The following is a 115343-nucleotide window of genomic DNA, read 5'->3' on the forward strand; positions in this document are numbered from 1 at the left end:
GGGGGGGCCGGCCCGGGGGGGGGGGGGGTACCGGGGCGGGCCTCCAACACCGCCCGCCTCTGGGCCGGGGGGGAACCGCCGCGGGGGGGCGGGGGGGGTGGTCGGCACCCGGCCCGCCCCCCCGTGCGTCCGCTAGCTCTCCGCCCGGTCCGCCTGCGGGTCCCGCTCCACCAGCGCCGTCTGTAGCAGCGTCGCCTTGTTACGGGCGATGTACCGGGCCCTGCCCGCCGGCAGGTTGCGCGGCTTGACGTTGCCGAACACGTACCCCTCGCCCGGCGGGCAGGACATCAGCAGGCCGGGGGTGTTGACCTCGCCCAGCCGTCGCATCAGCTGGTCGTTGAGGCCACGGCCGGCACCCGTGGCGGAGCGTGCGGTCACGACGTGCAGGCCGACCTCGTGCCCCAGCGCCAGGAACTCGAAGAGCGGCGCGAAGGGATGGTCGAAGGCGTTGCTGCCGCCCAGCATGTCGTAGTCGTCGACCAGGACGAACAGCCGCGGCCCCGCCCACCAGTCCGCCTTCCGCATGCGGGCGGGGCTGATGTCCGGTCCCGGCAGCCGTGTCTTCAGCGCCCGCTGGGACGCCTCCATCAGCTCCCCGAGCGCGGACAGGGACACGGCGTGGCCCAGGCGGTACTCCTCGGGGATGGCCTCGACCAGTTCCCGCCGGTAGTCGACCACCAGGATCCGCGCCTCCTGGGGCGTGTACCGGGAGGTGATCGCGGACGTCACCAGCTTCAGCAGGTTGGTCTTGCCGCTCTCGGTGTCGCCGACGGCCATCAGGTGCGGGGTGCGGCTGAAGTCGTGCCACACGGGGGAGAGCGTCTCCTCGCCGAGGCCCAGGGGGATCCGCAGGCCCTCGTCGCCCCCGGCGGCGGGCAGCGAGGAGGCCGGCAACCGGTGCGGCAGCATCCGCACCGCCGGCGCGGCGGGCCCGTTCCAGCCGTCCGAGACCCGAGCGACCAGGTCGGCGACCCCCTCGGTGAGGTCGTCGGCGCTGCCGCTGCCGTCCACCCGCGGCAGCGCCGACAGGAAGTGCAGCTTGCCCTCGACGGTCAGACCGCGTCCCGCGATGCGGGGCACGAGCGCCGCCCGCCGCACGTCGATCGCCGAGTCCATGTGGTCGCCGAGCTTCAGCTCCAGACGGGTCGCGATCTGGTCGCGCACCTGCGTCGTCATCTCCATCCAGCGGGCGGCGGTGATGACCAGGTGGATGCCGTAGTTCAGACCGCGTGCGGCGAACTGGCCGAACGTCGCGACATGGCTGTCGAAGTCCTGCCGCAGGGTCGCCCACCCGTCCACCACGAGGAAGACGTCGCCGTGGGCCTCCTCTGCGAACTCACCGGCCGCGCGCCGCCGCCGGTAGGTCGCCATCGAGTCGACGTTGTGGTCCAGGAAGAGCTGCTCCCGGTGGTTGAGCACCGCCGTCACCTCGGCGACCGTACGGCTGATGCGTTCGCCGTCCAGCCGGGAGGCGACCCCGCCCATGTGCGGCAGCCCGGCCAGCCCCGACAGGGTGCCGCCGCCGAAGTCCAGGCAGTAGAACTGCACTTCACGGGGGGTGTGGGTGAGCGCCAGGGAGGCGATGAGGGTACGCAGCAGCGTGGACTTCCCGCTCTGCGAACCGCCGGCGATACCGACGTGGCCCTCCGCGCCCGACAGGTCCACCACGAGGGGCTCACGGCGCTGCTCGAAGGGCTTGTCCACCAGGCCCACCGGCGCCTTCAGCAGCCCGGACCCCGGCCGACGGGCCGCCGTGAACCCGAGCTCCGGATCGAGCACGGGCCGTGGCAGCAGCTCGTCCAGCGAGGACGGCAGGCCCAGCGGGGGCAGCCACACCTCGTGCGCCCCCGGCCCCGCGTCCCGCAGCCGGTCGAGTGCCACCGACAGCAGGCTGTCACCCGAGTCCCTCTCCTCCTCGGCCGCGGGTTCGGCGACGGCGGGCCCGGCCGCCGAGCGCGGCACCACGTATCCCGAGGTCCACGGCACCACCTGGCTGGCCGCACGGGCCTGCACGACCGCCCCGCCCCGCTTGCGGTACCCGCCCGACACATAGGCCGCGCGGAAGCGGGTCAGGGCCTCGACGCCGCTCTTGAGATACCCGCTGCCCGGCTGCGAGGGCAGCTGGTAGGCGTCCGGTACGCCGAGCACGCCGCGGCTCTCCATCGCGGAGAAGGTCCGCAGACCGATGCGGTACGACAGATGGCTCTCCAACTGGTGCATCCGCCCCTCGTCCAGGCGCTGCGACGCCAGCAGCAGATGGACACCCAGCGACCGCCCCAGCCGCCCGATCATGACGAACAGCTCCATGAACTCCCGGTGCGCGGACAGCAGTTCGCTGAACTCGTCGACCACGACGAAGAGGCTCGGCAGCGGAGCCAGCGGGGTGCCCGAGGCCCGGGCCTTCTCGTAGTCCAGGGCCGAGGAGTAGTTGCCCGCCGACCGGAGCAGCTCCTGGCGGCGGATCAGCTCGCCGTGCAGCGCGTCCTGCATACGTGCGACGAGCGCGACCTCGTCCGAGAGGTTGGTGATCACCGCCGAGGTGTGGGGGAGCTCGTCCAGGCCCAGGAAGGTCGCCCCGCCCTTGAAGTCGACCAGGACGAAGTTGAGGGTCTCGGAGGAGTTCGTGAGGGCGAGCCCGAGGACCAGGGTGCGCAGCAGCTCGCTCTTGCCGGACCCGGTGGCGCCGATGAGCATGCCGTGCGGACCCATGCCGCCCTGCGCCGACTCCTTGATGTCCAGCTCGACGGGGAGACCGTCGCTGCCCACCGCGATGGGCACCCGCAGCCGGGACGCGCCGTCGGCACGCTGCCACAGCGACGCGGGCTCGTGCCGGTACAGGTCGGGTATGCCGAGCAGTGACGTCAGTTCGGTGTCCGCGGCCAGCGGTTCGGCCGCCGAGGCCGCCAGACGCATCCGGTACGGCGCGACCATCCTGGCCACCGCCTCGGCCCCGGCCGGCCCCATCGCGTCCGGCCGGCCGAGGAACGTCGTCCGCTCCTTGCGGGAGCGGTCGGTGCGCACCAGGCTGACGCGGTCGGGCCCGACGTCGAGGCGCAGGGTGGCGCGCCCCGGGCGCCACTGCAAGGTGTCCGCGAGGTCGACGACCACCGCGTTGCGGAAGCCCTGGCCGTCCATGCGGTGTCCGGCGGGCACGGTCACCCCGTCCAGGACGACGACCGTGTACGGCTCCTCCCGCCCGGGCGGCACCTCGGGGTCGAAGGCGGGACGCTCACCGAACTCGGCTCCCAGCAGGTCCTCCAGATCACCGAACGCGGAGGCCACCATCCGTGCCGGGCCCGCGCCGTCCACCTCCTGGGGGTGGTGCCCGTGCGGCAGCCACTTCACCCACTCCCAGTCGGCCCGGTGCTCGTCGGAGGCACACACGACGATCCACACCTCCTCCGGGGCGTGGAACACGGCCAGCTGCGTCACCATGGCGCGTACCAGGCTCCGCCGCGCGGACTCGTCGCCGCGTATCAGCACCCTCGCCCACGACCGCAGATACACGGCCACCGGCTGGTCCGGCACCGTGCTGTAGGCACGTATGAAGCGCCGCAGCGCGTGTGCCGACAGCGGATCGAGGTCCTCCACCGGCTTCGTGGACAGCGGTGTCAGCTTCATGGCCAGCTGCTGGTCGCCGACGGCGATCCGCACCTCGCCGAAGTCCTCGTCCTTCACCCGGCGTTCCCACAGCCGGGTGGTGCGCACCATGGAACGCAGGGCCCCGGGCTCCGGGTGACGCCAGGCCAGGGCCCACTGCTGTTCCGTCACCGCCCGCCGGGTCTGCTTGCGGACCTGCCCGAGATACCTCAGATAGTCACGCCGCTCCCCCCGGAGCCGCTGCTTGCGCTCACTGGTGCGGCGCATGAACTGACCGATGATCATGGCGCCCGAGGCGAGCACCATCAGCCCCAGCGACAGATAGACGAACACGCCGTTCGACCCGCCCGGACGCAGGAAGATCAGCATCATGGAGACGGACATCATCGCCATCGGCATGTAGGTCCACACCGCGGTGTTGTCCGGGACCGTCTCGGCGAGGACCGGAGGCTCCTGGAGACTCAACTCCCCCTGGGGCATGTCCGGACCGCGACGACGTGCGGGACGGCGAAAAAGCACGGAACTCAACGAATCGGCTCCTTCGGGCGGCAGCCGGTGAGGTGTGTCACCGGGCCCGTTGGCGGAATGCGGGGGCTGTGAAGCCGGCCCGGCAGCAGGGGTACCCTGCACACCATAGACGGGTGTGTCCCACTCCGGTTCAGACACCTATGTGTCGGCCGGGTACGGCTCCTCACACCTGACTCCCTGATCACCTTCCGCGAAAGCGAATGTGCCGACCATGAGCGACACCTCGGTGGCCAGCCTGTGCCGCCTCACCGTCCGGGCACCCTCCAGGACCATCGACCTGGCCGTCCCGGTGGACGTACCGGTGGCCGACCTACTACCCACGTTGCTCAGATACGGCGTGGACGGCATGGAGGAGGAGGGGCTCGACCACGGCGGCTGGGTGCTCCAGCGCCTCGGCGGCCCCGCCCTCGACGACGAGGTCACCCTGGAGGTGCTCGGCCTCCGTGACGGCGAGGTCCTCCATCTGCGCCCGCGCGCCGAGACGATGCCCGAGGTACGCCTCGACGACCTGGTCGAGGGCATCGCGGACATCACCCGGGAACGGCTGCACGCCTGGACCCCGGAGCGGACCCGCCAACTGCTGCGCGCCCTGATCGTCTGTGTGCTCGTCATCGGGCTCGGCGCGCTCGCCTGGCCCGGCGGACCGGCCGCCCCCAGGGCGGCCACCGCGGGTGTCGCCGGACTGCTCCTGCTCGCCGGAGCCGCCACGGCCAGCCGGGCGGTCGGCGACGCGGCGACGGGCGCCGTCCTCGGCCTCCTGGCGACCCCGGCCCTCGCGCTCGCCGGCTCGCTGCTGCCCGACGGCGAGATCACCGGACCCCAGGCCTACCACGTCCTGGGCGCACGGCTGCTGGCCGCCGGAGCCGCCGGAGCCGGCGCTGCGGTGCTCGCCCTGGCCGCCGTCGCCGTCTACGCCCCGCTCTTCCTCGCCGCGGCCGCGGTCTGCGTGGCGGCGGCCGTCTCCGGGGCGATGATGAGCGTCTTCGACGTGCCCGTGGACAAGGCGGCCTGCGTGATCGCCGTGTGCCTGGTGGTCGTCGGAGGGTTCGTCCCGGCCATCTCCTTCAAGCTGGCCGGCATGCGGATGCCACCCCTGCCGACCAATCCCCAGCAGCTCCAGGAGGGCATCGACCCGTACGACACCCGGCAGGTGGCCACCCGGACGGAGCTGGCCGGCGGCTGGATGATCGCGCTGTACGGTGCGATCGGCCTCGTCTGCGCGGGCTGCCTGATCCCCCTGGTGCGGCGCCCCAGCCTTCCCGAGGCGCTGATCGCCGTCGTCCTCTCCCTGATCCTGCTGCTGCACGGCCGCGGCATGGTCAACGTGTGGCAGCGGCTCGCCCTGGCCGTCCCCGGCTCCCTGGGCGCCGCGCTGGTCCTCACGGGTGCCGGTGCCCGCCTCGCCGCCGGCGACCGTCCCGTGTTCGTCGCCGTCCTGCTCGGGCTGACCGCCGTACTCGCCGTCGTCACCTGGACCGTCCCCGGGCGCAGGATGCTTCCCTACTGGGGCCGCGCCGCCGAACTGCTGCAGTCCGCGCTGGCCATCAGCCTGCTGCCGCTCATGCTCTGGGCCATCGGGGTCTTCGGCGACCTGCGCGCCATCTCCGGCTGACCGCGACCATGCCGATTCCGAAGAAAGCCGCGAGGTAGGGCACCATGCAGTCCAAACGCGACCAGGTCCAGGCACACAGCTTCACCATGACACGGCTGACCGCCGGCATGCTCCTCGCGGAGCCCGACGCCCCGGACACCCAACTGGGCCGGACCACCCGGGGCGTGTTCATAGGTGTGCTCATCGCGGTGCTGATATCCGCCGGGGCCGTGGTGTTCGGGCTGATCTCGCCCGGCGGCAAGACCTCCTGGAAGACCGCCGGAACCCTCGTCGTCAACAAGGAGACCGGCGCACGCTACCTCTACGCCGACGGCAGGATCAGGCCGCTGCGCAACTACGCCTCGGCCCGGCTGATCGCCGGCAGCGGCCTCACCACCTCCACCGTCTCCACCGCCTCCCTCCAGGGCACACCCGTGGGACTGCCCATCGGGATCCCGGGCGCCCCCGAGGCGGTACCTCCGGCCGCGAACCTCGACCGGGGCACGTGGCTGGTCTGCTCCACCACCGGGGCCGGAACTCCGGGCGCGCACACCACCCTGGTCGCCGGGGCTCCCGTGGACGGCACCGGGCTGCGCTCGGGGGAGGCCTTCGTGGTCAAGGGCCCCGACCGCGCGACGTACGTCGTCTGGCAGGGCAGCCGCCTGCGGCTGGACAAGGAATCCGGGGCCGCCGTGTCGCTCGGCTACGGCTCGGTGACCCCCTGGCCGGTCTCCGCGGCCTTCCTCGACGCCCTCGTGGCGGGCCCCGACCTGGTGGCGCCCGAGGTGCCGGGCCGCGGCGCCCCCGGGCCGTCGCTGGACGGCACCCCGGGCACGACGGGCCAGGTGTTCCAGGCCGAGGTGCCCGGGTCCGACGAGCACCCGTACTACGTGCTCCGCCAGGAGGGACTGGTACCGCTGACCACCACTCAGGCCGCCCTCGTCCTGGGCGACCCCAGGACACGGGAGAAGGCGTACGGGGGAGAGAGGCCGCGAGCCGTGGCAGTGGGGGCCGACGCGCTGAAGCAGCACCTGGCACCCGGCGCCGAGGGCCGCTCACCGGCCTCCGAGGGCCTGCCCCCCACACCGCCGAAGTCGGTCGGCACCACGGCGGACCGGTCCGCGTGCGTCGGCGTCGAACCGGACGGGAAGGGCACGAAGGTCACCACGCTCCTCGCCCCGGCGGGCGCGCTCGCCCCGGCCGCCCAGCCGCCCGCGGACACCGAGCCGGCCTGTCTGAAGGTGGACGCCGTCGTGGTGCGGCCGGGCCACGCGGCACTCGTCCGGGCCCTCGGAGCCGGCGGCACGGCCGTGGGGACCACGACCTATCTGGTGGACGACACCGGTACCAGGTACCGGGTACCGACGGCGAAGGCGCTCACCGCCCTGGGGTACACCGAGGGCCAGGTCACGTCGCTGCCGTCGCCGCTGCTCTCGATGCTGCCCGCAGGACCGGATCTGGACCCGGACGCGGCCACCGGCGCGGCACGGTCCGTCACCACACCCGCACACTGCGGGAAGGCCGGGTAGCCGGGAGGGGGAGAAGTTGCACGGGCCACATGTGAATGGGCCATGTGTGACACATGCTGCCGGTAACGTATGTGTCGAGCCCGGGGTTGCCGTCCGCCCTCGCAGCCGTCACACATGCGTCCAGCGCCGGAACCTGGCGAACACCCGTCGAACGTACCAATGGAGAGGCTGAGCATGCCGGAGAACAACATCCGTACCGGGGATGAACAGGCCACACGTAACGGCATCCAGGCCCTGGAGTCCGCCTTCACCGGGGTCCTGAGGTCCCGCCAGGACGTGGAGGCCATGCGCAACAACCTGAGCGCGGGGTACAAGGGATCCGACGGCGGCCTGTTCCAGCAGCTCATCGCCGACTGGGAGGGCCAGGCCGAGAAGATCCTCCGCGGCCTGCGCGAAGTGATCAACAGCCTCAACACGACCCTGACCGCGATGAACGAGAACCAGGGTTCGTCGAACGAGGCCATCAACAACGCCTACAAGCAGTCGAACGACCTCTTCAACCAGCTGACGGGCAAGCACTGAGCCCCGGCCGGACCCCGCTCCCCGCCCACGCCATCCACCGAGAAGCCACGAGGTCATCATGAGTTTCACCGACGGCGAGATCTACGTCTCCTACGACCACATGCAGAACGCGGCCGACGACATGATCCACCAGACCAAGGCCATCCACCAGACCCTCGTCGACCTCGACGCGGAACTCCAGGCGCTGAAGAACTCCTGGAACGGTGAGGACAAGAACATGTACACGAGCAAGCAGGAGGAGTGGAACGGCGCCGTCGGCGCGATGAACGACCTGCTGGTCAAGAACGCCCACCTCCTCACCGAGGTGTCCGGCAACTACCAGTACACCGAGCGGTCGCTCAACCAGATGTGGTCCGACGTCAAGGTCATCGGCTGACACCGCACGCCCCACGGGGCCGGGCGGCCTCCCGGGCGGACCGGCCCCGCCCGGCCCGCCCGCGCCGTTCCCCCAGCCCGCTCGCCCCACCACCACCGGAGGTCTCATGGGAAACCTGACGCATCTCGACGGGAAGTCGTTGCAGACGTTCATCGAGACGGATCTCAAGGACTTCGTGACGCAGACGCAGAACATCCGCAACGACAAGCCCGACACGTCGGACGGCCGCCCGGCGGGCAGGGCCCTCAAGAGCCTGATCGACGGCTCGACCACTCCCGAGACCCTCCAGCAGAACCAGTTCCTGGCACTCGGCCCGATGGTCGCGAACGACCTGACGCACGGCAAGGGCCTCATCGAGGCCACCACCAGGTCGGCCAAGTCCATCGACGGGATCCTGGAAGCGCAGCAGCGGCTCTTCCGCGACATCGAACGGGACTTCAGGCAGACGCTGAAGGTCATGGGAGCCACCCAGAGCGACAACATGACCGAGATCAACGCCCAGAAGATGCTCGACATCTTCGAGGACGTCGACAACGACCTGGGCCCCTCGGGCAGCAAGTCGGCGACCGGCCTCTGAGGGAAGCGGCCTGGGCGCACCGTCCGGCCGGCCCCGTCGTCCCCCTCCCCGTCCGCATCCTCCCCACCCCCCCCCCACAACGGAGTTCGCCCATGCCCTCCCAGGCCGATGCCGATGACTACTGGGCCCAGGCTGTCAGCCTCTACACCGGTTACCCGATGCCCAGCCGCAACGCCCTCTTCGACAAGCTGAAGAGCAAGGACGGAATCCCGCTCATGCGGGTGCGCCTCAAGGAGCACGTCGCCCGGTCCGTCGACAAGGACGACTACGCCGCCTCCTCCGGATGGCACGCCTCGCACGGGGAGGACTACCGGCTCGCCTTCTACACCCACCACGGCAAGAAGGACGTCAGCCTCTTCACGGCGGACATCAACTTCATCAGACCCGTCATGGACTCCGACGGCAACACCCATCTGATGGAAGGGGGAGCGACACGGGACGGGGGCACCGCCAAGGGGCAGGACGGCGAGGATCTGGACGACGGTGATCTCTGGAAATACGTGTCCGCCCCCAAATCCGTCCTCAACGCACTGACGCAGAACTACCGGACCACGCACTTCTCCTACGGCGGTGTGAGCGTCGCCGACGCCGACGCCGTCGATCTCCTCTCCTTCGACCGGATGGCCGAGTCCTTCGACCGGGCCGCCAGGTTCTTCAAGGACCAGATGAAGGTGCTGACCGACTGGAACGAGCAGCTGGGGGGCGAGAAGGCGGCGTGGAAGGGCGAGTCCGCCGACGTGGTGCGCAGCCTCATCCAGACGCTGAGCAAGAACTACGAGAACTACGTCGACCAGATGGGCGGGGCCGAGTACCGGTCCGGCCACGTCATGCTCGGCAAGCACGAGCCCACGTCGAACTACTCCGACATGCTCTTCCAGGCGCAGTGGGACCTCCACTTCGAGGCGAAGGTCATGGAGTCCGCGTGGCTGAACTGGGCCAACTCGGGAGAGCACGATCCGTACCGGGCGCTGCTCGAGGAACTGGACGAGCTGAGCCGGTGGATCATGCAGAACAACGTTCCGTACGTCCTGGTGAGCAACGACAGACACCTGCCACCGGGTACGGGTGACGAGGAGGACCTCTGGCTCCAGAACCATCAGAGGAACTTCGACACCGCCCCCGGTTTCACCGACAACCCGGGATTCGGCGCGCTCGACGACATCAACGTCTGGAAGACGATCGGCGAGCGCGCCGTCGCACGCTGGAACACCAACGTGGACGGCTATCTCGTCGAGGCGGCCAAGCAGTCCCTGTCCAGGATCGGGGCGGGCTGGAACACCGTCTCGCAGGACCTGGGCCAGGAGGTCACCACCAAGCACCAGGAGAGCCTTTCCCAGAACTACGGGAAGAAGGAGGCGGCGAGCGAGAAGGAGGCCGCGGACGAGGCGAGCAAGAAGAGCCAGGAGGCCTGGCAGAGCCTCAACAGCAACCTCGCCGACTCCAACAAGAACAACAAGGGCCTGTTCGACGGCCTGAACAACAACCTCGCCGACTCCAACAACAACCAGAAGCAGCTCAACAGCAGTCTGAGCGGACTCGGCGACAGCGTCGGAGAGGGCCTGAACAACGGCCTCAGCGGCCTGGGAGACAGCTTCACGCAGAGCCTCAACCCGGGAGGGCTGAACCTCAGCGGCGGCGGAACCACCTCGCCCCTGGACCTCACCGGTGACGGGGGCACCTCCCCGCTGAACACCGGCCTGGGCGACACGTTCGGCGACTTCGGCGCCACGGGACCGGGGACCGGTACGGCGGACACCGGCACCACCCTTCCGCTCAACAACCTCTCCGGCCTCGTCCCGAACCTGAACACGGGCACCGGCACGTCCGGCGTCACGACCCCCCTCAACCCGGACTCCGGATCGCTCATCGACGGCGGACCGCACCTCGACGCCGACGGAAACCTGGTGCAGACGTATCCGGACGGCACCACCACGGTGTTCGACCCCGACACCGGACACCTGGTGTCGACCGCCCCGGACGGCCACACCACCACGACCCAGCTGAACCCCGACGACGTCATCACCAACCCCGACGGAAGTCACACCCAGCTCAATCCGGACGGCACCCTCACGACGGAGTTCGAGAACGGCACCACGACGGTGTTCGACCCGTCCGACGGCACGCTGCACACCACGAAGCCGGACGGCACCGCGACAACGGCCCAGCTGAACAAGCCGATCGACCTGCCCGGCCTGACGGGCGGCGGGTCCGGCACGTCGTACGGCGGCACCTCACCGCTGAACAACGGGGCGCTCGGCGGAGGCACCGGGTATGCCGATACGGACACGGACTACCTGGACTACGACAGCACACCTTTCTCAGGAGGTACGCTGGGCGGAAACATAGGTGGTTACGGCCCCACCGCGGCGAACACCTCCACATCACCTGCAGGGGGCACACCTCTCAACCCCGGATTCGGGCAGGGCGGTGCCGGGGCGGGTGGCGCGGGCGCGGGCGGGGCGAACGGGGAACGTGTGCGTACGGTGCTCAACGACGCGAGCGGCCCCTCCGCACTGCGACGAACCGGTTCCGTGGCGCCCGGTATCGACGGAGAGGCCATGCCCTTCCGTCAGAACGGCACCCAGACCACCAGTTCCCCCATGGGAGGCGCACCGATGGGCGGTGCGCAGGGCGGTCAGGCCACCGAGAGCGGGGAACGTCAGCGCACCAACTGGGTCGAGGAGGACGAGGACGTGTGGGGCACCGAAGAGGGCGGGACACCGGCGGTGATCGGATGAACGGGACGGAGAACAACGGCGGCTCACGCGCCCGGGCGGCGGAGTCGCCCGACGCGGCCGTCGCGGCGAACCCCTTCACGGAGTCCCTCAGCCGGCGTCTGGAGGAGACCCTGGCCGAACTGGACGTGGTGACCACCGGCCTGGCCAGGGCCAAGGAGCAGCTGCGCGAGGCGACCCACGTGGTGCGCTCCCGTGACCGGGTCGTGGAGGCCACGGTGGGCTCCCAGGGGCAGCTGATCGAGCTGCGGTTCCTCGACAACAAGTACCGCACGATGAGCTCGACCGAGCTCGCCGCGTCCGTACTGGAGGCGACGACGCAGGCGCGTGACGCGATGTCGCGTCATGTGATGCGGACGATGCGGCCGTTCACCGAACCGCGTGCCGGCATGCCCCGCATGGAGGCCTTCGACGTCGACTGGGCCGACGTCTTCGGGCCCGCCGTGCTGGAGGACCCGGCGGGCCCGCCCGCCCGGAAGGGCCGGGGGTCCCTGCGGGACGAGATCCACGAGGACGGGGAGGAGTAGGAGCCATGGGAGACGTCTTCGCGGCGAGCCCTGGGGACATCCAGAGGGCGGCGCGTATCCAGGCCGAGATCCTGGACATCGTGAACAACAGCGTGCGTGACTTCCACGACGACGCGGCCCGGAGCGCCGGCTGGGTGGGCCGCGACGACTCGATGGCGAGGGAGCTGGGTCCGCGCGACGCGAAGGAGCGCGAGGGCTCCGAGGAGACGGGCACGGCGCTGATGGAGGCGATCGCCGGCATGGCCCGCGTGCTCAGCGTGAACGGCCACGTCATCCAGGGTGCCCAGAACGCCGCCTTCGAGGCCATCGGCGAGCAGACCTCCAAGAGCGGCAGGCACTGAGCTCCCATGGCCATCCTCGTCCCGAACTGGCTGAACGACCTGTTCTTCGCCCTCATGGGTGAGCGCTTGCCGCAGGCCGACGAGGACATGGCCTACATGAGCCATCAGGCGTTCAAGAGGTTCTCCGACCGGCTCCGTGAGCTGGGACAGCTGCTCACCGAGTCGATCGGCTACGCCGCGAAGGTGCTGCCCGCGCAGAACGCCGACAACTACGCGCGTGCCGCCCGGGTCCTGACCGACGACGGGGGCAGGAACCACGTCACCGAGTTCGCCGACCAGCTGGACGGCATCTCCGACGGGCGGGTGAAGACCTCCATCGACATCGCCGAGTCGAAGATCAGCCTGATGCTCGAACTGGCGATCCTGGCGGCGGAACTGCTGTTCCTGGCCGTGATGACGTTCTTCACCGGCGGTGCCACGGCGGGCGAGGCCGTCGAGGCCAAGCTGCGTACGCGGGCCCGGATCCTGGTGATCCTGGAGATATTCGCCAAGCGCGTCCACCTGCTGCCCACCCTGAGCGAGGCGCTGGAAGAGGCGTTCACCACGCTCGCCGCCAGGCTCGCCCTGATCCTGTCGGCGGCGCCCGGTCGCAAGCCGCACGGCATCAACATGAAGGACGTCGTACTCAGCGGGATCACCGGCGGCCTCACCTCGATCTTCGACCACACCATCCAGGGCGGGAAGAACCTCTTCAAGGGCCTGTTCAAGGACAAGACCGACCTCGGGGCGGGCCTCGACAAGAAGTTCGGCGCCAAGGACGTGATGCCGGACGTGAACACGACGCCCCTGAGCGTCGCCGCGACGCACGGGGCGAAGAACCTGACGTCCGACGGCCCGCTGTCCGGCGGTAAGAAGCTCGCTGCCGGCACCGGCAACCGGGGGTTCGACGCGGTAGGCGAGGGCGCGGCCGAGACATTCGCCGAAGCGGCGGTCTACGGGCAGGGGTTCAGCCTCTCCACCTTCCACGGGTCTGTCATCAGCAGCGTCAACACCGGCCTGATGTTCGAGGGGGTCCAGAAGGCCGGTCTGGGCCTGCGCGATGTCGCATCCCCTCAGAACCTCACCGTCACACCCCCTACCGTCTCGGCCGGCCTGACCACGGATCCCGCGAAGGGCACCGGCGAGAACGCCGTCACGCACGGGCCGGGCCAGGATGCGGGGACCCCCACCACGGGTACGGGCCTTCCCGCCCCGGCCCCGTACACCCCCGGAGGTCTCACCGAGGCCGGACCGCCCCCGGTCACCACCACGTCGGCCGGCACCCCGGACGTCGTCCCGGCCGCCGTCCCCGCCCAGGGCCCCGGCGCGGCCACGGTGCCCGCAGGGGGCGGGAGCACGCCGGCCAAGGGTCCTGGTGTGACGCAGGGACAGACCGCTCCCGGCACGCCCGCGGGGAGCCAGGAGGGTGCGCCGCCTCCGGCCGGGGCGGACGCCGGTGCGCAGACCGTTCCCGGGCAGGGCGCCGGCACCCTGCCCGGCGGCGCGGACTCAGGTCCCGGGAGGACGGCGCAGGCGCCGCCCCAGGCTTCCGCCGCCGGTGACGACTCCGCGCCCCGGGACACCGGGGACCTGGAGGAGGGGTCCGGCACCGGTTCGGAGACCGCCCCCGCTCCTGTGCCGACGAGCGGCGCCGCGCCCGAGGGGACCACCGGCCCGGCCGCGAGCGCCGGTACGTCGTCCGGTGCCGCCGCGACCACGGCCCAGGGGCCTGCGGCGGGCGCGAACAGCCCGGCCGCGGTCAAGGCCGACGGTGCCGGTCCGGCCCACGGCACGAGCGGACCGGCGGGCCAGGACCGGCCGCAGGCGGATGCCGCCCCGGACACGGAGCGGGAGCGGGACAGTGCGGACGAGAGCGCCCCTCCCGCTTCCGGCACGGCCCACCCGGCCACGACGGCGGACACGGTCGCCCCGGCCGGTCCCGGTTCCACGGACAGCCCGGTCGCACCGCGGGAGGCCCGGTCCGAAGACCTTTCCGGCGACGCTCAGGACGGCGCGGCCCTGCCGGGCATCACACCCGTCACGACGCTCTCGGCCACGGCCCTTCCCCGGCCGGGCGACCTCTCCGGCGGTGACCGCGCCGAGCGGACGGACGACGCCACGGCCGTGCCCGCCGAACCCGGCCCGGGCGAGGCCTCGGACACCGGCCTCGTGGTGTCCACGGCCCCCGGACACCACGACGGCAAGCGGCGGCCCGGCCGGGCCGCCGAGTCCGAGCCCGGCCGGCGGGCCGCCGACCCCGTACACACGACTCCGGACACGACGGGTACGCCCGACGGGACCGGCAGGCAGGACGACGACCTCGCGGCCCCCGTCCCGATCGCCACCACGTCCGGAGACGGCACCGCACCGGCCGCCGTGGACTCCGCCAAGGCCCTTCCGACGGTCTCGGAAGGGCCGGCGCACCGTGACGCGGACGCCGACGCCCTCGGCATCAACTCCACGACCACCGCCGACCCCGCCCCGGAGACCGAGCGCCCGGACACCGAACGCCCGGAGACCGAAGGCCCGGACAGCGACGACTCGGACACGGTGGTCGACTCGGAGTCGGACTCCGGTGACACGCTGGTCGGATCGGTGGACGGTGCCGAGCCGACCGCAGGCGCCAAGAAGACCCCCGGTTCCGGCAGGCTGCCGCAGTCGCGGGAGGAGATCGCGCGCTGGCTCGAAGGCCTCAAGATCCCCGACCGGACGGTGGACGACCCGCTCGCCCCGTCCGACGGTACGCACCACCTCTTCGGCCCGTCCGGCACCCAGGAGATAGCGGTGAACATGTTCACCGGGGTGCGGGGCACCGATGGCTCCCCGACGGACCAGGACGGCGGCGCGGACCACCTCGAGCACTACATCCACCCCGTCGACGCGGACTTCGTCTCCTGGTCGGAACGGGGTACCACCGTATGGAGAAACACCACGGAGGACCCGGACACCGTATTCAGGAACGGTTTTCACGCGGGTGACCCGGACAACATCATGGACGTGTCCACGTGGGTGACCAATCCGGCCCCCGGCGGATCCCAGTTCATCTCGACGACCCGTAATCGGGACCTGCGGAAGTACACCCAGCGGCGGTACCGGTACGAGATCGTCTCCGAGGCACCGGGAGTCGACATCCCGAGCACCGTCGGGCGGTTGATCGACGACGACCCGGAGATCGAGGAGGACATCCCCCAGCTGGCCGAGCACGTGGCGGCCGAGGAGGAGGTCGCGTTCCTCGGCTCCGTACCGGCCCGGGCCGTCGTCTCCGTGCTGGACCGGCAGACCGGCATGACGGGCCGGTGGAACCAGCTCAGCCGGTCGGTCGAGTGGGCGCGGCCCGGTACGGCCACGGTCCCGCCGGCCCCCGCGCCCGTCGCGCCGTCCCGTGCCGTCGCCGACCCCTACGGCTGGGGCCGGCCGATCGCGCCCGACGAGACCGCGCCACGCCCGGCCGGTACGGGACCGTTCGCCGCCACGGGACACGCCGATCCGTTCGGCGCCCGGCAGCCGTCGGGCACCGGTGCCACGAGCGGCGGCGGGTTCGGCGGCGACTGGGGTGGCTGGAAGCCGGCCCTCGGCGGGTCCGAGGGCATCGGCGGCATCTCCGCGAGGAACTCGGAGAGGTTCGAGCGGCTCAGCCGGGACCTGAACCTGGTCATCGTCACCCGCGCGGTCAACGAGTACGCCGTGGAGCGGCTGGCGGAAGGGGCGCTTCCCAAGCCGCTGGAGATCAAGGCGAAGTCGCTCAACACGTACGACCTGATCCTCCTCGGCCCGCCCGCCGGGGCCTCGCCGGAGGAGGCACTCGACCACCGCTCCCCGAAGAAGAAGGGCCTGGTCGGCTTCTACGAACCCGTCTTGCCCCCCGACCTCACGGCCTACGGCCAGGAGGAGCAGGAGGCGATCAGGCAGCGGTACGAGAGCCGCCGCAAGGAGTTCCGTACGTACGCCGCCGAGATGGAGGGGCAGAAGGACCGGTTCCCCGTCATCGACGGGATCGTGCACGGCTGGGCGGGCGACGAACTCCGCCCGCTGGCGAGCGACATCGACCTCTTCGACCTCTTCACCCCGACCGAGGGGACAGGACTGTCGCCCCGGACCTACGGCCACGTGATGAGTGAGATCACCCGTAAGGTTCCCGAGGTCCTGCACGGCCCCGCCGAGTACTGGAAGAGGAAGAACGAAGCCGACGAGGAGATCTTCAGGCAGATAACGGAGCCGGTCCACAAGGGTTCCGAGAAGGTCATCACCTACTTCCCGGGGCGGCGGCCGACCTTCGAGGGGAACTTCTCGCGCAGGAACTCCCTGGCACCCGCCCAGAGTCCCGCGCGCGCCCACGACGACCTGTACAAGCGAGGCCTCGGGGGGAAGGCCGGCGCCGAGTACGTACCCGCAGGCCGGCGGAACCAGCTGGACATCAGCCTCGGCCCCGACGGTACGGACGCCGCCGGTGACGGGGACCCCGCCGCCGAACACGCCGACGCGCTGCGGCTGTTCGAGCGCGTGTGGGGCAAGACGACCGCCGACCGGAGACTTCCCGGGCCCGTGCTCACGGCGGCGACCGAGGCGTACACGGCCCTCGGCGGATCGGCGGACCGGGTGGGCCGTCTCGTCGCACGGCTCGACGAGCGGACCGAAGGCTTCGGCGGGCTGTCCCCGGCCGACCAGCACGTGGCCGTCGTCGCCCAGAAGATCCTTCGCGGCACTCCGCAGGAGGTCACGGCGGCCGTGGAGCGTGCGCGGTCGGCCGGCGTCACCCTCGCCGAGGACGACACGCCCCCGCCCTCGGCGGGCACGAGCGCGGTCCGCACGGGGCCGGCCGCGCTGAACGCACCCGACCGGGAGGCACTGGGCAGGGCGGAGGAGTTCCTGCGCACCGTGACCCCGCAGGAACTGGCGCAGGCCCAGCGGTGGGCGCGCGTCCAGGTGTCCGCCGACCACACCTGGTTCATCGACGCACACCACCCGGCCGCCGCCGAGCGCCGCGAACTCCTCGAAGCCTTCGTCACCCTGCTGAGCCACAGCCGGTTCACGGACAGCCCGGACCGCAGCCGCGCGCTCTCCCGCGAGCTGGCCGGGCGCTACGGGACACGCAGGACCGCCGGCCTGGTGGGCGGGGTCGACCGGGAACAGGACGACCTCTCCCCGACGGTCGAGGAGGAGCCGGACGCCGGGCCGAGCGGACACGGCCACCCCGACCCGGACCCCGATTCCCTCGAACTGCTGCTGGAGGAACTCGACTTCGACCTGGACGAGGGGCGGTTCACCGACGGGGACGACCTGGAACCGACCCGGCCGGGCCAGGTCACCGAGCCCGGCGAGGAATCGCCGGCGCGGGACTTCGGGCCGGACACCCCGGCGTACACCCCGACGGGCACCGAGGATTCCCCGGTTTCCCCGGTTTCCCCGGTTTCCCCGGATTCCCCGGATTCCGACGACTCCCGCGACTTCGCCGCGCTGCTGGAGCCGCTGCGGGCGTACGCCGCGAGCGCCGCCGACCGTCAGTCACCGGACGTGGAGGTCGTCCTGATGGCCTACCCCGGGGTCCCCGGGTTCGTGGACCTGATCAGGACGGCGGACACCGGGCACGCCTTCGTCGCGGTGCTGCTGCCGGGACGGGAGGATCCGATCACCCTCGGGTTCCGCTTCTTCGGCGAGCTGACGACCCTCGCCCTCGTGGACGGGACGATGCCCGGGGGAGTCACCCCCGAACACGCGGAGGCGTTCACCAACTCGCGCGCCGACATCCTGGCGTCGTACCGCGTCAACGCGGACCAGCTGGGGGCGGCGTTCGGCTACGCCGAGCAGAACTTCCGGACGACGTACAACCTCGTCACCTACAACTGCGTGGCCTTCGCCCGCGGTTTCGTCGAGGCCGCCGTCGGCCACGAGGTGGCGCCCCCCTCCGTCGTCGCACCCAACTCACTGATCGAGCACCTGCGTTCGGGCACCCGCCGCGAGTGGACCGAGAGCCCCAAGCTCGTCGAGCTCACCGAGGACGACCGGGCGAGTCTGCGGCGGGCCGACGCGTGGCTGGAGGGGCACGGAGGGACCGCCGAGCTGAGCTGGGCCTTGAACCGCGTCTTCATCGACCACCAGCGCCCCGTCGTGTCCGCCAGGGTCACCGAGGGGCAGCAGCGGCAGCTGGACCTGCTGGCGCACTTCGCGGTGCTCGGCGCAGAAAGGCTCCACCAGCACGGTGAGGCGGCGGCCCGGGAGCTCCTGGACGAACTCGGCGTGCGGTACGGCACCTCGCGGACCCTTCCCCCGGACATCCTGCCGACGACCGCCCGGATGCTGGAGCCCCTGCGCTCCTACGCGGCGCACACCACCGGCCCTTCCCTCCCCGACGCGGAGGTCGTCGTCATGACCGGCCGGGGCGGGCAGCCGGCCGTCGGCGTCAGGCTCCCCGGCCGCCCGGGCGTGATCGGCCTCCGGTTCGGCGCGGACCAGACGGTCCCGGGCACGACCCGCTGGGACAGGATCGCCGGCGGACTGTTCGTCGAGCACTCCGCCCACGTCCACGACCCGGACACCGAGATCCTCAGGACCTACCAGGTCGACGCGGCCCAGCTGCGCGCCGGCCACCGGTACGCCCTGGCCAACCTGACGACCCCGTACAGCGACTCCTCCTACAACGCCACCAGTTTCGTCCGGGGCTTCCTGGGCCAGATGCTGGGCGGCGATCCCGTCACCTCCCACTTCGACGGCCAGGGCGCCGCCTCCCACTCGTACCTGGGCTTCACGCAGGCCTACCTGAAGTCCTACTTCCACACCACCAAGGCCTTCTCCGAGGCGATGCGGGCGGAGACGGACGACTCCTGGAGCACGGCGGCCGCCCCGGTCACGGAGCTGTCCGACCGGGACGAGCAGGTGCTGAGAGGTGCCGCCCGCACGCTGACCCCGTACACCGACGCGGCGAACGCCGCCGCGCTGTCCTGGGCGAAGCTGCGCGTGCTGCTCGATCACCAGCGGCCCTCGCCGGCCGGGCGGGCGGCCGATGTCGACGCCTCGATGCACGACCTGCTCAGGTCGTTCCGCTACATGGTCGCGGCGGAGTACCGCTCCGAGGGCGAGCAGGCCGCACGCCAGCTCTCCTGGCGCCTGGGCCTGGACTACGGCACATGGCGGTCCACGGACAAGCTGCCGCCGCCGGAAGCGGTGGGAAGCGAACCGGTGGCCGCCCCCTCGCCCGGCCGTGGACAGGACCCCGCGCCGTCGCCCACCGGCGAGCGGGCCCCCGCGCCCTCGTACGCCTCCGGCGGCACGGAACCCCGTGATGTGCTGGTCGACGACGTGGCGTACGCGATGACCGACGAGGGGGAGTTCCACCGCTTCACGACCGCCGACGGCGGGAGCGTCCACATCAGCAACACCCGGATCACCGACGGCGTGGTCAGCCCCGACGTGGCCAGGCTCGTCATCACGTTCCTCAACGGCGGCCTGCTCGTCCACCGCGTCCACCCGCAGCGGGAGCCGAGGACCGGGTTCGAGGGTGAGCCGGTGAACATCCTCCCGGCGGGGGAGGGGCAGTCACCCCGGCACCACGATGCCGACGTCACCGCGTTCGTGGAGTTCTCCACCACCGAGGAGGCGGCCCTCCGGCGCTTCCACGCGTCGGCGGAGGCGCGTCCGGGCGCCGTCGGGCTGCTCGCGGAGGCGATCGTCGGACCGGACCAGCACGTCGCCTTCACCGACGCGGGGTCGGTCCAGGTCCGGGACCTGGTGGTCGCCACGTACGCCGACCGGGCGCCCGTCCTCACCGGGCGCGGCCCTGTCCGGCACGTCGTGACCGTCATGAGCGCCTCGGTCGACGAGAGCCCGTACAAGAGGGTCCTCAGGGAGGAACTGAGCAGGACCACGCTCACCGCGGAGCGGCGGGAACAGCTCCAACGGGTCCTCGACACCCACGGTCCGGCGGCGCCCCAAGCGGCAGGCCCCGCCGGCCCCGTCCAGCCGGACGGAACGGCACCGGCCGTCCGTACGGTCTCCGGCGAGGCGGCCGGCGTACCGGAGCGTGACGGGGGCTCAGGAACCGTGCCCGGGAGGCGGGTCCACTTCGCCGACGACGCCGCCGACGGCGACACACCCGCCGGTACACCTGAGCCCGCCGCCGGTGACGAGCGCCCGGACGTCCCGGACGTCGCCGACGACACCGCCCCCGGCCGGGGCGCGGACGCGGAGAGGCCGGGGCCCGCCATCGAGGCCCAGCTCGACGAGCACCGCCCGCCGCGCCTGGACCGGTCGATGCCCGCGCCCCCGGTGCACGGGCGCAGGATCACCTTCAGCGACGGCAGTGAACTGCCCGTACATCTCACCGGTGACGGCGACCCGGAGACGCGGTGGGGTGCCTACGGCCACAGCCGCGTCGTGCTGCGCGGCGCCGACCAGGTGCTCGCGGAGGTCACGGCGCGCGCGGGCCTGGTGCGCGGGCGCGACGACCGGCTGCGGGACGGTGCCCTGGAGCACCTCGCCCGGGCGCTGCGGGACACCCCCCAGGCGTTCCTCGGCGAGGGGTACCGGTCGCCCACCTTCCTGGACAACCACGGCCTGATCCGCCAGCTCCACGTGGTCACCCGCCCAGGCCTCCACTGGGAGCGCTTCGGCGACGACGCGGGTTCGCCCGTCAGGTTCGACTCGGTGCACCGCAGCCAGGTGACCGCGGGGTCCAGCGCCATGCAGAGCTCCACCGTGCGCGTCGCCCCCTCGTTCGGGATCGGCCCGGTGCCCGGCGGCCCCAGCGCCTACGGCCGTGTCGGCATGGCGGTCAAGTTCACCCGGTCGTTCGACTACGCCATGCAGGACCAGACGCTCCAGCAGAGCGAGACGAGGACGTCGGACACCTCACACCTGCACCTCGTCGACGTCCTGTACGAGGTGTACGTCGTCAGCCCGGCCCAGCGCAGCACGGACGAGGTGTTCCCGGGCGAGGACCACTTCTCCTTCGGGATGCGCAACGGCCTGACCGTACGGCTCTCCGACAGCGACACCTCGCCCGTACCGGCCGGGCGGGCACCGGCCACCCTCGACTTCGGCACGGCCCCCGCCCCCCGCTTCGCGCACACGGAGGACTTCGGCCCCGTCGACGCCCTCCGCGACTGGGCCCTGAGCAGGCTCGACGTCCGCCCCGAGGACTCGGCGTACGACGAGGCGTCCGGCTTCTTCACCACGGACAACTTCCGGCGCATCGCCCAGCGGGCGGCCCAGGGCGCCGTCCCCACCCGGCAGCTGCTGGGAGGCGAGGGCGACCGGACACCGCTCGGGGCCTTCGTCGTCGAGAGGATCGTCCCGGTCACCGGTGTCCTGCTCAACGAGAGCGACGCCGCCGAACTGCGCCTCACCGTCCAGCAGGCGGTCAAGAACGAGCGGATGCTGTCGAAGGGCTACGGGCAGCAGGTCTCCGGGAGCGCGGGACCCAGCGCCGACCTCACCGAGTTCTTCGACGACGCGGCCGGCCTGCGTCTCATGGCCGGGCTGTACGGCCAGTACAGCCGTACAGCCACCCACGGCTCCGCGTTCGGCGGAACGGCGAACCGCAAGATCGTCGGGCAGGTGAAGGGCGTTCCCACCGAGCTGTACCAGGTGCACAAGAGGGTCCACGTCCGCAGGACGGGCGACCGGGAGTCCACCGCGTTCGACGTGTGGAGCCTGGACCGGATGCCCCTCACCGAGGCCCGGCGGCTCGCGGGCTGGGACGACGGCACCGCACCGCTGCCCACCGACGCCGCCCCGCCCGTGCCGCCGGTCTACCTCACCGGTGACCGGCCGACCGTGCTGGGCCTCAGCCGGCCCGAGGCCTTCCTGTCCGACGCGGCGGAGACGTACGACGGCCCCGCACCGGACGGGGACGACGCCGACGCCGTGGCGCCGACGACGGGCGACGGCCCGCGCCCCACCCTGCTCCAGGAGTTCACCGACCGCCTCATCGAGGCACTCGCCGCCCGCCATCCCTCGATGATCGCCCCGCTGAGCGAACTGGGAGACCCCGACGCCCCCCGGTGGTCGGGGCCCAGGAACTACCAGGTGGCGCTCCAGAACACGCTCACCGTCATCAACACGCTCTCCTTCCACTCCATGGCGGGCAACCTGGAGACGGCGGCCACCACCGGGGTGGAGATCGGACTCGTCGGCCCCGGCTTCTTCACCGACGCCCACCGGCGCGTCGTCGTGCACGCCGGCCTGTCCGGGCTGCGGAGCGACGGCGGACCGGACGACAGCAGGACGCGCTACGGCACCCAGGCCACCGAACGGGCCGACAGCGTACGGAACGTCGTCCAGGGCGGCGAGATCGGATTCGACGTCTCCCTGGGAGTGCGCGGATCCGGGCCCTCACCCCGCAACCTCGGCGCCCTCACGGCCGGACCCCGCGCGGGACGGAGCACCGGCCACCGCACCGGAGCCGGGTCCACGGCGTCGTACGAGACGCTGCACATCGGGACCGGCCGGTCGCAGCGGTTCTCCTACCGGCTGGACCTGCGCGCGCAGATGAGCGGCTTCCGGCGGCCCACCTACCTGTTCCGCGGCGTCGCCTCCGCCGGCCTGCTCGGTACCCACTTCTTCGTCGTCCACGAACCGCCGGTCGATCTGATCGGCGGCACGGCCGGCGACCCCGTCACCGGACGGGTGGTCCTCGCCGTGGCGGACGAGCACCTCGCGGTGTCCGGGCCGCACACCGCGCCCCGGCCGCAGGACGGACACGTCTCGGTGCTCGGTCCGGCCAGGGCCGAGGCGCTGGCCACCGGGCGCGACGGCGACCCTCCGGTGAACCCGTTCGGCGACCTGCCGTACCACGTGCTCAGCATCGGCGCGCACCGGGAACTCCTCGACGCGGCGGCAGCGACCATGGCCGAGGCGTCCAACGGGTCCTGGCACTTCGGCGAACGGGGGGCACCGGCCCACGAGGCCGCGCTGCGCCCCCTGCTGTCCCAGTACCTGACGGCCAACCACGACCTGTCGTCGAGCGCCACCGGACTCCGCGTGACCGGACTCTTCGGGCAGGGGCCGTACCTCAACCGGGCCGGACTCATGGTGCACCGCGTCCGACTGAGGGAACCCCGGGTGATCTCCGACCTGCTCGGCGTCCAGGTCGAACACACCCTCGGCGCCGAGACACAGACATCGGGCGCCGTCACCACGGTGCAGAGCTTCGCCTGGACCGTCACGCAGTCGGACCGCCACCTGCACGACCCGGGGCCGGGCTTCTGGGGCACCTACGGGCTGTTCGGCAACCGCACCACCTCCCGTGTGAGGTCCGTGGCCGTCAGCCGCAGGGCGCTGGCCGACGCGAACATGGTCTACACCCCGCCCGAGGGCAGCGGCTTCCTGCTGGTCACGGCGGACACCGAGCACGAGGTCGTGGGCATGGTGCGCGGGGACGGGCTGCTGCGCCCCCTGCACGACCTCGCCACCTCAATGCGCAGCCACTGGGCGGGACGACTGGTCCGCTTCCCCTCGGACTTCTACGCACACGTACCGGAGAGGACCGCCCACCGCCTGGGCTGGCTGCGGGACCACCTGGGCCAGGTACCGCTGTACACCGAGCGGCGGTGGGAACCGCTGCTCCAGGACGACCCCATGGGCCGCTACCCGGTCAACTCCCTGGACACCGCGGACATCCACGCCCGGTTCGACCGCCTGATGCGCTCCGCCGGCGTCGACAGCGCGAGCCGGGAGGCGATCGGCGCCCTGCTCAACCCCCGGATGATGCGCACCCTGCGCGACCAGGCCTCCTCCACCGGGAAGCTGGTGCGGGCCGCCCTCAACCCCTCCTTCACCGAGCGGTGGATCAGCGGTGTCGGGACGCTCAGGATGCGGCTGACGGCGCATCCCCCAACCTTCGACGGCCTCGGCCACGGGGCGTCGCTGCGCGACGGGCGGCACGCCACCGAGACCCGCGAGGCACTCACCGGCAAGACCGCCTCCTGGGCCCTCGGCGCGCTGGTGAGCGAGGGCGTCCGCACCGGCGACGACACGGTCAGGGCCGCGGGGCCCGCCCTCACCGAGCAGGGCACCAGCGTCCGCCAGGGATCCAGCAGCCGCACGAACGAACGCCTCGTCAACAACGTGTTCAGCACCAGCGAACCGCACGCCGAGTTCCTGACCTCCTACACCCTCCGGCTCAGCCTGGACCAGGGCGACGGAAGCTACCCGCTCGAGATGTCCGGGGACATCGGACACATCCGCGACCAGATCCCCCTCAGCCTCACCGTTCCCGCCGGGGACGGCCCGCGGGACACCACCGACCCCCTCGGGGTCCCGCGGCCGCCGGTCCCCGCACGGGCCGTCGGCTTCTGGCCCGCGCACGAGACCACCCAGGAGAACATCGAGCGCTGGCGGGGCGGGGGCACCCCCGACGGCAGGCCCTTCGAGGTTCCGACGACCGGATACCTCGTCCGCCGCGTCACCGGTCTGCCCACCCTCGTCGAGGCGGCGGAGCTGGCCGTGGCGCGCGCCTACGGCGTCGCGCTCCCCGTCAGGGACGGACAGCGGCTCACCGGCGGCGAGCTGGGCCCGGCCCTGCGCAAGGCCCGCGGGCACGGGCTGACCCGGTCCGGGACGGCGTCCTCGCTCGCCCTGAACGAGGGGCTGAGCAACACCGCCCTCACCGCGTTCTACGCCGACACCGCCCAGGCGCACGGCTACCAGGTGCCGGGGCTCACGGACAACTCCTTCATCGGGAAGGCCACGGGCGGATACCGCGTCCACTCGCGACCCGACTTCACGCGAGCCCAGCTGCTGGCCGTCGCACCCGACGCGAGCATGGAGAGCGCGGCCCGCGCCACGGCCGGGGGCGACAGCTCCGTCAGCCGCGTCGGCACCCAGCAGCTCGTCCTGGGCGGCGGCACCCGCCTGAACACCGTGGACGCGGGCACGACGAACACCCGGTTCTCCCCCGCCGACGGAACGGGGGCCGAGAGCGAGGCCACCCGGCAGGGCGGCGCCGACGCGACGCAGACGACCCTCAAGCCGACGATCGGCCGTGCCTTCCTCTTCACCGTGCCCACCGCCTGGCTCGGCGTCGGCGAGGTGCGTCACCAGATCAAGGACAGCGCGGCGTGGAGGCGGGCGCGCGGACTCGCCGGACCGTACGGCCACACCAGGCGCGGCCCGCAGGCCGTCGAGACCGAGAGCCAGGTGCACGTCTGGATCAGCGACGACGTCGCCCGCCGGCTCGGCCTGGTCACCGACGCGAACTTCCCGCCCCAGGTCGCCGACGCCTGGGCCGAGGTCACCAAGGCCTCCGACGCCTGGGTGGCGGCGGACACCGCCTACTGGGACCGGCGCCGGGCCCTTCGGACGGGCCGGGAGGAGCTGCGCGCCGCCTACCGCGACAGCAAGCGCGCACTCTCCTCGGCCAAGCGCAGGCTGGAGCGGTCGGCCGGTCTGTTCGGCCACCGCTCGCCCGAGGCGCTGGAAGCCCGCAGGGTGGTACGCGGGCGCACCGAGGCGGTCCTCGCGGCACGCGCGTTCCTGGACGAGGACAGGGAGCGGCTGCGGCCCTGGCTCACGGCCTCGCAGGACGCCGCCGCCGAGTTCCACCGCGTGCGCTCCGCCGCCGACCGGCTCACCCGCTGGCACCGCCTGCCGGGCGAGGACGCGGCGCGGGACGGCGTACCCGGCACCTCGCGGAGTGCCGGGCAGGACGGCGTAGGTGACACCCCGTGGGACGGTCCGGAACGGCGGCGGGGTGTGGTTGAGCCGCCCGCCGTCCTCCACAGCAGGCCGGACTCCGCGCTGTCCGCCGCGACCGGGCCCGCCGCCGACCGTTTCGACGTGGCTCTGGCGGACGACGGCGCCACCCGGACCCTGACGCCTCCCCCCGTCCTGGGCGGGGCGCCCTGGCCAGGCGCCGACCGGTACACCGTCCACGACACCCCCGGTGACGGCGACAGCTTCTTCCACGCCTTCGCCGAGGCGCTCCACCGCGCCGCACCCGCCGCGCTCGCCGGGCACGTCGCGTCCGGTGACCGCGCCGAGATGATCGGCTCGCTGCGGACACGGTTCGCCGACGGGCTGATCGCACCCGGCGACGGTTCAGCGGGGGAGGAGGCAGGGCCCGTGACCTTCGGACCCGTCACCGAGGACGAGGCAGCCCGCGCCGGAATCGAGTTCACGGCCGGCAGCCCCCGGCACCGGGAGTTCACCGGCACGGGCCGGCTGCCGCTCCACCACGAGCTCTCCGCCGACCAGCGGGCCCGCCTCACCGGCGTCCTCCTCAGACGGCCGGGGACCGTGCCGGGCGGCGACCCGGCCTGGGAGACCAGCGCGGCCAACCTGCTGCCCGCCGTGGCCTCCCGCTCGTTCGGCGTCCGGGTGACGGTGGTCGGGGCCGACGGGGGAGTCAAGGACTTCGGGAGCGACGGGACGCGGGACACACCCCCGCACGTCGTCCTGCACAGGGAAGGCAACCACTTCCGCTTCGCGCTGCCCAGCGGCTTCCTGATGCCTGCCGGCCTCGCACCGCTGCCCGCCCCGCGGACACCCGGCGAAGCCCCGCCCCACCAGGACGCGGCCACCACCGAGCCGTCCGCCCCGCCGCTCCTGTCCCTGCGCCGCGCCTCGTACGACGTGGCCCCCTGGAACACCGCCCAGCCCGGGGAGCCGGGCTTCGTACGGCACGACGCCGCCCGGCTGACCGGGCCGGACGGGGCCGCGTACCGGATCGAGGAACCGCGCGGCGACGGCAACGGCTTCTGGGGCGCCCTCGAAGCGGCGTTCTCGGACGGCGGCCGCGCGCACGACCCCGTCAGCCGGGTCAGTGGGCAGCGGTTGCCGGAGAACGCCGTACTCGACCCCGACACCCCCTTCCCGCACGAGGTGTTGCTGTGGGCGAGGGTCGACTCGACGGCCGGGGCCGCACTCGCCCCGGAGGACGGCGGCGTCCGCCCCGGGCGCCTGACCCCCGAGCAGCGCGAGAGCTTCCGCACCAGCGGCGGGCGGCTGCCCCACGATCTCGTGCTCAGGCCCGCGCAGCGACGCGACCTGATCAAGGCCCAGCTGTTCCTGGGCGGCGACTGGAGCGCCGCCACCGCGGCCACCGCCGCCCAGGTGGCCGCAGAGAGCTACGGCGCGGAGGTCGTCGTCGTGGGGGAGGACGGCACCCACCGGACGTACCGGGCGGCCGCACCCCGCCCCGGCCGGCGCATCACGCTGTACCGGCGGGGCGCGGAGTTCCTGCTGGCCCGGCCGGAGCGACAGCCCGCCGCCCCGGCCCCGTCCACCGCACCACCCCCTCCCGCCACCGCGCCGGACGACGCGTTCGGGCCCGCCGTGGAGGCCAGGGGGATCAAGGCCGGTGAGTACGACGCCCCGGGCGTGCCCGTCGGCGCGCGCGCCACCGACCGCCCCCGCATCGATCCGGGCGCCCGTGTCGAAGGCACCGGAACCCCCCGGGAGGACCGGGACTTCGGACCCCTGGCGGGACCGAAGAGGGTCAAGGACACCGAGCTCGACGACCAGGGCGATGTCCGGCTGAACCCGCTGTGGTACCGGCTGGAGGACTTCAGGCCCGCGCTCCTCGAACGCAGGGGCGCGCGGTGGCACTTCGCCGTCGACGAGGACGGACGGATCCTGATCGGCAGCGAGCAGCCCCTCGGCATCGCCGACGACGAGGAGCTCGGACGGCTCCTCGACGGCATGCGGGACAGCGAGGCCAACGCCGGCCTGACCATGGACGAGCTGAGGAAGGCACTCGACGGGCAGGGGCACCCCACGGTCGCGGCCGGCTTCACGGCGCACGGGGACACCCGGATCCGCCCGGCGCGCATCGCGGGCGAGCTCGCCTTCGACCCGGAGGCGGGCCGCTGGGAGGTCAGCGACAAGTCCGGCCGCTACATGAGCTCCAGGATCCGGCCCGGTCTGCGCCCGGCGGACGCCCACGCGTGGCTGACGAACGTCGCCGAACGGATGGGCACCGCGTTCGGCACCGAGATCACCCCGGTCCTGTACAAGAACTCCGCGCCGGCGGCGGAGCCGGCCGGGGCCACGCGGCACGTCGAGGCCCCGGAGACCGGCAGCACCGGGCCCGGCGACGGACGACGGGCCCCGGACCACGGGAGCACGCCGGACGGGAGGGGCGGTCTCGCCGACACGGTGCGGCGGATGGTGGCACCCCGTGAGTCCCGGATCCTGGACCGCTCCGGCCTGGAGCGCATCGTACGGAGCGCTTCGGCCCGGCGGGACGGGGCGACGGACACGGGCGGAGGCCGGGAGCGGTCCGAACCCGTGTCGCTGTCCCCGCAGGAGCTGTCCGAGCAGGAATGCCTGGTCCTCCTGCAGGACCTTCGGGACGAACTCTTCCCGCAGGGGGTGGCTCCGGCCGGTGCGGCGGACGACGGCCTGCTGGGAATCCGCCCCCAGCGGAGCGCGCTCGCCGCCGGCCCGGGGTGGAACAGGATCGACGGCCGGCCCGCGGTGGAGACGGCGCTCAGGAGCGCCGGGCCCGGCAGCACGGCCTTCGTCCTCGCCCGGCGCCCCCACCGCATCGGGCACGCCTTCGCGGCGTACCTCCTCGCGCCGCGTCACCAGGACGGTGCGGCGGACGTCGTCTGGATCGACCTCCAGAGACCTGATGGCGCGCAGATCGGCGACCGCGCCCCGGACATCGCGTCCGCGGACGTCCAGGCGATCGTCGTCGACCGCACCGCACGGGTCCGGGCCGACGTCCTTCTCGGCGGAACCGAGTCGGAGCGCGCGTCCGCGGCGCTCGTCGACCCCGCGGCCAGCCACCAGTACGGCGCCCTCGGCATGGAGGTGGAGTTCGAGCAGTACGTGGACGTGCCGGGCGACCTCCAGTACGAAGTCGTCGCGACCCACACGTCGGGCTCCGAGGTGAGGATCGACGGAGCACCGGTCTGGAGAGCCGGCGGCGCGATGTTCGTCGAACGCGCCGACGCGTTGGCGGCAGGGCATCACAACCCGGTACTCGAGATGCGCAACCTGCTGGAATTCGTCAGTACCCCGGCCGGGGTACTGAGCGGGGAGTCCAGGCGGATCGACCTCGAATCGGCCCTGACGCTCGTCGGTGAGACGGGAACGAGGCTGGCGATCACGGGCCCGAGGCCGGCACGTGAGGTGTTCCGGCAGCGGGACGGCTGGGCGGTCACTCCGGAATTCGCCGATGTCGCCGTGCTTCCCGCTCCACGGGGGAACCGCCGGGAGTCGCCGTACGTGCAATTCACGGTCGGCGTGCCCGTGGACGGAATACTTCCCCTGCTCCAGCTCGTCGAAGCACGGTTCGGCAAAAGCCGTGACCCGCTCGAACGGCTCTTCATCACCTCCCGGAACCTCGGTGCCGCCCTTGCGCAGCGGTTCGTCGAACAGCGCTCCGGAAGCGCACTCGCCCCCGGAGAGGTCAACCTGTTCACCGGTGATTCGCGGGTGCGGGAGGTGTGGGGGTACGGATGGCTGCTCTTCGACCACGTCGCAGCCGCTCCGGTCCACAACCTGTCGAGGGCCGGAGGCCTCGTCAAGAACCTGCTTCCCGTCGCGTCGAGGAATCCGCTCGGCAGAATACTGGAGGACCTGGATCCGCAGGTGAGAGTCTTCCTGGCCGGGGAACTGGGAAACATCAGGAACGACGTCGTGAGAATGGTCCGGGACCATCTCTCCGCACGGGATCCCAAAAACGCGCGGTACTACGCCGCGGCGGATGTTCTCGACGAAGTACTGCTGGACCGTTCCCACACCGTGGACGACTACATCACCCACGCGGTGCGCGGGGCCATGCAGGGGAGGCCCTCCATCGACCAGCGGGTCGGCATCGGCATGAACGCGGCCATTCCCTACGAATACCTCGACAGCCACGCCGGTACGCCCCTGGCACTCCTCGAACTCCGCAACTACGGCTACGACAAGGGCCGTATGACCGCGCAGTACGTGGACTACTACTTCCGCGAGGTCTCCACCTCCGCGCGCACCTCGTTCTCCGACACAGGGAGTCACCTGGACCGGGATCTCAGCCGCGCGGTGAGGGCGATCCTGAGCCACCCGCGCGTACGCCTGATCGCCCCGCTGCTCGAAGCGGCGCGGCACATCCGGCCGAACGGGGAGTCGAGCGCATACCACCAGTCCGTGACCGACGGCAGCCAGAACCGGTTTCTCGTCCGGTCCTTGAGCGAACTCGCCCTCCTCGGCCGGCGCCTCCCGGCGGGAGCGGCACGGGACCTACAGGTCCTCGCCGCCGGAGCGCGCAGAGAACTCATGGCGCAGGATTCCCCCACCCTGTTCAGACCGGAGTCCATCCGGCAGCGGCTGGACGGCGCCATCCAGGCCGTACAGGCGCTCACCGCGCCCGCCCCCGTGCCGCCACCGGTGCTCCAGGCACCTCAGCACGCCGCGCCCTCACGGGGGCCGCTGCCACCCGCCCCGAGGCGGCTGCCGCAGCCCCCCGGCGGCCAGAGGCCCGGCTACCCGGCACACGGCTATCCGGCGGCGCCCGGCGGGTCCATGTACCGGTCCGACAGCGAGGAGACGGCCTCCCCCGGGGCCGGCGCGGACGGGGCGGCGGATGCGGTGTTCCGGCCCGACGGCGCGGACGGGGCGGCGGACACGGTGCTCCCGCCCGACGGCGCGGACGGGTACCGCTCGTCGCCGCCGGGCTCCGGCCACGAGCCCCAGCCGGCCGGTGCCGTGGTCACGGGCCCCACAGGTGGCCTCGACGATCCCACTGCCCTGACCGAGGGGCTCGCCGACGAGCCCCTTCCCATCGGCGACGGCTCCCCGGAAGCGCTCGCCGTGTTCCTGCGGTCCGTCACGGAGGTGCCCTCGGGGCAGGACGTGGCCGGACTGCAACAGCACAGCGAACAGGCGGAGTTCGCCCCCGATCCGCTCAGGGAGAGCAGGGAGCTCTTCGACCTGTGGCGTTCGCTCGGCACGACGAGCCAGGCCCGGCACCACCATCCCGCCGGTAAGGGCGACGGCGCGGCAGCGGAGAGGTTCCGTGCCAGGACGCAGATCATCGAACGGAGCACGGTACGAGCACGCGCGCTTGCCGCGGCCCCGCTCACGGAGGCCTTCCTGGCCAGCCCCTCCACCCACCTGCGTGAGGCCCTGAAGAGCCGTCAGGACTGGATCAGGGAGCTGGAGCTGTCCGCGACGGTGCTCACCGGCGCCGACGTCTACTACCACCGCACGATCTCCGGGCTCTACGGCCGGTTCCTGGGCAAGCAGGTGACCGGGATCGACGACGAGCTGAAGCGGCGTGACGGCGCGGGCAGCGCGGAGCGCGACCCGCGTGTGGGCTGGCTCCTGGACGAGGTCACCGAGATCGGCGACCTCGACGAGGTGGCGGACCGGATGGCAGGCGTCGCGCAGGTGCTGGACGACGTGATCCACCGGGCCCGGCGCGGTGACATGGACCTTCCCGGCGTCCAGGTCGGTGAACTGGAGCAGCGCCGGGGGGACATGACCGCGGCGGTGGGCGTCTTCTCCGCACTGTCCCGCAGGGAGATCCCCTGGGAGGACACCGGACAGGACGTGCGCCGGGAACTGATCGCCGCCGAGCTGCACACCCAGCAGCTCCAGCCGCACATGGAGAGCGCGGCGCTGCACCGGCTGCGGCACCTGAACCGGAGGTGGGGCACCACCTACCCCCTGGACGAGCCCGGCCGCGCGGCCGCACTGCTCGCGGACGTGCACACGCACCTCACCTCGCCGTTCATGGCACCGGTCACGCATGTCGACAGCGAGTCCCTCGAGCGGCTGATGGCCGATCCGGGGGCGCGGATGGACGACCTGCTCGGCGTGACGACCGATCCGGGGACGCCCGGCGCGACGCCGTTCAGGGCGGTACCCGCCAGGCTGGTGTCGGCGCGCCGGCAGTCCGCGGGAGCGACGCCGCACGACGGGATCGCTATCCACTGGAAGCAGACCCTCCGCGGACACGCCCTGCACACCCCGGTCCCGGCACCCGCTGCCGGAGCGGCCGTCCTCGCGGCTCCGGCGGGCTTCCGGACCGGTTTCACCCTGACGTCGCTGCACGCGCTCCTCGTACGCGGTGACGAGGACGCCGTACGGCTCGCGCTGGCCGAGGTCACCGGCTTCGCCCACGATCCGGTCCTGCTGCGGGAGAGCACGATGGGCCGGATGACCACCTCCGCCCACTTCGGCGTGATCATCCCCGGGGAGCTCGGCTGGCAGGACGTGGAGAACGTGGTCGTTCCCCACTGGGATCCCGTGACACTGCACCGGGCGGCGGAACTGCTGCCGCGGCTGCGGGACTTCGCGCGGGACGCGCGCCTGCCGCTGTTCGCCGCAAGCCTCGAGACCGCGCCACCCCTCATCCCGTCGGTCCCTCCCGCCCCGGTGAGCACCCCCGTCCTCAAGGGGGACGACACGATGGGGCTCGACTACTTCCCCCTCACACGGCGCACGGCGACCGCGCTGCGGGGACTGGTGACCCAGGGGCTCTACGTCACCAGGGAAGGAGCCCGGCCCCTGACGACGAACGATCCGACGGGAAAGCCGCCCTGGACCATTCCCGGGCGGTCCGACGGACAGCCCTTCTTCGTGCGGGCCGCGCGGGGCAGCGTTCCGGGGCACACCCTCGTGCAGTACGACAACGGCGTCGTCCGCGACCTGTCCGCACGTGAGTTCGCCGCCCGGGTCGTCGCGGACATCCCGGCCGATGCGGCGCCCGGCCCCGTCGTCCTGCTCGTTCCCTACGGAGGGGCGGGCCACCTCAAGATGCCCCGGCTGCTCGCGGCCCTCACCGGGCGCCAGGTCTGGGCGTTCACCCGTGACCTCGACGTCCTCCCGCACACCGATCAGCGGAGCAAGCTGGTGACGGCCTTCACCGGCCGGCAGGCGCACCGCGACGGCACCTGGGTCCTGAGCGAACCGGATGACCTCCGGCGCCCCGCCGGCCGGCAGTCCGTGCCCGACGCGGTGGTGCTGATGAGTGGCGGCGCCGTCCCCGAGGACTACCTGCTGACCACCCCTCTTCCGCATCCGGAGACCTTCCGGCCGACCGGACGGGCGTCCCACGTACCGGCGTTCCAGTACGCGGCGCAACCGTCCCAGGGCCTGTGGCCCGCCCTCTCCGAGTACAGGGAGGGCGCCGGGACCGACCCGCGGGGCGAGGCGCGGAGACTTCTCTGGAAGGAGTCCGGCGCGGGAGAGGAGATCTACTACTGGGACGGCCACGGAAGGAAGGACGCGGTCCGGGTAGCCCTCGAAGGAGGCCGAGAGGGTCACCTTCCTCCTGACGAGTTCGCCCTGTACCTGCGCCGCCGGCCGAGCGGCGATTTCCGGAAGTTCGTCCTGGTCACCTGCAACGCCGGTGACGGGGGCACGAAGCCGGCCGTCGCGCAGACCGTCGCGAACATCACCGGCAGCGAGACCTTCGCCACCAACACACAGGTCAACGGCTACCTGAACGTCTCCCCGAGGCCGGACGGCCAGGAGGCGGCGTGGCTCCGTTTCTCTCCGCAGCCGGCGGCGGAGCCCGCCCCGACGGCATCCGTGGCAGCCGCTTCCGACGCTCCCGGGCCCGGGGTGGGCCAGCAGGAACCTTCCGGGCCCGGCGTGGGCCAGCACGAACCTTCCGGGCCCGGCGTGGGCCAGCACGAACCTTCCGGGCCCGGGGTGGGCCAGCAGGAACCTTCCGGGCCCGGTGACGGTGCGCAGCCGACAGCTGATGTGCCGTCACAAGCGTCTCCGTCCCGTGCGGACGAGGACCAGGGGTACCGGGGCGGCGCTCCGCGCGACGCGGGCCCGGAGCCTTCCGAGGCCGCCCCGCCCCACGGCACCACCGGGCACCCCCGGCTCCTGGACGCGGTGGCGGGGCCTTCGGACGACGGGGGCTCCGTGGACCCCACGGACGGTGGTGCGCCGGGACGCGCCGGAGCCGAGCCCTCCCCCCGTACGGTGAGGGCGGTCGAGATCCTGGCGCGGCACCAGGTGCACCTGCGGGTCGCCCTCGGCACCGACGCGGACACCGTCACGTTCCGGGAGGCGCAGACCCGGTGGGTCGACCGCGTGGCCGAAGCCCTCGGGCCCGACGGCACGCACGACGAGTCCGCCGCCCACGGCGTCGCCGCCGCCATCGCGGTCGAACGCGCGGAACTCGCGTCCACCGACCCGCGTTTCGCCGAGGTTCAGGGGCTGCGCGCCGGCATGCGGCGCTGGGTGAAGCGGTCGGACCAGTCACTGCCGCAGTCGGACCCGCCCGGTCCCACCCCGCACCCCAGGAGCCAGGCGATCCACCACACCTGGACGCCGTCACGCATGTTCCGACTGGGCGCGGGAGGCCACGGGATCGGCGGAATGCTGTGGAACCAGGGTGTCGCCGAACGGGAGAGAGCCCTCAGCATCCGGTACGGAGTACACATCGGGCCGCCCGCAGAGCGCCCGCACGACCACTTCAGCCACTCCACACTCTCCAGGATCGAAGGTGTCCTGGCCGGTCTGCCGCCCCAGCACCTCACGGGGCTGGTGGCGATATCACCCGCCCTCCCGCAGGGCGGCATCCACACCAGCGAGTACGACGCGGACCGGCAGACCGTCGATGTCGTCGCCCCCTACCGGCTGCCTTCCTGGCTCGTCTCACAGTTCAACCGTGGCATCGACTGGCAGCGAACGGCCATGGACAGAGCGGCGATGCCCGATTACAGGGGCATCGACAGCCGGGGCGACCGGGCCATGGGTCTCGCCGGGCAGACACGTCAGATCAGCGGCGGTGTCTCGAATGTCCTGGCGCACGGAAACTTCATGAAGTGGCTGCTCCGGCACGAGGTCGGCCATCACGTCGACCAGCTCAGCAACTGGCTGCACGACATGGTCGGACGGGAACACTTCGGCGGCTGGCGCGTCTACTCCGACAGCGGATACCTCCTGGTGGTCAACGCGGTCCTCGACAGGGCGGGACTCGGTGACCGGCGCGAGACCCGGGGCAAGAACGGCGAGTCCCTGGTGCAGGCGGTGGCGACGGCACTCCACCCGCGCCTGGAGACGGACAGGACCGAGTCGCTCACCGCACTGAGGGACGCCTTCTCCCACCGGTCCGCCGACTTCAGGCAAGCACTCGACCAGATCGCCCGCTTTGCCCAGCTGGCTTTCGCACACCCGTGGATGCTCGACGACGGTGGCGGGGACGTACTCGACATCGGCGGGCGGATGTACCACGTCAGCACCGACAACAGGTGGGTCAGCTACCTGCGGGCGCAGCGCACGGACTACGCGGTGTCCAACTACCAGTACTCCAGGCCGGTGGAGTGGTTCGCCGAGGCGTACGCGGCCTTCTACGACCCTGACCCGGGGCCGCGTGCGCGGCTGCATCCGGCGACACGGGACTTCTTCGAGCGGGAGCTGCCCGAACTACTGCGGGCACAGGCGCAGCCAGGCCGGGGTGTGAGCGGGTCCACCACGTAGAAGACACCGATCCGGCACTGGAGCGGCGGATTCATGTGTGAGTATGGTCGACACGTGTGTATGCGACTCGCGTGACGACGACCGTGAGGCGCCTTCCGCATCCCGAAAGGCCAGGAACCGGATGACCGACGCGCCCGAGACGACTCCGCCGGTGGAGGACACCCCGCTGGCAGAGGTCCCGCCGCAGATCCAGGAGGCCGCGCGCGCGGCACCCGACCACTGGTTCGGCATGGTGGACCCCGCCTGGCAGGGGGAGGAAGCTCCACCGGACTGGGCCGTGGTGGGGCAGTACCGGTCGGACGCCGACGGCGCGGTGGTCGAATGGCGCTACAACGACGGCTACCGGCCCTCCCCGAGCGCCAACGGCTGGCCCCCACCCACCGATCCGGTCGACGAGGCGATACAGCTCGCGGCCACCGGGTACGGCCCCGAGGACGAGGTCTTCCGGCTGCTCGCCGACGCCGAGGTCTCCGTGCTGCTCGCACCGGACGGGAGGCCCGTCGAGGCGTGCGGCCCGGACGGTTCGCCCGTCGTTCCGGTCTTCACCTCAGGACCGCAGCTCAGGGCCGGGGGGCAGTACGCGTCGCGCGGTGCTCCGGTGCGGGACCTCCTCCCGGAGCTCCGTGAAGAAACATGCCTCTATGTGAATCCCGCAGGTGTGGTGAGCATGACCGTCACCCCTGAGCAGCTGGCGGTGGCCACCGAGCGGGCGGCGGAGGCCACCGCGGGGGACCGCCGGGCCGTGGGTGACGTGGGGCTGGACGGCGACGACGAAGACAGCGCGGCGAGTGGGCCTGCCGCACGGCCTCCGGGCGGGACGCGGGAACTGACGCAGCCGGTGGCGACCCTCGGAACCCTCGATACGACTGGGCCCGAGCCCGAGCCCGAGCCCGAGCCCGAACCGAAACCGGAACCGGAACCGGAACCGGAACTTGAGCCTGAGCCTGCGTCCGGACCTGAACCTGAGGCTGAGCGCCAACCTGAACCTGAACTGGAACGTGAGCCTGAGCTCCAGTCCGAGCCCGAACCTGACCTCGAATCTGAGCCGGGGACGGTGCCGGAACCCGGTCCGGAAGCGGAACCACAGCCCGTGAACCCAGTCGTGATCTCCCCTCAGGACCACCTCGTCAACATTCTGAGTGGGGGAACCGGCTGAGGAGCCGCTGGGCCTGTTCCGGACACAGGTGTGCGAAGGAAGGTTTCTCAAACCCTAGAATCAGCGACTGAACACCGGGCGTGTCACCGGCCATTGGCGCCTTGCGGCAATCTGCACACCTTTCAGGCGTCTGCGGTGATACACCGGAGTGTCGTAACTACGTGTCACACCGACCCCACCGGAAAGGTGTCATGACGACTTCCAAACCCAACGACTCTCCAGACGAGCTGACCGCCGTGGCCTCCGCGCAGGCCGGGGCGGAGGCCGTCGGCGAAGCCGAGGGGAAGCCGGAGACCGCCGCTACGACGGCGGAACGCATCCTGACCTCCGCACCGCCCACCGGCAGGCCGGCCGTACCGGCCGCGCTGGCCGAGCCGGAGGCCGAGCCCGAAGAACCCGTACGACGGGAGGAGACCTCAGAGACCGACGAGGCGGAGGCGGAGGCCGGGGGCAGCCTGGGCGGGCCCTCCGCACCCGCCTCGGGGCGGTCCACGCGCGCGGCCGAGCCGGAAACCTCGACGGCCTCATCCGCAGCGCCGTCGGCAGCAGCCGTGCCGGACACCCGGGCCGAGGCCGGCACGGGTACGACCACGTCGGCGGACGCCTCCACGGCGACCGCCGACCCGGCGACCGCCGGTACGGGGACGACCGCCTCCGTGGACGTCTCCACGACGGCCGCCGACACGGCCACCAGGCCCGCCGACACGGCCACCGGGTCCGCCGACACGGCCACCGGGTCCGCCGGCACCACCGACGAATCGTCCGTGGCGGCCGTCAAGGCCGCACCCGGCAGGCCGCACAAGAGCCTGCTCGCCGGCGCCGCCATCCTCGGGGCGCTGCTGATCTCCGTACCCTTCATGATCAGCGGCGGCGACGGTGACGACGGGAGGCCGGCCGCGAAGCCGGGCGCCACGCCCGGCACGATCCTGGGCGGCCTGGCGGCGGGCACGGTGCCCGGTGTGGTCGGCTCGCAGTCACCGTCTCCGGACGCGCTCACGGTGAAGGGCGGCGGGCAGCCCAGGACCATCACCACCACCGGGCCGGACGGCAGGACCGTGACCGTGACGGCGACGCCGAAGGCGGGCACGTCCGGTGGCGGCAAGGAGCCCTCGGGCGGTGGCGCACCGGCCCCCGTGAAGGCGGGACCGGGCGTGGTCGCCTCCGGCTCCGGAGGAACGTCCGGCAGTACCTCGTCCGGCTCGGGCGGCACGTCGGGCGGCACCGCCTCCGGCTCGACCTCGAACAACACGACCAAGTCGGCGCCGAGTGAACCCTGGCCCGGCGGCGTGCAGATCTACAGCCACGCCTCCGGCCGCTGCATCGGCGTCGCCGGGAGCCCGGGCGCGGCAACCGGCTCCAAGCTGGTCATCTGGGACTGCTACGACGAGTCGTACCAGCGATGGAAGTTCGTCGACGGCACCGTGCGGTCCGAGGGCAAGTGCATGAACGTCAGCGGCGGTGCGAAGGGTAACGGCGCGGTCATCAACTGGACCACGTGCAACGGTTCGGGCGCCCAGCAGTTCCGTCTGAACGCGGCCCACGACCTGACCAACCCGCAGTCCGGCAACAAGTGCGTCGACGTGGTCGATCAGCGGACCGACAACGGAGCGTCCCTCCAGCTGTGGCAGTGCGGCGGCACCCCCAACGAGAAGTGGAGCACGCGCACGCCGTAGACGGCCGGAGGTCTCTACGGACGAGAGGGGGTGCCCGCTCACCGCGACCGGTGAGCGGGCACCCTCGCGTACTGTCCGGAGCGTACGCCCGGAGCCCGGTCGGCCCACCGCACCTCGGTTACCCACGGCGCCCGTGAAACCGTACGCAGGGCCGCACGGCCGCCGGGCAGGGCGTTGGGACGCGTGGCCCGTACGCCGAGGTGTCGTGTCGCGCCTACCGCGGACGGGACCGGATTCCGATCACCGGGCGTCGCCGGACACGGTGGTCCAGCGCGGATCGATGCTGCCCAGCCACGCGTCCTGACGGTCGGCCAGTGGTTGCCTCAGGGGAAGGGGGAGGAACCGGCAGCTGAAGGTGAGGCCGGCGTCGTCCCCGTCGCCGTCGACACGGTGGTCCCACACGTCGGGGGTCTCTGCCGGTACCTGGAGGAAGAAGAAGCTGGTGCGTCGTGGCTGACCGGTGTCGGGATGGGGTGTGTCCTCCGCGGCGATCTGCCGGACGACCGTGGCCGTCCGCAGACCGGTCTCCTCGGCAACCTCCCGAAGGACCGCTTCCTCCGGACCTTCGTCTGATGCGACCCCTCCGGCCGGGACTTGCGTGCCGGCCTCGGGCATACCGAGGTGGTCGAACACCAGAACTTCGGGGATGGCGCGGTTCCGGATGACGTACGCGGCGACACGGATTCTGGGTCGGGTCATCCCGGCATTGTCCGGCATCCGCACGGTTAAGGGCCCGGCCGCCCCCCCCCCAACCGCCCCCCCCCTCTCCGTTCCGGGGCTGTGCTGCCGGGCCGGTGCCGGACGGTCAGCACAGCCGAGGCGCTCTGGAGGTGGCCCCTTCCCGGCCCCGCCGGCCACCTCGGAGGGCCGGCGGCGGCCGAACACGCGAGTGCGCCGGGCGGCCGGCTACAGATCCGCGATCCACGGATGCCCCGGGTGTACGCGGTCGAGCAGCCCGGCCAGGGTCTCGCGCTGGGACGGAGACAGGTGGGGGACGGTCGCGTCGAAGTCCGACTGGTCCTTCGGGCGGGCGTGCTTGGCCTTGAAGAGCAGGACCAGTTCGGGCGCCATGTACGGGATGCCGTCCTGGGTGTGGTGGATGATGTCGCTGTAGGGAAGCCGGATCCCCTCGTCGCGCCGGCAGATCCAGGTGTCGCCGTCGTGCGGTTCGCGGAACACGTCGAGCATGTAGTTGCCGGTGGCCGGATCGCGGAGCCACGTCTGATGCACGGCGGTCAGCACCTCCGGCGCCGCGTCCTCCCAGATCCGGCCACTGCCCGCCGCGTCGAAGGCGTACCCGGGGAAGCGCTGGCGGACCTCGGGAAAGCTCGCGGCCGGAATGGCGATCTCGATGTCCCCATGGGCGCGTGTCTGCCCGCCGCGGAACAGGTCCAGCGCCCAGCCCGCGGCCACGCACCAGGGCGTACCGATCCCGGCCAGCCACTGCGCGACCTCACTCGGGGCCCAGCAGGAGGACCACCTGGCGTGGAGTGCTTCGATCTCGTCGGACGACAGCTCGACGCCGCCGCCGGGCAGTTGCTCGCTCATCGCAGGAACCTATCAGCGGACCCGAAGGCCCCTGGCCGTGGTCGGTGAAGAAGGCCAGGGATACCCGCAGCAGTGCGCTTCCGGTGATCACACCAGGTCACCAGCCGTTCCGACTCCTCCGCGAACGGGCGACAGCTGGACCGGCGAGGCCACCGGTACCAACCTCCCGGGCAGCACGGACAGTCGCGCCATCGAGGCAGCACCGAGGCAGCACCGAGGCAGCACGGAGGCCACCGAGGCACCACGGAGTCCGGCTGCCCGGTTTGGCTCAGAAGCCTCGGAAGACGCCGTCCTCCTCGGCGGCGCCGACGAATTCCTCCCAGTCCATGTTGGCCAGGGAGATGTTGTTCTCGATGGACCACAGCTCCGACGCTACGACCCGGAGTGTGTCGAAGCCCGACCGCAGCACGTCGGTGTCCTCTTCCTCGTCGCTCATGTAGACGGCCAGCAGGGGCATCCCCGGCCCGGTCAGGGCCTGCGCGTCCGCCACGACCAGCAGATCGTCCTCGGTCGGCGCGAGCGCGACGACCTGCCCGGTGGTCAGGCCGTCGTAGGCCGGGTCGTCCACGATGTTCAGAACGGCGAGGAAGCCGTCCTCGTCGTCATCCTCGTCCTGGTCGGCCGGGGTGGTGACCGCGGTCCGAAGGGCCTGCCAGGCCGCCTCGTCGGAGAAATCGGTGCGGATCAGCAGGGTGGCATCGCTCTGCGGCAGGCTCTTCACGGCTGGGTCTCCTGGTGAGTGGTGCGTGGTGAGTGGTGAGTGGTGCGTGGTGACGGGCCGGGGGTGGCGACCCGGCACACATGCCTGCGCATGCTAGCGAATCCTCGCGCGCACACCTATCGAGTCGTCACCAGCTTGACAGGTGATGGTGTGGAGGATTAGCTGAGAGGGTCGAAGGGACCGAGCATGAACACCTACGCATACACCTGCATCCCGGGCCCCATGGGCCGCCCGAGCAGGGAGCAGCAGGCTCTCGACGCGCTGCTCCGCCGGGTGAACTGTAACGACCGGCGGGAGCCACCGGATCGGGAGATCGAGGAGTACACCCTCAGGACGCGCCGACTGGCGGCCATCACCTACCTCGGCTCGGTCCTGTGACGTCGCCGCCACCGCGCTGAACCGGGACGAGGTGCACGGGCGGCAGCCACTGCCTGCCGCCCGTGCGACGTAGGCCGGTTACGGGTTGCCGGTCCGTGGCCGTCCTGGAGGGGTTCGGTGAGGGCCCGACCGGCGGGCAGACCTGCCCGAGCGAGGCGGGACCGGACGGAGCGAGGCGGGACTGTGCCCGAGCGAGGCGGACTGTGGCCGAGCGAAGCGGGACGGAGCGACGGGGGACCGGCGGCGCGAGTATGGCGGGGAGCAGCGCGAACAGGTCGACACGCGAAGCCTGTCAGGCTCCGCCCGGCGGCTGGCCTCTCGGCATGCGTGCCTCTGTCGCCCCCTGCGTCCCGGCGGGATCGTCGCCTTCGCCGTTCGTACGCGCGGTGCCGCGGGCCCACAGGGCTACGGGCCTGACAGGCTCTCGAGACCGCAGGCTGCCGAGCCCACAGGCTACGGGCCCACAGGCCGGCACCTCAGGGCTACGAGCCCGCGAGCCTCCGCGCCCCACAGTCGTCCGACGCGGAAACGGGCCGTACCAACGCGTAGTTGACGCAGTCATTCGACGGATGTGCCCGTGACGCCGGTCCCGGGAGACTGGACGGAGACCAGACCGGTGAGGTCATTCCCCGGCCGGACCGACCGATGAACTTGGACACCGCCGACACGCCGCCAGATCCGCTACCGACCAGGTCGCCCCCACGGCGGCCGTTCACCCCAGCCGACCAGCCGCCCCCACGGCGACTGTTCAGCGAGAGCCGACCAGTCGCTACCGACCCGGCCGTCCCCACGGCGACCGTTCAGCCTCAACCGCCCAACCTCACCGCCCACCCCCACCGCCCAACTGCCTCCGGACGCCCGCATCCGACCCGCCGCCCCACCCGTGTCCGACACCCGCGCGGCACGTGAAATGTATCTCTTACGAAATATGTGTGCTTCCGCACACCTTGAGCGCTTGCGCAACACAATCGACCGATCTCATAGTTGCCTCAGGCAATGACATGGAGGCATGTGTGACCGGGAACGCCCCGTACGAGGAACTGATGCGACAGCTGAGCGCCATCGGCTGCGTACGCCGTGAGTTGGGCCGGATCCTGCCGGACGGCTGCTCCAGCGGATCGGCCACGGTGCTCGCGCTGCTCGGCCGGGACGGCCCCATGCGCATCGGCAGGCTCGCGGAACTGCTGGCCGTCGACATGTCGGTCACCAGCCGCCACGTCACGCACCTGACCGCGCTGGGCTGGATCGACCGTAGCGCCGACCCCGCGGACCGCCGTTCACGCATCCTGCGTCTGACCCCGTCGGGCCGCGACCGGCTCGCCGAACTGTCCGGACGTACGGCCCGGTTACTCGCCGACCGGCTGAGCGACTGGTCCGACGACGACATCAGCCGTCTGACGCGGCTCATGGCCCGGCTGAGGGCGAGCTTCGACGACGCGCGCACCGGGCCGGAGCCGCGGGCCCTGCCTCTCGAGGACGACCCGTCCTCCCGTACACCCGCCGTCACCACCTAAGGAAAGCGAACCATGACAACCATCCCGGAAGCCGGCGCGCGGGCTCACGTGCCCCGCCAGGACGGGGCTTCGGAGACGCCCATGACACACGCTCAGATCATGCGCGCGCTGTCCGGACTGCTGCTCGGCCTGTTCTGCGCCATCCTCTCCTCGACCGTCGTCACCAACGCGCTGCCGAGGATCATCAACGACCTCGGCGGCGGCCAGTCCGCCTACACCTGGGTCGTCACCGCCTCCCTGCTGGCGGTCACCGCGTCGACCCCCCTCTGGGGCAAGCTCGCCGACCAGTTCAGCAAGAAGGTGCTGGTCCAGTCGGCACTCGTCGTCTTCGTCGTCGGATCCCTGGTGGCCGGTCTGGCGCCGAACCCCGCGACGCTGATCACCGCCCGCGTCATCCAGGGCCTGGGCGGCGGCGGGCTGTCCGCCCTCGCACAGGTCGTGCTGGCCGCGATGATCTCGCCCCGTGAACGCGGCCGTTACTCCGGATACCTCGGCGCGACCTTCGCCGTCGCCACCGTCGGCGGCCCCCTGCTCGGAGGTGTCATCACCGACACCAGCTGGCTCGGCTGGCGCTGGTGCCTCTTCGTCGGCATCCCCTTCGCGATCGTCGCACTGGTGGTGCTCCAGCGGACCCTCGACCTCCCGGTGACCAAACGCGAGGTCAAGGTCGACTGGGCCGGCGCGTTCTTCGTCACCGCCGCGGTCTGCGTCCTGCTGCTCTGGGTCACCTTCGCCGACGACAAGTACGACTGGCTGTCCTGGCAGACGTACACGCTGGTCGGTGTGTCGATCGTGCTGACGCTCGTCTTCCTGTTCGTGGAGACGAAGGCCGCCGAGCCGATCATCCCGCTGCGGCTGTTCCGCAACCCCACGATCACCCTCGCCTCGGTCGCCTCGCTGTTCGTCGGCATCGCGCTGTTCGCGGGCACGGTCTTCTTCAGCCAGTACTTCCAGCTGGCGCGCGGCGACTCCCCGACCCGCTCGGGAGTCATGACGATCCCGTTCATCGCGGGCCTGTTCGTCTCCTCCACGGTCTCCGGCCGGATCATCACCCGCACCGGGAAGTGGAAGGGCTGGCTGCTGACGGGCGGCGTCCTGCTGGCGGTGGGCCTGGCCCTGCTGGGCATGCTCCGCCACGACACCTCGTACCTCTTCATCGCCTTCTGCATGACGCTGATGGGCCTCGGCGTCGGTATGACCCTGCAGAACCTCGTGCTCTGCACGCAGAACCAGGTGTCCGCGGCGGATCTGGGCGCCGCGTCCTCCACGGTGACGTTCTTCCGGTCCCTCGGCGGCGCGGTGGGCGTCTCCGTGCTCGGTTCGGTCCTCACCACCAGGATCGGCCACTACGCCCGCGAGACCATCACCCAGCTCGACCCGCAGGACCAGGCGGTGGCCGCGAAGGCCTCCGGCGGCGGCGCACTGCCCGACCTCGCCCTCCTGCCCGCACCGGTCCGCACCTGGCTGGAGAGCGCCTACGGCCACGGCATCGGCGACATCTTCCTGTACGTCGCCCCGGTCGCCCTGGTCGCCTTCCTGGTGACGCTGTTCATCAAGGAGGTCCCACTGCGCGCCTCCAGCGGCCTGGTCCAGGCCGCGCAGGAGGTACGGAACGCCGGGGCGCCCGCGCCCGGACCGGCCCTCGCGCCCGCACCCTCCGCCGAGGGCGTCTCCGTGCACGGCCGGGTCCGGGGCGCCGAGAGCATGCTCCTCCTGGGCGGCGCCGTCACCCTGAACTCCCTGGAGGGCCGCCAACTGGCCCGCGCGGCCGTCCGGACGGACGGCTCCTACACGGTGGACGCCCCGGGCACCGGACAGTACGTCCTGATCACCTCCGCCGACGGCTACCAGCCGCACACGTCCACGATCACGGTGGACGACGACGGGGAGGTCCACGACATCGTGCTGACGGTACCGGCGGGCTGACCGCTCCGGCGAGGCCGGGTGCCGCTCTCCGGCCCGGAGAGCGGCCCACCGGCGCCGCACCGCGCCCGGCGCGGGGGGCGCGCTCACAATCCTTCCTGCCCCTCACGCAACGGCCCTTTCCCGAAACGGGGTTCACGCCCGAGGGGGAACACCCTCACTCGTGCCCGGCCTGCCTCGTGTGTGATCTCCTTACATGTCCATCCCGTGTTCACATGTATCTCGATGACCGGGTCCCCGTCCCTGCCGCCGCCCGCCTGCGCGGGCGGGTGCAGTGCGTACGGAACAACCGGTCACGCCCCGTGTCCGTCCCTCGGACACGGCCGTCCCGAAAGGACTCATGATGATCAACAGGCGTTCTCTCCTGCGTACCGGCGGCGTCGCGGCTGCCGGTGCACTCGGCACCGCCGCCGCCCTGTCGTCCCCCGCCAAGGCTGCCGGACCGGCCCCGCACGCCCACGCCCCGGGCTCGGCGGACCCCGATCCGACCGCAGGGGTCACCCGTACCCTGCTCCAGGAGCAGCCTTCACCCGCCGAGGGGTGGGAAGCCGTGCAGACGCTGGTGCGGATCCCCCGGCGCAAGGAGTCCGGGCGGCACAGCCATCCGGGCGTCGAGGTCGGATACATCGTCCAGGGCGACGTGGTGATGGAGTTCGACGACAGGCCGTCGCTCCGGCTCCGCACGGGCGACCCGTTCTTCATCCCGGACGGTGTCATCCACAACGCCCGCAACGTCGGCAAGGTGACGACGATGATGCTGTCGACGTACGTCGTCGACGAGACGAAGCCGCTCGTGACCACCTACTGAGGCTGTCGGGGAAGCAGCCGCCCGGACCGGTCGGTTGCCCTTCCGTCAGCCCGGAACGGCCGCCTTCCCGGAGGAGGTCCTCGGGACGGCCGCCGTGTTGGCGGCGACGATGACGCAGATGGCCGTCCACGCGGCCGCATCGAGGTGCTGGTGGAGCACGACCAGGCCGACCAGGGCGGCGAGGACGGGATTGACGCTCATGAACACGCCGAAGAAGTGTGCGGGGACACGGCGTAGTGCCAGCAGGTCGGCGAGGAAGGGCACCGCCGAGGACAGCACTCCGGCTGCCAGGGCGCAGCCGAGGGCGACCGGGGTGGGCGGGTGCTGCCAGAGCGCCAGGGCGCCGACGGGAAGGTAGAGCGCGCCCGAGACGGCCGCGGCGGCGGCCGAGCCCTCCAGCCCCGGGAGGCGCCGGCCGACGGTGCGGTTGAGCAGGATGTAGCAGCCCCAGCACACGGCGGCGAGCAGCGCCAGACCGATGCCGAGGTAGTCGGTGGTCGCGGACGGGCGGGTGAGCACGACGACTCCCACCGCCGCGGCCAGCGCGCACAGGGCGTCGGTCCGGCGGCGGGACCCGGCGAGCGCCACGGCCAGGGGCCCGCAGAACTCCAGGGTGACGGCCCGCCCGAGCCCGATGCGGTCGATGGCCGCGTACAGCGACAGGTTCATCAGGGCGAACACCAGGGCCAGTCCCAGTACCGGCCGCCACTGCGCCGCCGTGAACGACCTCGGGTGCGGCCTGCCCGCCGCCCAGAGCACCGCGGCGGCCACCCACTGGCGGACCGCGACCACCCCCGCCGGGCCGATCACCGGGAACGCCAGGGCCGCCACCGACGCTCCGACCTGGTTCGACAGGCCGCTGCCCAGCATGAGCGCCACCCCGGCCCGGCCAGGCCCGTCCGTGCCCGGCGTACCGCCGTGGGCGGGGAGGACCCGCCCCGTGCCCTGTGAGGTTTCCATGCCGACACCGTGCTTCCCCTCCAGGGATACGCAAAATGCATCGACGGCACCGTCGATACGCTGAGCGTATGGATACGCACGGCAGGGACTCCGCCGGAATGGAGCTGAAGCACCTGCGCTGTCTGGTCGCCATCGTCGACACCGGCAGCTTCACCGACGCGGCACTGGAACTGGGCGTCTCGCAGGCCGCCGTCTCCCGCAACCTCCTCGCCCTGGAGAAGATCCTGGGGGTGCGGCTGCTGCACCGCACCAGCCGCACGATCGAGCCCACCACCGCGGGCGTGCGGGCCCTGGCCCGCGCCCGCCTCCTGCTGGCAGGCGCCGAGGAACTCGTCTCCGAAGCCGCCTCCGGCCACGGCCGCCTGCACATCGGTCACGCGTGGTCGGCCTTCGGGCGCCACACCACCGAGTTCCAGCGCCGCTGGCACCACGACCACCCCGGCATCGAACTCCGGCTCGTCCGGCACAACTCCTCCACCGGCGGGCTCGCCGAAGGACGGTGCGACCTCGCGGTGATCCGTGCCCCGCTCGACCTGAAACCCTGGGCACACGCCGTCGTCGGCCACGAGCACCGCTATGTGGCCCTCGCCTCCGACGACCCGTGGGCGCGTCGCCGCAGCGTCCGCCTGGACGAGGTCGCCACGCGCACACTCGCCCTGGACCGCCGTACGGGCACCACCACCCTGGCTCTGTGGCAGGGGGCCGAGCGGCCCGCGGTCGAGTACATCCACGACATCGACGACTGGCTCGCCGCCATCGCCTCCGGCCGCTGCGTCGGTGTCACTCCCCGGGCCACCGCGGCCCAGTACCGCCGCGACGGCATCACCTACCGCCCGCTGCGCGACGCCGAACCCGTCCCCGTCCACCTCATCTGGCGCCGTCAGGCTCCCCACCCCGCCACCCACGCCGCCGTCGCCCTCGCCGTCGACCTCTACGGCGGGAACCGGCGTGCCCGCACGGATGAACAGCGGTGAGCGGTCACCCCGCCCGGCCCGTGGCGCCCGGAGCAGGTCGGAAGCAGCGAAGGCCAACGGCCCCGACACCGTTCGCCGTTCGTCCGTGCGATCGTCCGCAGCCCGGCCCGCCCGAGGGCACGTTCTTCACCTCCCGGCCACGGATCGCCGGTTTTCAGACACATGTGTGCGGCTGGAAGACACACCTTGATCACACCTTGTGTGTCTCATAGTGTGTGTCCGCCGGGGTGCCCCGGGCCTCGATGAAAGGGTGTGTGACATGTTGTCCCAGTCGTTCTCCAAGCGTGCTGCCGCAGGTGTCGTCGGAGCCGCTCTGGCCTCCGGTCTCCTGCTGTCCGCAGGCCAGGCCCAGGCGGCCACGGCGGCGATCGGCGCGGGCCGGGTGCAGCTCTGCGCGCAGGGCAACTACGCGGCGTACCTGGTCTTCAACACCGCACAGCAGAACCAGCAGGGCGTCGCCACGGCCACCGTGAGCGCGGGGTCCTGCCAGACCTTCGACATCGTCAACTACGGCGGCGGCCAGCAGACCGGCATCAGCGTGATCGGCAAGTACAACACCAGCAGCGGCACCTTCTACGTCGACGGGCTGAACGTCGACCCCACCGGCGGAGGCTGGAAGCTCTTCGCCAAGGGGACGACGGCGAACGCCGGGGCCGGCTCCTGGATGGAGATCGAGGCCAACCCGCGGACCGGCGGCTGACCACGGGCCCAGGGAAGACCGCCCCACGGCGCTGTCCGCCGTGGGGCGGAGCCATGCCCCGCCACCGGTTCCGGTGCTCACACGTCACGGCCCGCGGCGACCGTCGTCCGGACGGCACGGCCCTCGGCGCCACCGGGCGGACTCCCCGCCTGCCGGGCCATGGATACCAGCCTCAGGGGAGGCGTCGGTAGACGTGCGGGCCCCTACAATCTGCGCCATGGACCTCTTCCGGCGCACGGCACAAGGCCGTGGCCTCCTCGCACGTGTCATCCTCGCCGGGAGCTCCGCGGACGGGCGCCCCACACCGGTCCAGCGGTTCGCCGCCCGCCGGCCCGTCGCCCTGGCCCTGTACGCCGGTACGCCGATCGGCGTCATCATCGCCCTGGCGGCCCGGCCCGTGCTCGGTACGGCCTCGGGTGTCTTCTTCGTCGCCGCGAACTGGGTCCTCGTCACCTGCGCCTTCGCCCTGGTCGCCTTCGCGGAACGGGCGCGTCAGCGCCTTCTCGACCGCGTGGGGAAGGAGCATCCGAGCCGACGCCGCGAACTCCCCGGGCGGAAGAGGCTCGACCTCTGATCCCCGCCGCCGTCCCGTAGGCCACGAGCGCCGAGCGGCCGGCGCCCGTCCAGGGGTGGGCCGACGCCGGCAGAGCTACGTACGCGAGGCCGGAACGGACGCATCATCATGTGTCCCCGGACCGGCCCCGGCGACGGGCGGCGGAAGGGCTCTCCAGCATCAAGACCGACCCGAAGGCGCAGCTCAAGCCCGGTGACGTCGAACAGTACGACGTCTACCCGGACTGAAGCCGTACGCCCCGCTGCGTCCCGGTCACAGCCGGGGCCACGCCCCGGGCCCCGCGCGTTCCGTTGCGGAGCCCGGGGTGGGCCCGCCTCCGGGCTCGGGATGTTCCGTTGCGAGGCCTGCGGGTTCCCCTCAGAGCTCGGGACGTTGCGTGGCGAAGCCCGTTGGGTTTCGCCTCCATGTTTCCGCACGTTCCGCCCGAAGCCCAGAGGGTTCGACCCTGCCACTCCGTACGTCACATCGCGCAGCCCCGGGGCGTGGCCACCCGCGCGCCCCCGAACGGCGGCCGAACTGTCAGTCCGCCGAACGCCGTTGACGGAAGCGCCGACGCGCGCGGTCACCGACTTCCCCCACGGCGATCACCAGCACCGCGCTCGCCGCACATCCCGCGAGGCTCGCCGGCTGACCGACGACCTCGCCCAGACACCAGAAGGCCGCGGTGATGGCCGCCCACCACACGGCCCACGAGCTGACCGTGGACCACCAACGCCGATTCCTCATGCCCTCAGGATATGTCCCGTGCGCCCGGGCCGGTTGGGGGCGGGGACCGGAGAGAGGCGCCGGACACCCCCGGGGAGAGGAATCGCGAACGCCGATTCCGTCAGCCGGGCCCTGCCAGGCCTCGGCTGGTTCTTCCGCCGGCCCGGCTGCCCACCGACCCGCCTGCGTCGGTGCTTTCACCAGCCCGGCCGCTCGCCGACCCGCCCGCCGTGGGTGCTTCCGCCGACCGGTCCGACAGCCGCTGGTCCCTGCCGGGCAGTCAGCCGGTGCTCTTGCCCACCCACCTGCCATGCCCCTGCCCTGCCCCGCCCCGGCACGCCCGTCGGCGGGGCGGACGGTTCCACGGCGGGAGGGAGCGGGCGGTGCCCGATGTCCCGGGGCCGACTACCGCCGGTCCGGGCCTGCCTGATCGCCCGCCCTCGTAGGGGCGTACGACCGCGCCTGTCGGCCCCGCCCGGCCCCGGATCCGCGACGGCCGCTCGAAGGGCCGCTCCGCGAACGGTCGCCGAGAACATACGTATCGACTCCGACAACCTGGCACTTCCTGTCACCGCAGTGTCCGGCGACCCATCAGGTGAAGCCACACATACGTCTAAGGTTGTTCGGTGACGAGTAGCAACATGACCCGCGCCCCGGTCCCGGACGACACCCGCCCGGCGACGGAACAGCAGGACTGGCAGGAGCGGCTCCGCCGCTTCGGATACGTGGCGCGTCCGGGGGCAGGGATCCGCGAGCGCCTGGTCCCGCCCTTCCCGAAGCCGTCCGCCCGCCCGTGGGAGCTGGCACGGCTCGATCCGGCACGGGCGTACCGCGTCGCGAGGGTGATGGACTGGCTGGGGCCCGTACTCGTCGCCCTCCTCGCCGGGGCCATCCGCTTCTGGCACCTCGGCCGGCCCCGTGGCCTCTCCTTCGACGAGACCTACTACGCCAAGGACGCCTGGTCCATGCTCCGGCTCGGTTACGAGGGGACCTGGCCGGACCGCAAGATATCCGACCCGCAGATACTCGCCGACCCCCAGACGATCCCGCTCTCCGACGCCGGGGCCTTCGTCGCGCACCCGCCGACCGGCAAGTGGGTGATCGCCCTCGGCGAGTGGATGTTCGGCCTCGGCCCCTTCGGCTGGCGCTTCATGACGGCGGCCCTGGGCACACTTTCGGTGCTCATGCTGTGCCGGACGGGCCGCCGCCTGTTCCGGTCCACGTTCCTCGGCTGCCTGGCCGGCACGCTGATGGCGATCGACGGCCTGCACGTCGTGATGAGCCGTACCGCACTGCTGGACCTCGTCGTCATGTTCTTCGTCCTGGCGGCGTTCGGATGCCTCCTGATCGACCGTGACCACGCCCGGGCCAGGCTCGCGGCTGCCCTGCCCGTCGGCCCGGACGGCCGGGTACGCCCGGACGGGCGCACCGGTGACCACGCCGGAACGGGGCCGCGCCCCTGGCGGACCGGCGCCGGTCTCTTCCTGGGGCTGGCGGCCTCCACCAAGTGGAACGGCCTCTACGTCCTGGTCTTCTTCGTGGCCCTCACCCTGCTCTGGGACGTCGGAGCCCGCCGCACCGCGGGCGCCGGACGACCGTACCGGGCGGTGCTCCGCAAGGACTTCGGCTGGTCGGTCCTGTCCCTGGTCCCCGTCGCCGTGGTGACGTACCTGGCGACCTGGACCGGCTGGTTCCTCTCCGACAACGGCTACGGACGCCACTGGGCCGACGGACGCGGCGGCACCTGGTCGTGGATCCCCGCCCCGCTCCGCAGCCTCTGGCACTACGAATACGGGGTCTACCAGTTCAACGTGGGCCTCCACACCCCCCACACCTACGAGTCCAACCCCTGGAGCTGGCTCGTCCTGGGACGCCCCGTGCTGTTCCACTACGAGTCGCCCGGACCCGGCCAGGACGGCTGCCGCACGGCCGTCGACTGCTCGCAGACGGTCCTCGCCCTCGGCACACCCCTCCTGTGGTGGACGGCCTGCTGCGCCCTCGTGTACCTGCTCTACCGGTGGGCCCTGCGCCGCGACTGGCGCGCCGGCGCCGTCCTGTGCGCGGCCGGTGCCGGGTATCTGCCCTGGTTCCTCTACCAGGACCGTACGATCTTCAGCTTCTACGCGGTCGTCTTCGTGCCCTATCTCTGCCTGGCCGTGACGATGATGCTGGCAGCCCTGCTGGGACCGCCGGGCGCGACCGGCGGACGCCGTACGGGGGGTGCGGTGGCCGCAGGTGTGCTGGTCCTGCTCATCGCCTGGAACTTCGTCTACTTCTTCCCTGTCTTCACCGGACAGACGATCCCGTACGCCGGCTGGCACGACAGGATGTGGCTCGACACCTGGATGTGAGGCACGGAGGCGGGAGAGACCCCCGCATCGCGGGGCACCGGCCGGGCCGATGTCGGCGAGCGCCCGCACCGCCTCTCGCCCCGGGGCGGTGCCCGTGACGCGTCACGGTCCGCTCGACGGCGCGGCGCGGGACGATCCGGTACGTCGTCCGGTGGAGCGCGGCCTCCGAACCGCCGGCCGGCGGAGGTGGTGAAACCCGCTCGACCGGGTCACCCCCGAGAGGAGACTCTTGGGTATGGAGTTCCTCTGCTACCACCGCGACCGGCCCGGCTCCCTTGCCCTGCGCGAAGAACTGCTGGAAGAGCACTGGGCGTACATGGACCAGTATGCGAAGGAGATGATCGCCCGGGGCCCGACCCTCACCGACGACGGTGACACCCCCACCGGAAGCGTGCACGTCCTCGACCTCCCCGATCCCGCCACGGCCCGCGCGTTCGCGTTCGACGAACCGAACTACCGGGCCGGCGTCTACCGGGACGTCCTGCTGCGGCGGTGGCGCAACACCCTGGGGCGCACCATGTGGGACTTCCCCGGCGGCCCGGAAGGTGGCAACCGGTATCTGGTGCTCGGCCTCGGCGCGGGGCCGGCCGCCGATCTCGCGGTGCCGTCGGACCGGGACGAACTGATCGCCTACGGACCGCTGTTGTCCGACGACGGCACCACCTGGCTGGGCACGGCGGTACTGCTCCGGGCACCGGACCCGGACACGGCGCGCGCGATCCTGACCCCGGACCGTTACGCCGACGTCGAAGTGCACAACTGGCAGTTCGGAGGGCGCGACTGAGGTGGGGCGCCCCGGCCCCGGCCCCGGCCCCGTCCTCGCGCCCCGTCCTCGCGCCCCGCGCCCCGAGGCGGATCGCGCACGCATACCGCGCCGGACCTCATCCCGGCGAGGCCCGTCCGTGCTCACCGGCCCGGACCGGCGCCCGGTCAGCGGGGCGCCGGGCGGCTGTCCGTATCCGCACCACCGCCCGGAACGGCCAGGTCGTCCGGGGCCAGTGAGCGGATGCGCGGTATCGGTGAAGCCAGCAGCCAGAGCAGCGACATCATCCCTCCGACGGCGCCGACGAGCAGGGTCGCCCGGAGACCGAAGGCGGTGGCGAGCAGGCCGCCGACGACGGCCCCCAGGGGACGTACGCCGTAGTTCACGGAGCTGAACGCGCCCGCCACACGGCTGCGCATGCCGTCAGGGATCACGCTGGTCTGCAAGGAGTTGAGGTTGACGTCGAAGAGCATGACGCCGACCCCGGAGAGGAACTCCGCCGTGGCCAGCACTCCGGCACGGGCCCAGAGCGGCCCTCCCGCACAGGCCGCGAGGGCCAGGGGCGCCGGAAACATCACGGCTCCCACGACGATGCTGCGCCCCACACCGATACGCCGTGAGATCCGCGGGGCGAGGACGGCACCGAGGAGAGCACCGGTCGAACCGATGCCCAGCGCCAGTCCGATGACCCCGGCGGACAACCCCAGGGAGCGGCTGGCGAACAGGACCAGCAGTCCGCTGCCCGCCACGAAGGTGAAGAAGTTGACCGTGACCGCGCAGCGGAGTGCGGCACGCAGGACCGGGTGCCCCCAGACGAAGACCATCCCCTCCCGGGCCCGTCGCAGCAGTGAGGGGGACGCGGCGTCATCGACGCCGGCGGCTGATTCACCGAGCGGGATCCGCCCGATCAGGAACGCGGACGCCACGTACGACAAGGCGTCGACGACGACGGCGAGAGGTGCCGTCAGCGCCTGGACGAGGCCGCCGCCGACCGCGGGGCCGACCACGTGCGACACGGACCGGCTGGCGCTGAGCCTGCTGTTCGCCTCGACGTAGGACGAACGGGGCACGAGGTGGACGAAGAAGGGCTGGTAAGCGGTGTTGAAGAGCACCGCGGCGGTCCCGGTCAGCACCGCCACCGCGTACAACTGGCCCAGGCTCACCGCGTCCAGCAGGTAGGCCACGGGAAGGCTGAGTAACACCCCGCCGCGCGTCAGGTCGGCGAGGACCATCAGCCGGCGTTTGTGGACCCGTCGGTCGACCCACGCCCCGAGAAGGATCGCGAGCAGGTTCGGAGTCCAGATGAGGGCGGTCAGCCAGGCGACCTGGTTGGCCGAGGCGCTCAGCGCGGTGACGGCGATCAGCGGCAGCGCCAGCTCGGTGATCCGGTCCCCGAACTCCGAGATCGACTGCCCCGCCCAGAACCGGCGGAAGCGCCGGTCACGCCACAGGGATATCGGGCGGCCCGCCTCCGGGGCGCTCACCGGGCCCCACCGGACTGCTCCTCGCCCTGCTCCGGCAGGACGTAGCGCATCAGCCGGACGCCTCGGCTCTGGGCCGGACGCTCGGACGGTCCCCGTGTCACGTACGGGGCGAGCACTTGCTCGATCGCGTCCTGAATCGCCGCCAGTTCCTCCGCCGAGACGACCACGCGGGTGTTGGCCAGACCACCGGCACTCTGCCACGACGGGTCCAGGCCGGGCTCGACCTCGGTCAGCCACCTGATCGGCAGGTCCCCGTAGCGCACGAACATCTCCCGGGACAGCGCCCGTGCGGCCGACCTGCCCTCGTCGTCCTGCGGCGCTTCGAACCGGAAGCCACGCGCTGCCGCCTCCCACCGCCGCTGCCGGCGGTCCGCCCCGGCCTCGGCGTCCCGTACCAGCCCGAAACCCGCGAGGTGCCGCAGATGCCAACTGGTCACCGAGGGGGTCGCCCCCACGTCGGGCGCGAGTTGGGTGGCCGTCGCGGGCCCGTACCGATGGAGGCGGTCGAGGATCGCCAGCCTCACGGGGTGTGCCAATGCCCGCATCGCCTGCGGATCGGTGATCTCGACATCGCCTAGGCGATTCCTGGAGTCCATGACGTGAGAGCATCCTCTCATAAAACGTGAGAGTCAACTCTCAGAGTTTGGTTCCCGCTTACCGGCGGCGGCCGGAGCCCGGACCGCGCAGTGGAGCGCGCCCGGCCGGTACGTGATCCGCTGCCCGGGTCGCCCGGATCGTTGCCGGCGGCTTCGGCGGCTTCGGCGGCTTCGGCGGCTTCGACGGCTTCGGTGGCCCTGGTGGCGACGTGCGAGGCCCGTGGCCACCGGCGCGGGCGCCGCGCCCGTGCCCGCGCCCGTGGCCGTCGGTCGTCCGGCCCCCGGGCCGGTCCGCCTCGGTAGGGTGAGGGTTTCGGCGGAGTAGCGGGGGAGAGCGTCGTGGACGTCACCGTCCAGTGGATACGGACGTCCTGGACGAAGGAGTCCCGGGGAGGCGAGGCTGCGGCCCGCCGGAACGCGGTCCCGGCCGGCTTCCGCCTCCCGCCCGTGCCGCCTTCGGCCGCGCACGTGGTCCGCCTGCACGAGCGGGACGGCTTCGCCCCGCACGAGAGCCAGCAGAGCCTGCGGGAGGTCGACGTCCAACTACGGGAACGTGACGGCCGGTTGCGCGTCCTTCCCCGGGTCCAGCCACTCTTCGGTCTGCCACCGCGCCCCCGACGGCCTCCGGCCGTGCGCCTGGCTCCCGGTCAGTGGGTCCGCTGGCAGCTCAACTACCGTTTCAGCAGCGCGGCGGGGGTGCGGGGCTGGTCGTACTGGCTCGACACGTTCAACATCGCCTACGGTCCGGCGGCAGCCGACGTGTTCCTGTCGCCGCCCACGGTGCTCGTCGACGAACGAGGACCGGTCCGGTAGCCCGGGGCGCGGCGAGCGCGTACCGGGATCCCGGCTCCCCCGGGGGAAGGGGCTCCCGGCGGCCGGGCCGAGTGGTGGCAGCAGGCCGCGTTCATCCGTGAGCTGCCAGCACCGCCGCGAGGCCCTCCCGCAGGTCTTCGACGAAGTACCCCGGAACCTCCAGCGACGGGAAATGGCCCCCGTTCTCGGGCGAACTCCACCGGACGATCCGCCGGTACCGCTTCTCCGCCCAGGGGCGCGGACACTTCTCGATGTCACGCGGATACATGGTGACGGCCGCCGGGACGTCCACCCGGAGTTCGGGATCGAGTGAGTTGTGGCTCTCGTGGTAGATACGGGCCGACGACGCGCCGGACCGCGTCAGCCAGTACAAGGTGACGTTGTCGAGAATCCTGTCCCTGGACATCGTCTCGAACGGGCTGTCCTCGGTGTCCGACCACTCGGCGAACTTGTCGAGGATCCACGCGAGGAGTCCGACCGGTGAGTCGACGAGCGAGTAGCCGATGGTCTGCGGCCGGGTCGCCTGCTGCTTCGCGTACGCCGCGCGGTGGCGCCAGAAATCGCGGGTCTCCTCCGTCCACCTGCGCTCGACCGGCGTCAGCCCGTCCGTCGTCATCCCGGGCGGCGCCTCCGCGAACGTGGTGTGGATACCGAGAACGTGCGCCGGGAAGCGGCCGCCGAGAACCGTGGTGATGTTCCCTCCCCAGTCCCCGCCGTGGGCTGCGAACGTGTGGTATCCGAGCCTTCCCATCAACTCCACCCACGCGGCCGCGATCTTCTCGGTCCCCCACCCGGTACGGGCCGGCTTGTCGCTGTGACCGAATCCGGGCAGCGACGGGGCCACGACGTGGAACGCCGGCGCGTCAGCGTCTTCCGGGTCGGCCAACTCCTCCACCACGTCGATGAATTCGGCAACGCTGCCCGGCCAGCCGTGCGTCAGGATCAGAGGGGTGGCGTCCGTGCGCGCGGACCGGCGGTGCAGGAAGTGGATTCCCAGACCGTCGATGGTCGTGCGGAACTGGCCGATGCGGTCGAGGCGCTCCTCGAACGACCGCCAGTCGTATCCGGTGCGCCAGTACCGCACGACATCGACGAGATCCGCGAGAGGAACGCCCTGGTCCCACCGGCGAGGGCCGGGCGCGGCGCCACGGACCGTCTCCGCCTCCGGCAGCCGGGCCCCGGCCAGTCGTGCGCGCAGATCGTCGAGGGCGGCGTCCGTGGCGCGGGTTTCAGATGCTTGTACGTCGCTGGTCGGACGGGGCATGAGACCTCCTGGCCGTCGTGGCACCGGACACGATCCACCGCGAACCGGCTATGACGGTTCTAGCAGCCGTCCGGACCGCCGTGCAACCAGCTAAGGTGGTTCCATGTGCGCTGCGTTCCCCGACTTCCGCCTCGGCAACGTGCTGGCGACGAGCTTCACGGGGACCCTGTCGGAGCGTCACGGCAACGCTGTGGAGCGCGTTCCCGCGCCGCACCGGCTCGTCGACTGGCTGACGGTGAGCGGCCTCGCCGTCGACTCCTGCACCACTGCCCAGCTCGGTCTCGCCCGGGAGCTGAGGGAGTCGATCCACGCCGCCGCGACGGCGGCCGCGATCCAGGACGCTCTCCCCGCGTCCGCTGTCCGGGTCATCAACGACTTCAGCGCCCAGGGACGGGCCGCAGCGATCCTGACGCCCGAGGGGAAGCGGCGGTGGCGGCTCGGCCCGGCCTCCTGCGTGGAAGACGCCCTCGGCGTGATCGCCGCCGACGCGATCAGCGTCATCTCAGGTGAACGGGACGGACGACTGGCCCTGTGCGCCTCGCCGACCTGCCGAGCCGCCTTCTTCGACACCAGCCGGAGCCGCTCCCGCAAATGGTGCGACATGAACACCTGCGGCAACCGGCAGAAGAAGGCGCGCTTCCACGCCCACCAGCACAGGGGCACCAGTTCGGCTGAGTGATCGTCACCTCGGTACGCGCGGCGTCCGCGACACGTGTGTCGCCCCGGTGCGTCCCGACGGCTTGGACCCGCCGCTCCGAGGGACGGGCGTCGCGCGAGAGCACGGCGGCCACCGGCCCGCAGGGCCCCGGGCGATGACCGGCACACCAGCCGTCCGTCCCGACCCGCTCTTCACCCGGCCCGCCGATACGGGACGGATCCTCGTGGCGGGGTCCGGCGGTTGGCCTCGACATCTGCTCCGGCCCGCCCCCGGCCCTCGGCCTCCCGCGTCACGGCCAGGAGGCGTATCTCGCGAACTCTCCTTCAGCGCGCCCGGCGGTCTCCCGCTCGACGGCGGAGTCGCCCCCGGCCTGGCAGGCGTCACCCCCGCGACGTACCGGAGCCACGTTGCGGAGCGGACCCTCGCCCGGTGCGCCACGCTTCGGAGCTTCCTTGCGGAGCGGGCCCTCGCCCGGTGGCTGCACGGCCACGATCACCACGTCCACCGTGTACGCGTTCCCCCGGACCGGAGTGCGTCAGGTGCGTGCCGCCTGCCAGGCACTGATCGGTGTGCACCGAGCGAGTCGACGCCATGGATGGGGACACGCCCGTCCGTGTCGACTTCGGGGCCGTACGTCTCCGCGTACTCGCGCAGCGCTTCGTCGTCGTCGGCGTCGCGCACGAGCGACGTGTCGAGGTCGAGCGTGCTGCTCGCGGAGCAGCCGACCGGATAGCTCCTGAACTGGGACCTGAACGGGAGGACGAGCCGGTCACCACCGGGCAGGATGAGGTCGAGCGGCGGCGCCAACCCGGGCCGGTGGTGCGAGCCCGGTCGGAGTGGCCGGCGGCCCGGCGACGTTCCGGGGACGAGGGCAGATGTCGTAGCCGTAGGTCAGTCCCACGTTCCTCTCCTTCTTCCGAACCGGTTCGGGACCGGGCCCTGTCCTGCCCCGTCGCCGGAGCCGCCTGCCGGTATCGGGAGGCCGCGTCGTCGCGGAGGGGGAGACGGAGCGGAGGGGATGCGCAACCAGCTCGCCACGGGGACGGGGGAGGCCTGGCGACCTCACCGTACGCGGCGGCGTCCCTACGGCCGGGGCGGTGACCGCTCGCCGTTCAGCCAAGAAGTCTACGGCTGTATACTTAGCTGTACCGGCACACTTCCCGACCGCCCCCGGCGCGGGAACCCCAGAAAGGTAGGCAGTACATGGACCTGAATCTGACCGGACGGCGTGCGCTCGTCACGGGAGCGAGTCTCGGGCTCGGCGAGGCGACCGCGAAGCTGCTGGCGGCCGAAGGCGCCGCGATCGTGGTCCACGGGCGCGACGAGGGGCGCACGGCCAGGGTCGTGCGGGAGATCCGCGAGGCCGGAGGGAGTGCCACCGCGGTGCTGGGCGACCTTGCCGACGACGCGGCCGCCGCCGAGGTCGCCAGGGCGGCAGCAGCGGACGGACCCGTCGACATCCTCGTCAACAACGCCGGCTTCTACAGGCACCTTTCGTGGGCGGAGGCGACCCCCGACGAGTGGCGTGACACCTACAACGTCAACGTCGTCTCGGGTGTGCGGATGATCCAGCACCTGGTCCCCGCGATGCGTGGGCGCGGCTGGGGCCGGGTCGTCACCATCGGCGGCGGCCTCGCCTCCCAGCCGATGAACACCCACCCCCAGTACAACGCCACCCTCGCGGCCCGGCACAACCTCGCCGTGTCGCTGGCCCGCGACCTGAAGGGCACGGGCGTCACCTCGAACGTGGTCTCACCCGGAGCCGTCCTGGTCGAGGCCACCAGAGAACTCGTCACCCGGATCGGCCCCGCCCGCGGCTGGGGCGACACCTGGGAGGAGATCCGGCCCAACGCCGTCGACGCTCTGATCCCCAACGACCAGGAGCGCTTCGGAGAGCCTGACGAGATCGCGGCGGCGGTGGCGTACCTGTGCAGTGACTACGCCCAGTACGTCAGCGGGGCCACCATCCGCGTGGACGGCGGGCTCATCCGCTCCGCCTTCTGACAGCGAGACGGCCGGGCGGCCACGGGGGAGGTGTCTCCATGTCCTTCGTCAAGGACGTGGTGGCGCGTACGCGGGTGTTCGGGGTGGTCGTGCGGCGAGGGCCTCTCCGGCAAATGAACCCACTGGGTTCCGGTCCTGAACTTGAAGGCGATCGCCTCGATCACCTCGCGGTGGTCCCGCCAGCGGCCACCCCGCTTCGGCGTTCGGTCCGGGAGCAATGGCTCGATCCGCGCCCACTGCGCGTCAGTCAACGACACGTCCGGAGCACGATTGGTTGAGACCGGACGGTACTGGGCGGCAACGCGGAGGATGAGCAGGTCAGTCGGAGAGGTGTCTCGGACTGTAGGAACCATCCGTGGTGTAGGCGACAAGATCGCGGAAGGTGTGGAAGAACATGTTGTCTCCCTGACCGGTCCACCAGAAGCGTTCCAGGGCATCGTGGCTGTGGTGAAGCATCAAGATTCCTGCGGACCCCTCAGCGTTGACGTGGATCGGGAAGACACGCGTCTCTTCCGGCAGCCCGACCTCGGTCAGCGGCCCGGTCTCCAGGACGATGTTGCGGAACATGGAGCCCAGTCCGCTTCGCTCTGGATTCTCCCAGTCACGACATCCCAAGAGCGGCATCGTGTACTGGAATCCGTCCAGCCCGTCCGTCAGGGACAGAAAGCGCCGGTATTCCGGGTCCAGAGGCTGGCTGGCCAGGGCTTCCAGTTCCCTGACCTGTGCGGGCGTCGCCGGGGGCCTGAGCCCGGGCATTCCGTCCGGGCTCAGGGGCGAGGAGGCGAGGTACTCGCGCGTCCTGGCGCGCATCAGTTCGCCAATGAGCATCCACATCTCCACGAGTTCCTCCACCCTGGACAGCGACGGCTGACCACTCAGGATCCGTTGCTGCCCGCGCGCAGCAACCCATGATCCAAACGAAAGACCCTAGCGGACGCGGATATCCGGGAACCGCCCCGGCACGGCGGCCGGACCTGGTAAAAGGTGTCCGGACGGGGGCCGTCACTCTCCCCGGCCGGGCCGGCCGTACAGTGCCACGCGGTAGAGAGCCGCAAGCGCGTCGTCGATGGGATGGGGCTGCGGCTTGCCGGAGGAGTCGAGCCTGTTCCACCTCTGCAGGTTCACCGCGACCGCCATCTGCCGCTTGCCGTCGGCACGGGTCATGGCCAGCGCTCCACCACCCCAGACCGTGCCGCCATGGCCCCAGAAGATGCCCCGACCGGGCCCCTCCATCGGGTGCAGGCCGAGGCCGTAGTCGATCGTCCTTCCCTCCTGGGAGACGACCGGGACAGTGCGTTGCATCTGCGCCAGCGACGACGGGCTGACGATCTCCCCGGCCAGCAGCATGTCGTAGAAACGGTTGAGGTCCGCGACGGTCGATATCAGCGAGGCCGACGGCCCCACCCATGACATGTCGTAGACGCTGTAGTCGCGCGGCGGGTCGATCATGCCGAACCACGCCTCGTAGAGCCGCGAGTGCGGCCCGTCGACGTGCGGTCCGGCGGGGAATCCGGTGTCCCGGAGCCCGGCGCGCTCGATGACGTTCCGGATGATGTACCGCTCGGCCGTAGTGCCGGTCACCTGTTCCAGGAGTTCGCCCAGGAGCAGGTAGTTGGTGTTGGAGTACACCCCCGGCGTACCGCCCGGGGTGCCGACGGCAGGTGCGGTGACCCCCATCTCGATCAGTTCAGTGGGGTGAAACCGCGTGAGCCGGTGGTCGTCCAGGCTCTGGGGTCCGGTGTCCGAGAGGGCAGGGAACGCCTTGAGGGAGGGGTAGGCGTACGGGAGGTACTCGGCGAGGCCGCTGGTGTGGTTGATCAGCATCCGGACCGTGATCGCGTCACCGCGTTCTCCGGGAACCAGCCCCGGAAGGTACCGGCCGATCGGTGTGTCGAGACCGATCTGACCGCTCTCGACCTGTTGCAGGACCGCGGCGGCGGTGAAGGTCTTGGTGATGCTGCCGACCCGGTGCCGCATGTCGGCGGTGACGGGGCGACCGGTGGTGACATCGGCGACCCCGGCGGCACCGCGCCAGACCTGGTCGCCGTCACGCACCTCGGCGAACAGGCCCGGCATCCCGGCGCGGTGGACGTTTTCGATGGCTGCGTGCAGCGCCGCGGAATCCAGTGGGTTCTTCACGTCATGCGTCCTTTCGTATTCCCCGGGGCGAGCTCCGCATCGGTCGCCTGACCCGGATAACAGGGCACGAGTGGCATGCCGGGCCGCCTCCTGCCGGGCCGCCCGGCAGGCCCATGTCCTCATTATGCACGCGGTGCGTGCAACGCCAAGTGCATAGGTTAGGCTGAGATCCGGCGAGAGGAGCAAGATGGCAGGCCGAAGGCGCTGGTCGACCGAAGAGATCCTGGATGCGGCGGCGGAGCTGCTGCGCAGCAGCGACGCGGATTCGTTCAGCGTGCGCAAGCTGGCCGCGGCCCTCGGGACCGATTCCTCCAGCCTCTACCGGCACTTCCGCAGCAAGACCGAACTGCTGCGCGCGGTCGCCGACCGGATTCTCCTCGCGGCCATGGACGGCCACCGCCCCGAGGGCGACTGGAAGCAGCGCATCACGGCCCTGGCCCTGCGCGTGAGAGAGGCCTTCGGTCAGCAGCCCCAGCTTGCCGCGGTCTGGGGACGCTACGCGTCAAGCGGCACCGGTTCCCGGCTGGTCATGGAAGAGGTGTTGGAGGCTCTGCGCGCGTCGGGACTGCCCGACGAGGAGATCCCGGCGCGCTACCACCGGATCGCGGTCCTCATCGCCGCGTTGATCGCCTCCGAGGCCGGGGTCAGCACCGTCACCCCCGAAGAGTACGAACAGGGCATGGAGTTGTTCCGCGTCGCGGTACTCGGCGCCGACCCCGAACGCTTCCCGGCCCTGGCCCACTTCGCCCGCGACGTCCGCCCCCTCGGGGTGGACCGCCGCGCCGCGTTCGAAGAGATCCTCGCCGCCCAACTCGCCCACATCGAGGCCGCGATCTGCCCGAGCTAGCCGACTGGCTCACGCGGATACGGATCGGCGATCCGCCGCATCGCGAGTCCGGGCAGGCAGGCGATCTCGCAGCCTGCGTCACGGGCCTCGGCCAGCGGCGGAGCGCCGATGGACGCGGGCTGGTCCACGATCACCGGGACGCTGTCGAACGTGGCCTTGAGCTTGTCGAAGACGGCCCGCAGCCCGGGTTCGCTGTCGGACATCGGTTTGTCGAAGACCTTCTTCCCGGCCGACGTGAGCCCGTGACCGTGAGGGGCCGTCCTGCCGACGTCCATTGCGAGGAAGACGCCCACTCCTTCGGTGTCGAACATCGCACCCTTCCGCGGGTGTTGACCGTGCCGGCCACGGCGGTGGCACCGTGCTCGCGCATCCACGTCATGCGGACCTGCCGTCCGCGAACTGTCCGGCATCGCGCCGGACCGGGCGGTGGCCGGGTCTCTCATCAGCGTCTCCGACGGCACCCCACGGACCCGGCGACACCCCCCCCAGGTCATGCCTTCGACAGAGGGGACACAGTCATACCGGGCCCGGAGGCCAGCGGCCCATCGCAGGACCGCGAAGAAGACAACGGGAGGAGGCAGGGCAGCCGCCCCGACTCCCCGCCGCTCCCCGAAGGCGCTTACGTCCCCGCGCCCGGCGCGGCCCCGTCCTCGGCCTCCCCGGTGACCGGCCCGAGCATGCCCGCCAGGAGGTCGGCGAGGCCCTCGTTGTCGGCCTCGGCGAGGGCGGAGGTGCCGACGACGGTACGCAGCAGCCATGTCCCGGCGACCAGGGCGAGCCCGAGCTGGGCCCGCACCTCCGCCTCGGGGCCCTCCAGCAGTCCCGCCAGACGCGCGCCCACGTGTGCCTCGATGCCTGCCCGGAGGGCTTCCACCGCTTCGGGATCCTGCACGGAACGGAGCAGCAGCAGGAACGGGTCGAGCCGGTCGGCACCCGGGGCCGTACGTTCGGCGAGCGTGTGCGCGAGCGCCTGCGACAGACCGCGCCCCTCGTCACCGACCACCGTCGGCGGTTCGAAGGCCCGGTCCACCGCCTGGGCGAACAGGCGTTCCTTCGACCCGAAGTAACGGTTGATCATCATCGCCGTCACACCGGCCCGTTCGGCGATCTGCCGGACTCCGGCCCTCGCGTACCCGTGCTCCGTGAACTCCACCACCGCCGCGGCGAGAATCGCCTCACGCGTCGCGGCGCCGTCACGTCTGCGGGCGGGCTGGACAGCATTCATGTACGGGAGCATACGTGGGGCGCTTCGGCCCGCCCGCGACGTGTGGCGGCGGCGACCGGCGGGCGCGGAGCACACGTACCTCCCGCCCGGCCAGGTTCCGGGCACCCGCCTCCACGACCCGCTCGCGCCCCCGATCCGGACGGCCCTCCGACACCGGAGCATCGCAACCAGACAACGAATCGTTGTCTGGTTGCGGATGAAGTAGGGTGACGCGTATGGCGCGTGATGTGTATGAGCAGGCTCGCGATCTCCTGTCGGAGCTCGGGGGAGCCGACGACGATGTGATGGTGGCGCAGGGGCTGCGGCGGGACGTTCTGCTCGTCGCGGGGCTGCTGGCGGCAGCTGCCGACCGTGACGACGCCGGGCGCGAGGCGGCGGTCACGGACGGCGAGGTCGGTGCGGCCCTGGGCCTGTTCGACACCATGCGTGAGCAGCTCGACCGGCTGGAGACCGAGGTCGTCTTCGAGGCGCGCCGCCGCAGTATGGACTGGCGTCAGATCGCGGCCCATCAGGGGCTGAACTCCTCCCAGGCGGCCTCCCAGCGCTATCAGCGCCTGGTGACCCGGCTGGAAGAGATCCGCCAGGGCGTCCGGTAGCGAGGATCACTCACATGACGAATCAGCCCGAAGAGCTGTTCACGGCCATCGACTCCCTCCTCGCCGCCGTCGACGAGGGCACCGTCCTGCCCGGCCCGGCCGAGCGTGTCCGGCTGCGTGAGGCGGCTGGACTGACACAGGCGGCCGTCGCCCAGGCGCTGGGCGTGCGCGTGCCGAGCCTCACCGCGTGGGAGGCCGGCCGCGCCGAGCCCAAGGGCGAGCGCCTGGAGGCCTACCGGCGCCTCCTCGACGGCCTCGCCCACCGCTACCCCGCCGGGCCGAGCCCCGCCGCGCAGCCGCTTCCGGACCCGGCCGAGGAAACCCCCGCCTCACCCACCGAAGCGCCCGCGTCCCCCGAGCCGTCCCCGACCGAGCCGCCCCCACCGGCCCGGCAAGGCCCCACCGAGCCCCCGGTCCCGCCGTCCCGCCCCGCGGTCCGGACCCCGTCCCGCACCGCCGCCCGCTCGGCGGCCCCGTCCCGCCCCGCGGTGAGGAAGGCCACGGCGCCGCCGGTTCCGGATCCCCGTTTCCCCAACGGCCCGCTCGCGGTCCTGGACGGCGACGGCTCCGCCTACGGCGTCGGCGGCATCGTGCTGGACTGCCCGGCGACCACCGTTCCCGAGCTGGTCGAATGGACGCTCACCACCTCCGGCCTCGGCAACCCGAAGCTGAACCGGCACGGCAAGGACTCCGACCCGCTGATCGTGCTCACCGCGTCCGCCGCGGTGCGGCTCGGCCTTCCCGAACGCCTGGAGGGCCACGAACAGCGCCGCTCCCTGCGCCTGCCCCAGGACCACCCCGTGGTCAAGCAGGTCCTCAGGGCCAAGTGGCAGCTCACCCGGCGCGGGTTCGGCCCCTGGCCCCGCATCTACCGCAAGGCCGCCGCCGGCCGGCGCCAATGCGTGCAGCTCGCGATCCTCTCCTGGGACGCCCTGGACGAGCGTTCCTGGCCCGGTGTCGCGGACATGCACCCGGCCGACACCGCCCACGTCCTCGGCCTCTACGCGACCCGGGTCATCACCCCCCGTGGCTCCACCGCCGTCTCCGGCCTGGAGCTGATGACCGCGCTCCGCCCGCCCACGAAGGCCACGCAGGACCCGGCGACCGGCACGTGGGTGCCGGGCCACAACCCGGGCTCGCTGGGTACGGAACCCATGGATCCGGCACCTCCGGAGGCCACCCCGGAACATCCCGTGGTCGTGAACTCCGGCTGGAAGGGCGGTTTCCTCGACGAGGAGGCCTACCAGTGGGTGCGGCCCGTGGGGACGCTGACCGACGAGGAGTGCATGCTGCCCTTCGCGGTGGGCCTGGACCTCAACACCGCCTTCCTCGCCGCCTCCGCCCGCCTGGTCGTGGGCCTGTCCGCCCCGGACCACTTCCACCGCCCCACCTTCAACCCGAGGATCCCCGGTTCCTGGCTGGCCGATCTCTCCGCCATCGATCTGGACCCCCGCCTGCCCAGCCCGTTCACCCCGGACGGCACCCGCCCGGACGGCCCGGCCTGGTACCAGACACACACCCTCGCCTACGCCCAGCAACTCGGCCACCACGTCGCCCCGATCGAGGCGTACCTGCGCCGTGAGACCGGTGCCTACCTCGACCCCTGGCACGACCACCTCAGGACCGCCTACGTCGACACCCTCGCCGACCTCGGCATCACCCAGGACCTCACCGGCCCCGAGTTCCTGGCGGCGATGGAGCACCACAAGCAGAGGGACCCGGCTCTGGCCGCCGTACTCGCCGCGATCAAGGCCACGGTCAAGGGCGGGATCGGGAAGCTGCGCGAGCGCCCCCAGGGCCGGAGCTACAAGCAGGGCGAGCGCTGGCCCGCCCTCGAACGCCCCACCTGGCGCCCGGACATCCGTGCCGCGGTCATCAGCAAGGCGCGCGTCAACATGCACCGCAAACTCAACAACATGGCGAAGCTGACCGGCCAGTACCCGCTCGCCGTGCTGTCCGACTGCGTCGTCTACCCCAGCCCCGGTGCCGGCCCCCTCGACTTCCTGCCCCACGACGCCGACGGCAAGCCCCGCACCGGCGTCTTCCGCCTCGGCTCCACCCCGGGCCTGGCGAAACTGGAAGGCGTCCAGACGATGCTCTGGGCGGTCGACCTCATGGAACAGGGCCTCAACCCCGCCCGCCACATCAAAGGCGGCGACGCCACCCTCGACGAAGGCGAGTGACCCGTGGGAGAGATCCAGGACGCCATCGAGCGCGCCGACCAGGAGGGGTTCACCCGCCAGCCGCCCAGCACACTCCAGGGCCGCATCAACTACCTGCTCAGACAACTGGGCAGCGCGAAGGCGGTCGCACGCGAACTCGGCGTCACCGCCGACTCCGTCAACCGCTACCGGCGCGGAGCCCGTAAGAACCCTCCCCAGGACATCGCCAGGAAGATCGACGAAGCGGTCCGCTCCCGCTGGCAGCCCCAGGTCCGTCGACGCCGGCGCAAACAGGCAGCCGCTACCGGCATCACCGTCGAGACCCGGGCACGCTTCGGCTACACGGCACCCATCGGCACCACCGACGACGGCCGCTTCCGCCGCCTCACCGTCCGCCTGCCCGCCACCTACGCCCAACGCCTGTTCGACGCCCGGGACACCGGAGCCGATGACCAGCAGATGCGCGACATCATCGCGGAGGGGTTCAAGGACGTGTACTTCCAGGACGGCGGCACGCGGGCCACAGGGATCTCGGACGTCGCCATCAACGACATCGACTACCTGGACCTCGACTTCTGAGCGGGCGTCGGACGCTCGCCCCGGCGGAGCGCCGCCGAGCGGAAGCACGACAGGTCGCACCGGGGCGGGCGTGCTGGCACCGGGGCCGCCGGACAACGGGTGCTGGTGCTGAGCGGAGTCATGGACCGTCGCCTGTTCTCAGCCGCCCACGCCGGCTTCCCATGTGCGGCGGCGTAGCGCGTGGTCGCTGAAGAGGTGGCGGCTCCGGTCGAGCAGTTCACCCACCTCCGCGTCGCCGTGCCGCTCGTCCGGCGACGGACGCCAGCGCTGCACCGATTGTCCGGCCCAGGCGCGGAGCTTGGTGTCCGGGTCGCCGAGCAGACCGACCGCCGCCCGTAGCGCCTCGACGCCGCCGCGCGCGTCGAGCAGCCGGAACGCGCCGACGCGGACGTGCCGTGGCCGTTCGGAGCCGGTGCGCTCCCGCAGCCGGTCGGCGGGCAGGACCTCGGCCGACGGCAGCAGGGCGGTGGCGGTCTCGCGTACGACCGCGGCGGCGGGGTCGTCGAGGAGCGGCCACAACCGCTGCGCGTCCACGCAGTCCAGTGCCCGCAGCCCTGCCACCGCCCGCGCCCGTACCCCGGCCACGGGATGCACCAGCAGCGACCGCAGCAGCCCGGCGTCCGCACGGTTCCCGCACTCGGCGAGCCCGATGACCGCACCGGGCGGCAACTCAGGGGCGCCCGCCGTGCACCGCTCCCGGTACCAGGCCGCCGGGTCACCTCCCCGCTGTCGTACGACGTACCGGGCACACGCACGCACGAGCGCGGAACGGTCGGTGAGGAACGGCTCGGCCCGCTCCGACCGCCCCGCCCGTCTCAGTGCGGTGACGCCGGCCGAACGCACACGCGGGTTGCGTGCGGACAACAGGGGAGGCAGCACGTCCTCGTAGGCGTCCTCATCCCCCGGAGCGGTGAGCGCCGCCGTGGCACACAGGTCCTGGACCACGGTGTCCTGGTCCCGGGCGGCGGCACGGGCCAGCTCGGCGGGACGGAGCAGGCGGCCCTCGACGGCCAGCCGGTAGGCGAACCGCCGCACGGTGCGGTCGGGGTCGGCGAAGAGAGCGGCGAGCTGCCCCCGTGAGGCCCGGCGCAGGACCTGGCCGAGCACCTCGACGCCGAAGCCACCCCGGTCGCGGCGGCCGGCGCGGAGGACGAGCGGCGCGAGGCCGACGGCGGAATCCACGTCCAGGGCCTCGCGCAGCAACTGCCGGGCGTGCCCGCGCACCGGGTCGGCCCAGTCGGCGCAGCGGATCACGACCAACGGCAGCAGACCGGGGTATCGCACCGACTGACGCACCGCCTCCTGACGGATCCGCCCGTCGGGGTGGCAGAGGGCGAGTGCGAGCCGAGACTCACCGAGCTGAGCCAGGTCGGCGGGCAGTGGGGTGGAGTGCCGCCACCCCAGCAGGGACTGCGAGCGGTTCCAGGCCACCTCACGGACTGCTGCGTCCAGCGTGAGCCAGTCACCGGGGTCGGCGATATCAAGCGTGCGGTGGAGCGGCGTACCGCCCGCGAGCCGTGTGGCTGCCGCTGCCCCGTCCTCGATGTCCTCGAACATTCCCGCCCCTCCAGCAGTCGTACGGGGTGATCGTAGGACGCGGGGTCCGCGTAGGGCGCGTGATATACGGCCCGTGATCGCCGGGGGCCGCCGCCCGGCACCGCGCGCACCGCGCCCACCGGAGGCCGGACGCGCTCGACATCGCCCCGCTCCGCCTGCCGCTCGTGACGGGTGGCGCACCGCGACGGTGACGACCACCCTGCTCCGCACCACCGAAGCGGCGGGCCGGCGGATGCCGACGGCGACGACCGCCGTGCTCCGGCACCACCGCTGAGCCGAAGGGCGGCGGCCGGCACCGGGATGTCCGGACAGGGCCCGCGAGGCCGCCTTCGGTGCCCGAAGGCGCGATCCGTGACGCTCCGGTGCGGTGGACCGGCCGGCGGAGCTGTTCCGTGGTGCGGCTCCTCGGCAGCCACGGGGGACTCATCGGACGCTCGCTTCCGCAACCCGCTTCGATGCCCCGGCGTCCCTCTCCATGACGGACGGCTGGCGATCACCCGGGAGAGCACGTGATGAAGAAGGTACGGAGTACGGCCGCGGCGGCGGAGAAGGACCGCGAGAAGTGGATGGCACGTTTCCAGGTACGGCTTGCCATGCAGCCGGGCGTGGACAGGCCGGTCGTGCTTCAGGCGGTCAAGGAGGTCACGGTCCACTGCGCGGACACGGGCGAGCACCCGCGGACCGCCTTCGGCGACCCGGACGCCTACGCCGTGCAGGCAGCCTCGCGGCTGGTGCCGGCGGACCGGGCGGCGCGCGCGAGGAAGCAGAACGCGGTGGTGGACGCGCTCGACTCCGTGCTCAGGAGGGTCGGGGACATCGCTGGACGGTGACCGCGTGAGGGGCCCGTCACGCCGGCCGGGCCACGGCGGCCACCGGGTGCGCTCGGCCTGGGCGTGGCGCCTGCCCGCCCTGTGTGACGAAGCGCGCGGGGAAGACCGTTGCCCTACCCGCGATTCGTGCGCGAAGCAGTCACCCGCCGCCCGGCAGCGCGCTGTGCGGCCCGACGGGCCACGGACCCGTGGATGACGACCACGACACCGTCCGCGTCACCGGTGGCCGGCGGCGTCCTTGTACCGGCTCTGCGGGCCCACTGGCTCAAGTGGGCCTTGCGGCAGAGCTGTTCGCGGTGGCGTCAGGAGGAGGCCGGTATCCCCTCGACGGTGGTCGCCCGCGGGGTCGCGTCCAGGTGGACGGTGAGCCAGGAGGTGACGCGCTCCAGGAGCTCGGGGTCGACCGGGTCGCGCAGGATGCGGCGGTAGGAACTGAGGGCGGGCCGGCCGGAATCACGGCGCAGTACGTGGGTGAGGTCGGCGATCCGGTGGGTCTCGGCCCCGCCGGGCACCAGCTGTCCGATCACGTCCAGGTCGGCCGGATCGACCTGGATGTCCTTGTGGCCGGTGAGGGCCAGGACCGGGGTGCGGATGGCGGCGAGGTCGTCCCGGCTGTCGTGGACGAGCATCTCGCGCATCCAGCGGGCGTTGACCGGGGCACCCGCGATGCGCGCCGTGTCCGTCCGGGTCTTCCTGACGGCGGCGAGGACCTTGTTGCCCAGGGCACCCAGCGGACGGCGGAGGAGCCGGATGGGAAGGGGCATGGACCCGACGACGGACCGGCCCTGGCGGCGGAAGGCGTCCTCACCGGTACCGGCGAAGCCGGCCAGCAGTACGACGGCCCGCACGTCCGTCAGCGCGCCGACGGCCATGGCGTGCAGGGCGCCCTCGCTGTGGCCGATGACGCCGACCGCGTCGGCACGGATCTCGGGGCGGGCGGCCAGGGCGCGCAGGGCCGCGACGGCGTCCTGACGGTTGTCGGTGAAGCCGGCCGCCCGCCACTCGCCGGGGGTGGCGCCCACGCCGCGGCGGTCGTAGCGCAGCGTGGCGATGCCCGCCGCCGCGAGGGCCTCGGCCACGGGGTGTCCCAGGTTCATCGGGAGCTTGGGGGTGTTGCCGTCGCGGTCCAGGGGCCCCGAGCCGTGCAGCAGCAGGACGGCGGGGTGCGGAGAAGGACCGGCCGGCAAGGTCAGGGTGCCGGCCAGCGGGGTCCCGTCGTCCGCTGCGACCGTCATGTCGATGTCGGGCAAGGCTCCGCCTCTCACGATTACTTTCAACTTCGAGAACGTTATCAGATATGAGATTATGAACGCATGGCCACCGCGAACCTCCTCCTCCACCCCGTCCGGATGCGCGTCCTTCAGACCCTGGTCGGCGCCGGCGAGCTGACCACCGCCCAGCTGTGCGAGCGGCTCCCCGACGTGTCGCCGGCGAGCATGTACCGGCACGTCGCCACACTCACCCAGGCGGGCATCCTCGAAGTCGTGCACGAGAGACGGGTGCGCGGCACCGTCGAGCGCAGTTACCGGGTCCGCCAGGACAAGGCCCTCGTCGACGAGGACACCCGCACCAGCATGACCAAGGACGACCACCGGCAGGCCTTCACCGTCTTCACCGGGACGATGCTGGCGGACTTCGACCGCTACCTCGCCCGCGAGGACGCCGAGCCCGCCCGCGAGGGCGTCCTCTACCGGCAGGGCGCGGTGTGGGTCACGCCCGAGGAGTTCACGGAACTGGTGGAGGAACTGGAGGCCGTCATCGCCCGACGCACCCGCCGTGGCGCGGCCGACGACAGCACCCGGCACATCATCAGCCTCGCCCTGGTGCCCGCCAGGGCGATGGAGGCGGACGGCGCGGGAGGCGCTGGTGCGCCTGACGCCGGTTAGGCGGGGTCTGTCGCCCGGCCGGGAATCGGTCGGGGGCAGGCCCTGGGTCCCGCCCGGGCACGCGAAGGGCGGCGCCGCCTGCTTCCCGGTGCGGGCCGGGGTGACCGTCCCTCGTGGCGGCCCGCAGGCGCCGGCGGCACCTGCCTCCCGGTGAAGACCGGGGGCGGCCGTCCTTCGTGACGCCCTCCGGGTGCTACGGACGCGGGTGCCCCCGGTCCGCCCGGGGGAACAGCCGCTCGACCGCGGTCACCACGGCGGCGCGGCGGGCGGCGGTGCCGGGGTCCGTGGCGTGTGCGGCCGCGGCCTCGGCGAGTTCGCGCACCACAGCACCAGGAACGCGTCCCACCCCATGCGCCCACCCTCCTGCCCATCCGGTCAACCGGCGCTGCGCCGCAGCACCTCTCCCCGGTCGTTGGCCTCCAGCGTTCCCGTGCCCGCGTCGCCGGTGACCACGACCCTGAGTGTCAGCGAGCCGGTGAGGCCCTGGGCCGTCAGCTGCCAGCTCCTCGGGGACTCGACGCCGAGGGTGGTCCTGGCCTCCTCGACCAGGCCGGGGACGCGGTCGTACGGCAGGGAGCCCGGGTCGAACCCGGCGCTCTCCACGCCGGCCGACGCGAAGACGACCATCAGCAGACGGTCCTGCACGACGACCGTGACCGCCCGGCGCTCCTCCCCGGCCGGAGTCAACGACTCGACCGCCCTGCGCAGTTCGCCCTGGTCGAGCATCGACCGGCCGGGGCCGAGGGTGACCTGGGCCGTGGCCGACGTCACGGTGGTCGTGGACGACGAGGAGACGGACGAACGGGAGGCGCCGCTTCCCCCTTCGGCGGAGCCGAACAGGTCGCCCCGGAACAGCAGGAGCACCGCCGCCGTGCCGAGCAGCAGCCCGAGGAGGGTGAGGAGTGCCCCGGCGCAGCCTCCCGGGGTTCCGCTCTTCATGACCGGACCGGGTACGGAGTCCACCCGCGCCGAGGCCGCCCGCTCCTCCCACTCCGGCGTGGGCCGCTTCACGATCCGTGTCTTCCACGGCCGGTCCGGCGGATACCCCACCACCACGACTCCGCGCGGCCGGTAGTCGGGCAGCTCGACGAGGTTGATGTCCTGGCGTATCTCGACACGGAAGGCGGGCGCGTCGTCCGGTGCGACGGACAGCTCGAACCGCACCGGCACGTCGCTGCTCTCACCCCCGACGGCCTCCAGGCTCTCGATCATCGCGAGCGCCGTGCGCGGCACGACAGCGGCCTCCCGGGCGCGGCGCGGCAGCGTGGCGAAGAGGAGGAGGAGCCCGTAGACCGCGGGCAGCACCAGCCCTGTGACGATCAGCGGCACCCTCTCGACGACACAGCCACCGATGAAGGCGGTCAGCGACGCCCCGATCACCCCGCCCGTGAGGAATCCCAGGGCCAGTTGGGCAGGAGTGCTGTGCGTGGGAGGCCCGCCCACGGTGCTCGTCATGGGCCGATTGTGCCCGTCCTGGGCAACGCCCGACAGACCTGTGGATGAAGGGTTGCGTACAGATGAACTCGCCCGGAGGGTGCACGCGGGGTCCCCTGCACGACGCCTCCGACCGGGCAGTACGAGCGCCTGTCGCCGGGCTCTCCACCCGTGGCGGTGGGGGAGAGAGCGGACGGAGAACGGACGGGGGCCGAACGGAGCGACCCGGGACCCCGAAAAGCCCGGGTTCCCGCACCACCGGGTTCCCGTACGGCCCGGGTTGACGAAAGGCCAGGACCTCCGAAGCCACCGGGTTCCCGCACGGCCCGGCCCCCCTGAGAGGCCCGGGTTCTCCCGCACGGCCCGGGCCCCCGAAAGGCCGGGACCTACGGAAGGCCCGGACAGGCCCGGATACCCGCCTGGCTCGGATACCCGCATGCCCTGGTCCCCGAAGCCCTGTCCCGAAGCCTGGTCCCTGAAGTCCTGGTCCCCGAAGCCCTGGCCCCCCGCATGGCCCGGCCCCTGAAGTCCTGGTCCTTGAAGTCCTGGTCCCTGATACCCCGGCCCCCGAAGTCCTGGTCACACAAGCCCCGGCCCCCGAAGTCCTGGTCACACAAGCCCCGGCCCCCGAAGTCCTGGTCACACAAGCCCCGGCCCCCGAACCCCCAGCCCCCGAAAGCCCCGGGTCCCCGCACGGCCCGGCCCCCCGAATGCCCCGCTGTCACAAGGCGATCAGTCCGGCCCCCGTCTCCCTGAAGCCGCACGTCTCGAAGTAGAACGGCCGCAAGTGCTCCTCGAAGTCCACGTGCAGCCACTCGCACCCCGCAGCGCGCGCCCCCTCAGCCGCTGCCTCGACCAGGGCGGCGCCCACGCCCCGTGAACGGCTGGACCGAGCGACCACGGTGTCCAGGACGAACGCGTGGGATCCGCCGTCCCAGGCGACGTTGACGAAGCCGGTCAAACGGCGATCCTCCCAGGCGCAGACCCAGCCGAGGCTGTGCCGCCCAAGCCTGGCCCGCCAGTCCGTCCGCTCGACCGGATGGTCGAACCCTTCGGCATGCAGCTCGTTGAGGGCCGGGTTGTCGATGTCGCCGCGCCACTCGTACGTGATTGTCATGAACCGAATCTAGTGACGACCGGAGCCGGACCGGGGTGCGGGTGAACCACCCACGCACCACCGACCGAAGACAGTGGACGGTCAACCCGCCACTGACGGTGACGCATTCCCGGGTGACGCCTACGTGTCGTAACCGGGATTCCTTCGTTGGTGGGAGTGCGGCCCGGGTTCTTCCGGCCGGCGTGATCCGCACGGTTACCGGGGCACGGCCCCGGATGAAGGAGCAGCGCGATGGGCGTGGAGACGTGGAACACGGGCGGCGGAGCGAAAAGGGCCGGTGCGCGGGCCGCGGTACTGGGCGCTGTGGCCGGGGCGGCCCTGCTTCCGGCGGGTGCCGCGCACGCGGGTGTCGTCGGGATCGGGAACGCCGTGTTCGGCAACACCTGTGTCGCCCAGGGCGGTGCGCGGGCCGCGGGTGCCACGGTGGCCGGGAGCGGACTGGCGAGCGGCAATCAGGCGGGCCTGCCACTGGACCTGCCGCGCAACCACTGCGGCAACAGCGGCATCGTGTGCACCGCCGTGTTCATGGCCAGTGTGTGAACGGGTCGGTGATCCGAGCATGACCAGACGGGCGGCGGCGGACGCGCCGGTGGGGGAGCGGGCCGTCGAGGCGCTGCTGTCCCTGAGCGGGCGGACGCTGCCCCTGCTGCGCCAGTGGGTCGGCTCCGAGCCGGACTGCGGTGTGGCACGGGCACTGCTGGCGCTGGCGACCGGTGACCGGTGGGACGACGCCACCCTGAAGGGACAGCTGGTGACCGCGCACCGGGACGCCTCGGCCGTCGGTGCCCGGGAGGCGAGCCTGGTGTACGGAGTCTTCCTCCACACCCACCGGCAGTACCGGCTGACGGCCGATCACCTGGTGGAGCACTTCACCCGGTGGCCCGCCGACGAACTGGCCGGGCTCCTGATGGGCGCCTTCCACTCCTGCGGGGACGCCGCCTACCGCGCGCACGGCGAGGTGCTGACAGGTCAGCAGGCCGAGGCGGCCGGCCCGGAGAACTGGCCCTGGACGAGCTGGCTGGCCGCGGCCAGGGCCGAACAGGGCCTGGCGCGGGAAGCGTACGGACTGGCCGAGCACGCCTTGACGCTGTACCCCCGCTCCGGGGTGGCCGTGCACGCCCTCGCGCACGCGGGCCACGAGCTGGGAACGGGCACCGCCTGCGTCGGCTTCCTGGACCAGTGGCTCCTGACGGACCCGCAGGCGGTGCAGTCACGGCACCTGAACTGGCACTCCGCCCTCCAGTCCCTCGCCTGCGGCGACTTCCCGGACGCGCGCCGTCGGGCGGACACGGCACTGGCGGACACGGACGTCGGCATGCGGGCCGCGACGAACTGGCGCCTGCTCCTGGTCGGCCGGTCGCCGGCCGGCCGGAGCGATCCGGACCAGGTACGGGCCCTGCTCGCCGCGCCGGGCGGGACCGCGGAGGTCTTCCACACCTTCAACCTGGCCCTGGCCCTGGCCGTGGAGGCCGCGACCGACGACCTGCACGCCCTGGCCCGACGGGCCGCCGCCGACGAACGCCCCGACTACCGCGACGTCCTGGCCCCCGTCGTGCGGGCGCTGGCGGAGGTCACCGCCGGCCGGCCCCAGGTCGCGGTGGACCTGCTGACCGGGCTGGGGGAGGAGACGGAACGCATCGGCGGCGTACGCGTCGAGCGCGAGATCATCCAGGACACCCTCGCCCGCGCCCTCGTCGACACGGGCGAGCACGTGCGCGCGGCCGGTCTGCTGCACCACCGTACGACCGACCGCCGCCACCACACCTACGAAGACCTCCTGCTCACCCCCCGCCCCACCGTCCCGGCCCCCGCCGAACGGTCCGCGACCCCGGCCTGAACCCCGGCTCGGCGCAACGGCGTTCACCCCGCTCGCCGCCGACCGCCGGGGCTTCCGGGTTGCCCTGCGGGCCGGTGGCCGCCGCACGCTCTGCGAGACTGCGCACTGATCGTCGTACGGATCGGGAGAGCGCCCACATGACCGACCTCGATGGCACCGGCCCCAGGAGACGGGACTCCGGAAGAGGCAGACACAAGGCGGGCGGTGCCGGTGACGAACGGTCCGACGGGCTGCTGACGAGCGCGATACGGAACGGTGGCGACGCCGTCGCGACCGAGGAGCTGTACCGGCGCCACGCCCCCGCCGTCCTGACGTACGCCCGGTCCTGCTGCCGGGACCCGCACACCGCCGAGGACCTCGTCTCGGAGGCGTTCACCCGGACGGTGCGGGCGGTCCGGGACGGCAAGGGCCCCGCCGATGCGTGGCGCCCGTATCTGCTGGCCGTGGTCCGTCACACCGCGACGCGGTGGGCCGAGCAGAGCCGCCGGGTCGATCTCGCGCCCGGGTTCGGGGAGTGGCTGGAGTCCGCGGAGGGGCGCGGGGAGCCGCTGCCGGCGAACCGTGAGGCCGACGGCGAGGAGCGAGCGGTGCGCGCCGAGGACGGCGCACTGATCGCCGCCGCCTTCCGCGCGCTGCCCGAGAGATGGCGTGCGGTGCTCTGGCACCACGTCGTGGAGGAGGAGCCCACGGCGAGGGTGGGAACCCTTCTGGGCCTCACGCCGAGTGGCGTCACCTCGCTGACGGCGCGGGCCCGCGAGGGGCTGAAGGAGGCGTACCTGGCCGCGTACGCGGAGCAGGGCGCGGCCGACGAGGAGTGCCGCAGGTGCAGCGGACTCCTGGCCGCCGCCGTACGGCGGTCCAGGCCGCGGCGCGACCGGAACCTGGACCGCCATCTGGAGCGGTGCGCGAGGTGCCGTGGGGCCGCGCGCGAGCTGACCGACCTCAACCAGCGGTTGCGCACGGTCCTTCCCGGGGCGGTGCTGCTGTTCGGGGGCCCGGCGTATCTGCGGGCACGCGCGGCGGGTTCCGTCACGGCCGGGGCGTCCGGGAACGCCGCCGGCGGGGTGACGGGTGCGAAGACGGCGGTACTCGCCGTCGGCACCGCGGCAGTGCTCCTCGGCGGCTGGGCCCTGTGGCCCGGCGGTGAGCCGACACGGGACCGGCCCGGCCCGGCGGCGAGCGGAACGCCCACCGCAGCCCCGCGGAGCACACCGCCGCCGCGCCCCCCTTCGCCGACGCCCGTGACACCGAGTACGTCGCTGCCCCCGTCCGCGGCGAAGCCCTCGGCCTCCCCGGTGACCGTGAGCCCGCGGCTGCCCGCCCTCGGCGGGCCGAGCACGCTGCGTTTCGTGTCGACCGGCGGCTGCATGGAGATCCCGGGCGGCACCCCGCAGGCGGGGGCCCGGCCGGTGGAGGCCGCCTGCGACGGTGGCGCGCGGCAGCGGTGGCTTCTGCTGGAGCCCTATCCGGGGGACCGGGCGCGGACGCAGGTGCGCAACGAGGCGAGCGGGCTGTGCCTGACGCGGTCCGGTGGGACGCAGGATCACGCGCCGGTGGACCAGCAGGATTGCGACGGGACGAGCGGCCCACAGCTGTGGAACCTCTGGGCCGACACCGCGAAGGGCGAGGCGGCCCTCCGGGACGCGGACGGGACCCGGTACCTCGGGCTCGTCGAGTGGGACAAGGCGGACAAGCAGCAGGAGCACACGCCCACGATCGGGACCTCGCGGTACTACTACGGGTCCGACTCCATGCGGTTCCGCTTCGAGCCGGAACTGCTCCAGGAGTAGGGGCGGGCAGAGGAACCACGCGGTTGCGGGACGGGACGGCTGCCGGCCGGCGTCCCGCCTTCCCTCCGGAGGCGGCCCGGTTCGCAGGCCGGGGAAGGGGCGCCTGCCCGTGCGGAACGGCGCGCCTGCCGCCGGCGTACGCCGGGAGACCCGGTGCGGGCGCGAGGGCGCCTGACGAGCCGTCCGGTAACGAAATGGCAACGGGGCGGGACGGGTTGCGCGGCGTCGGCTCGTTACAGGTGATCCCCCGGGGTGATCCATCACCCTCCCCAGAGAGAACTGGAGCCACATCGATGTCCCAGCACCGCGCGTCCCACGGCAGGGCCCGCACGAAGACCGTCCGTTCGCACGCGAGGGCCGGCAGTCCCCGCGTCCGGATCATCGCGGCGTCCGGGATCGTCCTCGCGCTCGGCGGAGCGGTCGCGCTGACGTTGCAGGGCGGCTCGGACGGCACCGGCGGCACCGCGTCGGACAAGCCGCAGGGACGGCAGTCCGTCGAGGACCGCGCAGCCGAAGGGAACGCCGTGCGTGTCCAGGCGGCGTACGCCGAGGAGAGCAGGGCCGCGGAGGCGGAGGACCGGCGCATGGCCGAGGAGGAAGAGGGCATCGGCGCGCGGGCCGCGGAGACGGCGCGCGAGAACCGGCGGGCGGCCGAGCGCAAGCGCGAGGCCGCGGCGGACGACGCTCGCGCGAAGACGGCTCAGGAGGAGCGGGAACGGCAGAAGGAGGAGGCCGAGGCGGTCACCGCGGCGGGGAACGGTGGTTTCCGGCCCGGCGGTTCGTCGTCCACCGGCATGTCCGCCGACGAGCACCGGCTCATCTCCCTGCTCAACGAGCGCCGCGTCGCCCTGGGCCTTCCGCCCGTGGAGGAGAGCGCCGATCTGACCGGTCAGGCCGAGGAGTGTTCCGTACGCAGCCTGGAGAAGGGCGCCCTCGAACACTGCGGCCACGAGGTCCTCTTCATGGGCGGGGAGAACACCACGCCGGAGGCGATGATCGAGGCGTGGTTCAACAGTCCGGGCCACAAGACCGCGCTCACCTACGGGAGTTCGACCACGGCGGGCGCGGCTGTCGTCACGGACAGCGCGGGCCGGCTCGTCGCGGCCATCAACATCGACTACTGAACCGCCGGTGAAGGACCTCGGGGCGGACGGGCGTCGCGCCGGACCGTCGTAGGACGGCCCGGACACCGAGGCCGCGCCGAGCGGGCCGGCTCGTCACCGTCGTGGCGAGCCGGCGCTTCACGGGTCTCCTGCTGTCGCCGCGCGGCAGGGCGTGAGACGTCCGTACCGCGCCGGTCCGTTCCACCCGCACGCGGCGGGTGCGGCGCCCCGGCCGGCCGACCGCGAAACGGTGTTCGCGGGGGGTACCGGCCCGGAACCGCCGGTACCCCCCCGCTGCTGCCGCGCGTGGCCCTGAGCCGTCAGCCCTCCCGGGCCAAGGCCTCCGTCAGCGCGTCCAGCAGGCCCGGTACCGCCTCCTGGAGGGCGCCGCGGCGGAGCCGGTGGCCCCGGGAGGGGCCGACCATGACCGGATGGAGGATGCCCGCCTCCACCAGGATCTTGAAGTGGTGGGTCGCGGTGGATTTGCTCAGCCCCTCGTAGAGATCCGAGCAGGGCGCTTCGGCGGCGGGGTGCGTCGCCAGGCGGCGGACCATTTCCAGGCGTACGGGGTCCGCGAGGGCGCGCAGCAGCTTCTGGACGGCGCCGACGGGCGGCAACTGGTCCGGCGGGATCTCCCAGGACGGCATCAGACAACTCCATGTTTGACGAACATCGTACTTCTCCTTAGGCTCCCCGAAGTACGATCCAGATCAAACTTACCAGGAGTCCTCGTGCAGGCACTCTCCCCCGGACGCCGCCCCCAGCCCTGGAGCTACGGGGTCCTCCTCGTCCTCCTCATGCTCGGGCAGGCGACCTCCGCCATCCCCTCGCCCCTCTACTCCCTGTACGCCGAGAAATGGGACTATCCGCCCTTCCTCACCACGGTCATCTTCGCCGCGTACGGAGCCGTGGCGGTCGTCGCGATCCTCGTCTCCGGCCCCCTGTCCGACCGGTACGGCCGACGGCCCGTGCTCCTCGTCGCCGTCCTGCTGCTGCTCGCCGGGCTCGCCGTCTTCCTCGTCGCCGCGGGACCCGGGTACCTCGTCGTGGCGCGGATGCTCAACGGCCTGGGGATCGGCGCGATCGTCGTCGTCGGCGGAGCGGCCCTGCTCGATGTGAGCCCGGAGCGGGCGGCGCGGAGCGGGACGTTCACCGCCATCGCGTTCAACGTCGGCATCGCCGTCGCCGCCCTCGGCACCGCGGCCCTCGCCCGGACCGGCTTCCACCCCCTGTTCCTGCCGTACCTCGCCGACGCGCTCATCGCCCTCGTCCTGCTCGTCCTCCTCCTGGTGATGCGTGAACCGCACCCCTCCGCAGGGGCCGTGCCCCTGGGGATCCCGCGCCCCCAGGTGCCCAGGGAGATCCGCGGGCGCTTCGTCTTCTCCGTGATCGGTGCTGGAGCGGCCTGGGCCGTGCTCGGGGTCTGCTTCTCGCTGGAACCCTCGATCGCCTCCCACGCCGCTGACATCGACGGCCCGTTCTTCGGGGGCGTCGTCATCGCGTCCGTGACCCTCGCCGCCGCTCTCGCGCAGGTCGTCAGCGCCCGCTTCCCGGCCCGCACGGTCGCACTCGTCGGTGACACGTCCCTCGCCGTGTTCATGCTGGCCGGGGTGGGCGGCTTCGCGACCGGCAACGCCGTCGTCATCACCGTCACCGTCGCACTCCAGGGCGGCGCCTACGGCCTCGCCTTCGGCGGCTCCCTGCGCCACCTGACCGCGCACATCCCAGCCGAGCGGCGCGGAGCGGTCATGTCGATGTTCTACCTGCTCGCCTACGGCGCGCTCATCACGCCCACACTCCTCGTGGGCATCGGCGCGACCCTCTGGAGCGACACCGCGATCTTCCCCGTCTTCTCCGTCCTCGCCGCGGTTCTCTGCCTCTCCGCCGTGGTGGTCGAGCGGGTGCTGGGGCGCCGGGAAGGACAGCCGGAGCAGGTGCTGACGCCGGCGGCCGGAGTACGGGAGGCGAGCGAGGCCGGCTGAGACATCCGCAGCCGGCGGGAGTGACGGCCGGCCGGGCAACGAGGTGGGGGCGGCCGAACGGAACGCGGGTCGACTGCCCCTCCCCTCCGGGTGCGCCGGTGTGCGCCGCCGGCCGAGCGTGAAGGCCGCGCGAGACCACGAAGGCCGCGCGAGACGACGAAGGCCGCGCGAGACCACGTAGGCCGCGCGAGACCACGAAAACCGCGCGAGACCACGTAGGCCGCGCGAGACCACGAAAACTGCGCGAGACCACGTAGGCCGCGCGAGACGACGAAGGCCGCGCGAGTCCGACCCGGGCCCCTGACGAAGGGGGACGAGCCGCGAGGACGGGTGTGTCCCCGTGGCGCGCCACCCGTGCGGAAACAGGGCCTCCCGGAAGCCACCGCCGGCAGCGGCGGAGCACACGGCCGGGCGGTGAGGTGTCAGAGGCGGACGACCACCAGGGCGATGTCGTCGTGCCCGCCTCCGATGACGCCGAGCCGTGCGAGCAGGGCGTCCGCCAGCAGGTCGGGGGCGAGGTCCGTCATGCCGCTCAGTGCCTCCTCGAGCAGGCCCAGGCCGGTGTCGATGTCTTCGTCGCGGCGCTCGATCAGGCCGTCGGTGTACAGGATCAGGGTGTCGCCGGGGCGGTAGGCGGCGCTGGCCTGCGGGCGCGGTACGTGTTCGGGGCGTGCGCCCAGCGGCGGATCGGTCGCGTTCTCCAGCAGCTCACACGTGCCGTCGCCGTGGAGCAGCACCGGCGGAAGGTGGCCGGCGCTGGAGTAGACCAGCAGCTTCGACCGTACGTCGATGAGGACCGTGACCGCGGTGGTCGCGAGAGCTCCCTCGACGGAGCGGGCGTACATGCCCAGAACCTCCAGGGCCTGGGCAGGCCCGGTCACCGCCCGGCTCGCGGCGGACAACGCGCTGCGGAGCATCCCCATCACGGTGGCGGCCTCCAGGCCGTGACCGACGACGTCACCCACGGCGACGGTGAACTGCCCGTCGGCCAGGTCGACGGTGTCGTACCAGTCGCCGCACACGTTCAGCGAACCGATCGCGGGCAGGTACCGCACCGCCACGTCCTCGTGGCGGGCCAGATCCGGGGAGTGCAGCATCGCCTCCTGCAACGCGACGGCAACTTCCCGCTCCCGCCCGTGCGCCGCCCGCAGTTCCTCGTTCAGGCGTTGCAGCTCGCGGGCCCGGACGTACAGCTCCGCCTCCATCCCCTCCTCCCGCTCGGTCAGAGGCTCGCTCACCCCGCGGTTGCGGGCCCTGCGCGCCCGCACGAACGCCGTCACGTCCTCCACCCGGTGGATGATCCACGCCACCTCCCCGTCCGGGTCGGAGACGGGAGTGTTCACCGTCGACCACCAGCGCTCCTCGAACATCCCCGGCCGCGCGCCCACGGGGATGTCGTACCGCTGCATGGCCAGCACGTCCGCCTTGCCGCCGGTCAGCACCCGCCTGAACGACGCGTCCACGTTCCGCACCCAGTCCGCGTCCGGGTCCGCCGGGTTGTCCGGGAACGCGTCGAACACGAACCGGCCGACCAGATCCTCCCGGGTACGGCCGGTCGCGCGCAGATACGCCGTGTTGACGTCGGCGATCACCAGATCCGATGCCAGCACCAGATAGGGGCTCGGCGTCGCCGCGAACAGCGACCTGTAGTCCAGCTCGGGCCTCACAGGCGTCCACCCCGTGCGAATCCTCGGCCTCGGAGGGCCCTGGCCATTCCACGCTATGCGGCATCGCCGCACCTCGCGCGCTGCGGGGCACGCCGGGGAGTCGTCGTGAGGTCCGCCCGGGAGCGGAGTGCGGACGGCGCTCGACCCGAACCCGGTGCGCGCGCCCGGGCCCCTCCCGGCGGCGGCAGGGCCGGGGCGCAGGACGCGTGCCGAGGGGGTGCGGCCGTCGGAGTGCGGCCGGGGCTCCGGCCCGGGTCCGCCCACCCGGTGGTCCGCCCGTTCGGTGGTCCGCCCACCCGGTGGTACGCCCCGCTCAGTGACCGCGCGGGGCGTACATGATGAGTGCCATCCCGGCGAGGCAGACCAGCGCGCCGATGACGTCGAACCGGTCGGGGCGGTAGCCGTCGGCGACCATGCCCCAGGCGATCGAACCGGCGACGAAGATGCCGCCGTACGCGGCGAGGATCCTGCCGAAGTTCTCGTCGGACTGGAAGGTGGCCACCACCCCGTACAGGCCGAGGGCGATGACGCCGGCGCCGACCCAGATCCAGCCCTTGTGCTCGCGGATGCCCTGCCAGACGAGCCAGGCGCCCCCGATCTCGAACAGGGCGGCGACGACGAACAGGGCGAGGGAACGGGCGACGAGCACAGCGAATCTCCGGAACGGGGAAGCGGGTGGGAAGGGGCGGGGTGTGGGGGAGGCGGTGTCAGACGGCCGGGCCGAACAGGGCGGTGAGCAGGCCGGCGCCCTCGGCCGGGGCACGGACATCCAGGTGCAGGCGCGGGCCGTCCAGTTGGAGGCGGAAGTCGTAGAACGGGCAGCACCGCTGCTCGGCCGCCGCCAGCTCCGCCACCTGCGCGGCCCGTTCGACGGGCAGCGTCAGCCGCAGGCCCTCGGGCACCACGGTCCGCGTGGCGCCGTCGGCAGCCTCGCGCCACCGGACGGCCCGCTCGCGCAGGGCCTCGCCGTCCAGGGAACAGGCCACCGGCGCCGTACGCCATGCCTCCGCCCCGGCAGCCCGTCGGCCGGACCCGAGCACCACGTCCACCGGGCTCGTCCCGCCGTCGGCCGCAGCCGGCCGGGCGAGGAAGCCGCACCCCGGGTCACAAGGGCTCGCACGGTCGGGCAGCGCGTCCAGGTGCTCCAGGGCCGCGCGCAGGGAGGCGGTGAACGCGGCCAGTTCGACGGCGCGGCAGTCGGCCTCGGCCAGGCGCGCCGCGATCCGTGGCCGCAGGTCGGCCTTCACATCCCGGCACGCCCCTGCCTCCCGCACGGCGAGGAGCTCGCAGATCTCCTCCAGCGACAGCCCCAGGTGCTTGGCCGCACCGATGAACCCCAGGCGTTCGACGGCATCCTCGCCGTACACCCGGTACCCGGACGGGGTCCGGTCGGCGGGGAGCAGCCCGGCGCTCTCGTAGAAGCGGAGGGTGGTGGCCGGTACGCCGCTGCGTACGGCCAGCTGCGAGATGCGGTACGTCGTCACGCCCCGACCGTAAACCTTCGACCCGGCTCGAAGGTCAAGGACCACCCACCGTACGGACGGCGCGCCCCGGTCCTGGCCCCGTCAGGCCAGCACCGCGGTGGCGAGGGCGGCGGCGAGATAGGCGGTGCCCAGGCCCGCGACGACGCTGACGACGGCGTTGGCGGCGGCGAAGTACTTCGCGCCGGTCTCGGCCAGGCGCAGGCTCTCGAAGGAGAACGTGCTGTACGTGCTGAGCGTCGCGCACAGACCGGGGCCGATCAGATGCTGGAGGGCCTGGGGCACGGTGGTGGCGGTCACGGCGCCGGTGAGGAGGCCGAGACCGGCGCAGGCGGCGATGTTGACGGTGAAGGTGCCCCAGGGGAAGGCGTTGTCATGACGGGCCTGGACGGCCCGGTCGGTGAGGTAGCGCAGCGGGGCTCCGATGACCGCCCCGGCGATGACCATCAGCCAGTTCACGCGGGCCCCCTCTCCGCACCCGTGTCCGTGCGCGGGAGGACGGTGAGGCGCGTCAGGGCCGCGGCGGCCCAGACCGCGGCGAAGGCGGCCAGCAGGGTGGCGGCCGTGTACAGCAGCCCGGTGCCGGGATGACCCGCGTCCAGGAGGCGCTTGGTGTCGAGGGTGGCGGTGGAGAAGGTGGTGTAGCCGCCCAGAACACCGGTGCCGAGGAAGGGCCGGGTCAGGGGATGGACGGTGAAACGCTCGGTGATCAGGACCATCAGGACGCCCATGGCGGCGCAGCCGGTGACGTTGATCCAGAACGTCGTCCACGGGAACGCGGTGGGCGCGGACGGCCAGATCAGGGTGGCTCCGTACCGTGCGCAGGCGCCGATGACACCGCCGGCCGCGATGGCGGCGATGATCTCGGCCTGCCGGCGCTTCGGGCCAGGGGCCTTCCGGGACGGCCACGGGTCGACGGCGGTGTCCGGGTCGGCGGGCTCGGCCTGCCAGCCATGGGCCGGGGTGTCGTGCTCGGGGTGGTCGGGGTGCACGTGCTCAGGCTCCTACCTGATCGTCTTGGACCCGCGCACGAGCGCGCGGGAAGGCCAGGTAGGGACCGTTGGCGACCGGCACGGCCACGGTTGGGTACGGCGGGCCCCACCGCCGTGCAGCCGTCCGCGCGGGCCGACCGCACGTCCAGGTTACCGGCCTCGACGGCGGACCTCGCGAACGAGGTGCCCGTCCGGTCGACGGGGCGTCGGGTTGGCAAGCCGGTGGGGCCCTCGCCCACGCGGGTAGGTTCGCGTCGGCCCACCGGCTTGCTGACGCGGTCCGGTTCGCGTCGGCCCACCGGCTTGCCGACCGGTCCCGTGCCTGCGGGGGCCCACCGGCTTTGTCCCGTGCCTGCGGGGGCCCGCTGCCGACCGGAACCGTTCCCGCGCACGCAGGCCCGTCATCGGCCGTCCCGTGCCCGTTCGCGTCGGTCGCGTTGCGTCGGCATCCCGCCCTGACGGCACGTCAGCCGTGTTTCCCGGGGGCGGAGCTGGGTGTCGTGGCCACCCGGGCCGCCCGCCCGGTCCCGATACCCGCAGAAACTGACGGATCGTCATCTACATGGCCTCTCGACGACCCGGGCGCCGCCGAACTCGAGCTCCCCGACCTGGCCACCGTCGACCAGCCCGTCGTCACCAACTGGTCCACCAAGCGCAACGAGACCGTCCCCCGCGTCATCCGAGTACGTCCGAGTACGCCGTGAAACGGCCTGGCGCACGAGCGGGGATGCGGGCTCCACCTCTCCGGAGCGACAGCGAGGAGTCAGATCATCGGAGCCGGACGACGGCGGCTCGGGCCTTCGCACCTCGTACTGCCCTCACCGTGGGGAGCCCGGTCAGAACTGCCGCACCAGGTTCCTCGACCCCAGCCGAAAGCCGGTCCACACGGGCTGGGAGCACATCGGCAGGGACCACGAGCCGCGCAGCGGAGCGCGTGAAGGCATCCCGGCTCCCTCACGATCCGTTCCATATCCCCAGACGCTTGAGCCGACGCTGGCGTAGCCGCTCACCGAGCGCTGTGCACGCGAAGATCACTCCCATGCCCAGCCCCAGCAGCACGGAGAAGAAGAGGGGGCTGTCGGCCCCTTCCTCCGACACCAGCAGGAAGAAGAGCGCGAAGGGGACAGCCATACAGAGCCCGACGGCCACCGGGTGACGGGCCGCCCATTTCTGGGTCCGACTCGGAGGCATCTGTCCACCGAAAGCCCGGTCCAGGGCCCAGAACGCTTTACTCACAGACCGCCGCCAGTTCGCCACGGCTGAAGGATAGGGCAACCGGTCGGGCCCGCCCGTGGTGTACCGGCGGTGAGCACGGACCCGCCCGCCGGCAGGGCCCGGCAGCGACGCTCCGTCCGATGGACGACCGGGCGCGGGCAGAACCTCGGGCCGTTGCCCGAACCGACGCACCGAAGCTCCTGTGGCCACCGCGTTCCCGGGGCGACCCAGCTCCTCGATCCCGCCGCCGAAGTCGTCATGGGTCCCGCTGCCACGACGGGGCCGCCGGTACTGTCACCGGTCTACCGGCTCACTGGCCGGCGAGATCTGTGCGGGATGCATGAAGTTCGGTGTCCTCCGTGGTGCCGGCCAGGAAAAAAACAGGGGCCGGGTGGCCTCACCGGTGGTGTGCCGCGCTGTCCGCAGGGCTGTGACCAGGGCGTTAAAGGGTGAAGGTCCGCTCAGGATGCCGATCGGGGAATCGGCCGTTTCACTGGTGGGTGGTGGCCGGATTCATCACCGGATCGGCCTGGCGGTGGAAGTGCCCGCCGGGCTTTCGGGCCACTCAGGAAGGCAGCGGCCCAGTGGCTGCGCCAAGGGCCCGCGAGGCCTGAACCCAGACCGCCCCCTCTGAGGAAGAGGAAAACGGCATGAAGCTCACCCACCACCGGGCCACCGCCGTGGCCGCTGCCGCAGCGCTCGCGCTGCCGCTGTCCCTGGGGGCCCTGGTGCCCCAGGCGCTCGCCGACACGTCGAGCCCGACTCCGTACGCCACCCCCAGCTCCTCGGCGTCGTCGTCGAGTCCGAGCACGACCAGTCCGAGCACGACCAAGCCGTTCGGCCCGGACTGCTCGTTCCCGCAGAGCGGCACGGGCAGTACCGCGGAACTGGCCAAGGAGTCTCTGGCGACCGCGGCATCCCATGACCCGAACCTCTCCACTCTGGTGAGCGCCGTGAAGGCGGCAGGGCTGACCGACACGTTGAACAACGCCAAGAACACCACCTTGTTCGCGCCCACCAACGCGGCGTTCGACAAGATGGGCAAGGCGAAGGTCGACGCGCTGCTCAACAACAAGACCGAGCTGAAGAAGCTCCTCACCTACCACGTGGTCGGCGAGAGCATCAAACCGGACCAGCTGCCCCACGGTGACTTCACCACGATGGAAGGCTCGAAGCTCACCACGTCGGGCTCCGGTACCTCCTTCACGGTCAACAACACGGCGGCCATCACCTGTGGTGACATCACCACGGCCAACGGCGGCAAGGTCTACGTCGTCGACAACGTGCTCACCCCGCCCAACTCCTGACAGGCCCCGGAGCGGGGGCCGGGCGGCGCGTAGCCCCCGGCCCCCGCCGAGCCGTTCCCACCCCCACCACGGCAGGCGCCGGGAACACCTCACGGCTGCCGCCCGACCCGGTACACCCAAGGTTCCGCCGAGGCCTGGGCGCCGATGTTCCGGCCGTACCCACGCGTACGCACACCACCTGACCCGCCGCGTGGAGGGCGTGGACGTGCCCACGCCCTCGCCGTGTTCCCCGCCGGTATGAGCCGACCGCCACGAGCCGGGCCGAGCGCACCCACCACATACGCGCGCTGCGCGCCCCTGCCCCGGGGCGGACACCTCGCCGCCCACGAGTAATCCGCCTTGCCGGCCCGCGACACCACCGGCTTCCTCCGCGACCATCGCCGACCGGTCCTGTCCGGCCCCGCGACCGGTCCTGTCCGGCCCCCGACCAGCGCCGCCCGGCCCTGCCGGAGCTGTGCCCGCGACCATCGCCGGCCCTCCTGTCGGAGCCGTGCCCTACGGTTGCCCGTATGACCTCCTCGACCTCCCTTCTCGGCCTCCTTCGTGACGATCCGAGGGCGGCGGAGCTCGCCGAGTGGCCGTTCGGCTTCGACACACGCGTCGTGAGCCACGAGCCGATCACGCACGTGGAGCCGGTGCGTCTCGCCTCGGGCGAACCGCTGGAAGCGATAGCCAAGGACGACGGCGGCGGCACGTACTTCCTCTGCGGGGCCGGTGACGGCGAGGACCGGCCCGTGCTGTTCGCCGACTCCGAGGGGTCCGCCGGGATCATCGGCACCAACCTCCGTGACGCACTGCTGCTGCTGGCCGTGCTGCCGTGCGCGGGCCAGGCGTTGAGCCTTGAACGCCAGGGGCGCGCCGTGGACGAGACGGTGCTGCTGGCGTTGCGGGCCGAAGAGGACGACGAGCTCGGTGAGGCGGCCGACATGGACGACCTGCCCGCGCGGCGCGCCGAGTTCGTCCAACGGCTCGGGCTCACCCCGCCGCCGCTCCTCGAACTCCTGGACCGAGCCCGCGAGGCCGCTGCCCTGGATCCCGCGTACATCCTCCTCAACGAGGAAGGGGCGGCGTACCAGCAGGACTGAACCCCGCACCTGCTCCAGCTCCGGTGCACCACCGCTCCGGATGGAGGCGCCGGGAGCCGTGACCGGGACGGTGACACGACGGTCGCGACGACATCGTCCACGGCAACCCGGGCCGGAGCTTCCAGGGCAACCCGGGCCGGAGCTTCCACGGCAACCCGGGCCGGGGCGGAGGCGATCCGGCCGGGAGCCTGAGGACGGGGGCGCGGGCGGAACGGTGGTGACGGCCCGCTCAGGCGGTCGGCGGACGCCTCTTCTGCTTCGCGCGATCCTCGGACTCCTGCATCTCGAGGACGCGGAACACGTGCGCGCTTGCCCGCTTGCGACTGCTTCCGCTGGTGAACAGCGCCGCGCCCACGATCGCGGGCGGCACGGCCAGAACGCCGATCGCGAGCAGTTCCGGCCAGTCACGTGCGGCGCTGCACAGCTTCCCCGCGCCCTGGCTGTACGGCGTGCTCTCACTCTCGTAGAACACGGGTGCGTCGCAGGCGATCTCATCCGCGTAGTCGTGCACGGTGAACGGCATCAGCAACAGGTAGCCCAGCCAGAGGAACAGGGCTGCCGAGACCGCCATCAGACCGACACCCCAGCCCTGCTGGCGTCCGGCCCAGCGGTCGAATTCCTGTCGGGCTGTCCATTGCATGAGAAATCCCCCGCTAGCCGTTCGTCCTGCCGGTTCCGCCGACGAGCGTACGCGCGTTCCGGTGGGGCGATGGACCAGCGGCGCGAACGAGGCACGGCCCGCTCGGCGGCCTGCTTGCCTGCACACCTGCATACCTGCCCGCCCGGATTGTCGGGCGAGGGCCTGGTGCCTGGCCGGGTAGGTGTGCTGCATCAGGTGGGGACTGTCCGTGCGACGGCGGGACGGCCTGGTTCCGCGACGGCCCGCCTGCGCGCAGGGGACGACGGTGCGGCCCCGTGCGCGCAGGGGGCGAGGGTGCCGACGGGTCGGCCCGGTCTCCGGAGCCAGGGGGCGGCCGTCAGTGAGGTGTCCGGGACAGGCCGGCGGGGGAGCGGGGCCCTGTCGGCGCGGGTCCGGGCCGCCGGTGTTCGTCGGACGGACGGAGGAAGCCCCCTGTACGGCTGAGCTCTCCTCCCCGTACGGCCAGGGCCCGGCCTACCGGGAACCGGCACCGTAACAGGACTGTCTGGAAAGGGAGTTGGGACGTGAACGAACCGGCCCAGTACCCGGTCGCTCGTACGGCCGGGCAGTCCGCTGCGGTCCGCCCCCGATCCGGTGTCCCCGAATCTGTCGGGCATCTGTCCTGCGGAAGCCGTTCCTGCCACCCTGGTAGGCAGGGGATGCCGCTTCCCGCCCGGCCCTGACCGACCGGGTGGGATCAGAGGGGGACAACTGATGACAGGCTTTCTGACGGATTTACCGGCCTTCTGGGCTTTCGCGGTCGTATGGGTCTGCGCCTTCCTGGCGTTCAGGGCGTACTCGCTGGTCCGCCTCCGCTATCTGCTCCGGCGCGACCGGCAGGCCATCGGACGCTTCATGGAGACCGGTGCGGCCAAGCCCGTTCTCGCCATGTACCAGCTCGAGGGAGAGCGGGCGGCCGTACAGGCCGGGATGCTCCTTCTGTCGCCCGGGCACCGCCCCCTCCGCGACCGAAGCCGGGGGGCGGGGGACACCCGGCCGCAAGCACACCCCCTGCTGACGGAACTCCAGCCGGCCGTTCACGACGCCGGAGGGAGAGGCGCGGTGGATGAGGTGATGGCATCACCTCGCTTCCCGGCGTTCAGGGCCCAGTTGCGCAAGGCAGCGCGGCGCGACCTCCCCAGGTGTCTGTGGCGGCGCAACGTCCCCGGTGAGGCGGAGGCGTGGGCGGCCGTGTTCGGCCTGGCCGCTGTCCTCGTCTACGGCATCGGGTTCCACTACCGTCAGGCGGACGGGAGCGGGGCCTGGTTCCTGATCGCCCTGGCGGTGCACGCGCCGGCGGTGGTCTGGCTCGTGCTCGCCAACGAGAAGGCCCAGCAGCGGCAGTGGCCCGAGTTCGACGCGCTGTGCGAGCGCTGCGTCGTCGAGGCGAGGGTACGCGTGCCCAGGCCCGAGAGATCCGGAGGCACGGACTCCACCCGTACGTCCGGCTGGGCCAACGACGGTGGTGTCGGCGCGGCCAGTTCCTGCGGTGGCGGCTGCGGCGGCGGCTGTGGTGGTGGGGTGTGAGCCGGCCCCGACGGTCCCTCGGCGCCTGGTGGGTCGGCCGGCGCTTCCGGAACTGGGAGCGGCCGACGTCACGGACCTGGCCGGACGTGCACAGGGATGTCGCCTACCTCACCCGGAAGCTGGGCCGCTGGCACCCCGATACGCGCCTCGCCCACGTACAGGTGTCCCGCTGGCTCGGCGGCGAAGGCCGGCACGACGAAGTCCTGCGACGGGCCGTGGCGGAAGTAGCGGACAGGAAAGCCGAGTTCGGAGCCGACGACTCAGAGACCCTGCGGTCGCGCGTGTCGCTCATCTCCGCCCTCCGGGGCGTCGGCGACCTGGACGGAGCCGTCGCCGAGGCGCGGATCCTCGTGGCGGACTGCACCCGGGTGCTGGGCTTCGAGCACGCCGACACCCGTATGTCCCGGGCAGGCCTCGCCCGGTGCCTCGCCGAGAACGGGGAACCGGCCGAGGCAGTGCGCCTGCTGCGCGCCCTGTACACGGAGTCCGGGGCCTCCGGCTCGAAGCGGCCGGCGGACCACCGCACCATGCGGGACGGACTGATCCGGGTGCTGGAGATGAAGGGCGATTTCCGGGAGGCCCTCGACCTGTTGGACGAGGAGATCACCGACGAGCTGGGGACGGTGTACGGCGTCGACGAGTTCAGCGGTGACTACAAGATCAAGGATCTGCGGGAGTGGCGGAAGCGCCTCACCGTCAAGGCGGCCTCCGGATAGCCCCCGGGGCGCCGGCTGCCGCCCCGCACCGGCCACCCCTCCCCGGCCGGCCCGGCGGCGCGGGGTGCCGGTCAAGGCTCTCGGCCGACCACGGAGCGGCGTCCTGGCGAAGGCGTGGGCGAAGGTGTGGGCGACGGGCCGGGGACGGGGGGCTACTTGATCGTCCGCCATACGTCGTCGGTCACGATCGTGGTCAGCTGGGCCTTGGTGAACGGGGGCGCGGACATCACAGGAGCCCTGTGCGGATACTCCGCGTTGTAGGAGGTGACCGTCACCCGCAGGCCCTGCTCGGTCACGGTCTCTGCCGTCAGTCCCACCGTGCCCGCGTACTGACCCGCCTCGTCGCGGGTGACGACCTTGCCGCCGGCCGCGGTGCCGTGCCCCAGCCGTACCCGGAGGAACGTCTTGGCGTGCGTCTTCCTGTCGCGCACGATCACGTAGCCCTCGTCACCGCCCCCGCCCCTGCCGACCGCCTCATGCCCGGCGGGGACCAGAGCGCCGAGCGTCTGGAAGGCCTCCCAGCTGTTCTGGACGGGGCGCGGGCTGGTGAACGACTCGGCGTTCAAGACGCCGTACTTGGTGAACGCCCCCTCCACGCTCGCCGCCAGTTCCTCCAGCTGGAGGACGCTCAGCGGGGGCTTGTTCCGGGTGGGGGCGGCCGTCGGGGAGGGCGCGTTGTACTCGACCGCTTGCAGCAGAAAGCCTTCCCCGGAGATCCGCGTGGATTTCCAGACCTTCACGTCACCGGACGCGCCGCCCACGTGTCCCTGCTCCACCTTTTCACCGTAGGGGCCGATCGTGCACACGGAGTCAGCTGTACTCTTCCCGCACTTCAGCTGCTTCCGCACCGTCGCGTCCTTCGGGTCGACGCGCTGGGCGGAGATGGAGACGAGCGAGGCCCCGTAACTGTCGTCGTAGACGAGGGAGGCGTCCGCCACGCCGGGGCCGCCCAGGTTGGTCGTGCCCCGTTGCTTGCTGAACTTCCCCTTGGGAAGGGCCGGAAGGCTGATCTCCAGGAGTTTGATCATCTGGTCGGCGCTGGCCCGCATGAAGGACGTGGGGTCCTCCGTCAGCCGGTTCTCCCGCGGCCCCGGGGACGATCCGTCACTCGGCTGCGGGGACGGGGTCACTGTCCAGGTCGGGGTGGCATTGGCCACCGACGAGGCGTCCTCTCCGGACCCACGAGTCACATACATCCCACCCGTGCCCAGGACGGCGAGTGTCAGCACCCCTGCGCCGAGCGCCGTGACCCGGTGGCGGGTGGCCTTGCGACGGCCGCGGAGGGCTCCCGCTGCGACCAGGGCCCGCCGGTCGGTGACGAACGTGCCGCCGGTCTGCCGCATGATCTGGCCGAGGTCGTTCTCGAAGCTGTCCTTCGAGGCGCCGTCGGCGTCGTGCTGGGTCTCGTTCTCGGGTTCGTTCTCAAAGGGCATGGAGGTTCACCATCTCCGGTCGGCGCAGGTGGGACGGGATCGAGGGAGGTCTTGGCCGGTGGTTCGTGTGCGGCGGTGGATCGAGGCCCGGGTGCTGACGCATGACCCGGCCCTTACCCCGGCGGCGAGGCTCAGTTGGCGGCGACGAGTTCGTTGAGACTTCCGCCCAGCATGGCGCGCAGCCGGGCCAGCGCCCGTGAAGCCCGGGTCCGTACGGCGGACGAGCTGATGTTCATGGCGTCGGCCGTCTCCTCGATGCTTCGGTCCTCCCAGTAACGGAGGACCACCACCGCCCGGTCCTTCGGAGCCAGTTGCCCGAGCGCTTGGAGGAGAGCCAGCCGTAGCAGCGGATCACTCCCGGTGACGACGGGGGCCTCGGGCAGCACTGACACCGGCCGTTCGTCCGAGGAACGCCTGCGCCGGTAGGTGAGGAAGGTCCGTACGAGAACCGTCTGGGCGTACGCGGCGGGGTTGTCCACCTGGGAGATGCGCCCCCACTTCAGGTACATCCGCCCGAGCGTCTCCTGTACCAGATCCTCGGCGAGGTGGGTGTCACCGCTGGTGAGAAGGCACGCGGAGCGGAACAGATGTCCCGTGAGACCGCCTGCGAACTCTATGAACCCGTCCTCGCGAGACTTTCTCACGCTTTTCCGTCCCCCCTGTTGCACTCCGGCCGAAGGACTGCTGCCCTTCCACCTCATCGACGCGCCACGCCTGGCGAAATGTTGCACCCGACTGCTTCCGCATCGTGCCGCACCGGCCCGCCTGCCCGGTGCCGGGGTAGATGGGCAGCGCACCTTCGGCCGGTGCGGCATCCCGGGCGAGGGGTGCGGCTCCCGATGAGGGGCGCCTCCCCTGGTGAGGGGTGCGGTCCCTGGTGAGGGGTGCTGCGTCCTCGACGCACTCCTCACCGGACGGTCACCGAAGCCTGCCAGGCGCCCGGCCGCATGCTGGTCGCCTTCCGGAAGGCCACCGCGGCACGGCGACGGCCTCCCGGAAGGCCACCGCGGCACGGCGACGGCCTTCCGGAAGGCTCACCGCGGCACGGCGACCGAGTGGCCGGGCCAGGACAGGCAGGATGGCCGCATGACGACACGACCGACGATCACCCTCGTGCGCGGGGACATCACCGAGCAGCACGCCGATGTCCTGGTCAACGCCGCCAACTCCTCGCTCCTCGGCGGCGGTGGCGTGGACGGCGCGATCCACCGGCGCGGTGGGCCCGAGATCCTTGCGGCCTGCCGCGACCTGCGGGCCTCGCACTACGGCAAGGGACTGGCGACCGGGCAGGCGGTGGCGACGACGGCCGGCCGGCTGCACGCGCAACACGTCGTCCACACCGTGGGACCGGTCTGGTCGCGCACGGAGGACCGTTCCGCGTCGCTGGCCTCCTGCTACCGGGAGTCCCTGCGGGTGGCCTCGGAACTGGGCGCCAGGACGGTCGCCTTTCCCGCGATCTCGACGGGCGTCTACGGCTGGCCGCTCGACGACGGGGCCCGGATCGCCGTCCGCACGGTCCGCGAAGCCGCGCTCCCGCCGGTCACCGAGGTGCGGTTCGTGCTCTTCGACGAGGAGGCGTACGCCCGTTTCGACGAGGCGCTGTCGGCCTAGCCTGGACCGCGTACGCCTGCTGTCTCGGCGTATCTCGGCCGGCCGGGCGCGTCTGCCGTCTCGGCGTACCTTGGCCGGCTCGGGTGCGGCCGCTGTCTCGGCGTACCTTGGCCGGCTCGGGTGCGGCCGCTGTCTCGGCGTACCGCAGTCGGCAGCGCACGTTCGTCGTCCGCGCAGCTGCGGTGGCCGCGTATGCCCACGGTCCGCCGTACCTCCAGTGGCCGCGTGCGTCGGGGCCGTTCGTCGTACCTGCGGTGGGCGCGTTCGTCCGGCCGTCCGTGTACCTCAGGTTGCCGCGCACGTTCGTCGTACGTGGTTCGTGCCCGCTGTACCTCCGGTGGTGTGCGGGACGGCCCGGACCGTGCTCGACGACCAGCCGACAGACCTCGCGGAGAGCGCCGCCGGCCTCGTGGGCACGCGCCACGAGGCCGGCGCCGGGCCTGCCTGCCGGGTCAGTCGGGCCGTGAGCCGACCGCGCTCACCTCGACCGGTGGACCTCCCGGACCTTCCTGTGTCCCGAGGGGACTCGGTTCTCCGGGTGCCGGAACGTGATCACCGGTCAGACTGGAGCGCGACTGATCCCGTGCCGGTCAGCGGTGCCTGCAGTTCCGTCACCCAGTCGTCACGGTTCTCCGGGCACTCCAGGCTGATCTCGCGGGGATATCCGGTCGACCGGCGGCCGTTGGCGTCGACCCAGCGGGCCAGGGCCTGGGCGGTGGGCAGCACGGTGTCCATCGAACCGTGGTGCACGATGGTCGCTGCCTGGTCGAGGGAAGGCAGGTCGAGGATCCGGAAGGTGCCGTCCTGGAGAGGGGCGGAGACCTGGACCGCGGCGTGCACGCTGATCCTGCCACCGCCCTCCGGTGCGTCCTCGTAGTACGCCACGCCGGGACCCGTGGGGGTGATGCCCGCCGAACCCAGGCACCGGAACAGCTCGTCGTAGAGCGGTCCGAGGACCGGGCTGATGTCCTCGGGCTTGAAACTGGCGGCGGTGTCGGTCAGCTCCGCCACCCGGACGGAAGGGACGCTCTTGATGACGACGTCGTTCGTGGGCATGTGCCCCTCGCTCTCGATGGCTCGGATCCTCGCCTCGACCTGCACCAGCCGTGCTCCTGCGGCAGCCACCGCGGTCTCCAGCTCGGCCCGTCGCAGCCGCAGCATGCCGCGCAGCTCCTCGATGCTGACCTTCTCGTCCACGATGTCCTGGACCTGCTGGAGGGTGAATCCGAGGTCCTTGAGCGCGATGATCCGGTTGAGCCGGGCGAGCTGGGTGGCGGTGTAGTAGCGATAGCTGCTGGCGGGATCGACATGAGCCGGTCGCAGCAGTCCGGTCGCGTCGTAGTGACGCAGCATCCGGACCGAGACGCGGCCATGCCGAGCGAAGTCTCCGATGGTGAACATGATGTCTCCGAGCTGACCACCTGACACGGTGTGAGAGTCAAGAAGCTACGTGACGGCCGGGGAACGGCGTCGACCGGTGGCTTGATCGGCCCAGGCGTATCGATGTGCCCCGGGCGAGCCGTCCGTGAGGGCACATCGCCAGGCGGGGCGGCGCCCCAGAACGTGTGTCACTCTGATCTCGGCTTCGCCGACGGGAGGAGCGGACAGGAGGTTCGGCCGCGCCACGGAAGCCCCGGACACCACGTTGCCCGGACGGCAGGAACCACGGCCCGTCCCGGCACAGCACCTCCTGCCGTACGTCTGAATGCCCTGTGTGGTGCGCCCGTGTGCGGCAAGGCGCTGTCCGACGCCCGCACTACGGTGGCGGCTGTGACGGTGGATGTGATGGGCGCGTCTGCGCATCCAGTCACCGGGCAAGGGAAGTCGGCGGTGTGTCACGGCGTCCGCCTGCGGATCTGCTTCACCTCCCGGTCGATGGCCCAGGCGTCCGCGACCGGGCCGAGGTGGCCGAGCTTGTCCGGGTTGATGACCGAGCGGACGAACTGGATCCGCCCGTCCAGCACGTCGAGAGCGAGGATGTGCAGGATCTTGCCCTCGCGGTCGTGGAAGAGCGCGCCCGGCCGGCCGTTGATGTCGCGCGGCTCCCACGTGATGCCGATCTGCGCCATGAGGGGGTGGACGGTGGCGAGCAGCCGGGCCACGTTCTCGGCGCCGGCCACGGTCCTGGCCAGTTGCGGAGCCTTGCCGCCGCCGTCCCCGACGAGTTCGACATCGGCGGACAGCAGGCTGCGCAGTCCGTCCACGTTTCCCTGTGACAGCGCCTCGAAGAACCGCCCCGCCAGTTCCTGCCGCTCCTGGCGGTCGGCCTCGAACCGGGGCCGGCCCTCGTGCATGTGACGGCGTGCCCGTACGAGCAGCTGACGGCAGGCCGCCTCCGAGCGGCCCACCGCTGCGGCGATGTCGTCGAAGCCGAAGGCGAAGACATCCCGCAGCACGAACACCGACCGCTCCAGCGGGCTCAGCCGCTCCAGGAGCAGCAGCGCCGCCATCGACACCGAGTCGGCCAGTTCCGCCGCGCGGGCAGGATCCTCGTACGGATCATCGAGCAGGGGCTCGGGCAGCCACGGTCCGGCGTACTCCTCCCGACGTACGCGTGCGGAGCGCAGGACGTCGATCGCGATCCGGGTCACCGTGGTCGACAGGAACGCCTTGACCGATACCGGGCGGGTGGTCGACGCGTCGTAGCGGAGCCAGCCCTCCTGCACCGCGTCCTCCGCCTCGGTCACGCTGCCCAGGATCCGGTACGCGATCGAGAAGAGCAGCGGCCGCAGCTCCTCGAACTCCTCGACCTTGGTCATGTCGGCCCCCAGGTGGTTCGCGTGCCCGGCCGGACCCGCTCCGACGAGGCGTATTCGGCAGATCCCCCGTGTGGGCTGCCCGCTGAATCATGTCTCCGCGGGCCGGGTCGCGGTAGCGGTTCCGAGGAACTCGCCTACGGCTTGGTGGCCGATTCGCTGCCGGGCCATGGCCACCCCGCTTGAGGTGTTCGTGGACGGGCCGGCGTGTTCGTGGACGGGTGGGCGGAACGAGAGCCACGAGTCGCTGCTCGTCGCAGCGCTGGACAGTTCTCGCCCACCCCACCTCGCCGCCCGCCCTCTCCGGTGGCCGCGTCCGGGAACCAGGTTGCCCCTCCGGTCGGCGGGGCAAGCGATGCCCCCGGTCCGCCGGGCGGGGTGGTGGTGTGTCCCACGTCTCTCCGCTGCGCGGGTTCCGGCATGTCACAGGCTGAGTCGACACCTCGTCCCAGGTACGGAAGGAAGTCCTCGACCAGGGAGCTGATGATGAACGTCGCGCTGTGGATCACCGCCGGAGTACTTGCTGTCGTCTGTCTCGTGGGCAGCTCCAAGATGTTCGTGCCCCAGGCGAAGCTCGCCGCGGTGGGCTCCTCCGCACAGTGGGTCCTGGACTTCGCTCCCGGCGCGCTCAAGGCCATCGGCGCGGTCGAGCTGCTTGCCGCCGTCGGCCTGATCCTGCCTGCGGTGCTCGACATGGCGCCGGTACAAGTGCCCATGGCCGCCACGGGACTTGTCGTGTTGTTCGGGTGCGCGATCGTCATGCGTCTGCGCCGTGGCGAGCGGGTCACGATCACGGGCGACGTGATCTACCTCGTACTGGCCGCCTTCGTCGCCTGGGGCCGTTTCGGCCCCACACCTTTCACCGGCTGAACCGGCAGGTCCGACTGCCGCCAGGTCCGACTGCCGCCGGGTCCGACTGCCGCCGGGTCCGGCTGCCGTCGGGAGCGCGGATCCGAAGCGCCGGGCTCACCGGGGCGGGTTCGGCGCCCCGCGTCAGGCCACTTTCTCCGAACTCCCCTTTATTTCAAGGGCGTCGACGGAATGTAGCCGCGGTACCCTCGCCGAGGCCGTCGGCCACGGCCCTCGATACGGCACTGGCAGTGCTGGTCGGCGGGGTGGAGCACGTGCGGGGCAGGCCCCGTGTGAGCAATGTCGATTTCCTCTGATTCTTGAGAAAGGTCACTGGCATGGAGACCCTTCGATACGTGTTCCTCGTCTTCCACCTCTTCGGGTTCGCCGCCCTCCTCGGCGGTATCTTCTTCCAGCTGAGAGGCAAGGATCCGGTCACCGGCGGCTACATGGTGAGCAGCAGCGTTGTCCAGCTGGTCACAGGCGCGGGGCTCGTCTGGACTCGCATATCCCTTGACCTGCCGGTCTCCGACGCGAAAATGGGAGTGAAGCTGGCCCTGGACGCCCTGGTGGCGGCGACAGCGCTGGTGGGCATGCGTAACAAGCAGCCGTGGGCCTTCTACGCCGTGGGGGTGTTCACGGCGGCCGCAGCCGTCGTGGCCGTCACGTGGACGTAGGTACCGGCGGGCCCGGGACGTATGAGGGACGTGCCTGAGAGAGCGTCAGGCCCGGTACAGGTCCTCCCCTGCCGGCGATGGCAGGGAGGTCTTGGGTGACGGCGCTCGGCCCGGTCAGCCTCGGAGTCGTCCCCCTTTCCTCAGGTCAGGGCCAGCGATCTGGTCCGTCGGCTCGGTCGGCGGCGGAATCGGCGGTGCTCGGCCGGTGGCGGAGTCGGCGGTGCTCGGCCGGTGGTGCGATCGGCTGCCGGGTCCGTGGAGCGGAGTCGTAGCCCCGAGAGTGCGGCGGACACGTGCGTACGGCATTTCTCCGTGAGGTTTCATCAGCGTCAGCAGGCGACATCGGGGGCATGGCCTCGGTCACGTGTGAACGTCGGGTCCAGCGTGACGCCCATGAGTACGTACGGTGCACTGCGCGCGGTCGCTCGCTGCGGATGCCCCGACCCCTTCGCCGGGCCCAGGTCGGTGCTCCGCGAGGATCTCGGAGAGCCCGCAGACGCGCACGGCGTTTTCTGCGTGGCGGGCGACACCGCTCCCGTGCGTGAGCTGCGGCATCCCGACCACTCCCGCCGTACATGTCGAGCAGCACCTGTTCTGCTGTCCCGTTCGGCACAGGTGGGAAGCGCAGGTGTGTACGGAGGCAGGGCCCTTCGGTCCAGGAATCGGCCTGCCAGGGGCGGAGTTGGTCGGTCACGACGGGCGCTGCCGTAGACCACCTCTCCGTGCGCTGGACCGCCACCGCCACCGCCACCGCCACCGGCACCTAAGGCGGAGGCTTTCCGGTGCCGAGGCCCCGGCGGGGACCGTGGTCGCCTTCACCGGGACCGGCACTCTTCGCACGCGGGACGGGCGGTTCGTCGAGTACTGGCTCAACGCGGACGGCCTGCATAGGCTTCAGCACCTCAAGGCCGGTTGAGCGGCCTGGTCACCTGAGAGGGCGTCAACAGCCGGTCGGACGGTGGTCGCACCGTCCGACCGGCTCAGTGTTGTTCGGGGGAGCGAATGCGACCCGCTCCGCGACCGTTGCCCTGGAGTCCAGGGAGAGGCCGCTACCGGACCCCGGCCGCCAAGTGCCCCTCGGCTGAGGACACTTGGCCCGCCCTCGGTACCCCGGCGCATCGAACACCGGCCGACGGGATGGGTTGCCCCTCGGGTGAGGGGGTGACCGGTTCGCCCAGCCGCACCCCCTTCGTTCGTCAGTGGCACGGCACTCGCGGCACCGCTCGACCTAACGGCCGTAAGTTTATTTACGTAGCCCCTTGCGCACGTTGACCTAACACTCATAGCCTTACGATCGTAAGCACACGGCGGGGAACCGCAGAACCAAGGGAGTACGTACGCCATGACCATCACCGCGACCACCGCGACCGAGATCGTCCTGCCGGGCAAGGTCGAACCCGAGGGCCTCCAACTGCGCACCCAGGAACTGCCCGCACCGGGCAAGGGCCAGGTCGTCCTGCGGATGGAGGCGACCGGGGTCTGCTTCGCCGAGCAGCAGATGCGCCGGGGCAAGTACTACGACCAGCCGCCCTTCCCCTTCGTTCCCGGCTACGACCTCGTCGGCACCGTCACCGCCGCCGGCCCCGAGACCGACTCCGCACTCGTGGGACGCCGCTTCGCGGCGATCACCAAGACCGGTGCCTGGGCCAGCCACCTGATCGTGGACGCCGCCGACCTGATGCCCGTTCCCGACGGCATCGACGCGGCCGCCGCCGAGACGGTCATCGTCAACGGTGTCACCGCCTGGCAGATGCTCTACCGCACCGCCGAGGTCCGTACCGGCCAGACCATCGTGGTGCTCGGCGCCAACGGCGGTGTCGGCTCCACCCTCGTCCAGCTCGCCCGGCACGCGGGCATCACCGTCATCGGCACCGCCTCACCCCGCCACCACGACACCCTGCGCGCACTCGGCGTCACCCCGGTCGACTACCGCGACCCCGACCTGTACGCCCGCATCCGCGACATCGCCCCCGACGGTGTGGACGCGGTCTTCGACCACGTCGGCGGGCCCGCCATCGAGGACTCCTGGCAACTCCTGCGCCGCGGCGGCACCCTGGTCTCCTACGGCACGGCCGCCAGCAAGGACGAGGAAGGCAACTCCCAGCTCCCCGTCCTCAAGCTCTTCGCCCGCCTGAACGCCTGGAACGCCCTGCCCAACGGCAGGAGCGCCCACTTCTACAACCTCTGGGCCGGCAAGCGCCGTTGCCGCAAGACCTGGCAGCAGCGGATGACCGACGACCTCACCCAGGTCCTGGACCTGGTCGGCGACGGCACCCTCACTCCCCAGATCGCCGCCACGTTCTCCCTGGCCGACACCGTCGAAGCCCTGCGGCTCGCCGAATCCCGCACCGTCGCCGGCAAGGTCGTCATCGTCCCCGGGGTGTGACATCCGGAGCACGGCCCCTCACCACCCACCCCTCTCCCGTCCTGCCCGGCGGCCCGCCCGCGCCCCCCTCACCCCGCTCCGTCCCACCCCGCCCGGAGGTAATCCGTCATGTCCTTCACCGCGATCGCCCCGCCCGCCGCCACCGACCGTGCCACCCCGGCCCGCACCCCCGCGGCCGATGTCGACAACCTCGCCACCTACATCAGCTTCGGCCTCGCCTACCTCCTCGGCCACGGCTCCGCCGCCCTCTCCCGGGGCGAAACCCCCGTCCTCGAACTCCCCGGCTGGCTGCCCATGACCCTGCTCTGCGCCGGGCTGGCCGCCGGCACCGTCCAGGCCACCCGGGCCGCCCTGCGAGCCCAGCGCGCCACCACCGACCCCCACACCCTCCGCACCGGCCAACTCCTGGGCGCCCTCTGGATAACCGCATTCGCCGCCCTCTTCCTCGCCATCACCGGCCTCAGCACCACCCTGGACAACCCCGACATCCAGACGCTGCTCTGGCCCACCGGTTCCGGCTTCGTCGTCGGCCTCATTTACGTCGCCGAAGGCGCCACCCGCCGCAACACGCTGCACTACACCCTCGGCACCTGGCTCGCCCTCACCTCCACCGCCGCCCTCCTCCTCGGCGACCCCGGCTTCTACTGGGTCCTCACCCTCGCCGGCGGCGGCGCCTACGCCCTCGCCACCCTCCTCGAACGCCGCCGCCGGGATCCGCGCCGCACCCACCCGCTCACCACCAGCACCGACGAACCGGCACACCCCTCCCGCTGACCAGCACCCACCCCGCCGGCCGGCGCACCACCGCCAAGGGAAGACGCCGACCCGATGAACCCGCCACGCCGCGTCCCGCAGGCCATGGCCTCAGCCCCGACCCTCTCCGCGCCGTCCCTGGCGACCGCGCACGAGGCCCGGACCGGCACTCCGGCCTCCCAGGAGTGCCGCGGCGGGACCGTCGACAGGAAGCGCGCCGGCCATCTCCCGCACCGGCGCCGCGATCAAGGCGCCGGTGCGGGAGATCCGGGACCCGCACACCGACATCGACGCGTGGCACACGTGGACCCCCGAGATCGCCCCGGCCCGGAAGAGGACACGGACACCCGGGAGCTGCCGCCGGGCTGGGTCTTCGTCCGGTCCCCGCGGGGCGTGGAGACCACCTCCACCGTCACCGACGTCGACCGGAACCGGTGCTCCGCCCGGGCCGCTCCCGTGAACGGCGTCGACGGCGTGCACCTGTGGACGTTCGGGAAGGCCAAGGGCGGCGCGCGCTCGCCACCACCGGGAGTCCAGGTCGGGCGGCCCCCGTTCCGGCCGAGATCCCCGGCAACCGGGCGGCCCTCCGAGAGGGCCTGACCGACCGGGTCAACCGCGGCGAGGCCACCGCCGAGACGAAGACCGGCCGTACCGCACACCGGAGCGACCGACCCGGTGCACGCGGCACGACGCCACGGGCGGTACGGCCGCCGGCACCAGGGGCCGGGGTTCCCGGCCCACTCCGCGACAGAAGGTGAACAGAGTGAAGGCAATCGGAACAGCGGCAGGAACAACCCCCGCGAAGCAGGCCCCCACCCGCACACGCAACCGTCGGGGCGAGGGTGGAAAGCTGCGTGACGAGATCATCGACGCGGCGGCGGACCTGCTCGACGAGGCCGGAGACCAGCACGCCGTCACCCTGAGGTCGGTGGCCCGCCGGGTCGGTATCGCCACCCCCTCGATCTACTCGCATTTCCCCGACCAGCCGGCCATCATGCTCGCCGTCGTACAGCGGGAGTTCGCCGGACTGGAGGGAGCGCTGGGCGCAGCGGTGGGCCAGGCGGGCCACGACCCACGGCACCGGCTGCTCGCCATCTGCGAGACGTATCTCGACTTCGCCGCGCACCACCCCCAGCGCTACCGCACCATGTTCGGCGGCCTGTGGACACCGACGCTGGAGGACACCTCGTTGACCGGGACGGACCTCGGCATGCTCGGCGCGCCGTCCATGCTGATGCTCGTCGAAGCCCTCGACGCCTGCGTCGCCGCCGGCCTGGCCGCGAGCGACGACGTGCCCGGCGACGCGACGGCGCTGTGGGTGGGCCTGCACGGACTCGCCCACCAGCGGATCGTCTCCCCGTCCTATCCCTGGCCCGAGGACATCCCCGAACGCGTCATCCTCCCGCTCGTACGCCTGAACGCCGCCTGAGCTACATGCTGACGTCAACCCGCCCTGGCCGCAGGGGAGATGCGACGACCGACAGCTACGTACCCGTGCGCGTGGACTTCGGGCGGGCGGCAGGACTCCGAGAAGAGGCCCGCTGCTTGCAACGGCGCGCCTCAAGCGGCGCGGGTGTCGTTGCCGGGCTGCGGCCACTGCCGACGATCCTCGGCGGCCGGTGTGTGGGGATGCGGACGGCGCACCGGTTCCGCAGCGTCGCCGGACAGAAGCAACGCCGGAGGACGTGCCCGTGGCATGCCACGGCGGTGGAGCCGGTGACAAGGTCGCGGGCCGTAGACGTCACACGGCCGTCCCTGCACGCGGCCGCCCCCTGGCCACGGGCCTCTATGCTGTCGCCTCCCACCTCACCGAGGAGGCGCTGTGCTGCCGCTCTCCGCCCCGCCCGTACCGCTGCTCCTCATCGGGGGCGGTGCCGGATCCGGGAAGACCACCGTGGCCACCGGGGTGGCCGCGAGCCTGCCGGGAACACGGGTCGTCCACCTCGATCACTGCTTTCACACCGACCCCGATCGGGCCCCCGTCGTCCCCGCGATCAAGGGGCCCGGGTCCGTGATCAACTACAGCGACCCCCGTGCCCTCGACCGGGGACGAGTCCGGAGCGCCCTCGACGCGGCCGTGCTTCCCGATACCCGGACCCTCGTGGTCGAGGGCACGTTCGCTCTGCTGCCCGCCCTGACCCGGCCGGCTCGTTGGAGCGTCTACATCGACGCGCCGGCCGACCTGCGCCTCGCCAGGAAGATCCTGCGAAAGATCAGCGAGGGGGCCGACCCGGAGATCAGCCTGCGCGGATACCTCGCGTACGGTCGTGAGGCGCACACCCGGTACGTCGCCCCGACACAGCGCAGCGCCGAACTCGTCCTGGACGGCACGCAGCCCACCAGCCACCTCGTGCGACGCCTGCACGCGTTGCTGAGCGCGGAACCGTAGGCAGCACCGGGTGGCCGCAACCGGTCCACGGCCGACGGCGGTCGCGAGGCGGCGTACGACGGGCGCGTCGCGACCAACGCCCCCACTCCCACGCGTTTGTCCCGATGGATCCGCTACGCCCCGTCGGCGTCGCCGCTCACGCCACACCGCTGAGACGTACGTCAACAACCGGCACCCGCCCCAGCCCGGGCCCGGCTGGTTCGCATCGCCCATCGTCCGGCCCGACCACCGGTCGACGAGGTTCGTACGGCCGCGACCGGTGCCGGGTGACGGCGGTCCGTGCCCCACGGGGCAAGGGCTGAAACGCCCTTCCGCGTGGCGTAGACCACTCCCCGGGGCGGATTGCCCACCGGAACGACGAGGGAAGCCATAAAGCGCCAAGATCTGGCTTGAAAGGTGGCATTCACCCGTGACGCTCGTAACGCCTCCCCCCATACCCAGAGCGGCTGGTTCGGTTCCGCTCCTGGGTCACGCGGTACAGCTCATACGCGACAACCTCAACTTCATCGCCTCACTGCGCACCCACTACGGCCCGCTGGTCGAGATCACCCTCCAGCCCGGAACCCGCACACTGATCGTGCAGGACCCCGACCTCATCCGCACCATGCTGATCGACCTCGGACCCAGTCTCGACAAGGGCCGCTTCTTCGAGAAGATGGGCCAGCTGCTCGGGGACTCCGTCGTCACCGCGGCGGGCCAGGACCACGTCCGCAAGCGGCGCCAGCTCCAACCGGCCTTCGGGCGCCCGAAGATCGCCCACTACGTCGACATCATGCGGGCGGAGGCCGACGCCGCCGTCGACACCTGGCGCCCCGGCCGGCAACTCGACGTGCACAAGGCGATGATCGCGCTCTCGCTCGACATGCTCGCCAAGACGATCTTCTCGGGCAGCCTCGACGAGGCCACGTTCCGCCGACTGCGTGAGGACCTCTCGGTGGTCATGAACGGTGTCGGCGCCCGCGTCATGCTGCCCGACTGGGTGGAACGGATCCCCCTCCCGTTCAACCGCCGGTTCAACGCCGCCCGGGACGCCGTGCGTGCCACCATCAACCAGGCCGTGACCGAGCTCCAGAAGTCGGGACAGGACACCGGCGACATGCTGTCCCTTCTGCTGCACGCCACGGACGAGGAGACCGGTGAGCCGCTGACGGGGCACCAGATCAGTTCGGAGATCCTCACCCTGGCCGTGGCGGGTACCGAGACCACGGCGTCCGTGCTGTCCTGGGCCCTCTACGAGATCGCCCGCGACGCCGACATCGAACGAGCGGTCCTGGACGAGCTCGACACGGTCCTCGGGGACCGGCCCATCGCGTTCGCGGACCTTCCCCGTCTGCCCTACCTCGACCGCGTCGTCCGGGAGACGCTGCGGTTGCACCACACCGGATGGCTCGTCACCCGCCGCACCATCACCCAGACACGTCTGGGACCGTGGTCGATCCCCGCAGGTACCGAACTCGCCTACTGCCAGCACGCCCTGCACCGCGACCCCGCACTGTTCCCCGATCCCCTCGCCTTCGATCCGGACCGCTGGCTGGACGAGGCGCAGGCCGAGGCGATCACACCCGGGGCGTTCCTCCCCTTCGGGGCGGGCAAGCACAAGTGCATCGGTGACCGGTTCGCCCTCACCGAACTGGTCACCGCCCTCGCCACCATCGTCCGGCGCGCACGTTTCGAGCTGGTGCCGCCGCACGAGGTACGGCCGGTCGCCCAGGCGACCGTGCGGCCCGGCAGACTGCTGATGACCATGCACCGGCGAAGCGACTCCGCGGAGCCGAAGCACGGCTGACCGAGCCGCCGTTCCCCGGCCGGACGGCGCGGGCGCGACGTACGCGCCGTCCGGTCCGGGAACACACCGCGCCCCACGGGAACCTCCCGGTCGGCCCTGTCGGGTGCGTCCGGGAGCCCGCCCCCGCCGCACTCCTGCTGGAACCGCACGACCGGGCGACGGCACTGCTGGAACCGCACGTCCGGGCGACGGCACCCTTCGGCCGCGGCGTGTGGCCCTCGGCGCCCCCCTGCCACCGTGACCGAGCGGACTCGTCCTTCTTGCCGCGGCGTCGTGGACGAGGTGTCCCGCCGCGCACCCGACGGGCCTCGGCAGCGGGGGCCGGGTGACAAGCCGGGGGTCGCGACGGACCGGTGCGTCGGCCGGGCCCGTCAGCGCAGGAACTCCCCCAGCCGGTCGTTCAGCCGCTGTGGCGCGGCGAGCGGCAGGGAGTGGTGGGTGGCTCCGGGGAGCAGTTCCACCTCGGCCCGCGGAAGCGTGCGGCGGGCCCTCTCCGCGACCTTGGCGGCGCGATGGGCGCGGCTGCGCTCCCCGAGCAGGACCAGCACCGGCATCCGGAGGCCGGCCGCCCGGGGGCGGCCTCCGGTGACGAGCTTGCGGCCGGGAACGGTGGTGGCCAGCGCGTAGAGGCGCTGCCAGGCCTCGTCCGGGTGGGCACCTGCCGTCTCCCAGGCCAGGAAGGCGCGGGCACGGGTCTCGCCCGGCCGGATCAGCGTCGGCAGCGCGCGCAGCAGGTACCCCGGACGGAACCCGGCGAAGACCTGCGTGGGATCGACGAGGGCGAGGCGGTCGACCCGCTGAGGGGCGTGCAGGGCATATCTGACGGCCAGCCAGGCACCGTACGAATGACCGCACAGGTGTGTGCGGGCGAGGCCGAGCCCGTCCAGGAGCGCGTCCAGCCAGGCCGTCAGATCGTCGGCGCCCTTCAACGGTGTACCCCGGTTCTCGGTGCGGCCCGCGTCGCCCAGCAGATCAACCGCGTGGACCCGGTAACGCTCCCCGAGAACGGCCGCGTTGGCGAGCCAGACCAAGCCGGTGGCCGAGCCGCCGGGAAGCAGTACCAAGGGGCTGCCGTCGACAGGCCCGTGGACGTGGACCCTGGTACGCCCGTACGGCGTGGCGACGTCGCGTTCCTCGGTGGACGCGGGCCAGCGGGCGCGGAACTCGTCGTAGGCGAGGTCGAAAGCGGACGGGGGCACGACACACTCCTCTCGCTCAACGATAATCTCGTTCAGCGAGATAATACGTCCCGATCGGAGGGAATGGGCATGGACGATCAGAGTCCGGCGATGGGGCTGGTGCACCTGCTGCGGGCGGTGACCGTGGAGTTCGACCTGCTCGGTGCCGAGTTCGCCGCGCGACAGGGACTGCATCCCACCGACGTACGCGCGCTGATCCACCTGCTGGACGCCGCGCGGTCCGGTACCCCCGCCACCCCCGGGTGGCTCGGCGGGCAACTGCGCCTGAACTCGGCCGGTACCACCGCCCTGGTGGACCGGCTGGAGCGGCTCGGCCTGGTCCGGCGCAGCAGGGACACGGCCGACCGGCGACGTGTGCTGCTGGAAGTGGAGGAAAAGGCCACGGAGCTCGGACGGGCCTTCTTCGGGCCGGTGATCGGTGAGGTGGTGAGGGCCGCCGAAGGGTTCGAGGAGGGCGAGTTGGAGACGGTACGCCGCTTCCTCGCCTCGGTGCTGGAGTCCGCCGGCGGGACGCGTCCCGCCTGATCGGTCTCGGCGCCACGGTGCGACGGTTCCCGCAGGACAGGAGGCACGTCCGCACCGCCGTCGGCCTGCGTACGGTCGTACGGCCACAGCGCGATCGGATCGCGGGGCACGGGGGCGGCCGTCACCTTGAGGGCGCGTACAGGCCCCAAGGGCTGCGAACGGGCACAGGTAATCCGGTTGCGCATGCCCGGTGGAAGCAGGCCAGGATGACCCGATGAGACACGAGACGGATGGTACGGGCGAGCGTGAGCAGGGCAGTTTCCGGCTGGCGGCGTACGCCGTGTGCATCGAGGACGGGCGGCTGCTGCTCGCCCGTCTCGCGTCAGGGAACTGGACCCTTCCAGGCGGTGGGGTCGAGCACGCGGAGGATCCCTTCGACGCGGTGATCCGGGAGGTTGCCGAGGAGACCGGCTGCGACGCAGTGGTCGAACGCCTGCTGGGCGTGGACTCGAGAGTGGTCCCCGCGGCTGTCGCACGTGCGGGAACCGTGCACCAGAACGTCGGCGTCTTCTACCGGGTCCGCATCACCGGCGGCCGGCTCCGGCCCGAACCGAACGGCGACATCGTCGAGTCGGTGTGGACCCCTTTCCCCGAGGTCGCGCGCCTCCGCCGGTCGTCCCTGGTCGACATCGGCCTCGCCCTGGCACTCACCGTGCCGGCGACCGGCCACGTCGCTCCCGTCCCGGTCGTCGGAATGGTCCAGCACTGAGGCACCACGAACGTCCACGTGGGCCGCCCGGCAGCCACCCGGCCCCCGCGATCGACCAGTCACCGCAGCAGTGTGCCGCCGCGGCGGCCCTACGGCCCGCCGCTCGGCCGCGAAGGGCTGACGCCGAGGAACTGCGCAGGGACGGCTGCGTCGTGTGAACGCAAGAGGGCCTGACGCCGAGGAGTCGCACAGGGACGGCTGCGTCGTCCGAACGCAGGGGGCAGGTGGGCGTGTGCCGTGAGCGGCAGACCCGCGGGCACGCCCTGGATGGTTCTGCCGGTGCGCCTCGGCGGTCGGGTGGGGGAGAGGGGGTCAGGCCAGGTTCTTCTCCAGGGCGCTGACGTAGTTGTGCATGAAGTGGTCGCGCACCCCGTCACCGGCCGGGGCCAGCACGTCCGCGGTCAGGCCCCGGGCCCGGTCGGCCAGTCCGCCGACCAGTGGCATCGACGCGTGCAGCTTCCCACGGGAGTCGATGTAACGCAGCGCGTCGACGTGCGTGAACACGGGCTCCGGAGGCATCTGCGGAACGATGTCGTTGTTGTTGACGAACCGGTAGATACGGTCCTTGAAGCCCTTGTTGCAGGCAGCGGCCAGCAGCCGGTCACACACACGTGGCTGCCCGTACGTGTACACCCCGTCCGCAGCCAGGCGGGGCTCCTCGAGATACGTGCGCGCTCCGGCGAGCAGGGCCAGCGCACCGCCCAGACTGTGCCCGGTGAACCACACGCTCTGCCCGTTGTTCCGGAACTCCGCCAGAGCGCTCTTGACCTCGGAATAGATCGAATCGAGTGCTTCGCCGAAGCCGTGGTGGATGTAACCGGTTCCGGCGGGCCCGGGAACGGGCGGAGTCGTGATGTCCGAGAGCCAGTCCTTGATCTGGACCGGCTCCGTACCCCGGAAGGCGATGATGATCATGCGGTCGCTGGCGGCCGTGTACGCCTGCGTGTCCTGCAGAGGAAAGGGCGGGCTGAAACGGGTCTCGTGATGACGCAGACGGTCGAACCCCCATGCGCGTACCTGCTCCTCGACCGTCGCCTCGTCCTTGTACGCCAGATCGGAGGCCTTGGCCAACCAGTACGCGTGAGCGAGGCTGTAACCCGTGGTCTGATGATCGATCATGAGCGGTACGGACACGCGCTGTCTCCTCGAACGTGACTGCGGCAACGCCCGCACGACCTCCGCCAGGCGCCTGGTCCCCCCTTTCCTATCGGCCCGCACCCGGCCGGCCCGCGACGCGCGCCGCAACGGCGTGACGCGCCATCCGTTCGCCGCCGCCGGGTGGGCCGGGAGCCCGCCCAGGCACGGGCCGGTCACATGTCCCGTGCGGGTATGCCGGGAACCGTCGGCCTCCGACACCGCCGGCGTCCCCGGTACGTCCGCCGGGGAACCTCCTCACCCACCGCAGGGCGCCGCACCACCGGGGCCCGCCCCGAAGCCGCCCGGGTTCTGGGGGCGTCGCAGCACCTCGGGCTCGGGCGCCCCCGGCCTGCCCGGACCGGCCCGTGGCGAATGCCGTGTGCCCGGGACGCCAAGGCGCCCCGGGCCACATCGGCCCTGATCCCCGTTCGTACCCGGACCCGACCCCGACGAGGCTGACCGGCCCGGCACGCCCGTCCACGTGCCGGGTGCGGCCGGCTCCGCCGCGCCCCGGACCGCCGGGCGCTCGTTCACACCTCCTCGGCGCAGGTGTGAGGGGCGTGGCCCCTCAGGGCAGGACGGGGTCCTTGCCCGGCCGGTCCGTGACGCCGGCGGAGCGCAGCCGGCGCAGCGCGAGGAGGCCGCCGACGCCGGGAAGGACGGCGATGGCCTTGGTGGTGGTCGTGGCCGGGGCCAGGCGCCAGGTCGCGACCACGGCGAACAGGTAGGCGCAGCCGTGGGTGGGGCCCATCAGGGAGGAGACGGGCCGGAGATGGGCGGTGGCGAGGTTGGCCAGCATGATGACCAGTGAGACGAGTTCGGTGTGCGCTGCGACGCGCAGAAGGCGCAGGGGGCGTACGGGCACGGTCAGGCCCCCGTGGTGGAGCCGGGGCGGACGATCATCAGAACGGTGACGGTGGCCCACAGCAGGTTGAAGAGGCCGGTGAGCATGGCGAGTCGTGCGGCGGGGGGAACGCCGGGGCCGGGATCGGGGGCCTGCGCGGCGGTGAGGGCGCTCTCCTGCACGGGCAGGATCAGCAGGCCCAGGACGGCGGCGGCCGCGGCGGTCAGGATGATCGAGGTGATCAGCCATCCGCTGCCCAGGACGCCCAGGGTGCCGGCCGTGGCGAACCCGAAGAGGGGCACCGCGATGCCGATGCCGGCGTAGACGCGGCAGATGCGGTGCAGGGTGCGCAGGCCGGCGAGCGCCTCGATGTCACCGGGGGCGCTGTGCGCCTGGCGCAGCGCCCGGGGGAACATGCTCGCGGCGACCGTGACCGGTCCTATGGCCAGCACCGCCGCCAGGACGTGCAGGGACAGGAACAGTTTCGTCATGGTCAGTGGCTCGCTGCCGCGGGGACGGCACGGCGTCGGCCGGTGACTTTCGAGGCCGGAAGACGTCCGGCCCTGGACGTGCCGGTCAGTGTGCTGCCGTCGAGCGTGACCGTGAAGGCCAGGTCGAGACGCAGTGGCCTGGTGACGGCCTGCTTCCAGGTGAGCAGGCCACCCTCCAGACGGAGGTCGCGGAGCGCGACGCGCTCTCCCGCCCCCAGGGCGGTCCCGGTCAGGACACCGTCCCGCCGGGCGAATTCGACCACGGCTTCGATCGTCCCGATCGGGGTGGAGACGGACAGGTCCCAGACGCCTTCTGCGGCCATGATGCTGCTCTTCCTCGGGGGTTCGGGTCGGGTACGGGGCGGCACGGACGAGGTCACAGGCCGGCGGGCGCGGGGCCCAGGTGGCGCCAGACGGTGCCGCGGCGCTCATGGGCGAACAGTTCTTCGACGGCGTGCGCGATCCGGGGGCCGACCATGCGCTCCAGCAGGTACAGGCCCAGGTCGAGGCCGGAGGTGACACCGGCCCCGGTGACGAGGTCGCCGTCGTCGACGACGCGGGCCCTGACCGCGTGGACGCCGGTCGCGTCGAGCAAGTCCAGGCCCATGGGGTGGGTGGTGGCGTAGCGGCCCTCCAGCAGGCCGGCCATGGCCAGGACGAGCGAGCCGCCGCACACCGCGCCGATCGTCACCTCAGGATTTCCCATCGCCGCCTTCAGCAGGGCGGGCAGCTCGGTCGTCAGGGTGCGCCCCAGCAGTACGGGAACGGACTCGTCCTGCCGCCGTTCCCCGGCCCCCACCGTGTGGCCGGGGGTCTCGCCGGGCTCTCCCACCCGGCCCGAGGCGCCCGGGACCAGGATCAGGCCCGCGCGTGCGGGGTCCAGGGCGCCGGTGGCGCGCAGGGCCAGGCCCCCGGTGCCGCTGACCACCTCGCGCGGCCCTTCCGCGGAGACCAGCTCCACGCTCACCGCGCCGCCGGACGCCGTGCCGCCGGCGGACAGCACCTCGTAGGGGGCGACGACGTCGAGCGGATCGAAGCCGTCGAACAGGATGATCTGGACGTGCATGAGGACGTTCCTTCGCAGATGGCCGGAATCCGGTCCGTACCGGAGTCGCTTCCGACGCTAAGCGGCCGCCGCACCGCCCCCAAGTGGCATTCGTGACACCTTCCGACGGAAAAACGCCAACACGGTCTTCAGGGCTCTGAACTGCCGGAACCGCAGATCACTGGCCCGGAGACCAGGGTGAGAGAGGTCGGGGAGCAGGTAGCTTTCTGCCATGCACACCCTTGCCGTCCTGGCCCTGGACCAGGTGATCCCCTTCGATCTGTCCACCCCGATCGAGGTCTTCTCCCGGACCCGTCTGCCCGACGGACGCCCCGGCTACCAGGTCCGCGTCTGCGCCGAACGGCCCGAGGTCGATGCCGGTGCCTTCACCCTGCGCGCGCCCTGGGGACTGGACGCCCTCACGGCGGCGGACACGATCATCGTCCCCGGCACCGCCGACCCCGCCGCACCCCTTCCCGGTGCCGTCCGCGACGCGCTGCGCGCAGCCGCCGCCGACGGCACGCGCATCGCCTCCATCTGCTCGGGGACCTTCCCCCTGGCCGCAACCGGGCTCCTCGACGGCCTGCGTGCCACCACCCACTGGATCGCGGCCGACCTCCTGGCCTCGGCCCACCCGGACATCGAGGTGGACCCCGATGTCCTGTACGTCGACAACGGCCAGATCCTCACCTCCGCCGGCGCCGCCGCGGGCCTGGACCTGTGCCTGCACATGATCCGCCGCGACTACGGCTCAGCCGTCGCGGCCGACGCCGCCCGGCTGTCCGTCATGCCCCTCGAACGCGAGGGCGGACAGGCGCAGTTCATCGTCCACCCGCACCCGCCCGCCCCCCGCGGATCGACACTCGAACCGCTGCTGGCATGGCTCCAGGAGAACCTGAGCTCCGACCTCACGCTCCCCGAGATCGCCGCCCACGCCGGCACCAGCACCCGCACCCTGATCAGGCGCTTTCGCGAACAGACCGGATCCACCCCTCTCCAGTGGCTCCACCGCGCACGCATCCGCCAGGCCCAGCACCTCCTGGAGACCACACCCCACTCCGTCGAACGCATCGGCGCCCAGGTCGGATTCGGATCCCCCACCGCCTTCCGCGAGCGGTTCAAGCGGACGACCGGCGTCAGCCCCCACAGTTACCGCCGCGCCTTCAGCTGACCACAGGTGGCCCTGCGGCAACCGCACGAGGAGAGGGCCCGGCACGGCGGGCGACGGCCGCCTGCCCCCACCCCGTACGCGCCCGTACGCGAGGCCCGCAGGCTCACCAGCGTGAACACCGTCCCCGGGTGCGACCCGACACCGCAGGCCGAGCGAACCGATACCCGTTGCGGGGCATCGGGAGGAGAGCACCCCCGGCCGAGGGGACACGGGCCCAGCAGGATTCAGACGGGCGTCTGGCCGAGCGCGGTCCCGGACGCCTCGGGGCCTCCCTGACGGTGGCGAACACGCGGTGCGGATCGCGAGCGTAAGCGGCCGTGGCCTGTCCGGCCGGACTACGCGCGCACGCGGTGGCCGGTGTGCTCGTCTGCCGGGTCGTCATCGGGCCGGGGAGGAGAATGAGCGACATGGCCCTGGTGAAGAACATCGATGTCCGCGGCGCGCAGCACTGTGAGACGACGGCGCTGGGTGTGCTATTGCGGCACGAGGGCCTCGATCTGTCCGAGCCCATGCTGTTCGGCCTCGGCTCCGGCCTGTCCTTCATCTACTGGGACAGCAGGGCCATGGGCTTTCCCTTCCTGGGAGGCAGGGTCAGACCGTTCGAGCTCACCAGGAACCTGGCCGCCGTACTCGGGCTCGAACTGCTCGTCGCGGAGACCACCTCGCCGCGCAAGGCGTGGCAGAACGTGGCGGCCCCCATCGACGCGGGCCGGCCGGTCGGGCTACAACTGGACAGCTACCACCTGGACTACTTCACCACCACGGTGCACTTCGGCGGGCACGTCGTGGCCATGTACGGCTACGACGACCAGGACGCCTACCTGGTGGACACCGCCCCGCAGGGCGGAGCCGTCTCGACCGGCCTCGCCGGCCTGGCCAGAGCCAGGGCCGAACGTGGTCCCATGACCGCCAGGCACCGTTCCTTCACCGTCACGGTGCCCGCCACGTCGGCGTTGCCGCAGGACCGGATCATCCCCGCGATCAAGAGGTCCGCCGACGCCTTCCTGCACCCGCCCATCGCGAACCTGGGCCATCGCGGGATCGAGAAGACCGCCGGGCAGGTGCCGAAGTGGCTGCAACGCAGCGGCGATCCGCAGGTGGACCTGCCACGGGCCGCGGCCCTCATGGAGAGGGCCGGTACCGGCGGTGCCCTGTTCCGCAACCTCCAGCGGGACTTCCTCGCCGAGTGTGTCCAGCTGATCGACAGCAGCCACCTGCGCACCGGCCACCGCCTGTATGCCGAGGCTGCCGTCCTCTGGACACAGGTTGCCGAACTCATCGAGGCAGCGGGCGAAACCGGCGACACGAAGAGCCTCGTACGGGCCGGCGCCATCCTCCACGAGCTCTCGCGCGTCGAACGCGAGGCGATGAGGGCGCTCAGCGCGCTCTGAAGGGCGCGGACCCTCCGGGACGAGGGTCGGGACCGAGCGGGGCAGGCTGCGCCGCCGCCGACGGCCGCTCCGGCGCCGGCAGGTCCCCGGCCGGAGCGGCCATGTCGAGGCAGTCGCCCGTCAGTTGCCGACGAACGGGTGCGACGGCGCCGCCGACGACGACAGGCCGGCCGTCGCGCGGGGCGGTCTCGTGACGGAGTCGCCCGGGGCGGCCGGTGAGATACCAGGCCGAGCGGTAACGGCATCGCGCCGACCCCGCCCCGGTCCGTTCCCGGAGCACCGCGTCGCCCCGGCGCCGGTGCCAGGTGACTGACATGACGCCGAACGCTGTCGTGATGCCCCTTCGGTGTCCGCCGGCGGGTCACTCGCCCCTGGACGCCGTAGCCGGGGCTGCCGGACCGACTGCGCCGAGCTGGGCGAGGTGGGCGTCGAGGGCCCGGACGGCCCAGAGGGTGTCGCTGCCCGGCTCCTGGCGGACGAGGTGCAGGGCCAGACCGTCGATCATGGCGTGCAGCCGGTCGGTCTCCACGGAGACGTCGTCGGTGTCCTGGAGCAGGGTCCGGACCGCTTGCCCGCACAGTTCCCGGACGGCCCGGTGGGCGGCTCGGTGGGTCTGGTGCAGGGCCGGATCCGTCATCGCGGCTGTGCCCAGGGTGAGGGAGACCTCCATCTCCAGATGCCGTTGCTCGTCCAGGGGCAACAGCTCCAGCAGGATCTTCCTGGCCCACTGACCGTCGTCCTCGGGAATCGCCGTGGTGCGCGCCGTGATGCGCGCCACGACCGTCTCGTACGCCTTGATCCGCACGCTGGCCTGCGTGGGCAGGGTGTAGCGCAGGGAACTGGGCGGCAGTCCGGCCTCGGCGGCGATCCTGCGCACCGACAAGGCGGTGATGCCGTCGCGGACCAGGACCTTCCAGGCCGCCTCGGAGACGAGGCGGTTCCGTTCTTCTGCGTCGAGTGCTCGGGGCATGACCCCATAGTCGCACAGCCGTGCGGAAACGTGCTATACCTGGTTTCAGCACAGTCGTACGAAAACGATGGGAGGCCACGCGATGGCGTGGATCGTACTGATCGCAGCAGGAGTGCTGGAGGCCGTCTGGGCCACGGCGCTCGGGGCGACGCAGGGCTTCAGGCGGCCTGGGCCGACCGCCCTCTTCGCCGTCGCCCTGGTCCTGAGCATGGCCGGGCTGGCCTACGCCATGGGGTCGTTGCCCGTCGGCACCGCCTACGCGGTCTGG

Annotated in this window: 88 protein-coding genes and 1 pseudogene (1 of these 89 running past the window's edge); 51 read left to right on the forward strand and 38 right to left on the reverse strand. The window is 72.1% G+C overall.

What is annotated here, in order from left to right:
* Positions 1 to 132 precede the first annotated feature (132 nt).
* Entirely contained in the window at positions 133 to 4080 is a 3948-nt protein-coding gene (eccCa, locus tag ACFVS9_RS20470; protein ID WP_389934174.1) for a type VII secretion protein EccCa, read from the reverse strand.
* A gap of 259 nt (positions 4081 to 4339) precedes the next feature.
* On the opposite strand from eccCa, the gene eccD reads away from it, so the two are divergent.
* The 11 genes from eccD to ACFVS9_RS20525 all read left to right on the forward strand — a co-directional run bounded on the left by eccD (position 4340) and on the right by ACFVS9_RS20525 (position 38501).
* A complete protein-coding gene (gene eccD, locus ACFVS9_RS20475; protein WP_383116944.1) occupies positions 4340 to 5740 on the forward strand; it encodes a type VII secretion integral membrane protein EccD in 1401 nt (466 codons plus the stop codon).
* 44 nt (positions 5741 to 5784) lie between these two features.
* Positions 5785 to 7248, forward strand: a complete 1464-nt coding sequence (gene eccB / locus ACFVS9_RS20480; RefSeq protein WP_383116943.1) for a type VII secretion protein EccB — start codon at positions 5785 to 5787, stop codon at positions 7246 to 7248.
* Positions 7249 to 7422: 174 nt separating this feature from the next.
* Positions 7423 to 7770: a hypothetical protein gene (locus tag ACFVS9_RS20485; RefSeq protein WP_383116942.1), complete on the forward strand. Its 348-nt coding sequence runs from the start codon at positions 7423 to 7425 to the stop codon at positions 7768 to 7770.
* 58 nt (positions 7771 to 7828) lie between these two features.
* A complete protein-coding gene (locus ACFVS9_RS20490; RefSeq protein WP_383116941.1) occupies positions 7829 to 8146 on the forward strand; it encodes a WXG100 family type VII secretion target in 318 nt (105 codons plus the stop codon).
* Between the two features lie 106 nt (positions 8147 to 8252).
* Positions 8253 to 8723 (forward strand): type VII secretion system-associated protein, encoded by a 471-nt coding sequence (locus ACFVS9_RS20495; protein ID WP_383116940.1) that lies wholly within the window; start codon positions 8253 to 8255, stop codon positions 8721 to 8723.
* Between the two features lie 92 nt (positions 8724 to 8815).
* Positions 8816 to 11461, forward strand: a complete 2646-nt coding sequence (locus ACFVS9_RS20500; protein WP_383116939.1) for an AAWKG family protein — start codon at positions 8816 to 8818, stop codon at positions 11459 to 11461.
* Positions 11458 to 11985, forward strand: coding sequence for a YbaB/EbfC family nucleoid-associated protein (locus ACFVS9_RS20505; protein ID WP_389934180.1), 528 nt, complete (start codon positions 11458 to 11460; stop codon positions 11983 to 11985). The genes ACFVS9_RS20500 and ACFVS9_RS20505 overlap by 4 nt, the downstream gene beginning before the upstream one ends.
* Positions 11986 to 11990: 5 nt before the next feature.
* Positions 11991 to 12326 (forward strand): hypothetical protein, encoded by a 336-nt coding sequence (locus ACFVS9_RS20510; RefSeq protein ID WP_389934183.1) that lies wholly within the window; start codon positions 11991 to 11993, stop codon positions 12324 to 12326.
* A gap of 6 nt (positions 12327 to 12332) precedes the next feature.
* Positions 12333 to 35672, forward strand: a complete 23340-nt coding sequence (locus ACFVS9_RS20515; protein WP_389934185.1) for a hypothetical protein — start codon at positions 12333 to 12335, stop codon at positions 35670 to 35672.
* A gap of 121 nt (positions 35673 to 35793) precedes the next feature.
* The gene (locus ACFVS9_RS20520) at positions 35794 to 36828 is read left to right on the forward strand and encodes a type VII secretion system-associated protein (protein WP_389934188.1); all 1035 of its coding nucleotides are present in this window, start codon (positions 35794 to 35796) and stop codon (positions 36826 to 36828) included.
* Positions 36829 to 37019: 191 nt separating this feature from the next.
* Positions 37020 to 38501, forward strand: coding sequence for a ricin-type beta-trefoil lectin domain protein (locus ACFVS9_RS20525; protein WP_389934191.1), 1482 nt, complete (start codon positions 37020 to 37022; stop codon positions 38499 to 38501).
* Between the two features lie 240 nt (positions 38502 to 38741).
* Here the strand turns inward: ACFVS9_RS20525 and ACFVS9_RS20530 are convergent, their stop codons facing one another.
* From ACFVS9_RS20530 to ACFVS9_RS20540, 3 genes are all read right to left on the reverse strand, one after another.
* A complete protein-coding gene (locus ACFVS9_RS20530) occupies positions 38742 to 39200 on the reverse strand; it encodes an NUDIX domain-containing protein (protein ID WP_389934194.1) in 459 nt (152 codons plus the stop codon).
* 207 nt (positions 39201 to 39407) lie between these two features.
* Complete coding sequence (locus tag ACFVS9_RS20535) at positions 39408 to 40049, reverse strand: nucleotidyltransferase domain-containing protein (RefSeq protein ID WP_389934197.1); 642 nt, start codon at positions 40047 to 40049, stop codon at positions 39408 to 39410.
* Between the two features lie 268 nt (positions 40050 to 40317).
* Positions 40318 to 40770 carry a DUF6924 domain-containing protein gene (locus tag ACFVS9_RS20540; protein WP_383114248.1) on the reverse strand — a complete coding sequence of 151 codons (453 nt, stop codon included), beginning with the start codon at positions 40768 to 40770 and terminating at the stop codon, positions 40318 to 40320.
* A 186-nt stretch (positions 40771 to 40956) separates the two neighbouring features.
* On the opposite strand from ACFVS9_RS20540, the gene ACFVS9_RS20545 reads away from it, so the two are divergent.
* The 4 genes from ACFVS9_RS20545 (at position 40957) to ACFVS9_RS20560 (ending at position 45393) form a co-directional block, all read left to right on the forward strand.
* Complete coding sequence (locus tag ACFVS9_RS20545) at positions 40957 to 41148, forward strand: hypothetical protein (protein ID WP_383114247.1); 192 nt, start codon at positions 40957 to 40959, stop codon at positions 41146 to 41148.
* Positions 41149 to 42161: 1013 nt separating this feature from the next.
* On the forward strand, positions 42162 to 42662 hold the full coding sequence (locus tag ACFVS9_RS20550) for a MarR family winged helix-turn-helix transcriptional regulator (protein WP_383114246.1): 501 nt from the start codon (positions 42162 to 42164) through the stop codon (positions 42660 to 42662).
* Positions 42663 to 42743: 81 nt separating this feature from the next.
* Positions 42744 to 44588, forward strand: a complete 1845-nt coding sequence (locus ACFVS9_RS20555; protein ID WP_389934202.1) for an MFS transporter — start codon at positions 42744 to 42746, stop codon at positions 44586 to 44588.
* A gap of 337 nt (positions 44589 to 44925) precedes the next feature.
* On the forward strand, positions 44926 to 45393 hold the full coding sequence (locus tag ACFVS9_RS20560; RefSeq protein ID WP_389934205.1) for a cupin domain-containing protein: 468 nt from the start codon (positions 44926 to 44928) through the stop codon (positions 45391 to 45393).
* A gap of 45 nt (positions 45394 to 45438) precedes the next feature.
* Here the strand turns inward: ACFVS9_RS20560 and ACFVS9_RS20565 are convergent, their stop codons facing one another.
* The gene (locus ACFVS9_RS20565) at positions 45439 to 46263 is read right to left on the reverse strand and encodes a DMT family transporter (RefSeq protein ID WP_383114252.1); all 825 of its coding nucleotides are present in this window, start codon (positions 46261 to 46263) and stop codon (positions 45439 to 45441) included.
* A 158-nt stretch (positions 46264 to 46421) separates the two neighbouring features.
* Between ACFVS9_RS20565 and ACFVS9_RS20570 the strand changes: the two genes are divergently transcribed.
* The 3 genes from ACFVS9_RS20570 to ACFVS9_RS20580 all read left to right on the forward strand — a co-directional run bounded on the left by ACFVS9_RS20570 (position 46422) and on the right by ACFVS9_RS20580 (position 48601).
* A complete protein-coding gene (locus tag ACFVS9_RS20570) occupies positions 46422 to 47327 on the forward strand; it encodes a LysR family transcriptional regulator (RefSeq protein WP_389934208.1) in 906 nt (301 codons plus the stop codon).
* A gap of 259 nt (positions 47328 to 47586) precedes the next feature.
* Positions 47587 to 48027 (forward strand): hypothetical protein, encoded by a 441-nt coding sequence (locus tag ACFVS9_RS20575; RefSeq protein ID WP_383114242.1) that lies wholly within the window; start codon positions 47587 to 47589, stop codon positions 48025 to 48027.
* 217 nt (positions 48028 to 48244) lie between these two features.
* The gene (locus ACFVS9_RS20580; protein ID WP_383114241.1) at positions 48245 to 48601 is read left to right on the forward strand and encodes a hypothetical protein; all 357 of its coding nucleotides are present in this window, start codon (positions 48245 to 48247) and stop codon (positions 48599 to 48601) included.
* A 519-nt stretch (positions 48602 to 49120) separates the two neighbouring features.
* Here the strand turns inward: ACFVS9_RS20580 and ACFVS9_RS20585 are convergent.
* A complete protein-coding gene (locus tag ACFVS9_RS20585) occupies positions 49121 to 49327 on the reverse strand; it encodes a hypothetical protein (RefSeq protein WP_389934212.1) in 207 nt (68 codons plus the stop codon).
* 620 nt (positions 49328 to 49947) lie between these two features.
* Here ACFVS9_RS20585 and ACFVS9_RS20590 point away from each other — a divergent pair.
* Both ACFVS9_RS20590 and ACFVS9_RS20595 read left to right on the forward strand, forming a co-directional pair.
* Entirely contained in the window at positions 49948 to 51657 is a 1710-nt protein-coding gene (locus ACFVS9_RS20590) for a dolichyl-phosphate-mannose--protein mannosyltransferase (RefSeq protein ID WP_389934351.1), read from the forward strand.
* 235 nt (positions 51658 to 51892) lie between these two features.
* A complete protein-coding gene (locus ACFVS9_RS20595; RefSeq protein ID WP_389934215.1) occupies positions 51893 to 52441 on the forward strand; it encodes a YciI family protein in 549 nt (182 codons plus the stop codon).
* 146 nt (positions 52442 to 52587) lie between these two features.
* Here ACFVS9_RS20595 and ACFVS9_RS20600 read toward each other — a convergent pair whose 3' ends face one another.
* Both ACFVS9_RS20600 and ACFVS9_RS20605 read right to left on the reverse strand, forming a co-directional pair.
* Entirely contained in the window at positions 52588 to 53904 is a 1317-nt protein-coding gene (locus ACFVS9_RS20600) for an MFS transporter (protein WP_389934218.1), read from the reverse strand.
* Complete coding sequence (locus ACFVS9_RS20605; RefSeq protein WP_389934220.1) at positions 53901 to 54500, reverse strand: ArsR/SmtB family transcription factor; 600 nt, start codon at positions 54498 to 54500, stop codon at positions 53901 to 53903. The genes ACFVS9_RS20600 and ACFVS9_RS20605 overlap by 4 nt, the downstream gene beginning before the upstream one ends.
* Positions 54501 to 54839: 339 nt before the next feature.
* Here ACFVS9_RS20605 and ACFVS9_RS20610 point away from each other — a divergent pair, with 339 nt between their 5' ends.
* The gene (locus ACFVS9_RS20610) at positions 54840 to 55313 is read left to right on the forward strand and encodes a hypothetical protein (protein WP_383114236.1); all 474 of its coding nucleotides are present in this window, start codon (positions 54840 to 54842) and stop codon (positions 55311 to 55313) included.
* 91 nt (positions 55314 to 55404) lie between these two features.
* On the opposite strand, the gene ACFVS9_RS20615 is transcribed toward ACFVS9_RS20610, so the two are convergent.
* The gene (locus ACFVS9_RS20615) at positions 55405 to 56577 is read right to left on the reverse strand and encodes an epoxide hydrolase family protein (RefSeq protein WP_389934223.1); all 1173 of its coding nucleotides are present in this window, start codon (positions 56575 to 56577) and stop codon (positions 55405 to 55407) included.
* 103 nt (positions 56578 to 56680) lie between these two features.
* Between ACFVS9_RS20615 and ACFVS9_RS20620 the strand changes: the two genes are divergently transcribed.
* Complete coding sequence (locus ACFVS9_RS20620; protein WP_389934226.1) at positions 56681 to 57256, forward strand: CGNR zinc finger domain-containing protein; 576 nt, start codon at positions 56681 to 56683, stop codon at positions 57254 to 57256.
* 1182 nt (positions 57257 to 58438) lie between these two features.
* On the forward strand, positions 58439 to 59239 hold the full coding sequence (locus ACFVS9_RS20625; protein ID WP_383114233.1) for an SDR family NAD(P)-dependent oxidoreductase: 801 nt from the start codon (positions 58439 to 58441) through the stop codon (positions 59237 to 59239).
* On the opposite strand, the gene ACFVS9_RS20630 is transcribed toward ACFVS9_RS20625, so the two are convergent.
* From ACFVS9_RS20630 to ACFVS9_RS20640, 3 genes are all read right to left on the reverse strand, one after another.
* A complete protein-coding gene (locus ACFVS9_RS20630) occupies positions 59173 to 59676 on the reverse strand; it encodes a transposase (protein ID WP_389934228.1) in 504 nt (167 codons plus the stop codon). The genes ACFVS9_RS20625 and ACFVS9_RS20630 overlap by 67 nt on opposite strands.
* On the reverse strand, positions 59558 to 60091 hold the full coding sequence (locus ACFVS9_RS20635) for an SMI1/KNR4 family protein (RefSeq protein WP_389934231.1): 534 nt from the start codon (positions 60089 to 60091) through the stop codon (positions 59558 to 59560). Before ACFVS9_RS20635 ends, ACFVS9_RS20630 begins: the two co-directional genes overlap by 119 nt.
* 150 nt (positions 60092 to 60241) lie before the next feature.
* Complete coding sequence (locus ACFVS9_RS20640) at positions 60242 to 61378, reverse strand: serine hydrolase domain-containing protein (protein WP_389934234.1); 1137 nt, start codon at positions 61376 to 61378, stop codon at positions 60242 to 60244.
* Positions 61379 to 61565: 187 nt separating this feature from the next.
* Between ACFVS9_RS20640 and ACFVS9_RS20645 the strand changes: the two genes are divergently transcribed.
* Positions 61566 to 62225, forward strand: coding sequence for a TetR/AcrR family transcriptional regulator (locus ACFVS9_RS20645; RefSeq protein WP_389934237.1), 660 nt, complete (start codon positions 61566 to 61568; stop codon positions 62223 to 62225).
* Between the two features lie 8 nt (positions 62226 to 62233).
* On the opposite strand, the pseudogene ACFVS9_RS20650 reads toward ACFVS9_RS20645, so the two are convergent.
* Positions 62234 to 62536, reverse strand: a pseudogene (locus ACFVS9_RS20650) (transposase); the annotation flags it as partial.
* A gap of 308 nt (positions 62537 to 62844) precedes the next feature.
* Positions 62845 to 63450, reverse strand: a complete 606-nt coding sequence (locus ACFVS9_RS20655; RefSeq protein ID WP_383114230.1) for a TetR/AcrR family transcriptional regulator — start codon at positions 63448 to 63450, stop codon at positions 62845 to 62847.
* A gap of 215 nt (positions 63451 to 63665) precedes the next feature.
* Here ACFVS9_RS20655 and ACFVS9_RS20660 point away from each other — a divergent pair, with 215 nt between their 5' ends.
* From ACFVS9_RS20660 to tpg, 3 genes are read left to right on the forward strand one after another with little or no spacing between them, the layout of a single operon-like run.
* Complete coding sequence (locus tag ACFVS9_RS20660; protein ID WP_383114229.1) at positions 63666 to 64046, forward strand: hypothetical protein; 381 nt, start codon at positions 63666 to 63668, stop codon at positions 64044 to 64046.
* Positions 64047 to 64060: 14 nt separating this feature from the next.
* Positions 64061 to 66229: a telomere-associated protein Tap gene (tap, locus tag ACFVS9_RS20665; RefSeq protein ID WP_389934241.1), complete on the forward strand. Its 2169-nt coding sequence runs from the start codon at positions 64061 to 64063 to the stop codon at positions 66227 to 66229.
* 3 nt (positions 66230 to 66232) lie between these two features.
* The gene (gene tpg / locus ACFVS9_RS20670; RefSeq protein ID WP_383114227.1) at positions 66233 to 66787 is read left to right on the forward strand and encodes a telomere-protecting terminal protein Tpg; all 555 of its coding nucleotides are present in this window, start codon (positions 66233 to 66235) and stop codon (positions 66785 to 66787) included.
* Between the two features lie 138 nt (positions 66788 to 66925).
* Here tpg and ACFVS9_RS20675 read toward each other — a convergent pair whose 3' ends face one another.
* Positions 66926 to 68344 carry a hypothetical protein gene (locus ACFVS9_RS20675; protein ID WP_389934245.1) on the reverse strand — a complete coding sequence of 473 codons (1419 nt, stop codon included), beginning with the start codon at positions 68342 to 68344 and terminating at the stop codon, positions 66926 to 66928.
* Positions 68345 to 68856: 512 nt separating this feature from the next.
* On the opposite strand from ACFVS9_RS20675, the gene ACFVS9_RS20680 reads away from it, so the two are divergent.
* Complete coding sequence (locus ACFVS9_RS20680) at positions 68857 to 69174, forward strand: hypothetical protein (RefSeq protein ID WP_389934249.1); 318 nt, start codon at positions 68857 to 68859, stop codon at positions 69172 to 69174.
* 302 nt (positions 69175 to 69476) lie between these two features.
* Here the strand turns inward: ACFVS9_RS20680 and ACFVS9_RS20685 are convergent, their stop codons facing one another.
* Complete coding sequence (locus ACFVS9_RS20685; RefSeq protein WP_383114224.1) at positions 69477 to 70424, reverse strand: alpha/beta hydrolase family protein; 948 nt, start codon at positions 70422 to 70424, stop codon at positions 69477 to 69479.
* Between the two features lie 63 nt (positions 70425 to 70487).
* Between ACFVS9_RS20685 and ACFVS9_RS20690 the strand changes: the two genes are divergently transcribed.
* Positions 70488 to 71060 (forward strand): helix-turn-helix domain-containing protein, encoded by a 573-nt coding sequence (locus ACFVS9_RS20690; protein ID WP_389934253.1) that lies wholly within the window; start codon positions 70488 to 70490, stop codon positions 71058 to 71060.
* Between the two features lie 193 nt (positions 71061 to 71253).
* Here the strand turns inward: ACFVS9_RS20690 and ACFVS9_RS20695 are convergent, their stop codons facing one another.
* The 3 genes from ACFVS9_RS20695 to ACFVS9_RS20705 form a co-directional block, all read right to left on the reverse strand.
* Complete coding sequence (locus ACFVS9_RS20695) at positions 71254 to 71406, reverse strand: hypothetical protein (protein ID WP_389934255.1); 153 nt, start codon at positions 71404 to 71406, stop codon at positions 71254 to 71256.
* 29 nt (positions 71407 to 71435) lie between these two features.
* On the reverse strand, positions 71436 to 72515 hold the full coding sequence (locus ACFVS9_RS20700; RefSeq protein ID WP_389934258.1) for a hypothetical protein: 1080 nt from the start codon (positions 72513 to 72515) through the stop codon (positions 71436 to 71438).
* 700 nt (positions 72516 to 73215) lie between these two features.
* Positions 73216 to 73611, reverse strand: coding sequence for a GNAT family N-acetyltransferase (locus ACFVS9_RS20705; RefSeq protein WP_383114220.1), 396 nt, complete (start codon positions 73609 to 73611; stop codon positions 73216 to 73218).
* A gap of 231 nt (positions 73612 to 73842) precedes the next feature.
* Here ACFVS9_RS20705 and ACFVS9_RS20710 point away from each other — a divergent pair, with 231 nt between their 5' ends.
* The 4 genes from ACFVS9_RS20710 (at position 73843) to ACFVS9_RS20725 (ending at position 78362) form a co-directional block, all read left to right on the forward strand.
* Entirely contained in the window at positions 73843 to 74151 is a 309-nt protein-coding gene (locus ACFVS9_RS20710; protein ID WP_389934261.1) for a chaplin family protein, read from the forward strand.
* Between the two features lie 19 nt (positions 74152 to 74170).
* Positions 74171 to 75448 (forward strand): hypothetical protein, encoded by a 1278-nt coding sequence (locus ACFVS9_RS20715; protein ID WP_389934264.1) that lies wholly within the window; start codon positions 74171 to 74173, stop codon positions 75446 to 75448.
* A gap of 137 nt (positions 75449 to 75585) precedes the next feature.
* Positions 75586 to 77238, forward strand: a complete 1653-nt coding sequence (locus ACFVS9_RS20720; protein ID WP_389934267.1) for a sigma-70 family RNA polymerase sigma factor — start codon at positions 75586 to 75588, stop codon at positions 77236 to 77238.
* Positions 77239 to 77531: 293 nt separating this feature from the next.
* Positions 77532 to 78362, forward strand: coding sequence for a CAP domain-containing protein (locus tag ACFVS9_RS20725; protein ID WP_389934269.1), 831 nt, complete (start codon positions 77532 to 77534; stop codon positions 78360 to 78362).
* Between the two features lie 299 nt (positions 78363 to 78661).
* Here ACFVS9_RS20725 and ACFVS9_RS20730 read toward each other — a convergent pair whose 3' ends face one another.
* Complete coding sequence (locus ACFVS9_RS20730; protein WP_383114215.1) at positions 78662 to 78988, reverse strand: ArsR/SmtB family transcription factor; 327 nt, start codon at positions 78986 to 78988, stop codon at positions 78662 to 78664.
* A gap of 84 nt (positions 78989 to 79072) precedes the next feature.
* Here ACFVS9_RS20730 and ACFVS9_RS20735 point away from each other — a divergent pair, with 84 nt between their 5' ends.
* Entirely contained in the window at positions 79073 to 80323 is a 1251-nt protein-coding gene (locus ACFVS9_RS20735) for an MFS transporter (RefSeq protein ID WP_389934272.1), read from the forward strand.
* Positions 80324 to 80745: 422 nt separating this feature from the next.
* Here the strand turns inward: ACFVS9_RS20735 and ACFVS9_RS20740 are convergent, their stop codons facing one another.
* The 6 genes from ACFVS9_RS20740 to ACFVS9_RS20765 all read right to left on the reverse strand — a co-directional run bounded on the left by ACFVS9_RS20740 (position 80746) and on the right by ACFVS9_RS20765 (position 85654).
* On the reverse strand, positions 80746 to 81990 hold the full coding sequence (locus tag ACFVS9_RS20740) for a PP2C family protein-serine/threonine phosphatase (protein WP_389934275.1): 1245 nt from the start codon (positions 81988 to 81990) through the stop codon (positions 80746 to 80748).
* Positions 81991 to 82303: 313 nt separating this feature from the next.
* Positions 82304 to 82639: a YnfA family protein gene (locus tag ACFVS9_RS20745; RefSeq protein ID WP_383114212.1), complete on the reverse strand. Its 336-nt coding sequence runs from the start codon at positions 82637 to 82639 to the stop codon at positions 82304 to 82306.
* A gap of 58 nt (positions 82640 to 82697) precedes the next feature.
* Positions 82698 to 83474 (reverse strand): MerR family transcriptional regulator, encoded by a 777-nt coding sequence (locus ACFVS9_RS20750; protein ID WP_389934278.1) that lies wholly within the window; start codon positions 83472 to 83474, stop codon positions 82698 to 82700.
* Between the two features lie 81 nt (positions 83475 to 83555).
* Positions 83556 to 83930, reverse strand: coding sequence for a fluoride efflux transporter FluC (locus tag ACFVS9_RS20755; RefSeq protein WP_383114210.1), 375 nt, complete (start codon positions 83928 to 83930; stop codon positions 83556 to 83558).
* Complete coding sequence (locus ACFVS9_RS20760) at positions 83927 to 84463, reverse strand: fluoride efflux transporter FluC (RefSeq protein ID WP_383114209.1); 537 nt, start codon at positions 84461 to 84463, stop codon at positions 83927 to 83929. The genes ACFVS9_RS20755 and ACFVS9_RS20760 overlap by 4 nt, the downstream gene beginning before the upstream one ends.
* Positions 84464 to 85417: 954 nt before the next feature.
* Entirely contained in the window at positions 85418 to 85654 is a 237-nt protein-coding gene (locus ACFVS9_RS20765; protein ID WP_383114208.1) for a hypothetical protein, read from the reverse strand.
* 674 nt (positions 85655 to 86328) lie between these two features.
* Here ACFVS9_RS20765 and ACFVS9_RS20770 point away from each other — a divergent pair.
* Both ACFVS9_RS20770 and ACFVS9_RS20775 read left to right on the forward strand, forming a co-directional pair.
* The gene (locus tag ACFVS9_RS20770) at positions 86329 to 86985 is read left to right on the forward strand and encodes a fasciclin domain-containing protein (protein WP_383114207.1); all 657 of its coding nucleotides are present in this window, start codon (positions 86329 to 86331) and stop codon (positions 86983 to 86985) included.
* A 509-nt stretch (positions 86986 to 87494) separates the two neighbouring features.
* Positions 87495 to 88070 (forward strand): hypothetical protein, encoded by a 576-nt coding sequence (locus tag ACFVS9_RS20775; RefSeq protein WP_389934283.1) that lies wholly within the window; start codon positions 87495 to 87497, stop codon positions 88068 to 88070.
* Between the two features lie 229 nt (positions 88071 to 88299).
* On the opposite strand, the gene ACFVS9_RS20780 is transcribed toward ACFVS9_RS20775, so the two are convergent.
* A complete protein-coding gene (locus ACFVS9_RS20780) occupies positions 88300 to 88710 on the reverse strand; it encodes a hypothetical protein (protein ID WP_389934286.1) in 411 nt (136 codons plus the stop codon).
* 714 nt (positions 88711 to 89424) lie between these two features.
* Here ACFVS9_RS20780 and ACFVS9_RS20785 point away from each other — a divergent pair.
* Together ACFVS9_RS20785 and ACFVS9_RS20790 are read left to right on the forward strand one after the other, a co-directional pair.
* Positions 89425 to 90237: a hypothetical protein gene (locus tag ACFVS9_RS20785; RefSeq protein WP_389934289.1), complete on the forward strand. Its 813-nt coding sequence runs from the start codon at positions 89425 to 89427 to the stop codon at positions 90235 to 90237.
* Positions 90238 to 90323: 86 nt separating this feature from the next.
* Positions 90324 to 90953: a hypothetical protein gene (locus ACFVS9_RS20790; protein WP_389934292.1), complete on the forward strand. Its 630-nt coding sequence runs from the start codon at positions 90324 to 90326 to the stop codon at positions 90951 to 90953.
* A gap of 152 nt (positions 90954 to 91105) precedes the next feature.
* Here the strand turns inward: ACFVS9_RS20790 and ACFVS9_RS20795 are convergent, their stop codons facing one another.
* Both ACFVS9_RS20795 and ACFVS9_RS20800 read right to left on the reverse strand, forming a co-directional pair.
* Complete coding sequence (locus tag ACFVS9_RS20795) at positions 91106 to 92386, reverse strand: hypothetical protein (protein WP_389934295.1); 1281 nt, start codon at positions 92384 to 92386, stop codon at positions 91106 to 91108.
* A 131-nt stretch (positions 92387 to 92517) separates the two neighbouring features.
* Positions 92518 to 93030: a SigE family RNA polymerase sigma factor gene (locus tag ACFVS9_RS20800; RefSeq protein ID WP_389934298.1), complete on the reverse strand. Its 513-nt coding sequence runs from the start codon at positions 93028 to 93030 to the stop codon at positions 92518 to 92520.
* Between the two features lie 442 nt (positions 93031 to 93472).
* Here ACFVS9_RS20800 and ACFVS9_RS20805 point away from each other — a divergent pair, with 442 nt between their 5' ends.
* Entirely contained in the window at positions 93473 to 93997 is a 525-nt protein-coding gene (locus ACFVS9_RS20805; RefSeq protein ID WP_389934300.1) for an O-acetyl-ADP-ribose deacetylase, read from the forward strand.
* 552 nt (positions 93998 to 94549) lie between these two features.
* On the opposite strand, the gene ACFVS9_RS20810 is transcribed toward ACFVS9_RS20805, so the two are convergent.
* Together ACFVS9_RS20810 and ACFVS9_RS20815 are read right to left on the reverse strand one after the other, a co-directional pair.
* Positions 94550 to 95398 (reverse strand): MerR family transcriptional regulator, encoded by an 849-nt coding sequence (locus tag ACFVS9_RS20810; protein ID WP_383114201.1) that lies wholly within the window; start codon positions 95396 to 95398, stop codon positions 94550 to 94552.
* A 434-nt stretch (positions 95399 to 95832) separates the two neighbouring features.
* The gene (locus ACFVS9_RS20815) at positions 95833 to 96756 is read right to left on the reverse strand and encodes an RNA polymerase sigma-70 factor (protein ID WP_389934303.1); all 924 of its coding nucleotides are present in this window, start codon (positions 96754 to 96756) and stop codon (positions 95833 to 95835) included.
* A 417-nt stretch (positions 96757 to 97173) separates the two neighbouring features.
* Here ACFVS9_RS20815 and ACFVS9_RS20820 point away from each other — a divergent pair, with 417 nt between their 5' ends.
* The 7 genes from ACFVS9_RS20820 to ACFVS9_RS20850 all read left to right on the forward strand — a co-directional run bounded on the left by ACFVS9_RS20820 (position 97174) and on the right by ACFVS9_RS20850 (position 105593).
* Entirely contained in the window at positions 97174 to 97623 is a 450-nt protein-coding gene (locus ACFVS9_RS20820; RefSeq protein WP_389934306.1) for a DoxX family protein, read from the forward strand.
* 317 nt (positions 97624 to 97940) lie between these two features.
* Positions 97941 to 98279, forward strand: coding sequence for a hypothetical protein (locus ACFVS9_RS20825; protein ID WP_383114198.1), 339 nt, complete (start codon positions 97941 to 97943; stop codon positions 98277 to 98279).
* 1342 nt (positions 98280 to 99621) lie between these two features.
* Positions 99622 to 100665, forward strand: coding sequence for a medium chain dehydrogenase/reductase family protein (locus tag ACFVS9_RS20830; protein WP_389934309.1), 1044 nt, complete (start codon positions 99622 to 99624; stop codon positions 100663 to 100665).
* A gap of 108 nt (positions 100666 to 100773) precedes the next feature.
* Positions 100774 to 101439, forward strand: coding sequence for an ABC transporter permease (locus ACFVS9_RS20835; RefSeq protein ID WP_389934312.1), 666 nt, complete (start codon positions 100774 to 100776; stop codon positions 101437 to 101439).
* A 742-nt stretch (positions 101440 to 102181) separates the two neighbouring features.
* Positions 102182 to 102847: a TetR/AcrR family transcriptional regulator gene (locus tag ACFVS9_RS20840; protein ID WP_389934314.1), complete on the forward strand. Its 666-nt coding sequence runs from the start codon at positions 102182 to 102184 to the stop codon at positions 102845 to 102847.
* A 393-nt stretch (positions 102848 to 103240) separates the two neighbouring features.
* The gene (locus ACFVS9_RS20845; RefSeq protein WP_389934316.1) at positions 103241 to 103807 is read left to right on the forward strand and encodes a uridine kinase; all 567 of its coding nucleotides are present in this window, start codon (positions 103241 to 103243) and stop codon (positions 103805 to 103807) included.
* 409 nt (positions 103808 to 104216) lie between these two features.
* Positions 104217 to 105593, forward strand: a complete 1377-nt coding sequence (locus tag ACFVS9_RS20850) for a cytochrome P450 (RefSeq protein WP_383114192.1) — start codon at positions 104217 to 104219, stop codon at positions 105591 to 105593.
* A gap of 371 nt (positions 105594 to 105964) precedes the next feature.
* Here the strand turns inward: ACFVS9_RS20850 and ACFVS9_RS20855 are convergent, their stop codons facing one another.
* Positions 105965 to 106792 (reverse strand): alpha/beta fold hydrolase, encoded by an 828-nt coding sequence (locus ACFVS9_RS20855; protein WP_389934320.1) that lies wholly within the window; start codon positions 106790 to 106792, stop codon positions 105965 to 105967.
* Between the two features lie 69 nt (positions 106793 to 106861).
* Between ACFVS9_RS20855 and ACFVS9_RS20860 the strand changes: the two genes are divergently transcribed.
* Positions 106862 to 107317 carry a MarR family winged helix-turn-helix transcriptional regulator gene (locus tag ACFVS9_RS20860; protein WP_389934323.1) on the forward strand — a complete coding sequence of 152 codons (456 nt, stop codon included), beginning with the start codon at positions 106862 to 106864 and terminating at the stop codon, positions 107315 to 107317.
* Positions 107318 to 107531: 214 nt separating this feature from the next.
* Positions 107532 to 108026 (forward strand): NUDIX hydrolase, encoded by a 495-nt coding sequence (locus ACFVS9_RS20865; protein WP_389934326.1) that lies wholly within the window; start codon positions 107532 to 107534, stop codon positions 108024 to 108026.
* A 312-nt stretch (positions 108027 to 108338) separates the two neighbouring features.
* On the opposite strand, the gene ACFVS9_RS20870 is transcribed toward ACFVS9_RS20865, so the two are convergent.
* The 5 genes from ACFVS9_RS20870 to ACFVS9_RS20890 all read right to left on the reverse strand — a co-directional run bounded on the left by ACFVS9_RS20870 (position 108339) and on the right by ACFVS9_RS20890 (position 111564).
* On the reverse strand, positions 108339 to 109160 hold the full coding sequence (locus tag ACFVS9_RS20870) for a lipase family protein (protein ID WP_389934329.1): 822 nt from the start codon (positions 109158 to 109160) through the stop codon (positions 108339 to 108341).
* Between the two features lie 571 nt (positions 109161 to 109731).
* Complete coding sequence (locus ACFVS9_RS20875; RefSeq protein WP_383114187.1) at positions 109732 to 110028, reverse strand: DUF3817 domain-containing protein; 297 nt, start codon at positions 110026 to 110028, stop codon at positions 109732 to 109734.
* A gap of 2 nt (positions 110029 to 110030) precedes the next feature.
* Positions 110031 to 110498 (reverse strand): hypothetical protein, encoded by a 468-nt coding sequence (locus ACFVS9_RS20880; RefSeq protein WP_389934332.1) that lies wholly within the window; start codon positions 110496 to 110498, stop codon positions 110031 to 110033.
* 2 nt (positions 110499 to 110500) lie between these two features.
* Complete coding sequence (locus ACFVS9_RS20885) at positions 110501 to 110821, reverse strand: hypothetical protein (protein WP_389934334.1); 321 nt, start codon at positions 110819 to 110821, stop codon at positions 110501 to 110503.
* Positions 110822 to 110874: 53 nt separating this feature from the next.
* Positions 110875 to 111564, reverse strand: a complete 690-nt coding sequence (locus ACFVS9_RS20890) for a DJ-1/PfpI family protein (RefSeq protein WP_383114184.1) — start codon at positions 111562 to 111564, stop codon at positions 110875 to 110877.
* Between the two features lie 211 nt (positions 111565 to 111775).
* Between ACFVS9_RS20890 and ACFVS9_RS20895 the strand changes: the two genes are divergently transcribed.
* Both ACFVS9_RS20895 and ACFVS9_RS20900 read left to right on the forward strand, forming a co-directional pair.
* Positions 111776 to 112714 carry a GlxA family transcriptional regulator gene (locus tag ACFVS9_RS20895; protein WP_383114183.1) on the forward strand — a complete coding sequence of 313 codons (939 nt, stop codon included), beginning with the start codon at positions 111776 to 111778 and terminating at the stop codon, positions 112712 to 112714.
* Positions 112715 to 113121: 407 nt separating this feature from the next.
* Entirely contained in the window at positions 113122 to 114105 is a 984-nt protein-coding gene (locus ACFVS9_RS20900; protein ID WP_389934353.1) for a BtrH N-terminal domain-containing protein, read from the forward strand.
* A gap of 361 nt (positions 114106 to 114466) precedes the next feature.
* On the opposite strand, the gene ACFVS9_RS20905 is transcribed toward ACFVS9_RS20900, so the two are convergent.
* Positions 114467 to 115075 carry a TetR/AcrR family transcriptional regulator gene (locus tag ACFVS9_RS20905; protein WP_383114182.1) on the reverse strand — a complete coding sequence of 203 codons (609 nt, stop codon included), beginning with the start codon at positions 115073 to 115075 and terminating at the stop codon, positions 114467 to 114469.
* Positions 115076 to 115157: 82 nt separating this feature from the next.
* On the opposite strand from ACFVS9_RS20905, the gene ACFVS9_RS20910 reads away from it, so the two are divergent.
* Positions 115158 to 115343, forward strand: the 5' portion of a protein-coding gene (locus ACFVS9_RS20910) for a DMT family transporter (RefSeq protein ID WP_383114181.1). Its footprint extends 129 nt past the window's final position; 186 of the gene's 315 nt are visible here — the first part of the coding sequence; its start codon is at positions 115158 to 115160; its stop codon lies beyond the right edge, outside the window.

This window comes from Streptomyces sp. NPDC058008 (assembly GCF_042886395.1).
Lineage (GTDB): Bacteria > Actinomycetota > Actinomycetes > Streptomycetales > Streptomycetaceae > Streptomyces.

Bases quoted from the DNA above. Each gene is read 5' to 3' on its own strand.
- eccCa (WP_389934174.1), bottom strand. From the start codon at position 4,080: ATGCCCCAGGGGGAGTTGAGTCTCCAGGAGCCTCCGGTCCTCGCCGAG.
- eccD (WP_383116944.1), top strand. From the start codon at position 4,340: ATGAGCGACACCTCGGTGGCCAGCCTGTGCCGCCTCACCGTCCGGGCA.
- eccB (WP_383116943.1), top strand. From the start codon at position 5,785: ATGCAGTCCAAACGCGACCAGGTCCAGGCACACAGCTTCACCATGACA.
- ACFVS9_RS20485 (WP_383116942.1), top strand. From the start codon at position 7,423: ATGCCGGAGAACAACATCCGTACCGGGGATGAACAGGCCACACGTAAC.
- ACFVS9_RS20490 (WP_383116941.1), top strand. From the start codon at position 7,829: ATGAGTTTCACCGACGGCGAGATCTACGTCTCCTACGACCACATGCAG.
- ACFVS9_RS20495 (WP_383116940.1), top strand. From the start codon at position 8,253: ATGGGAAACCTGACGCATCTCGACGGGAAGTCGTTGCAGACGTTCATC.
- ACFVS9_RS20500 (WP_383116939.1), top strand. From the start codon at position 8,816: ATGCCCTCCCAGGCCGATGCCGATGACTACTGGGCCCAGGCTGTCAGC.
- ACFVS9_RS20505 (WP_389934180.1), top strand. From the start codon at position 11,458: ATGAACGGGACGGAGAACAACGGCGGCTCACGCGCCCGGGCGGCGGAG.
- ACFVS9_RS20510 (WP_389934183.1), top strand. From the start codon at position 11,991: ATGGGAGACGTCTTCGCGGCGAGCCCTGGGGACATCCAGAGGGCGGCG.
- ACFVS9_RS20515 (WP_389934185.1), top strand. From the start codon at position 12,333: ATGGCCATCCTCGTCCCGAACTGGCTGAACGACCTGTTCTTCGCCCTC.
- ACFVS9_RS20520 (WP_389934188.1), top strand. From the start codon at position 35,794: ATGACCGACGCGCCCGAGACGACTCCGCCGGTGGAGGACACCCCGCTG.
- ACFVS9_RS20525 (WP_389934191.1), top strand. From the start codon at position 37,020: ATGACGACTTCCAAACCCAACGACTCTCCAGACGAGCTGACCGCCGTG.
- ACFVS9_RS20530 (WP_389934194.1), bottom strand. From the start codon at position 39,200: ATGACCCGACCCAGAATCCGTGTCGCCGCGTACGTCATCCGGAACCGC.
- ACFVS9_RS20535 (WP_389934197.1), bottom strand. From the start codon at position 40,049: ATGAGCGAGCAACTGCCCGGCGGCGGCGTCGAGCTGTCGTCCGACGAG.
- ACFVS9_RS20545 (WP_383114247.1), top strand. From the start codon at position 40,957: ATGAACACCTACGCATACACCTGCATCCCGGGCCCCATGGGCCGCCCG.
- ACFVS9_RS20555 (WP_389934202.1), top strand. From the start codon at position 42,744: ATGACACACGCTCAGATCATGCGCGCGCTGTCCGGACTGCTGCTCGGC.
- ACFVS9_RS20560 (WP_389934205.1), top strand. From the start codon at position 44,926: ATGATGATCAACAGGCGTTCTCTCCTGCGTACCGGCGGCGTCGCGGCT.
- ACFVS9_RS20565 (WP_383114252.1), bottom strand. From the start codon at position 46,263: ATGCTGGGCAGCGGCCTGTCGAACCAGGTCGGAGCGTCGGTGGCGGCC.
- ACFVS9_RS20570 (WP_389934208.1), top strand. From the start codon at position 46,422: ATGGATACGCACGGCAGGGACTCCGCCGGAATGGAGCTGAAGCACCTG.
- ACFVS9_RS20575 (WP_383114242.1), top strand. From the start codon at position 47,587: ATGTTGTCCCAGTCGTTCTCCAAGCGTGCTGCCGCAGGTGTCGTCGGA.
- ACFVS9_RS20580 (WP_383114241.1), top strand. From the start codon at position 48,245: ATGGACCTCTTCCGGCGCACGGCACAAGGCCGTGGCCTCCTCGCACGT.
- ACFVS9_RS20585 (WP_389934212.1), bottom strand. From the start codon at position 49,327: ATGAGGAATCGGCGTTGGTGGTCCACGGTCAGCTCGTGGGCCGTGTGG.
- ACFVS9_RS20590 (WP_389934351.1), top strand. From the start codon at position 49,948: ATGACCCGCGCCCCGGTCCCGGACGACACCCGCCCGGCGACGGAACAG.
- ACFVS9_RS20595 (WP_389934215.1), top strand. From the start codon at position 51,893: ATGGAGTTCCTCTGCTACCACCGCGACCGGCCCGGCTCCCTTGCCCTG.
- ACFVS9_RS20605 (WP_389934220.1), bottom strand. From the start codon at position 54,500: ATGGACTCCAGGAATCGCCTAGGCGATGTCGAGATCACCGATCCGCAG.
- ACFVS9_RS20615 (WP_389934223.1), bottom strand. From the start codon at position 56,577: ATGCCCCGTCCGACCAGCGACGTACAAGCATCTGAAACCCGCGCCACG.
- ACFVS9_RS20620 (WP_389934226.1), top strand. From the start codon at position 56,681: ATGTGCGCTGCGTTCCCCGACTTCCGCCTCGGCAACGTGCTGGCGACG.
- ACFVS9_RS20625 (WP_383114233.1), top strand. From the start codon at position 58,439: ATGGACCTGAATCTGACCGGACGGCGTGCGCTCGTCACGGGAGCGAGT.
- ACFVS9_RS20630 (WP_389934228.1), bottom strand. From the start codon at position 59,676: ATGCCCTGGAACGCTTCTGGTGGACCGGTCAGGGAGACAACATGTTCT.
- ACFVS9_RS20645 (WP_389934237.1), top strand. From the start codon at position 61,566: ATGGCAGGCCGAAGGCGCTGGTCGACCGAAGAGATCCTGGATGCGGCG.
- ACFVS9_RS20655 (WP_383114230.1), bottom strand. From the start codon at position 63,450: ATGAATGCTGTCCAGCCCGCCCGCAGACGTGACGGCGCCGCGACGCGT.
- ACFVS9_RS20660 (WP_383114229.1), top strand. From the start codon at position 63,666: ATGGCGCGTGATGTGTATGAGCAGGCTCGCGATCTCCTGTCGGAGCTC.
- tap (WP_389934241.1), top strand. From the start codon at position 64,061: ATGACGAATCAGCCCGAAGAGCTGTTCACGGCCATCGACTCCCTCCTC.
- ACFVS9_RS20675 (WP_389934245.1), bottom strand. From the start codon at position 68,344: ATGTTCGAGGACATCGAGGACGGGGCAGCGGCAGCCACACGGCTCGCG.
- ACFVS9_RS20680 (WP_389934249.1), top strand. From the start codon at position 68,857: ATGAAGAAGGTACGGAGTACGGCCGCGGCGGCGGAGAAGGACCGCGAG.
- ACFVS9_RS20690 (WP_389934253.1), top strand. From the start codon at position 70,488: ATGGCCACCGCGAACCTCCTCCTCCACCCCGTCCGGATGCGCGTCCTT.
- ACFVS9_RS20700 (WP_389934258.1), bottom strand. From the start codon at position 72,515: ATGACGAGCACCGTGGGCGGGCCTCCCACGCACAGCACTCCTGCCCAA.
- ACFVS9_RS20705 (WP_383114220.1), bottom strand. From the start codon at position 73,611: ATGACAATCACGTACGAGTGGCGCGGCGACATCGACAACCCGGCCCTC.
- ACFVS9_RS20710 (WP_389934261.1), top strand. From the start codon at position 73,843: ATGGGCGTGGAGACGTGGAACACGGGCGGCGGAGCGAAAAGGGCCGGT.
- ACFVS9_RS20715 (WP_389934264.1), top strand. From the start codon at position 74,171: ATGACCAGACGGGCGGCGGCGGACGCGCCGGTGGGGGAGCGGGCCGTC.
- ACFVS9_RS20720 (WP_389934267.1), top strand. From the start codon at position 75,586: ATGACCGACCTCGATGGCACCGGCCCCAGGAGACGGGACTCCGGAAGA.
- ACFVS9_RS20725 (WP_389934269.1), top strand. From the start codon at position 77,532: ATGTCCCAGCACCGCGCGTCCCACGGCAGGGCCCGCACGAAGACCGTC.
- ACFVS9_RS20730 (WP_383114215.1), bottom strand. From the start codon at position 78,988: ATGCCGTCCTGGGAGATCCCGCCGGACCAGTTGCCGCCCGTCGGCGCC.
- ACFVS9_RS20765 (WP_383114208.1), bottom strand. From the start codon at position 85,654: ATGCCTCCGAGTCGGACCCAGAAATGGGCGGCCCGTCACCCGGTGGCC.
- ACFVS9_RS20770 (WP_383114207.1), top strand. From the start codon at position 86,329: ATGAAGCTCACCCACCACCGGGCCACCGCCGTGGCCGCTGCCGCAGCG.
- ACFVS9_RS20775 (WP_389934283.1), top strand. From the start codon at position 87,495: ATGACCTCCTCGACCTCCCTTCTCGGCCTCCTTCGTGACGATCCGAGG.
- ACFVS9_RS20780 (WP_389934286.1), bottom strand. From the start codon at position 88,710: ATGCAATGGACAGCCCGACAGGAATTCGACCGCTGGGCCGGACGCCAG.
- ACFVS9_RS20785 (WP_389934289.1), top strand. From the start codon at position 89,425: ATGACAGGCTTTCTGACGGATTTACCGGCCTTCTGGGCTTTCGCGGTC.
- ACFVS9_RS20795 (WP_389934295.1), bottom strand. From the start codon at position 92,386: ATGCCCTTTGAGAACGAACCCGAGAACGAGACCCAGCACGACGCCGAC.
- ACFVS9_RS20805 (WP_389934300.1), top strand. From the start codon at position 93,473: ATGACGACACGACCGACGATCACCCTCGTGCGCGGGGACATCACCGAG.
- ACFVS9_RS20810 (WP_383114201.1), bottom strand. From the start codon at position 95,398: ATGTTCACCATCGGAGACTTCGCTCGGCATGGCCGCGTCTCGGTCCGG.
- ACFVS9_RS20815 (WP_389934303.1), bottom strand. From the start codon at position 96,756: ATGACCAAGGTCGAGGAGTTCGAGGAGCTGCGGCCGCTGCTCTTCTCG.
- ACFVS9_RS20820 (WP_389934306.1), top strand. From the start codon at position 97,174: ATGTCACAGGCTGAGTCGACACCTCGTCCCAGGTACGGAAGGAAGTCC.
- ACFVS9_RS20825 (WP_383114198.1), top strand. From the start codon at position 97,941: ATGGAGACCCTTCGATACGTGTTCCTCGTCTTCCACCTCTTCGGGTTC.
- ACFVS9_RS20830 (WP_389934309.1), top strand. From the start codon at position 99,622: ATGACCATCACCGCGACCACCGCGACCGAGATCGTCCTGCCGGGCAAG.
- ACFVS9_RS20835 (WP_389934312.1), top strand. From the start codon at position 100,774: ATGTCCTTCACCGCGATCGCCCCGCCCGCCGCCACCGACCGTGCCACC.
- ACFVS9_RS20860 (WP_389934323.1), top strand. From the start codon at position 106,862: ATGGACGATCAGAGTCCGGCGATGGGGCTGGTGCACCTGCTGCGGGCG.
- ACFVS9_RS20865 (WP_389934326.1), top strand. From the start codon at position 107,532: ATGAGACACGAGACGGATGGTACGGGCGAGCGTGAGCAGGGCAGTTTC.
- ACFVS9_RS20880 (WP_389934332.1), bottom strand. From the start codon at position 110,498: ATGACGAAACTGTTCCTGTCCCTGCACGTCCTGGCGGCGGTGCTGGCC.
- ACFVS9_RS20885 (WP_389934334.1), bottom strand. From the start codon at position 110,821: ATGGCCGCAGAAGGCGTCTGGGACCTGTCCGTCTCCACCCCGATCGGG.
- ACFVS9_RS20890 (WP_383114184.1), bottom strand. From the start codon at position 111,564: ATGCACGTCCAGATCATCCTGTTCGACGGCTTCGATCCGCTCGACGTC.
- ACFVS9_RS20895 (WP_383114183.1), top strand. From the start codon at position 111,776: ATGCACACCCTTGCCGTCCTGGCCCTGGACCAGGTGATCCCCTTCGAT.
- ACFVS9_RS20900 (WP_389934353.1), top strand. From the start codon at position 113,122: ATGGCCCTGGTGAAGAACATCGATGTCCGCGGCGCGCAGCACTGTGAG.
- ACFVS9_RS20905 (WP_383114182.1), bottom strand. From the start codon at position 115,075: ATGCCCCGAGCACTCGACGCAGAAGAACGGAACCGCCTCGTCTCCGAG.